Source organism: Vibrio tubiashii ATCC 19109 (assembly GCF_000772105.1).
Taxonomy (GTDB): Bacteria; Pseudomonadota; Gammaproteobacteria; order Enterobacterales; family Vibrionaceae; genus Vibrio; species Vibrio tubiashii.
Window position 1 is genome coordinate 690,538 of record NZ_CP009355.1, and the last position, 115,343, is coordinate 805,880.

Below are 115,343 nucleotides of genomic sequence, written 5' to 3' on the forward strand. Positions count from 1 at the left end.
TGGGGCTTCGATGGGTTGAATATCTTGCTCAGAGATAACTTTAATCACAGCGTAGCCTTTTGCATCAGCTGGGAGACGTCGAATCTTAGCCGATAGGGCAGGTAGGGCTGTCATGTCTGCGGTCATGAAGAACCAATCCGCGTCTGTGCTCATATCTTGTATGGTGCCAGGGCCGGCAATATGAATGGAATCACCAACCTGAGCCTTCATTGCCCAGCGCGCAGCAAAACCGCATTTAAGGTCATGAGTGATGTGTTTAACAAAGTCGACCTCAATGGTTCCCTCTTGCTCGTCAAACTTACGAATGGTGTAAGTACGCATCACTGGGCGCTCATCGCCTGATAACTGCTGTGGGTCAGTGTCACCAGAAGGCGTAAACAATAGCTTGATGTAGCCACCCTCACAGTTGTTTGGAAACTCTTTTAGCGCATCACTTTGAAAGGTAATGCGCTGCATGTTTGGCGTGACAGATTCGGTTGAAGATATGGTAACGTGCTTTGGTGATGGCTTTTTCATGTGCTAACCCGAGAATTGTTCTTGTTCTCATCTAGGTTAACAGCACACAACAGAGTTAGATAGTATCTTTAACCAAATTTACATTCCTGACATCTATATCATCGGCAGTGTGGAGCCAACTAATAAGACGGCCATCAGGATATTAAAGCTTCGGATACGTAAAGCGCTAGTTAGCCAACGTTGAAGCTCTCGACCTGCCAAAATCCAAAATGAACCAGATGGGAAGTTGACCAATAAAAAGGTCGCTGAAATGATCAGTAGTTCGATCCATCCGCCGCCATTGCTATATAGAGTGACGGAACTTAGCGCCATAGACCAACCTTTTGGGTTTACCCACTGAAAACTGGCTGCCCCTAGGAATGTCATAGGGCGAAAATTATCGACGTCTTTTGCGCGTCCACTTAACGCGATTTTTACTGCTAAATAGGCAAGATAAGCCAAGCTGACATACTTCAATACAAGGTGGGCGATTGGATACGCTTCAAACACCGCTGACAAGCCAAGCCCGACAAGCAAGACCATAAATGCAAAACCAAATGCAATTCCGCACATGTGAGGTAACGTACGCATATAGCCAACATTGGCGCCTGAAGTCATCAGCATTAAGTTATTTGGCCCCGGAGTAAAGGTCGAGACAAAGGCAAATATCACAAGAGCAGTGAGTTGTTCGAATTCCATGAGATGTCCTATTTCTATCGTGAAAGCAATAATATTGCGTAGTAACGCTTGTCTTGACCGGTCAATCACTATATTAGGTGGAATAGTGCGCAATTATGTGTTTTTATTCGAATGACTAGGACTAATTGCGCAATAAAGGTGAGAAATGGATAAGTTCGACGAAAGAATATTGCAAGAACTCAAAAGAGACGGAAGAATCTCCAATGTCGAGTTAGCAGAGCGTATTGGTTTATCAGCTTCTGCCACGCTTAGGCGCGTCCAAGATCTTGAAAAACGCGAGGTGATTAAAGGTTATCGAGTCATGCTTGATAATAGCCAACTTGGTGTCGGCTTTGTCGCTTATGTCTCTATCGGCCTTGCCAGTCATAGAAAACAAGCCCAGCTAGAGTTCGAAGAACACGTCAGATTCGTTGATGAAGTCGTTGAGTGCCACAACATCACAGGCGCTAACGAGTATTTACTTCGAGTTGAGACCAAAGACTTGCCAAGCTACAAGAAGTTTCATGCCGACGTATTAGGTGAGTGCGCTCAAGTACAGTCTATCACTACTATGGTGGTCATGGATTCACCCAAAGACGAGCGCTAAGCTTGTTACCAACACAATTACATTGCGTCTGTATTAAAATTAACTGATTGATTTTGTTTATTTTACTGTAATGAATCATAAATATAATCGACATTTAATCGTAATGGATTAGCAATCGAAACGTCATTCTGTCCATCTAATTTATCTCGCATCAACAGTTCGAGCACAGAAGCTCATTCTAAATGTAAAGGGTAAATAAGATGAAAAAAGCAGTGGCAGCGTCTGCAGTATTTGCAGCACTTGTATCGGGTTCTTCACTTGCAGCGACAGTGTACAAAGCTGATGGTACTGAGCTGAAAGTCGGTGGTCGCGTAGAGTTTCGTGGTGACTTCATTGGCACAAGCAAAGGTGCAGAGATTAAAGGCACGATGGACGATAGCACTCGTGCACGTCTGAACCTGAAAGGCAAATCTGAGATTACTGAGGGTATGTCAGCGTTTGGTGTCTATGAAGCTGAGCAAGATACAGGTAAAGATGAGTTTGAAAACCGTTACATGTATGCAGGTCTAAACTTTGATGGTCATGCACTGTCGTTTGGTCGTCAAGACATGGCTGCCGTTATCGTATCGGATCTGACAGATATCTCGGAATTCTCTGGTGTTCAGCAGGTAATTAACTCTGCAAGCGACAAAGAAGACAGCGTGTTTGCTTACCGCGGTGCATTCGATGCGTTTCAACTTCAAGCCACTTATCAAGCAAACAGCGATGAAGACACTGATGGTTACAGCATCTCAGGTCTTTATTCAGCGCCGTTTGGCTTAGATGTTGGTCTATCGTTCTCAGGTGCTGATTTAGGCAAAGGAAACGGTAGCCAAAATCAAATTCTTGGTGGTCTAGGTTATACACTAGACGCACTTTACCTAGGCGCGACTTACTCAGTAGGTGACCTAGATGACAAAGCAACAGGCACAAGCGACAAAGAGTTCAAAGCGCTTGAGGTTGCAGCGAAATACAAATTTACCAAACAGCTATCAGCAGCAGTTGTTTACACCAATCAAGAAAATGAAGCGGCGAATGGCACTAAAGCGGATGCGACGGATGGTGTAGAAGTGGTGGGTTACTACAAGTTCAACGGTAACTTCCGTACTTATGTTTCTTACTTCTCTAACGGTATTAAGTCGACAGATGCTGACGCAGACGGCTTTAAAGACACGGGTGAAGATACACTTCGTTTAGGTGTACGTTACGATTTCTAAATACAGAGTTGCCTGAAATTCTGTCCCATTGGCCAAGCATTAGCTTGGCCTTTTTGGTTCTATATCAAAGAGGTTGCTATTCAGTTAATTTATAAATCAATTGCATATGGAAAATAAGTGTCTGTTGTAAAACAGATACTTACGAGATAGATCAGCGCGAACTAAGCAGAATTCAAATGTGACTTTGATCACGCTCTATGCTAGAGTTCGCGCACTTTATCTATGGGAATCTTCCCACTTCAAGGATGAGTCCAACGACTTGAATGAGAAAAATAATGCAATTGTCCCTTAAAAATTTGTCTATTCGAACACAGGTATTGGTACCTGTTATCTTCACAACGTTCGCGCTATTTATCGCATTGTGGATCACCAAAAGTAATCTAGAGGCAGAGCAAGAAATTATCAGCTCTAACACAGATTCTCTAGTGTATTACAAAGACACCTTGGCAAAAATTGATGATCAGGTTTATCCGTTACGTATTAGTGCGGTGTATGCCATCTACGATGATTCTCGCCGCCAAGTGTTTTTAAATGAACTTAAAACAGGCTTAAAAGAGATTCAAAAAGATCTCGACTTGATGGCGAATCGCGACACATTCAGAGATGAAGTGCGAGTGGTGCGCCGCGCTATTGAAGATTACGTACAATACTCTCATCGTGCAGTAGAACTGTTTTCACAGAGAGACAGCGGCCAAGTGAGCCTGCAAGAGTACAATAGCTTTATCGCAAAATATCGTGACTCTGGCAATCAAATGGTCGGTGCCATCAATACCTTGTCTGCACAAGTTAATGAGTTCGCGACCGATGCCATGGAACATAGCGCTGAGCAGAATACAAAAGTTAAAAACATGGCAATGTACATGGTACTTACTGTTCTTGTTGCCTCTTTAGCTGTCGCTTGGGTACTTTCAGGCATGATTGTAAAACCAATCCTTCAACTGCAGAAAGTGATGCGTAAGCTAGCACATGGTGATCTTTCTGTTCGTGCTGAGGTCGATGGTGATAATGAAGTCTCTCAACTGAGTACTGATGTGAACCAAACCGCTGAGCAACTTCACAGCACGGTAGAAGAGTTAAGCCGTATCAGTGAGGAAGTCGCTTCCGCTTCTACTGAGTTAGCTGCAGTGATGACGCAGGCTCAAGCCAATGCCCAGCAAGAACTGGCTGAGATTGAGCAAGTCGCATCTGCTGTCAATGAGCTTTCTAGCACCGCAGATAACGTAAGTGATAACGCTCAGATGGCAGATTCAACAGCACGTGAAGCCGATCAATTGGCTAAATCTGGCTTGGATATCTTTGAAGAGAGCAGTCAAGCAAGTGCTCAAATGGGTAATGCACTAAACGAAGCTGCGCAAGTTGTTCTAACTCTTAAAGAGCAGTCTGAACAAATCAATGATGTGATTGAAGTGATTCGCGGTGTCTCTGAGCAGACTAACCTTCTAGCACTAAACGCAGCCATTGAAGCAGCACGTGCGGGCGAATCTGGTCGTGGTTTTGCAGTGGTTGCGGATGAAGTTCGAATGCTGGCCGCAAGAACTCAAGAATCAACGGGCGAGATCCAAGCTATCATTGAAGAGCTACAGAAGCAGTCTGGTCTTGCTAACGATAGCATGCAGCTTAGCCTTGAAATGCTAGAGAAAAACAATGAGTTATCATTGCAAGCTAACAGCGCGCTACAGGGTATTACAGAGTCTGTAACGAATATCAATGATGCTAATACCCAAGTAGCAACCGCAGCAGAGCAGCAATCTCAGGTAACGCAAGACATTAACCGTAACGTCGTGAACATGTCTGAGCTGGTTAATCAAAACGTATCTGGCATTTGTCAAAGTGCAAGTGCGAGTAACGAGCTGTCTACATTAGCAGAAAAACAGAAAGCCCAGCTTTCATTCTTTAAGCTATAAGCAAAAGCTTTATCTGTAAGAAGCAGCCATTTTCGGCTGCTTTTTTTGTATTTGCGTAAAATTTTTTGAAAGTTTCTGTGCTTATAAAGAGCAAAAATGAGAGTTCAAAGGTGATTATAGGTGGGTGAATTAGCCAATCGATCAGAAGTTGGACAGCTTGAAGACGAAAAGGATTGCGCAAACGGTTAGCAAGCTTCGGGTTAAGTGATTGTTTTTAAGGGAGAAGAACGAATAATTGCTGAGAAAGGAGTTACTTAGGTATGCAACTTAACCGAACTGTATCACAAAAAAATTGGAAATATCAGTCTTGCGGGAAATAAATCACGACCTATAATGCTGAAAACCGGAGCGTCTGCCAACGCTCCGGTTTTTTTGTGTCCGAAACTCAGTAAAGCGTCTGCCAACGTTTACCGAAAACGCACGACACGTAAATTTGCTTATAGGAAAATTTATCATGCGTATCGAACAAGAACTTAAGTTAGGCTTTAAAGATGTACTATTCCGCCCGAAGCGTTCTACTCTTAAAAGTCGTTCTCAAGTTGAATTAACCCGCGATTTTACATTCAAGCATAGTGGTCGTCAATGGTCTGGCACACCAGTAATTGCAGCAAACATGGATTCAGTCGGTAGCTTCGAAATGGCTAAGGCTCTAGCGGAACATGGCGTGATGACTGCAATTCACAAACATTACACCGTAGAGCAATGGGCTGACTTCGTGAAATCAGCGGATCAAAAAACACTCAACAACGTGTTTGTTTCTACGGGTACTTCAGATGCTGATTTCGAAAAAACGAAAGAAATCATGGCACTATCTGAAGAACTTATCTTCATCTGTATTGATATCGCGAACGGTTACTCTGAGCACTTAGTAGAGTACGTAGAGAAGGTACGTGCCGCATTCCCTAACAAAGTTATCTCTGCGGGTAACGTTGTAACTGGCGATATGTGTGAAGAGCTTATCCTAGCGGGTGCAGACATCGTGAAAGTGGGTATCGGCCCAGGTTCTGTATGTACAACTCGCGTTAAGACAGGTGTTGGTTACCCTCAGCTTTCAGCAATCATCGAATGTGGTGACGCCGCGCACGGCCTTGGCGGCATGATCATCGGTGACGGTGGTTGTTCATGTGCGGGCGACGTAGCAAAAGCCTTCGGCGGCGGCGCTGACTTCGTTATGCTAGGCGGTATGCTTGCAGGCCACGAAGAGTCAGGCGGCGAAGTAATCGAGCAAGATGGCAAAACTTTCATGAAGTTCTACGGCATGTCTTCTCAGTCGGCGATGGACAAGCACTCTGGTGGTGTAGCGAAGTACCGCGCTGCAGAAGGTAAAACTGTTCTATTGCCATACCGCGGCAGCGTTCACGGAACTATCTCAGACATCCTAGGTGGCGTTCGCTCAACTTGTACATACGTAGGCGCAGCAAAGCTTAAAGAGCTAACGAAGCGTACGACTTTCATCCGCGTACAAGAGCAAGAGAACAACGTTTTCGGTAAAGAGTAATTTGATAACTCTTCGGAAAATACGAAATATTAAGAGTCGCTTTTAGCGGCTCTTTTTTTGCCTGAAAATCTTTTGTGGCAACTACAAGTTAGTTAAGCATACCTATTGCTCAGGAGGCGTATAACCATAGGAAAAGCCAAGGTTGACAAGGGACTGTGGTGAATTTAGATGTGGGTGTTAGGGGCAGCTATTTAAGTGTGTATTGTTGAAGTTACCATTTAAAAGTTTGCGTTGTGCATCGGTTTATCGAATGTCTTGAGACTAGGTATTCAATAGTTTGATAGCATGACTGACAATTAAGATACGGGGAGATTTAGATTGGTAGTTTCAATTTTGGTGAACTGTGTAGTCTTTGTCGTATTTTGTTTACTCCTTGCAGATTACAATTTTGGGATAACACATAACTATATATATTCTGCTGTTCTCATGGTTGTTACTGGTCTTGTGGTTTGCTTACTTTTACAAGTACTACCCAAACAATTCAAAAAGAATAGTAAGCTAAAAACAGAGATAAGCAATTTTAAGTTCTATAAACCCTTAAAAATCAGATGGTACCAGAAGCTATCAGCAACAAATGTCGCCTTTTTTTCTTGGATGATACTTGTCTTCGTGTTCTCGATGACAGATAAGTATTTTGAGCGAAATGTTCTAATAGTTAATGACTTACCTGTACTTTCATCAGGGCTGGCGATCATAGGAAGAGGAGGTCAAGGTTCATATGTCATTGTTGAAGATAATGGTAGAAGAGTGAAGTGCCGTGGCTTCTATAACCATCTTGTAAAAAAGGGTAAGCCACTCTCTGCAAATTTGACTTATTCAACTACGTTTATAGGGTTTGAGAAAACCAACTGCAAGGTTAGGTTAAGTTAGTTGTATTCAAATAATGCAATGAAGCTTAGTTAGAAAAAACGCCGAACTTAGGCTCGGCGATTGTTTAAGACAGCTTAAGTTGTTTCTTTATGGACTAGAGCAGAAGGTATAGTTTTATCACATTTAAGGTGAGTTCCAGGTAACCTTAGTGTCATTGAATTACTACTATGTGGTTCGACAGTTATATTAATCATTTCTTCTAGAGTGCTTTCATTCTCTAGCAACCGCGTAAGTTTTTTTCTGAAGGTTTCTTTATTTGTCTCAACCGCAAATTTGTGGTGGAACTCTGTTAAATCTGTGATGAAAGGATCTCGCATCCAAACACCTTCGCTTTTAGCTGTTACCGTTAGGGGAGAGTCTAGCTGTTCATATGGCATAGTTAACTGAGCCGTTATTTGTAGCACTCCATTTTCTTGGTAGTTTCGATAAATTTGTATATCGGTAAAAAGAGCGAAGTCGTCTTTGTACTTCGGGGCACAGCTCCACTCCCCAATGAAGTACTTTCTGTCAAGTTCTACAGTTTTGTTATTTTCTTCATAGTGGGTAGTACTACAACCAAAGAGCGACGTCAGCAGAAATAGAGATAGGACTTTTTTCATAGTTTAATTAGACCTTAATTACATTCATTTTAACCATAATACCAACTGGAGAAACTTCCTACCTTGCTACGGCCCTACTCCTTATGCAAGAACACTAACGGCAAAGATGTTACTCCGAATAAATATGTTTTTCTATAACCCATACCAAACCGCATCACTTGTTGTAGATAGTTGGAGCTTTCAATAATGAGAAAAGTGAATATGGGTATTGAGAAGATAGATTTTAACTTATTGATAATAATTATAGTAATGGAGGTTTCTCATGTTTAAAGCGTTAGTTCTGATGCTTATCACAATTATGGATAAACGTGCTGAAAAACTTAGCAATCGAGTGGTGAGCAAAATTGCCACACTCATTGAAAAGCTATGTTAGTGGTTAAGTACTACGCTGATGAAGGAAAAACCGTACTATTGCTATACCGCGGCAGCGTTCACGGCACTATCTCAGACATCCTTGGTGGTGTGCGTTCAACTTGTACATACGTAGGTGCAGCAAAACTTAAATAGCTAACGAAGCGTACAACTTTCATCCGCGTACAAGAGCAAGAGAACAACGTGTTTGGTAAAGAGTAATTTTACGGATTACTAAACATATAATTGATAAGAGCCGCAATTGCGGCTCTTTTTTTACTTGGAGATCGTAGAGTAGCGACAATTACAGGTTAGTATGTAATTGTCTACTGCATCCCTCAAATGAGTGATTAATTAGATCTATTACTTTTTATATTTCTTGTAGAGAGAATCTATAGAATACTCAAACAGCTCTTTAATTTTTTGTTTGGCTTCTTCAGTTGACGAACAATTTTAGTTGAGCACTACAATTCTAGTTATTCATTGCAAAGGGAAGGGTCTGTTGCAAACTTCTTTGCAAATAGAGGTAGATAGCCTGTTGGAACCCCTTTACATGGCTGTAGTCCGGCCTTCTCATATCTTTTCTCATAGACCGAGGGGGTTATTACTGCAACTAAAACAGTAACTATCAAAAGTCCAACTAAAGAAAGTGGTAATACTGCTCCATAACGATCCTCCCATTTTTCTTCAGTAATAACGTAAAATATCCCTAGTATAACTACGATAAACAAACCTATGCCCATAGGTATCGCAGCAAAATCGAAGCGAGAGTATGTTTCTATTTCTCTGATGGGATTACCTAATGCCATTACTTTCTGGAGTCCCAAATAAAGACTAGAAAATGATAGAGCAGCCATCACAGCGGTATATACCGCAATCTTGTAGACCCTTTTAAACTTATTAAGAAGGAAATATGTATTCATAGAGGTTTCATAACCAAATCATTGATTGAATTTTTAACAAAAACGTTTGAATTGAGGAGCTGCTCATTTTTTCCGAAGTTAGTTGCTTTTACAGAGTGAGGCACTGGCAGCAAAATTTTTCGCAAATAAAGGGAGGTGACTTGCCGGTATTCCCTCACAAGCTTGAAGCCCAGCATTCTCAAGACGAGATTCATATATTGAAGGTGTCAGCCATGTAATCAAAAACGCTAGAGCAAGTGATCCTATAACGGTGTAGCTGAGGGCATTTCCGTAAACATCATCTAGTCGTTTGTTCTTGAGATTAAAATATATAACTCCAATTAAAGTAGTCAACAAACCAATACCACACGGTATCATTGCTAATCCGAACCTATAGTAGATCACTTCTTCACCGAACTCAGTGGAGAGTAGAGAGATAGAATTAAATCCGATATACAAGCTAGCTATGGACAGGATAATCAGCAAAACAACGCCTACAAGTGTTTTCATGACTTTGGCTATATTATTTATCGAGAGTTTAATGTTCATAATGATTATTTTTGATAGCTCGTTGACCGACGTCTGAAAATAAAGTTTAACCTCTTCTTCAACTTCCTTTTGCCTTTCTGAACAATTTCGTGTCGCGAAGGCTACTGAATGAACCGAGCAAAGCAGACACTGCCGAGGATATAACTATCTTAACAATATCTGTTGCTAGTGAGCCAAATAAGTCAGATAAAAGGTGACTAAATGAATGGGCATTTTTACTAAATCACCTTAGATTGGGTTAGCATCACAACTTTTAGGTAGAGTTGTTATTTCTTTTCCATGGTATGTCTTTGCATTCATGAGCTAAAACCCCCTTAACACCCAACCATCTTGATTATGCGGTGCAGCTCACTCGCAACTTTCTTTAGTCGTTCTATGCTTTGATTGCTTTAAAATATAAGGAGCGTCAGATGGCTAATAAATTTGGAATACTCACTCTTCATGGGATGGGAAACCAAGAAGACACTTACCACGTGAAATTTATCTCTAGAGTGGCGAAAGAGCTAGGTGTAGATAAAGAATCAATTCCCGTTGAGTCGGTCTATTACCACACTCAGATGCAAGAGAACCAAGAAGCGATGTGGAAGCGAATGACTGCGGGTCACGATTTAGATGTCCGAAAGACCCGTCAATTTATGCTGTTCTCATTTAGTGACGCGGCAAACATTCAAGATTACAGTACACCAGAAAGCCTCGGTTCTGTCGTGACCAAATGTGTCCACGACAAGTTCAATACTTTGCTAGAGGAGATTGACTCAGGTGGTGTTGTTGTCATTGTGGCTCAGTCTTTAGGCAATCAGGTATTTTCAAACTATGTCTGGGATATTCAAAACAAGAAAGGCATCTTTCGCCCCGGTGGTGAAGATGCGGAGGCGGCACGCGAAAAGCTAAAACGCGTTCGTATTTGGTTTAGCACGGGTAATAACATGCCACTGTTTGTGTCAGGGTTACACCAAGACAGCATTAAGTCGATTAAAAAGCCAAGTGATGATTTTGAATGGTGGAACTTCTTCGATGTAGACGATGCGCTTGGTTGGCCTCTCAAGCCAATGGAGGGAGGGTATACGAATGCCCTTAATATAACGGACTTTGAAATCAATACGGGGATGACATTATTGTCTCACAAGTATTATTGGAAAGACCGAGATTTCATTGAGCCGCTCTGTGACAAGCTAAGAACGTTATAGGAAGCGCACAAGAGTAATATTGGTCGAGCTGACCAATTGTCTTTGCAACACCAAGAGCTGCAATCGGGGCTCTTTTTGTATCCTTTCAAAGTGCCCTTAAGTTAGGTTCTCTAGGCTAATCTCCCCTCAATTGATGCAGCTCAAATCTTAACCTCTTTGGTTATGAAATAAGTCACATTAAAGAGGGGGTATTTGTTGCATGCTAAAACCATCTTCATTGAAAGCTGAAGTTGGTCTTTATGCAGAGAGTGATCCGCAAAATGACATGGAAGACGAGTAGGCGGTAAGCCCGCCGCTCTACTGCTCACTACGTTCCGTAACTCATTTTGCAAGGAGGCTCTATGCCTATCAATAAGATTCGAAATATCGCATTTGTTGGTCAAACGGGTACTGGCAAAACTACTTTAATCGAAAAGCTTCTCCATACCTGTCAAGCAACAAGAACCCTAGGAAAGGTTGAAAAAGGCGATACCATTACAGATTTTGATGCCCAGTCGATTCAGTATCAACACAGTATCGAAGCCACCCCTGTGACTATGCGCTATGACAATCATCGACTGAACATCATTGACACTCCGGGGCAAAATGAACTGCTTGGTCGGGCGTTAAGTGTTTTTCCCGCGGTAGAAACCTCAGCGCTTATCATCGACCCTCAACAGCCTATCACTCAAACCTCTCAACGTTTATTTGCTTTTGCCCAAGAGCAGAAAAAATGCCAAATGATCATCATCAATAAGCTTGATGTTGCGGCGAGTAAGCTCTCTCAGTTACTGGATGAAATCAGCGATAAATTTGGTGACTACTGCTTGCCGATTAACTTGCCTACCAGTGATGGAAAAGAGGTGGTTGATTGTTTCTTTGAGCCAAACATGATTGTAGAAACGCTGATCAACGATGTCGAAGCAGCTCATGAAACACTTATCGATCAAGTGATTGAGGTTGATGAAGAGTTAATGGAGCTCTATTTAGAGCAAGGTTCGGAGCTAACGCCGCAACAACTGCATGACCCGTTTGAAGAGGCGTTAAGAACCGGGCATATCATCCCAATTTGCTTTGTCTCAGCGGAGACAGGCTCAGGAGTAGATCTGCTACTTAGAACCCTGTCTGAAATTATGCCGATGCCAAATGAAGGCAATCCACCTTTGCTAGAGAAAAACGGCAACAAAGTAAAAGTGAACTGCGAAACATTAGAGCACACCGTCGCGCACGTTTATAAGGTCAGCGTTGACCCTTATATGGGCAAACTTGCCTACGTTCGCGTTTTCCAAGGTGAGATCAATGCGGGCAGCCAGCTTTATGTCGGGCAGAGTAATAAAGCCTTTAAAGTGGGTCATTTATACCAGCTGCAAGGTAAAGAACGTACTGAGATCCACCAAGCATTAGCAGGCGACTTTTGCGTACTAGCGAAAGTGGATGAGCTAGAGTTTGACTCGATCTTGCATGACTCACACGACGAAGATGATGTCGAGCTAAAAACACTTAATTTCCCACAGCCGATGTATTCACTGTGTTTGAAGCCGATCAAACGCGGAGACGAACAAAAGCTTAGCGATGTGCTGAATAAGATCGCGAGTGAAGATCCTTCATTGAGGATTGAACATAGAGCGCGTACCAATGAAACCATCATAAGTGGGCAAGGGGAGTTCCACCTTAAGGTGGCGTTAGAGAAGATGCAATCGGTCTACAAACTTGAAGTTGAAACCGGTCAGCCTAGCGTTGAGTACTACGAAACCATTACTAAACCCGCCGAAGCTCAGTATCGCCACAAAAAGCAAAGCGGCGGTGCAGGGCAGTTTGGTGAAGTACAGCTAAAAGTTGCGCCACTTGAGCGAGGCTCAGGCTTTAAGTTTATTAACAAAGTCGTTGGTGGTGCGATTCCTACCGCGCTTATTCCAGCCGTTGAAAAGGGAATTAAGCAAGCGTTAGAAGAAGGTGCGATTTCAGGGAATCCGATCAAAGATATTGAGGTGACGGTGTTTGACGGCAAGTACCATTCTGTTGATTCGAAAGAAATCGCCTTTGTGATTGCAGGTAAAAAAGCCTTCTTAAAAGCAGTCCAAGAAGCGGGGCCGATAGTATTAGAGCCGATTGTGCAGATGGAACTGGCGATTCCAACCCAATATGTCGGTGATGTCTCGGGAGATTTGTCGGGGAATCGCGGCTTAATTGAGGGCACAGAGCAGATTGACGCGAACTATACCTTGCTGCAAGCGAAGTCCCCCATTAATGAACTGCAAGATTACGCAAGGCGATTACGCTCAATAACGGGAGGCGAAGGCAGCTTTAATATGAGCTTAAGCCACTACGAACCAGCGCCACCCAGTGTACAAAAGCAGGTTTGTGCAGAAGCTTAGCAAATAAGGGTAAACAATCACCTATAAAGATAAAAAGCCGCAAATGCGGCTTTTTTGATGCTTTTCTAATCTAACAGTCTTTTTTGGTGTTTTACTGTTTTAATCATCTTTAGGCGGGCACTTGCATTTACACGGTACGTCGATATCCGCTGACATAATGGTTTCGACTATTTGCCCATTTTTAAGCAGTTGAACTTGATAACCAGTCTGTGGCTTTGGGAATTCAAACAGTCATCGTGTCGGGATTGTGGGTGGTAGCGAGTTAATTTAGGTCTATGTATAAGGGGGCGAAACACAATCTACTGAAAATTGCCCCGAATCGTATTAGTTTGATGCGCCACTGAGGGCCAATGTAACGATATGTGTATTGTGTAGTTGATAGTGGCATTCAAGCTGCTGAGGGAATCCCATATCAATCAAGTAACCTGAGCAAGCAAAGTACAAGATATGATTTTTAGCATCGACTAATTCAACGACATCAAAATTGAGTACTTCTTTTACTTGTGGATAGATAGCTTTATACAGCGCTTCTTTGGCCGAAAATAGAAGGGTCACTTTTTGCTGATAGGAAAGATGAGAATCTTGCAACCTTTCTATTTCTACATCTTTGCAAACAAGACCTGCAACGTCGTCTGTTTCTTCACTTGAAAACCAGTGCTGGATGTCGATACCTAAGTGAGTATCAGGAATCATTTCACTTGGGATTGTTGCTGCAATAGCAAGGTTTCGACTGTGAGAGATTGATCCTTGCAGAGCTTTAGGGAAAAGCGGGGAACGATCTGGATTGATTTCAACGCTTTGGTCTTGATCGAACGCATTCATTGAATAGTGAGCTGCGACGCGACCCGCTATGAATTCAGCTTGGCGCTTATGATTGGCTTGTCTTAGTTGTAACGGCAGCCACTGTGATAGTTGTAAATCCAACGAAAAGTGAGAGACATAGTATTTTACAACACAGATATTGATTATTCGCTCAGGTATGGAAAAGGAATAGTTTGGACATCTGGTTAACCATGGTTTCGATAAAGTTACTGATGCCAATCGTTTGTCCATTATTCTACGCTAACTCACTCTTTTAAACTCGCAGATTACCCTAACAACTATCCCAATAAATGCAAATGAAAATGGTTTGCATTTATACGTTTACTGTTATATAAATTCCACCTTGTTAATCAATCGTGTTGTATTGATTAACCCTATGTAAAAAGAGAGTTTAAGGGAAAAGATATGCTCGAAGCTAGAAAGCTAGCATTTAGCGTTGGTGACAGAGCGCTGCTGTCAGATTTTGATATGAATTTTGAACCAGGCAAAATTTATGCACTCGTCGGCCACAATGGTTCTGGTAAATCGACGCTACTTAAACTTCTTGCCCAACAACAAAAATCAACCGATGGGGATGTTGTGTTGCAGGGCAAATCAGTCTCCCGTTGGTCTGATAAAAAATTCGCTCAACAAATTGCTTATCTTCCTCAACATCTTCCACCAACAGATAGTCTATCGGGCAAAGATTTAGTCAGTTTTGGCCGCTACCCATGGCACGGCTTACTTGGGCGTTTATCTAGCCAAGACAAGCAGTTCATAGAACAAGCGATGCAAATGACCGATACCACCAAGTATGCAGATCGTCTTGTGGATACGTTGTCGGGCGGTGAACGGCAGCGAGTTTGGTTAGCCATGCTATTGGCACAAAGGACACAATACCTACTACTTGATGAACCTTTGTCAGCGCTCGATATCGCTCATCAAGTGGAAATGCTAGAACTGATCAAAAAGCTCGCGACAGAGCTTGAGTTAGGTGTGTTAATCGTAATTCACGATATTAATATGGCTGCGCGCTTTTGCGATCATATTGTCGCGCTGCATAGCGGTAAGATGATTGCGCAAGGTTCGGTATCGGAAGTTTTCACCGAGCCGCAATTGCACGATATTTACGGAATCAAAATGCAGATAACGGATCATGCGGCAGGTTATCCGGTGGCAATGCCATGCTAGGTTTTAAAACAATTACTACTCTTTGCCTGTTGGCGTCTATAGTGGTGACGCCCGCATTGGCGGAAGATAAGCATTCAGATACCCCGTTACGAGTTATGTCGATTGACTGGTCTCAAACAGAAACCATGATTGCGCTAGGTATCACGCCAGTCGCGTCTGCACAGCAATCTGATTATAACGATTGGGTCAGAAGCCCTAAGATTCCTGCTGAAACTGTCGATGTAGGTCTGAGAACTCAGCCTAATCTAGAAAGGCTTTCAGAATTAGAGCTAGACACAATTTTCCTTTCTCCAAGATTCTCTTCTCTTGAAACGCAGCTTTCTCGCATTGCACCAGTAAAAATTCTTGGTTTATACAAGGTCGGAGAGGTGAACTGGGATGCCGTAACGGACTTTACTCGTCGTATGGCAAAAGAAGTGAACGCAGAGAGCCAAGCCGAACAGCTTATCGCTGATAGTGAGCAAGAGTTAAATACACTTAAGGGTAAACTACCCACTGAGCTTGCTCCGGTGTTACTTGTTCAGTTTATGGATACCAAACATGTACGCGTGTTTGGAGAAAATAGCATTTATAAAGTGGCGTTGAATCAACTTGGCATTCAAAACGCCTGGGATAAAGAAACCAATGCTTGGGGCTTCAATTTAACGGGCATTGATAAGTTACAGGGTATCGCAGGGCAGATTGTGGTTATCGAGCCGTTGCCTGCAGGAGTTAAAGAACACCTAGCACAAGATCAATACTGGCAATATTTGGTAAAGCAAACGGGCTACCCTTCATTATTGGTAGAGCCGACTTGGAGCTTTGGAGGTCTACCTTCAGCGCTTCGCTTTGCCAATCTGATAACCGCTGCATTGACTGAAGAGGTAACACAATGAGAATTCTATCTCTGAGTCTTGTTGCGATACTTGCGGCATTTATGCTGACAATCGTTGGATTCCAATTAAACGCATCAGGTAATTTTTCTACGGGTATTAGCAGTTTGTTTCAAGCGGATTGGATGTCTCCAGAATCCGTTAAGCTTCACCTTACCTGGTGGCCTAGATTCTTTACTACATTAATTTCTGGAGCTGCATTAGCCGCTGCTGGGGTTTTGATGCAACAGGTACTGCGCAACCCACTTGCCTCTCCTTCAACGTTAGGCGTTGCGAGTGGCGCAAGTTTTGCGCTGATGCTGGCAACCTTGTACGCACCATGGTTGCTGACTTTTTCCAAGTCTCTTATCGCGCTGGTTGGTGGTGTCGGTACGATGGCCTTGGTGTTTGCACTATCATGGCGTCGTGCTTTATCGCCCACCGTCGTCGTTGTTTCAGGCCTAGTAATCAATCTCTATTTCGGAGCGGTCAGTACGGTTCTCCTGATGATGAACCAAGACCAGTTAGCGGGTTTAATGATTTGGGGGGCGGGCTCGCTTGTGCAGACAGGATGGGCTGATATCGCCTACCTTGCACCAAGATTAGCGTTGGCGATCGGCATCTCTTTCTTATTCGTTAAGCCGTTAACTCTATTGGAGTTATCGGAAGAGGGCGCTAAGAGTCTAGGCGTTTCATTGGCTAAATTGCGGGTAATCTGTCTTGGCTTAGCTGTGCTACTCACTTCTTGGGTGGTCGCAAAGGTTGGTGTAATCGGTTTTGTTGGATTGGCGGCACCGGCTATTACTCGTGCAACCGGTGTCCATCGCTTAGTACCCAAACTAATCGTTTCTATGCTGCTAGGTGGTTTACTACTGACATTAACAGATTTACTTATTCAGCAGCTTCCGGGCATCGCCGCAATGATTATTCCTACTGGTGCAGCCACAGCAGCACTTGGTGCACCTCTATTGCTTTGGCTGTTGCCTAGGTTATCAATGCGCAGTCAAACCCAGACGCAAACTGTTATGACGCGCCATAGTGCGCAAGTGAAATCACTTAATCGCAATGCGATTGCCTTGGTCGCGATTCTACTGCCGATCGCTTTGTTTGTTTTTAGTACCACTTCGATTCAGAGTACAGGTTGGCAATGGTTAGTCTCCTCTGGTGAGTGGAACTTATTAGAATGGCGATGGCCGAGATTAGTCGCTGCAGCGCTAGCAGGGGTGATGCTGGCTTGCGCGGGAACGGTAATCCAAAGGTTAAGCGGTAATCCAATGGCAAGTCCTGAAGTGATAGGTATTAGTTCTGGTACGGCTTTGGGGTTAATCATTGCGATGTTCTCTGGTATTGGCGTGAGCTTAATCGGGCTGTACTTAGGCGGTTTGTTAGGCGCTTTGGCCTCTCTGTCGGTAATTGTTTTGCTTAACCGTAAGTCTGGTTTTCAACCTGAGCGTGTTTTGCTGACAGGTGTTGCTATTACTGCGCTGATGAATGCCGTACAAAGCTTTGTTCTTGCGGGAGGAGATCCTCGCAGCTATCAAGTATTAGCGTGGCTTTCTGGTTCAACCTATTACGTTACTGAGGCAACACTTATTCCATTGGCTGTCGCCGCTATCGTTCTAGTCGGACTGAGTTTTGTTACTGCTCGATGGTTAGACATTCTCCCACTAGGTGAGGCAAGTTCCCGCGCTGTTGGAGTTAAGGTGGGGCAGGCAAGAGGCTTATTATTGCTACTTGTTGCCTTATTGACAGTAAGCGCGACTTTGGTTGTTGGCCCTCTGAGTTTCATTGGCTTGATGGCTCCCCATTTAGCGCGTTTGTTCGGGTTTAGTCGCGCTCGTGAACATCTTATCTGTTCAGCACTTGTCGGTATGGGCTTAATGCTACTGGCAGATTGGCTAGGTCGTCAGATGCTGTATCCACAAGAAATTCCTGCAGGCTTAGTGGCATCTTTGATTGGTGGTATGTACCTAATGTGGGGACTTCGTAGACTCTAAAATCGATTTGGGGGAAATGATGCTCAATATTCCCCTCACTTTTTGCTCTTTATTGATAATGATAATCAAAATAATAATTAATAATGGAACTAGGATGAAGTTACTTTTCCAGTTGGCTCATAAACAACATAAAGCCTTAGCGCTTGTTATTTTACTTAGTATCACCAGTGCATTTCTTAGCATCGGTGTTATCGCATTTATACAGTATGAACTTCTCAGTCAAACGACGAGTGTGCACAGCGCAATCTGGCAGTTTGCTGGGTTATTAGTACTTCTACTCGTCACTGCAACGGTTGCTCAGGTTTCACTTCATAAGCTAGGCCACCAATTTGTTTATAACAAGCGATGCCAGTTGGTGAAGCAATTGATCAACACCGATATCGAACAAATTGAGGATGTTGGTAGCGCAGGTGTTTTAGCATCATTAAATACAGACATTCGTAATATCACCATCGCCTTTGTGACTCTTCCTGAAATGATTTACGGATTGGTACTGACGGTGGTCGCCTTATCTTATTTGGCTTTTTTATCGTTACCACTTTTTGGCGTAAGTCTGTTGATGCTTGGAGCGACGGGCATTATCGGATACGGACTCGTTACACGTATCACTTTCCATGTTCGTCAAGTGCGCGAATTGGAAGATAAGCTATACCACGACTATCAGGCTTTGATCGATGGGCGCAAAGAACTATCTCTTAACCCCAATCGAGCTCGTCGGTACTTCGAAGATGAGTTTAGCCCAAACGCTGCAGGCTATCGTGATGAGGTGACAAGAGCGGATATATACAATGGTTTTGCCGCCAATATGGCAAATACTATCGTTCTCGCCCTGATTGGTTTGAACTTCTATCTCGCACTTGGGTTAGGTTGGGCTAGCTTTGACGTCGCGTCTACATTTGCATTAGTTATTTTGTTTATGCGTATGCCATTAATGGCCGCGGTGGGTGCTCTGCCAGGGCTCATTGGCGCCAATATCTCTATGCGTAAGCTTGAGTCTTTAGATTTAAGCGACAATCAAAACCTCATTGAGTCAAACTCGACCCTTGATGCTTTTGTCAATATCGACCTACAGCAGGTGACGTATGAGTATCGCGCAGACGGAGATGATCAACCCTTTAAAGTTGGCCCAATTAATTTCAAAGTTAACCAAGGTGAGATGATCTTCATCATAGGGGGTAATGGCAGTGGTAAATCAACGTTTGCTCGTTTGCTCACTGGTCTTTATCGACCACATTCTGGTGAGGTTTTCCTCAATGGAAAGCAGATGTTAAAACACAATTGGTCTGACTACCGTCAACAATTCTCTTCAGTGTTCAGCGACTTTCATTTGTTCCATCAAATCACGGATGGGCAAGGGCAAGACATTCCCGAAAGCCAGATTAGCGAGTGGATGGAACGTCTAGAAATGAGTCACAAAGTGTCGCAGGAAAATGGACGTTTGTCAGATGTACGCTACTCGCAAGGGCAGCGTAAGCGCTTGGCTCTGCTAATGGCCGTTGCCGAGAAAAGAGGTTGCATGCTGCTAGACGAATGGGCTGCGGATCAAGACCCTCGCTTTAGAAAAGTATTTTACCAACAGTTATTGCCTTTGCTGAAAGAGCGTGGTGTGACTGTTATCGCTATTACCCACGACGACCGCTATTTCGATGCGGCCGATCGCATCTTCAAAATGGATAGTGGACAGCTGACGGAACTTGATACTGCGGATAAATCACAAGCTCAACAAGCAGTAGAAAGTGTCGTCGCTTAGACAAATATCAAAACAATAAAAACAACGAATCAGTTGAGGAAATTATGAGTATTGACAGCCCAAACACAGAATTTACCGTCGTTATCAACCCACAAGAACAGTACAGCATTTGGCCTACTTATCATCCAATTCCAAAAGGATGGAAAGCCGTTGGTGTTACTGGCAACAAAGAAACTTGCCTTGCCCACATTAATGAAGTGTGGACTGACATGCGTCCGAAAAGCCTGCGAGAAGCGTTAGCTGAATAAGAGCACTCGCTTTTGCTTAATTTTGGTACCTGCTGTTTAGGTACCTGACATTTAACAGTTTTTAGGTATATGTATGTCAGTGGATGATATCACGATGACTCCGGCCAATGGTGGTTGGAGTCCACTTTCTCATTCTCAGCAACGTCTATGGTTGTTCCAACAGCTCATGCCAGAAAGTATTGCCTACAATACGGGTGGCTTGTTACGTTTGTCTGGCGAAGGTATCAGCAAAGAAGCCATATTTGAGGCATTCGAGGAGCTGGTAGAGCAACAAGATGTTCTTCGTTTAAGACTCAAAGAACATGATGGCGTGCCTCTTCAACGAGTCTCTGATTCTGGCCCCAAATTGGAATTTGTTGACGCACAGAAATGTTCTGACCCTGAAGCATTCGTGTTAAAAGATGCTGAAAGGCGGGTTCGAGAGCCTTACATTATGGTCGGCGAAGCTTTGAATAGGGTGTGCCTATATCAAGTGAGTGACCAAGAATTTGTAATGGGAGTAGCCGCTCACCACATTACAACGGATGCCTGGTCTTTACAGCTTGTTGTTCGCACGCTGGTTGATCGCCTCGCTGACAAGCCAAAGCGCAAATTACGAGGCCAAAGCTTCGTCGAGTTCGCTTCAATGCAAGGAAGTGAAGAGCATGAGGAGGCGATGCTGCAATGGCAAGCATTGAATCTAATCAGCGATGAACCTTGCATATTGCCGGCTGCCAATCAGAACGACGCCAGTGCTTATACGGCTACACATATTGAAGAGTCATTGACGCTGGAAGAAACTGAGCGCGTGTCTGAAGCTGCGAAATCTTTTGGTGTCACACGCTTCGAAGTGCTTTCTACGGCTCTATTATTGACTCTGTCTAGCTACTCTAATCATGTGCACCCTTCGATCACGGTTCCTGCACTAAACCGAAATTCGAAAAGCCGCAGAAACATTGGTTTCTATGTCAATAATGCTGTTTTAGGTTTGCAGGTTGCTCCTGAAAATACGCTTGCTGAATTGGTTGAAAATGTCCGAACGAACCTGACAGAGTCAATGAAGTTCGAGCATTTACCTCTAGAGAAATTAGCAGGGCAACTTCCACTACCAACTGTCGCATTCAACTACCGCAGTCATGGTGACAAGCTGGTCGTAACTTCTGGAGAGATTCAGGGGTCATTCACAGAGTTCCCTCTCGCTGAAACACCGTTTGAACTGGTGTTGGATGCAGTAACGGGTGAGCAACTATCGCTCCGACTTGTCTATGCACAAGATAAGTTCACTCAAGCTCAAATTGACAGCATTTTAAGCACATACAAAAATGTTCTGAACCAGATCTGCCAATCTCCTCAACAGTCTCTAGCACAGACTAACGCGCTTTCTAGCTCAGATACAGTGGCCTTGGAAGCGCACTCAGCGGTTCAACAAGCATGGAATCCAGTGACCTTTATGGCGCTGGTGGCTGAGCAAGCAAAACTGCGTCCTGAAAAAATTGCTTTAAAACATGGCGATAAAACGCTGACTTACGCAGAACTAGAGGCTCAATCGAATTTAGTTGCACATTCACTGAGTCAAAGAAAAGTGCTAGCTGAAGCTGTTGTCGGTGTGATGATGGAGCGTGGTACCGATATGCTGGTCGCCATGCTGGGCGTCATGAAAGCTGGCTGCGCATTCCTGCCACTTGATCCGGATTATCCTGCTGAGCGCATCAGCTTTATGCTTGAAGATAGCGAAGCTCAGCAGCTACTGACGCAGCAGCACCTGATGGATAAGGCTCAAGATCTTTTCATTCAATCCGATGGTGCTCAAGAGTGTATTGCTATTGAATCATTGTTAGCAGTTGAGGTTCCAGTTCCTGAGCCTGGTGATGGCTCATATCAAGATATCCACTTAGATCAGCTGGCGTATTTGATTTACACCTCTGGCTCAACAGGTAAGCCTAAAGGCGTGGCAGTCAGTCATCGCGGACTGACAATGCACGTCCAGACGATTGGCGAGCAGTATGGCATGACGCCTGAAGACACAGAGCTGCATTTTGCGTCTATCAGTTTTGATGGTGCTGTTGAGCGTTGGACTGTGCCACTGGCGTTTGGCTCAACACTTATCATTCGTGACCAACAGTTGTGGACACCAGAAAAAACGACTCAAGTATTGGTAGACGAGAAAGTCACCATTGCTTGTTTCCCGCCAAGTTATGCAGGACCTTGGCTAGATTGGGTTGAACAAACTCAGCCAGACTTATCTTTGCGCTCATTGACACTGGGTGGTGAGGCATTTACCCGAGAAACGTTTGAACGAATTCAACGGGTGGTTAACCCACCTCGCATCGTCAATGGTTATGGCCCGACAGAAACCGTCGTTACTCCGATGATCTGGCGTGCTTATCCAGAAGATAAACTGGAAAGCTCGTACGCGCCGATTGGTCAGCCTGTGGGTGACCGTAAGTTGTATGTGCTGGACGAGAGTCTTAAACAGGTACCATTTGGATCGGTTGGAGAGCTGTACATTGGTATGGAATCTGGCCTTGCTCGCGGTTACTTGAAACGACCTGAATTGACTGCTGAACGTTTTATTCCGGATCCATTTGCCGCTAACGGCGAGCGTATGTATCGCACTGGTGATTTGGTTCGATTTAGACAAGATGGTGTTGTTGAATACCTTGGCCGTGCCGATCAACAAATAAAAATTCGCGGCTTCCGTATTGAGCTCGGAGAGATTGAATCTCGCCTACAGACGCTTTCAAATGCTGAGTTTTGTGCCGTTGTCGCGCATGAGTCACCGACAGGAAAGCGCCTAGTTGGTTACATTCAATTAGCTGAAGCAGAACAAAAATCGGAATCTCAATGGCGTACAGAGCTAGCTTCCCAGTTGCCAGATTATATGGTGCCGTCACGTATCATTGTTAGCCAGACACTTCCTCTGACACCAGCTGGTAAGGTGGATCGTAAGCAACTTGCCACACCGGATTGGGATGAACAACGAAAAGCGGGATCGCCGCTGGAAGGGGACATTCAACATCAATTGGCTGAAATATGGCGTGAGCTGCTAAAAGTAGAGGCTATTGGCTCTGACAGCCATTTCTTTGCACTTGGTGGAGATTCAATTACTGCGCTACAAATGGTAGGTAAGCTTCGTCAGCGAGGTTTGATGCTGACACCAAAGCAAGTGTTTGACCACCCTGTACTCGCTGAAATGGCGCTATGTGTTCTCGATAGCCAAATCAAACCAGCTGAACAAGATGAGCTGAATGGCAAAGTAGCCTTGCTACCAATGCAGAAGCGATTCATTGAACGAAGCTATTCTCATAAAAGCAAGCTAGATAAAAATGGCCAGCTAGAACTGTGTAACCAGTACGCAAAACTCAACTTGCCAGCTCCGGTTAATGCAGACGGGATTGTCCGATCACTTAAGCAAGTGGTGCAACATCACGACGGTTTGCGTCTTTCTTTCGAAGCTCCTAATGCAACAACATCTGACGCAGCAGAGTATCTAGCTGAATATGTGACTACCGCAGATTTTGCCTTCAACCTTTATGCAGAGCAGATAGACACCGATGCTGTGCAGAGTGCGATTAATCCGTCTGTTGGTAAGCAATTGTCTGTCGGCTTGAATATCGAGACGGGCGAGATGTTGATTGCCGTTCACCACCTTGTCATTGATGCGCTTTCTTGGCCTGTTCTTATTCAAGATTTGCTGGGGAGTTATCAGCAAGAAACGGGTGCCGCCCCTTATGCGTTCGCCTCTAAAACGCACAATCAGGCTGACTGGTATGAGGCATTAGAGAATCTACATATCAGTCATAAACAGTCCGAATTCTGGAATGCTCAGCGAGCAGAACCAGCTTTTGCTGAAGGTTGTGCTAAGCAGGGCGAAACCAAAGGAATTCATAAGCACAGCTACCACATTGCTAAAGATCTCACTGAACCTCTATTTGCATCGACTCATGCCTTTGCCAGAATGAGCAAGGAGCAGACTTTGATGGCATTGTCTGCGCTTGCAGTCAAGGAAATAACCTCGGCAAGCGAGATCGTTGTTCATCGTGAAAGCCATGGTCGATTCAGTGAGTCGTTCGGATTAGATCTTTCACGCAGTGTTAACTGGCATACTGCGCTGTTCCCACAAAAAGTCGTGCTAAGTAACAGCATTAGTGAACTATTAGCGAGTGTAAAAGATGGCTCTCATAAAATCACCGATGGTGGTTTGAGTTATTCCGCTGGTGTTGTTCAGCAGCAATGGCAGTATCAAGACCATGTTGATGTGCTATTTAACTTCCTAGGACGAGCTACGCAGGCTGACGTGAAAGGGGCTGAACTGGGTGAGTTTGGCTTATGGCGACCAGAAAATTCCAAAGCTGATGCCGCAGTTGCATTGAATATCAGTGAAACTGATGGTGGCTTTGATGTCGAAATGGAGTTTTCACTTTCTGCTCTGTCGGAATCTGAGTGTGATGCGTACGTTCGTCACTTAGAGTCGGCAATCAAAGTAGTAACGGAACATTGCACGTCTAACCCAGCCGTTTTGACACACGCTGATGCGCCAAACACTAATCTGAGTCTCGTGACGCTAAGCCATGTAAGTGGTAACGCTCATCTACTTCCGAATCAAATTCTACCGTTGTCTACGCTACAGCAAGGTTTGTACTTCCACGCTCAGCTATCGCAAGACACAAGTACCTACGTCAACCAAATTACCCTGCCTATATCGGGAGCTGATGCTGCTCAATTAGAAGAGGGTTGGAAAGCCTTGATGAAGCGTCATTCGATTCTACGTAGTACGCTGCATCAAGTAGAAGGTCAGGCGCATCTGTATGTATGGGATGACCTTCCTATCACGAGCAGAGTCTTTGATGGGCGAGAGGAAGTAGGCTTTGAACTAGAGTCGTATAAACGTTCGCTCATTGAACAAGGTTTTGAACTGGAGCAAGATGCGAGCTCCCAGCAGCTAAAACCTTTGTGGCGAGTAGATCTTGTGACAACGGGCGACAATGAGATCGCTTGTATCTTCACCATCCACCACATTTTGATGGATGGTTGGAGCACCGGTGTTCTACTCAGCGAACTATTTGCTCACTACCAAAATATGAGCCTGCCTGTTGTCAGCCATGATTTTGCTGACTATTTAGAATGGGTTGTACAGCAAGAACCAGAAAGTGCTCAAGAGTACTGGCGTGGTTATCTGAATGGTGTTGAAGCGCCAACAATGTTGGTTGAACAATACGGTTCGAACACAGATAAACTAGGGCATGTGCGCCACAACGTGGACTTCAGTGCTGAGGTACTAAGTGGTTGGCAGTCTCAACTGAAGTCATCTGGTATCACGCTAAACACTCTCATTCAGGGCGCATGGCTACTAACGCTTCAACGTTACACGGGTCAGTCTCAGCCTGTTTTTGGCAATACGGTTGCGGGCCGACCATCATCACTGGCAAACAGTGAAGCCATGGTTGGGCTCTTTATTAATACCTTGCCTGTTACATCGATGGTGGACTGGCGGGCGAAAACCGGTGAATGGCTTGCCGATATACAAGAGCAGGCGAGCGCGCAGCGTGAATTCAGCCATGTCTCTCTGTCAGAGGTACAGGCACAATCACCACTGGCTGGTGAGAATCTGTTTGATTCGTTGGTGGTGTTTGAAAACTATCCATTGGATGAGAGCCTGTTTAGTGAAACTGGCCTTAAAATTGGCGAGCCTGACAGTTATGAGTTTACGCATTACCCGCTAACGTTGGCGGTATTGCCAGGTGAATCATTACGCATTGTTTTTGCGTACGACTCAGCGAAATTCTCACAGTCAGATATTGATGCGCTGTCAGCAACGACGTCTCATTATCTCGAGCAGCTTGTCAATAAGCTGGCTCATAATCTGAGTGATATTGATGTACTGGACGCTGAACAAGAGTCTCGCTTGTCTGGTCATGTAAAATCGTCTGAGCAATGGACTTACAAACCCTTCACAGAACTGTTAAAAGAGCAGGTGCTTGCTCAACCAGATAGTGAAGCGCTTGTGGCGAATCCTCTCGGGGGAAGTGTTTTATCAACCAAGGGCACTGGACGGCTTACTTTGACATACCAACAGCTGGATAACTTCAGTGATGGTGTAGCCGCTGAGCTAATCGCACGCGGCATTCAACGAGACCAGCGAGTTGGTGTGATGTTTGCCCGTGGTGCAGACATGCTGGTGGCAATGATCGGTGTGTTGAAAGCCGGAGCTGCATTCCTACCCTTAGACCCTTCATACCCTCAAGACCGACTGGCCTACATGGTTGAAGATAGCGATGCACAGTGGTTAATTTCAGACGACAGTTCACAACAATTGGCACGTGAGATTTGTCAGCGAGATAATATCATTGCGTATTCCGATATCGACCTTCAGCAGTCTGTTTTAACTCGCCCTGAAATTTTAGAAGAGCAGCTGGCGTATGTGATCTATACCTCGGGCTCTACGGGCAAACCTAAAGGCGTGTGTGTTTCTCATTCTGGTCTGAGCATGCATGTTCAAACCATTGGCCAACGATATGGTATGACACCACAAGACGTCGAGCTGCACTTTGCTTCAATCAGTTTTGATGGTGCAGTAGAGAGATGGACTGTGCCTCTGGCCTTCGGTTCAAAGTTGGTGATTCGAGATCAGCAGCTTTGGAGTGCGCAAGAGACATGTGAAGTGCTTGAGCGTGAAGCCGTGACCATCGCGTGTTTCCCGCCAAGCTATGTTGGACCACTGCTAGAGTGGATTGAGGTTGAACAGCCAACATTAGCGGTACGCTCTTGGACTTTGGGTGGTGAAGCCTTTACACGAGAGACCTATTTCAAGCTTCAGCAGGTACTGAATCCGAAGCGTATTATCAACGGGTACGGCCCGACGGAAACAGTCGTGACGCCAATGATCTGGCAGGCTTATCCTGAAACACCGCTAGAAAGTGCTTATGCCCCTATCGGTACTGCTGTCGGTGCACGTAGTCTGTATGTATTGGATAGCGACCTTCGTCAAGTTCCTTCTGGTGTCAGTGGTGAATTGTACATTGGTGAAGAAGTTGGCTTAGCTCGCGGTTATCTTGATCGTCCAGACTTAACGGCCGAGCGTTTCGTTCCCGATCCATTCGCGAATAATGGAGAGCGCATGTATCGCACTGGCGACTTAGTTCGCTGGCGCGAAGATGGCGTAATGGAGTATCTGGGTCGAGCAGATGACCAAATAAAAATTCGAGGCTTCCGTGTCGAATTAGGTGAAATCGAGTCACGAATACAGAGCATCAGTGGCAGTAAACTGAGTGCTGTCACCGCCTTTGAAGGTTCAGCTGGAAAATACTTGGTCGGTTACGTAGAAGGTCAGGCTGACCTAATAAACGGCGATGATATTCTCGCTCAAATGGCGAAAGTACTACCTGACTACATGGTGCCTTCACAGCTTGTGGTCATGGATTCGATGCCGTTGACGCCAGCAAGTAAAGTCGACAAGAAAAAACTGCCGCAGCCTGATAATCATGTTCAGCACAAAGCCTATGAAGCACCAGAAGGTGAGATTGAGCAGCTTCTGGCACAAGAATGGCAAGCCTTGTTTGGGCTGGAGAGAGTTAGTCGTAATGATGATTTCTTCGCTCTGGGTGGTCAGTCATTACTTGCTACCCAGCTAGTTGGACGTTTGCAGCAAAAACACCAGATTCGTCTTTTACTACAGAGTGTCTTTGATTCTCCAAGATTAGATGTGATGGCAACTCAGTGTACGTCACTCAAAGAACCTGCAGTCACGATCAAAGCAGTGCCGCGCATGGAATACATGCCAGTAAGTGCTTCGCAGAAGCGTTTATGGTTTGTTCAACAGCTGATGCCTGAAAGCTCTGCTTATCACATGCCGCTTGGCCTTAAGTTAAAAGGTGAAGTGAATAGAGAGTGGCTAGAGCAGTCGTTGCGCACTGTGATTAGCCGCCATGAGGCTCTGCGTACCAGCTTCGTGCAGGTGGATGGCGAGCTGATGCAGTCTATCCATTCTGATGACGACGCATGTCATTTCGCATTACCAGAATACTCAGCTGATGAGTTCTTCGACCTAGAGGCTCAGCGCCTCAACTGGATCGGTGAAGCTTTTGATTTGTCATCGCCTTCACTACTAAGAGCTTACTTAATTAAGCATTCAGAAAAGGAGTTTGAATTACTTCTGGTTGTCCATCACATCGTCTCTGATGGCATTTCGATTCAAAAACTAATGCGAGAGCTGTCGGCTGTTTATTCGTCGTACGGTCATTCAGGTCAGTTTGAATCAAACATTGAGGCTGACGCGCTGGATTACGCCGATTACGCTAGCTGGCAGCAAGAATGGTTAAAATCAGATAGCGCCAAAGAATCACTGTCATGGTGGAAAGAGGCGTTAGCAAAAGATATTGAGCCGCTTGTGCTCCATAGCGATGTCGCGAGAGATCAGCTAGAAACTACCGGTCAGCGTCATCATTTCACTCTGACCAAGCAGCAGGTCAACGAGATTGAAACTCTTGCTGCACAAAGTGCAACGACCCCGTTTAACGTTATGTTAAGCCTGTGGCACTTATTGCTTCACAAGTATTCTGGGCGTGATGAAATTCGAGTCGGTATCCCGGTTGCAGGCCGAACACAGCCAGATACTCAGCAGATGCAAGGTTGCTTCATCAACAATTTGGTGGTCCCTGCGCAGTTAGATGCTGCAATGAGTTACGACAATCTGCTCCATGAGATAAAACGTTTTACCGAGCAGGCGTTGACCCATCAGGATGTGCCATTTGAAGTATTGGTAGAGTCTCTTGGTGTGACGGGTAATTTGCAGCACCATCCGTTGTACCAAACGAGTTTCAACTTCCAACGTATAGAGCGCTCAATTCTCGCTGAATGGGGAGGATTACAAGCAGAAGCGTTTGATCCGGGCGTGGTCGCGGCTCAGTTAGAGTTGAGCTTAGATGTACAGGCCTATGATGACGGCGAATGGAGTGGTTTTGTTAACTATGCAGCACCAGTATTCGATAAAACGTTTGTCGAAGCGTTACTTGGTCACTGGCTCAAGCTGCTTGAACAAGTTGCATTGCATCCTAACGCGATGCTGTCTGAACTCAAGTTGGTTGATTCTGACGAGTTCGCACAAATTGAAGCATTCAACGCGACGAAGAAATCTTGGGGTGAAATGCTTCCTCCACCAGTCGCTGTTGAAGCTCAAGCAAAGCGCACCCCTGAGGCGATTGCTTTGTCCATGGGGTTGCAGTCGATGACTTACGCTGAATTCGACCGCAAAGTGAATCAGTTGGCTCAGTGGCTACGTCAACAAGGTGTGGGCGAAGAAACCAGAGTTGGCCTTGGTTTACCGCGTTCGTTTGAACTAGTGATTGGCTTACACGCGATTACTCGTGCTGGTGGTGCTTATGTGCCATTGGACCCAAGTTATCCAGCAGAACGTTTGAATTATATTCTTGAGTCTGCGGACGTATCCATCTTACTGACCGATAGTGAGACCTTGCCACAATGGCCAGAAAATCCTCAATGTCAGTATGTGGCGCTAAATCAGGCTGAGATCTTACAGCAAGTCAACGAGCAGAGCACTGTGGCTCCGGTGGTAAATTGGAATGCTGAACAGTCGCTGTATGTCATCTTCACTTCCGGTTCTACAGGACTACCAAAAGGTGTGGTAAACACCCAGTCGGCACTGCACAACCGCCTGGCTTGGATGCAAAACGAGTATCAGTTAGATGCCAGTGACTGCGTTCTCCAGAAAACACCGTTTAGCTTTGATGTCTCTGTATGGGAGTTCTTCTGGCCGCTTATGTACGGTGCAAGGCTAGCTATTGCTGAGCCAGATCATCACCGACAACCTGAGCTATTGCATAACATTATTCGAGAGCAGGGCGTAACGACGTTCCATTTCGTTCCTTCAATGCTTCATGCTTTTGAAAGTGAGACGGATATTGGGGAGTGCACCAGCCTGCGCCGCATTATTTGTAGTGGTGAAGCCTTGCCTGCTGAGTTGACCGAAAAAGTGTTGACGGGTGCGCCAGATTGTCAGCTGCATAACCTCTATGGTCCGACTGAAGCGGCTATTGACGTGACTTACTGGCAATGCGAATTACCTATCGGTAAACGCATCCCGATTGGTCACGCGATTAGCAACACTCAGCTTCATGTATTGGATGATTGTTGGAATCCAGTGCCAGTCGGCGTCCCAGGTGAGCTATACCTAGCGGGTGATGGTCTCGCGCGTGAGTACCTATCCAGGCCGGATTTGACCGCCGACCGCTTTGTGCCAAATCCGTTTGGGTGCGAGCAAGATGGGAACATTGGTTCTCGTATGTACCGCACTGGTGACCAAGTAGTTCGCATGCCAGATGGCAGACTTGAATATCTGGGTCGATTGGATCATCAGGTAAAAATTCGTGGACTTCGTATTGAGCTGGAAGAAATTGAAAATGTTCTCAACCAGTACGATGACGTCGATGAATCGGCAGTCATAGCTTATGAACATCAAACAGGTACGCAGCTTGTCGCTTACGTGGTTTGCGGTGAGTGGAGTTCAGAAAAAGAAACCGCTGCTAAAGCGCACTTGAATGACCACCTTCCAGACTACATGGTTCCGGCCATCTACGTTGCACTGGATGAAATGCCTCTTTCACCAAATGGCAAGCGTGATCGCAAAGCGTTGCCTTCTCCAGAGTGGAGTAAGGTGGAATATCGCGCCCCAGAGAGTGAATTGGAAATTTGGTTTGCCAATACATGGCAGCAAGTCCTTGGCTCAGAAAAAGTGGGCTTAGATGATAACTTCTTTGCGCTCGGAGGCCATTCTCTTTTAGCCACTCGTATCGTCGCTCAAGCACAAAAAGAGCTCGACTTAGCGATCTCATTAAAGGACTTCTTTGCCGCTGGGACGCTACAGGCGTTAACGGATGCACTTCAATCTCAGTATCAGGTAAACAATGAACAAGAACAGGATGAACTCGACGCCATGGCTGCACTAATGGACGAGTTGGAATTGTTATGACCCAAGAATCAAATTCAAAAGCACAACAAAAACCAAAAATAGACAAATTTGCATTAGCAAAACGTTTTCTAAACCTCGGTGAGCAAGAGCAGGCGAAATTTATCGCTTTGCTTGACGCCAAAGGAATGAGTTTCGAAAAGTTACCGATTGTCCCAGCAGCGAAGGTGCGTGATGTGCCTCTTTCTCCGGCGCAGAAAAGACTTTGGGACATTTATCAGCTTGATGCTGGTAATAGTGCTTACCATATCAGTGGTGGTTTTGAGCTAACTGGCGAGCTCTCTACCGATAAAATGGAACTGGCGCTTGCTGGTGTCATGAGTAAACACCACGCCTTGAGAACGCGCTTTGTTGTTTCGGACCAAGGTGAGCCGAAGCAGCATATTGACCAGCACTGTATTGCTCACGTTGAGCTTAAAGACGGCAGACACTTAACGGAAAATCAGCTGGGCGAATGGACAGCAGAATTTATTGCCAAGCCGTTTGATTTGTTTCATGAAATGCCAGTACGAATGGTGTGTATTCGCGCATCTGAAGATAAAACTCATGTGATCATTGTGATGCATCATATTGTGTCTGACGGCTGGTCTATTGGATTGTTTATGCAGGACTTGGTCACCGCCTATCAGGGGGCGTCTCTAGAGCCCTTGAGCATCCAGTACAGTGACTTTTCTGTCTGGCAGGATGCACTGCTAAAAGCCGGGAAAGGGGGGGAGGATCTTCAATTCTGGCAGCAAGAGTTAGGTGATAAGCAGCCACAGAAACTGTTTGATTGGACAGGCGATATTGCACCTAATCAGCGCCGAGAAGCACAGCAGGTAAGCCTTAAATTTGATAGTAATGTTTCTGAACGCATTACACGCCTTGCAAGGCAAAATAACGTCACCACGCCGAGCTTTTGGCTAGCCATTTGGCAGGCTGCGCTGTTCAAGTTGACAGGACGTAACGATATCAACATTGGTATGCCAATGGCTAACCGCGCCCGAGCCGAAGTGTCTGACGTTATTGGCTTTTTCGTAAACACTAATGTGGTTGCTCAAGACGTAAAACCTGAGCAGAGCTTTGGTCAAATCATGGCTAGAGCTCACAGCAAAGTGTTGGAGATTCAGGAACACCAGTTATTGCCGTTTGATCGTGTGGTTTCTTCATTGTTGCCGGAAAGGTTGGTTGGCGAAACGCCTTACTTTCAAGTGTTGTTTAATCATCAGGTCAATCAAACCGAGTCGGTCGAGTTTGCTCCGGGTGTAGTAGTAAAGCCGCTGGCTCTTAAAGGCAACTTCGCACTGTTTGATGTCGCTTTGGATGTGTTGGAATCTTCGAGCGGTACTTTGGTTACGCTGACCTATGCCAAAGATCGTATCGACCCCGACATGATGGTTTCGCTTACTAGCACTCTGAATCTGTTGGTCTCACAAGCAGAACAAAACCTGAATACACCATTGGCTACGCTTAACTCACTGGATGAGGCTCAACTCGCCAGATTATCGCAACTGTCGCAACCAGAAGGTGAGTGGCGTTACCAACCAGTCACTGAGTTGTTCGACCTTCAGGGTATTGAGCAACCGTTAGCCATTGCATTAAAACACGGCCAGCAAAGTGTGACGTTTAAACAGCTGGAAGAAAAATCGAACCAGCTGGCGAACCAGTTAGTAGAGCAGGGTGTCGTTCGCGATCAAGCTGTGGGCGTTCTTTTTGAGCGCGGCAACGATATGATCATAGCGATGATCGCCATTATGAAGGCCGGTGGGGCGTTTCTACCACTTGACCCTGATTATCCGACCGACCGATTGGCTTACATGATCGAGGATTCTGCTGCGAGCTTGGTTATCAGCGAGCAATCATTGCGCTCACGTTGGGAAGAGATTGACTCACACGTCCTCTCCCATTCGGATCAGGCCTCTTCAGTAACACCGCTTTATATGGGTGAGCTAGATTGGCAAGGTCTCTCAAAAGCCAAGCCAGAAGTAGAACTCTTGCCAGAGCAGTTGGCTTACATCATCTACACCTCAGGGTCGACGGGTAAGCCAAAAGGCGTCGCGATTGCCCACGATGGCCTGAGCATGCATGTTCAGACGATTGGTACTCAATATGGAATGACGCAAGATGACGTTGAACTTCACTTTGCGTCAATCAGTTTTGACGGAGCGGTAGAGCGTTGGACAGTGCCATTGGCGTTTGGTTCTCGTTTGGTGATTCGCGATCAACAATTGTGGAGTGCGGAGAAGACCTGTGATGTGCTCAAGGAGGAAGGGATTACGATAGCCTGTTTCCCTCCAAGCTATGTCGGTCCTTTATTGGACTGGATTGAGACGACTCAGCCTCAGTTGAATGTACGTTCTTGGACTTTGGGTGGTGAAGCATTTACCCGTGAGACCTATGACCGCCTGCAATCTGTTGTAAACCCGCCACGTATTATCAACGGCTATGGGCCAACAGAAACCGTGGTGACACCAATGATCTGGCGTGCTTACTCACAAGATAAGCTAACCAGCGCCTATGCACCTATCGGTCAACCTGTTGGGGCTCGTCGACTTTATGTGTTAGATGGTTTGCTTAACCAAGTTGCTGAAGGCGCAGTCGGGGAGTTGTACATTGGTGAAGAAGTCGGCCTCGCACGCGGGTATCTGGGCAAGCCAGATATGACCTCTGAGAGATTTATGCCGGATCCATTTAGCAATACTGGCGAGCGTATGTATCGCACTGGTGACTTAGTTCGTTGGCGGGAAGACGGTGTCATGGAATATTTTGGCCGGGTAGACCAACAGATAAAAATCCGTGGATTCAGAATCGAGCTGGGTGAGATCGAATCAAGGCTTCAGCAAATATCCGGTGTCGAGACATGTGTGGTTGCGGCGCATCGTCAGGGCTCTATGACACACCTTGTGGGGTATCTGCATGGCGCTGATGCAAACAAGGTTGATAGCGTTTCGATATTATTTGAGCTTGCTGAGCATCTGCCTGAGTATATGGTACCTGCGCATCTCGTGGTGCTAGATGATTTGCCGTTAACTCCAGCAGGTAAGGTAGATAGAAAAGCGCTGCCGGAACCAGAATTCAAATCTGAGTTGTCGCAAGGTTTGCCACCGCAAGGTGAGAAAGAAACTCTCCTTGCTGAGATTTGGCAAGAGCTACTGGGTATTAATTCTGTTAGCCGAGAAGATAGTTTCTTTGCGTTAGGCGGAGACTCTATATTGAGCCTTCAGCTAGTGAGCAAATTGAAACTGGCAGGTCTGAATGTATCTCCAAAGCAAGTATTCCAAGCGCCAGTACTAAGCGAGTTAGCACAAGTACTTGAAGCAGCGGTTGAGCAAGAGCAAAGAGAGTTACCAAAAGAACCATTTGGTCTGATGCCAATTCAGGCTCATTTCATGGCGCAAAACTTTGCTCAGCCAAACCACTGGAATCAGCATGTGTGTGTTGAGTTGAAGCAGGATATGGATATTCAGGCACTGGATACTGCGCTCAAAGGGTTAGTGGAGCACCATCCCGCGTTGAGATTGTCGTTTTCTCAAACTGAAGGTCAATGGCAGCAGCAATACGTTGAGCATGTTTCCCATGATCTTCTATGGAAAACCCAGCTAAACAGCTTAGAGGCATTCGAAGTGTTTGCTCACGAGTTGCAAACAAGCCTTGATATTGGAGAAGGCCGACTGATTCAAGCAGGCTACGCTCAAATCGAGGGACAGAAATCTCGCTTGATGATTGTAATTCATCACCTAGCTGTAGATGGCGTTTCATGGCGAGTCCTGATGGATGACTTATGGCGTGCCTATCAGCAAACACTTTCTAGTGACGAAAACTCAAGGAAAACAGTTGAGCTACCGCCTGTTAACACCTCTTTGGATATGGCGGTGGATAGCCTCAACAAATGGGCATTAACAGAACAAGGCAAAGCTAGGAAAGCTGTTTGGGATGAACAAGCATTCCATGCGGAAAATACACACGCTAAAGCAATCTATGGCAACAAGCGCTCACTAAAGGTTGAGCTAAGCCGAGAAGTAACGTCTGCTTTATTGAGCTGTGAAAATATCACAGTTGAACTTGTCTCTGCATTATCTGCGACTTTGGAGAGTAACGAAGGTACTCAAAGCGTATATCTAGAGAGTCATGGTCGTGACGAATCTGTCTTTGAAGGGTTAGATCTTAGCCGCATGGTGGGCTGGATGACGAGCCTATATCCAATGACTTTGAATATCTCAGATTCCCGAGACGATATCGCCGAGCGTATGGCGCTGTTGAGCCAAGACTCAGGCGTTGGCTATGGAATGCGATACTTAGACGCTGAGCATGAAGAACAAACTGCGCAGCTAACATTCAATTACCTAGGGCAGTATCAAGGCAATAGTTTTGCTCATTGGTGTCAACCAGTGTCGTCAAACTCGCGTGATCAAGCCGATGGCAACACTATGTTGACGCCTTTAGTCGTCAATGCCCAAGTTGTTGATGGTGTATTGAGTGCTGATTTTGAATATGCAACCAGTCATTACTCGCAATCAGATGTCGAGGCCAAAGCCAATGTATGGAAAGAAAAGCTTGAATTGATACACTCGGCATCAAAATCACAAGAATGCGAGGCGATAGCAGCCAAAGCTGACCTCAAATTGATCGAAAAGCTAAATGCTGATGTTAATGGAAGTGCACCTGTATTCTGCGTTCACCCAGTGACAGGCAGAACAGTTGGCTATCAGAAATTAGCTCAAGTACTGTCGGGCAAGCGCACCGTTTATGGTGTTCAGTCTCAGAGCTTCGTTTATCCAAATCGCTTTGACACTTCGTTTAGCGCAATGGCTGATGCTTATTGCGCGACTATTCGTCAAATACAGCCATCTGGACCTTATACGTTGATTGGCTGGTCGCTCGGCGGCGCGCTCTGTCAAGAAATCACAGCTCGCCTCGAAGCTGCTGGTGAAAGTGTTGCTTTCCTCGGGTTGCTCGACTGCTATGTGCCGGGCACTGAAATTGCCGAAGACCAATGGGAATCACCGACAGCAAAAGCCAAGCTGATTGAGCATCTAGAATTGCTATTAGGTAAGTTATCGGAAGAGCAGAAGCAAACCTGTCTTGCAGGATTTGACCAATCAACTCCTGACAATTGGCCAAGCGTATTTTCATCTTGGTTGGCGTCACAAAACTTTGATCACTATCTATCTGAAAGTGCGCAGCAAATGCTGTACAGCTGGGCGGTAGAGCAGCACATGCGCGTGTTATGTCATAACTATAAACTGCCAAAGCTTCTAACTAAACCAGTTGCATATTGGGCTGGTCAGCCACAGGGTCGAGACAAACTATTGTGTCAAAATCTCTCTGCGGTTAACGCTCTCTTAAGCAGTGAAGTATTTGATACTGATCACTTGGGAATTGTACAGGACGAACGTGTTGTTAATAAGCTTGGGTACTTATTAATAAACAATACATTATAGATCCATAACGACTAATTTATAGATTCCATTTAATTATAAAACTCGTTACACTTCGTTTGCATTGTAATGCTAATGATAACAATTATCATAACTATTAATATAATATTCGGTTTAGCCGAGAGTTAAGGAGAAACATATGAATCGGCAGTTTATGCTGAGCCCAGCGTGTTTGGCAGTAACATTTGCCTTGTCTACTGGTGTAGTTAATGCAGCAGAAGATGAAACAGTAGTGGTAGTAGGTCAGCAGCACGAGAGTTCAGTTGGACCAGACTTCAGTTATCTAGGACAAAAGAGTCGCACAGCGACCAAAACAGATTTGGCTATTCATGAAACACCTCGTGCAGTTTCTGTTGTTACACGAGAGCAAATGGATGACCGAGCCTCTATCAGTATCTCGGATGCACTTCAGTACACTCCAGGTATTCAAACTAACCATTACGGTGATGACAACAAGCAAGATTGGTTTGTTGTTCGTGGTTTCGCGCAAGCGGGATCGGGGCTTTACCAAGATGGGACGCGTCTTTATTCAGCTGGTTTTTACAGCTGGCAAATTGACCCGTTTGGTCTAGAGCGCGTAGAGATTCTTCGTGGCCCTGCATCGGTCCTGTATGGACAGAATCCTCCTGGTGGTTTAATCAATACTGTAAGTAAACGACCGCAGTTTGACGGCGGCTCAGGTCAGGTGGCCCTAGAGTACGGATCGTTTGACAGAAAGCAGATTAGCGTAGATGTAAACCGAGAGATCAACGAAGATGTCGCATTCCGTTTAGTGGCAATGGGCCGTAAGAATGGTACGAAAGTCGATAATGTTGACGCAGAGCGCATTTTAATTGCCCCTTCTTTAGCGTGGAATATTAGCGACAGTACGAACATTACTTTCCTAACTAGCTATCAGAAAGATGACTCAGATCCTTACTTACAATTCTTGCCAGTAGAGGGCACGTTGACGCCAAATAAAAATGGTCAAATTCCTGATAATTTAGCTATCGGTAATCCGGGTTGGGAAAAATTTGAGCGTGAACAACTCTCAGTGGGCTACGAGTTTGAACATCAATTCAATGACTCTTTAAGCTTTGGTCAATCGACACGTTACAGCCGCATGGATATCGATTTGCGTCAGATGTACTTCTCTATGTACGCTGCTGATGCACCGACCATTCAAACGCAGATAGGTCCTGTTAATCTAGGACAAGTGTTAGACCCTACAGGTTCACGAGAGACGATTGTCAGAAATGCAACGACTGAAAAAGGTCATTCAGATGCGTTTAATATTGACAACCGCCTTGTTTATAAATTCCGCACTGGCCCTGTAAAGCATACGTTATTAACTGGCATTGATTATCAACAGATTAAGATTGATGGCCAAGACTATGCGGCAGATCCAACCGTAGCCGATGGAAATGGTACAACAGCTTTAGGTACTGCGGATCCAACATTTAATATGTTTAATCCTACGTATACAAATAACGTTGTATTGCTGAATCCAAAGACACTTCAGCCTTTAACGGATGCTGACTTAGAGACCACCATCACTAAAAACCGCCAAGTTGGCTTCTATCTACAAGATCAAATGCGTATCAATGATTGGGTAGTACAAGCTGGTGTGCGTTACGATGATACATCTAATGAGCAACGCAACCAGACAACAGGTACAGCGTATGAAGCTGATTACCAAGAATGGACTTCAAGTGCGGGTGTGGTGTATGTCATGAGCAATGGTTTTACGCCTTATGCTAACTACGCGCAATCTTTTGAGCCACAAATCCGTTCAGTAACCAATCAACCAGCGAAGCCAGAGCGCGGGGAATCGTTTGAAATTGGTTTGAAGTATCAGCCTAGAAGCTTCGATGGTTACTTTAATCTGTCTGTTTATGATGCCGCTAAGACTGACGTGGTACAAGTTGACGGTTCAGATATCAAACAAGTGGGCGAAATCCGCAACCGAGGTATTGAACTTGAAGCAGTTGCTAATGTAACGCAATCTCTAACTCTTATTGGTAACATCACTCACCTTGATTCAGAAATCAAAGATGACAAAGACAAGTCGCTTGTAGGTAAAACGCCTCAGCAAGTGGCAGATACGCTAGCTTCAGCGTGGGCTAAATACCAGTTCTTTGATGGTGTGCTTAACGGTCTAAGTGTTGGTGGTGGTGTGCGTTATACAGGCGATACGTATGCTGGTAACGATAATACCCAGAAGGTGTCAGCTTACACATTGTATGACGCGACGGTGAGTTACCGTTTCCAAGACTACAAGTTCCAAGTCGCTGCGAAGAACATCTTTGATAAAGAGTACATCGCAACATGTACAAGCAATTACTGGTGTTACTACGGTGACCGCCGCAACGTTATTGCGAGCTTGAGCTATGACTGGTAACAGTCATGCCCTAAACACTCTGCCCATTGGGCAGAGTGTTCAGCAGCAAGGGGATAAATGCTGCATCGATCTTGGTGAAGGTAGAATAACGGTTAGCAAAGAGAGCGGCGGATACTGGAGAGTTAGTGAGAATACATTAACAGATTCAGAGTATGTTAGAGCTTTGGTGCTACTGTTGGAACAGCGCAAAGATATTCGCTGTATCGAGCTTAACGAAAATCCTGCGAGTGCTTTAGAAGACATCGTTCAAGTTAGCGCTGAAGGGATAAAACTTGTTTGGCGAGAGAGCTTGCTTCAATTGCCAGAGTTTTGGTTGCAACAGCAACGTCGATTAATGCCTCACAAGCAAATTCTGGCAAGTAATGGTTATCACCCTTTGCGTCCAAGACCACAAAAAGGAGAGCTATACCGTCGTTATATTCCAGAGTTAGAGCAAACGCTTTCTCTCGTTGGTCTTAATGTTGAAGAACATGCGGAGCTGTTTTCAAAATGGCAGAACAGTCAGCGAGTTGCAGCTTTCTGGGAGCAAACAGGCACCCTAGAAGAGCATAAATCTTATCTAGAAGATCAAGTCTTGAATGATAAGAATCAACTACTGATTGTTTGTTTGAACAACGAGCCATTTGCCTATATCGAAGCCTACTGGACGAAAGAAGATCGTATTGCGCCTTATTATGCCGCTGGTGATTACGATCGTGGCATTCATATGCTTGTTGGAGAGGAGAATCACCGAGGCAGCCACAAGGTAGCAGCTTGGCTTCCTTCTGTATGCCATTTCCTTTACCTGTCAGATCCAAGGACAGAAAAAATTATCAGCGAGCCAAGAGCGGATAACGCCAAAATGATTGGTTATCTCAAACAGTATGGCTTCGCCAAGTTAAAAGAATTCGACTTCCCTCATAAGAGGGCAGCGTTAATGTGTCAGTTGAGAGATACCTTTTTTAGCGATTGCTATTAATGTTTTGGGTATCTCGGAATTAAAGGGCCAAAGAGCTCAACAAAATTAAGAGGTTAAAAAATGACAGACCAGATTAAGGAATATGATGTGTTAGGTGTGGGTTTTGGCCCTGCTAACCTGTCAATTGCCATTGCGTTAGAAGAAACTGCTCAGCATCAAGAGTTGAGTTATTGTTTCTTAGAGCAAAAATCTCACTTTGAATGGCATGGCGGAATGCTACTAGACGGTACTCGAATGCAAATCTCGTGTCTTAAAGATCTAGTTACTTTGCGTAATCCTACCAGCCCATATTCGTTTGTTAACTATCTTCATTCCCACGATCGTTTGAGCTCTTTTATTAACTTAGGCTCTCTTCATCCGTCTCGTGTTGAATTCAATGATTATCTAACCTGGGTTGCGAATCAGTTTGATTCTGTCGTTACTTATGGTCAACGTGTGATTGATATCGAACCGATTGAAGTAGATGGAGAAATTACTAAGGTTCGCGTCGTTTCGACAGATATTGATGGCAACCAAACGGTGCGTATCGCAAAAAACCTTCTGATTGGAATGGGCGGTATGCCTAAATTGCCGGAGCTGTTCAACGGTTTAGATGATGAAAAAGTCATTCACTCTTCTAAATATAAAGTGTGGCGCGAGCAGTTTAATGCAGGTACCGAAACACCTAAGATTGCGGTCGTGGGTGCGGGGCAAAGTGCAGCGGAGATTTTCGTCGACCTAACAAATCGTTATGAAGATGGCGAAGTACACTTGGTTAACCGTAACTTTGCTCTACACCCTGCTGATGATAGTGCATTTGTAAATGAGATCTTCGACCCAGAGTTTACTGACCATGTTTATTCAAGCTCGGATGAAGAACGTAAGACAATTCTGTCTCGTTTCAATGGTACGAACTACTCAGTGGTCGACACGGAAGAGCTCAGTGCAATTTATGAGCGTTTATACCTGCAGAAAGTCACAGGTGAAGGAAAGCATCAGCATTTACGTTGTCATGACATTCAAGAAGTTGGTCAAAAGGAAGGCAAGATTTCACTTCGATATAATGACAGGATTCACACTGAGCAGAATTGGCACGACTATGACGCTGTTGTCCTTGCTACCGGGTATCGTTACGACCAGTTTAATCAGATGCTAGATAAGCTCGAACCTTTGATGTCTGATAAACAGGTTGAACGCCACTACCGTTTACCGATGCAGGATTCATGTAAGGTTAACGTGTTCCTTCAAGGTTGTTGCGAATCTTCACATGGACTAAGTGATACCTTGTTATCTGTGCTTGCAGTGCGATCGAAAGAGATCGTAGATTCACTTTACTCAAATCTTGAGTCAACAAAAGAGCCTGTAAAAGCCTAGTGTTGCCTAGTGAACTTGTCGCAGGTTCTATATCTGCGACAAGTTTGTTTTTTATAATCCTTTCCCACCGCCACCTCACTTTGCTATTTTAACTATTCCTCGTTATGTGTGATGAGTTGAAATCAGTGCAAAGGAGAAGCAAATGAGCTATTTAGTAGAAGGATCTTGCCAGTGTGGTCAGGTCTCATACAAATTAAACCAACCACCTAAGATGGTCGTTGCGTGTCACTGTATAGAATGTCAAAAACTTTCCACGGCTCCATTCAGTGTTACTGCGGTGGTAGGTACTGAAGATATTGAATTTGATGGTGAACTAAAAGAGTGGCAGCGTCTGGCTGAGAGTGGTAACAAAAACTACGCCAAATTTTGCCCTGAATGTGGCAACAGAGTCTATCATTTCAACCCTGACGATCAGTCAACACTTAAGCTTAAACTAAAAGCCAGTACACCGAGCAATCATGATGTTTTTGAACCAACGGTACATGTTTGGGTGAGCGAGAAACAAGATTGGTATCAGTTGCCTGACGGTATAAAAGCCTTCGACAAACAACCTTAATCTTCATACGCTAGTTGAATTTCATCCATTCGAGCGTAAAAAGAATGGACTTCGATGATTGTACTTAGCTCATTTAAACGACGGATTAACTTAGCGTTAAGTTTTGTTCCTGCTTTAAGTAAGCAGCCGCCCGTTTTTACGCAGATATTTTCGAGTACAATCATTCCTTCTTTAAGCTCAGATAGGGTCCCTATTTCAATGACTTGGGAGGAAACTTCTCGTATTTTAGGAGAGTTATCTTCGCTCACAGTTTCAGAAGGCTCAAAGCTGACCTCTGTTGTCGCCTTATCATAGAGGTGCTTTTGATATAAGCGTTTTGGTTCAGAGACAGCGGATTTTATCTGCTCTTGAGCGCTCTGAACGGTGATCGGTTTCACTAAAAACGCGTCAACTTCTAACGTCATACAGCTTGCTATTGTCGCCGTGTCAGAAAGGGTCGTTACAGCAATTATGCTAGTCAATTCAGACGCGCCAGATTCTCCTTCACGTACTGTTTTAACCAACTCCAATCCATTCACTTTGGGCATGTTAATGTCGGTAATGATCAGGTCTACATGGTGCTTGTCTAACTTTGCCAGTGCTTCTTCACCATCTTGGGCACTGAGTAAGTTCTCATATCCTGCTCGGACAAGCATATTGATCAGGGCTTTGCGTGAGAACTTATGGTCTTCAACAATGAGTATCGTGTAGTCGCGAGGGATAAATTGAGTCATAACGAAGCTTCCGTACTTTCTATGATCGATTGTTCGATAAGGTAGACCCTTAACTTCTCTGCTTCTGTTTTGCTTTCCAATAACGTATTAGAGAGGGCGTTCCAATCTTTTTGTGGTGCGATGTTTTGTATTTTCTCAAAGGTCTCAGCTAAGTTTTGTGCACCTGCTGAGCGGGCTGCACCCTTCGCCGCATGTGCGATTTGCTGAAGGTTAAGTTCGTCTTGCTCCAATAGGGCGTTCTCTGCTGACGTAAGATCTTCTGCAACGGACTCCCAATAGCCTTCGAGTAGGGGTGAGACAATCGATGAGTCTGTTGTTCCAAGTATTTCTTTGAGAGATTGCATACAGATTGGAGAGTCTCTTTCCTCTGCATTTGTATTAGTAGGTTTAATTGCTTGGGGTGGTGCGGGTGACAGCGTCAACCACTTAATAATTGAGGCATTAAGTTTTTTCAGTTCGACAGGTTTGGTGAGGTAATCATCCATACCACATGTCATGCATTGCTCAGAGGCTTCTTTCATTGCATTAGCCGTAATGGCAATGATTGGGATATGGCCTAGGTCCTTGTCATCACGCTCCATCTGGCGAATTTGGCTAGTAAGTTCATAGCCATCCATCACGGGCATATGGCAGTCAGTAAGAATTAAGTCAAAGTTTCCGGATTGCCACATATGCAATGCTTCTTGACCTTGCGTGGCGATTTCGCATTGGTAACCTAAATGGGAGAGTTGACGCTTTAGCACATCTCGATTGGTTGGCTGATCGTCGACCACGAGAATCAACTCTTCTCGAGGTTCGTCAATAATCAAAGCATCGGTTGTGTTTTCTATATGAGTGATGTCTGGGCTTAGATGCCCCTTTATAACTGAAATCGCTGTAGTGAGCTCGCTAGGTTTAAACGGGCTACAGTTCATAATGTACGTGTTGGTTTTCAAAAAGCCAGTTTTTGCACCAGCGTCGGAAGTAAATAGAATAAGTTTATTCTTATCGAGTTGCTCTTGTTCAAAAGAAGACAGCTTACCTTCAGTATAGTTGTGATAAATGTCGGGACCGAAGATCACAACATCGATTTCTATCTCGGTCTTTTCAGCGTGATTTAGGACAGTAATTGCGCGTTGAACAGTAGGGACGAAATGTACCTTGCAGTCATAGTTAGATAGGTTGATGTCGCAGAAAGTAATCACGTCTTGTTCGTTAGAGACTAGCAACACCCGGGTGCCATTGATGTATTGTGGAATAAGATCTTCCGGCGGCGATTCCACTTCTATAAATGGTAACTCTAGAGTGAATCGGCTACTGACACCAAACTGACTTTCAACGTTTATGCTGCCACCCATAAGGTCTAGAAGTGAATGAGTAATAGAAAGCCCCAATCCTGTCCCGCCGTAGAGGCGTGTAGTGCTGGTATCGGCTTGCGTGAAGGCTTTAAACAGGTTTTCTTGTTGCTCCTCCGTCATACCAATACCGTTGTCCTCCACCATGAGGTCAATGCAAGGAGCGATACCATTTGAACCCAAAGAAGCAGAAACCCATACTTTACCTTTTACCTCACTCGTACTATCGGTAAATTTCACCGCGTTACCGACCAAATTGAGCATGATTTGGCTAATTCGGACACTATCACTCATTATCACTTTGGGTAAATTAGGATCGTAGGTTAAGTACATATCGATCCCTTTGTTGTTTGCTTGAAGATAGAGAACATCAAGCGAGCGTTCTAATAGGTTCTGCAGTTCGACAGGCGCACTCTCTAGCCTCATTTGTCCGGCTTCAATTTTGGAAAAGTCTAGAATGTCATTAATGATATGAAGTAGGGTCAATGCCGAGTCTTTAATGGTGGAAACCATAGCTCTCTGTTCGGAATCAAGTTCGCCTTCACTCAGTAGGCTCAGCATACCAACAACGCCATTCATTGGCGTTCTGATCTCATGACTCATATTGGCCAGAAACATGGATTTGGCTTCGTTTGCAGCTTGAGCAATTTCGCTTTCTTGCTGCAGAGAAGCCTGAGCTTTTTTCTCTTTGGTTATATCAATATTTACACCACCCATGCCAATAGGGGTATTGTTGTCAGCAGCGAAAACAACATCAGCAGCTGCCTTGACCCAGCGTATATCACCACTTGGTAGTAGAATCCGAAATTCAGCATTGAACTGACTCAAGTTTTCGCGTGCAGAAAGCAGAGCTTGCTCGGCGAAATCAACGTCTTCAGGGTGGACTCTTTCTTGCCACATAGCGTAGTTATTTTCACATGACTGTGAGTCAACGCCATAAATATCGTACATTCGAGCGTCCCAGGTTACTTCGTTACTTTCGAAATCCCAGCTCCATATCCCGATACCTCCGGCTTGTGTAGCCAAGTTTAAATTTCGAACCACACTTTCTAGTTCGGATTCACTGCGCTTAAGTTCCAATTTAGCATCGTGTTCTGAACTTCTGTCGTGAAGGGTGATGAGAATGTACTTACAGTTTTTAATCGAGATATAGCGAGTAGCAGCTGACAGAGAAAGTACTTCATTTTCACGATGAACATAAAAAATTTGGTTGAGCGATACCTCTTGGAACATTGGAACTTGTTTAAGCTGCTGTTCGAGGTGCGAAGGCTTTAGCTCACCGAGTAGTGAACTTATATCTAAACCTAAAATGTCGGTTCTTTGGTGGCAAAAAAGTGATAATGCAGAGTCATTGGCATCAAGTACTTGGTTGCTCTCGTTAAGCAAGATCATTGCGTCAACCGCTTGCTCGAAAATAACGCCAATTTGCAGTTCGTGTTCGTTAATACGTTTGTTTTGTTGTGCAACCATCTCTTTTAATTGTCGATTGCTGTTTCTTAACGCTGCTTTGGCTTTTTGTATTTCAGAAATATTGGTATTGGTAATCACCAAATAATTGAGAGAACCATCCTCCCTGAACATAGGTTGGATATCGACTTTTACCCACATACTGGCATTACCAGGTCGAACGACAAAGTTTGAACATGTTCTAGCATCTGCAGCCGTTTGAAGTTTATCTAGGTCAGCGCTAGAAAGGATCGGAGAGAAAAACTGACTCAGACTTTGACCTACTACGGTAGAGTTTTTACATCCATACAGTTGCCCAAAAGCAGGGTTGGCATAAAAGATGGAATGAGAGCCTCGGACGCCGTCACATATGAAGATGCCTTCTGGCAGAACATCTAACACACTTTTCTTTATTTCATCGGCAGGAGGGCCGTGTCTGTCCTTTTTAGAAAGGATAGAGGAAAAAGGATTCTTCATGGTGCCAACCTTGGTCTTGTTACTTTTTCAATCCATTGACTCATAATTGTTATGTGTACTATTTCATAATATAGTTTGCGATAAGCGCTTGAGCAAACGGAATTAAGCGGCGATCTTGGTGATTTCGCACAGCGATTGTTGATGTATTTTTCTGTTCGATTGAACTCAGATATACATTGTGATTTTTGATATTTGATTAAATGTTTAGTGCTCGAAATAAAATGTCACTACCGAACTTTCGAGAGGTAGATTTTACGTGCTAGCTTCGTGTATTTTCCTGTGGAGTGATGTTAATGCTTGGAAATGGGCTAGTTATAAGATGTTGATTATTAATAATTAAATTTGGTTTTTAACATGAATTGGATAGGTCTGTAGCTTGAGTTAGTTGGATTCTGTTTCAATTTGAGTTCGTAGTGTTATTGCTCAAGTTTTCAACTTGAATAGCACAGTTTACAAAAAAACCATTTGAGTACAAATGAAAAATCAGGCATTTTATATTTAATTGATCGTTCAATTAAAAAAAGGAGCAATGAAATGCCGAAGGTTGGTATGCCTGATATTCGTAAGCCTCAGCTTGTACAAGCAACGATGGCAGTGATCGATCGTGTAGGATTACAATCGGCAAGTATTTCTCTGATCAGCAAAGAGGCTGGCGTCTCATCTGGAATCATTAATCATTACTTTGGCGGTAAGCACGGATTGCTTGAAGAAACGATGCGCGAGATTTTGCGTCAGCTTTCATCCACTGTAACGCAAAAGCTCAACCAGCTGCCAAAAGAAGCTCATCAACAACGTATTAACGCCATCATTGATGGCAATTTTGTCGGTTATCAAGCTGAAAACAAAGTTGCTAAAACTTGGTTGGCTTTCTGGTCTTACTCAGTCCATGACCCTGAGCTGAAACGTCTTCAAAGGGTCAATGAAAAACGTTTGCTGTCCCACCTAAAAATAGAATTAAAGAATTTGTTCGAAAAGGATCAGGCAGAGATCATTGCTCATGGTATCGCTGCTCTGATTGATGGTATCTGGTTGCGTGGGACGCTCAATCCGCAGGGTATTGATGCCGAGAAAGCAAGATTAATCATCAATGATTACCTAGATAAACAGCTCACTTTCTACTCTCAAAAATAATCATAAAAGTCAGATCTTCACATGGAAATGAAATCACTATTCATCGATGGCAAAGCTTGCCATGCAACCTCTAACGAGGCCTTTACTACGTACAATCCAGCCAATGGAGAGCCTTTAGCGAAAGTCGGACAAGCAAGTGAACAAGATCTTGCGCTGGCAATAGATGCTGCTAAAAGTGGTTTTAAAGTTTGGTCTGCGATGTCACCAACAGAGCGCAGCCGTATCTTGTTGAAAGCAGTTGCACTATTACGTGAACGCAACGATGAGCTTGCCGCTCTCGAGGTTGCTGATACAGGTAAGCCTTTACAAGAAGCTATCGCAGTAGACATTGAAACGGGTGCAGACGTTATCGAATATTTCGCAGGTTTAGCACCAGCTATGCAAGGCGAACAGCAACCCTTAAGTGGAACACAGTTTTTTTATACGCGTCGCGAACCTTTAGGTATTTGTGCCGGGATTGGGGCGTGGAATTACCCGATTCAAATTGCAATGTGGAAATCAGCACCAGCATTGGCTGCGGGTAATGCGATGATTTTTAAGCCTTCCGAGGAAACGCCGCTATCGGCTCTTAAGCTTGCTGAAATATTCACAGAAGCGGGTCTACCGGATGGCGTGTTTAATGTTCTGCAAGGGGATCACAGAGTAGGACAGATGCTGACGGCTCATCCTGATATCGCCAAGGTGTCATTTACGGGAGAGTCAGGCACGGGCAAGCTGGTCATGGCAGACAGTGCAAAGACTTTAAAGCAGGTCACCATGGAGTTGGGTGGCAAGTCTCCAATGATCGTGTTTGATGACGCCAAGCTTGATGATGCGGTAGCTGCGGCCATGGTGGCGAACTTCTATACCCAAGGTGAAGTTTGTACGCATGGCACTCGAGTCTTTGTCCATGAATCCCTGCATGATGAATTTGTCGCACAGCTCAAAACGCGAACTGAAAAGCTTATCGTCGGTAACCCAATGGAGATGGAGACTCAGATTGGGGCATTAATATCACGTGAGCATCTGAGCAAAGTACTTAGTGCCATCGAAAGCGCTAAAGCAAGCAAGGCAACACTTCTCACCGGTGGTTATCAGGTTAAAGAAAATGGACTAGACAAGGGTAACTTTGTTGCACCAACCGTGTTTATTGATTGTGATGATGACATGGAACACGTTAAAGGCGAGATTTTTGGCCCTGTCATGTCTGTTCTGAAATTTAGCCAAGAGTCTGAAGTGATTCAAAGAGCGAACAACACGGACTATGGACTAGCCGCTGGGGTATTTACGCAAAATCTCTCACGCGCACATAGAGTGATTCATCAGCTTCAAGCGGGTATTTGTTGGGTCAACACTTGGGGTGATTCGCCTGCGGAAATGCCAGTAGGCGGTTATAAGCACTCTGGTATTGGGCGTGAAAATGGCCCAGAGACACTGCGTCATTACACGCAGACGAAAAGTGTCTTGATTGAGCTTGGTGGCTACGAAAGCCCTTACGAGTAACTTGCGGGAATACGGAGATTCACAATGAAGCAAGATTACGATTACATCATCGTAGGAGCGGGCTCAGCGGGTTGTGTACTGGCTGACAGGCTGAGTGAGAGCGGCGAACACAGAGTATTGCTGCTTGAAGCGGGTGGTACCGACAAGAGTATCTTTATCCAGATGCCTACTGCCTTGTCTTACCCAATGAATACAGAGAAATACGCTTGGCAGTTTGAAACGCAGCAAGAGTCTGGTTTGGATGGCCGTAAACTACATTGCCCGCGAGGCAAGGTGTTAGGTGGTAGCTCGTCAATTAATGGAATGGTCTATGTCCGTGGCCATGCCTGTGACTTTGATGAATGGGAGCAGAATGGTGCTAAGGGCTGGAACTACCAGTCATGTTTACCTTATTTCAAGCGTGCAGAGTCATGGACAGGCGGTGGTGATGAGTATCGAGGTAACGAAGGGCCTCTAGGGACTTGTGCTGGTAATGACATGCAGCTTAATCCTCTTTATCAAGCATTTATTGATGCAGGTAAAGATGCTGGTTACCCGGTAACGCAGGACTACAATGGCTACCAGCAAGAAGGTTTTGGTGCCATGCACATGACGGTGGATAAAGGGGTACGTGCATCCACGTCTAACGCTTACCTAAGGCGCGCACTAAAGCGAACAAACCTTACGTTAGTAAAAGGTGTTGTCGCTCGCAAAGTGATTATCCAACAAGGCAAAGCAATTGGCGTTGAATATGAAAAGTCTGGAAAGATTATTCAGACGTTGGCACAAAAAGAAGTGATCTCAAGTGCGGGTTCTATCGGTTCTCCTCAGCTTTTGCAATTGTCTGGAATCGGCCCTAAATCGGTGTTGGATAAGGCGGGTGTACAAGTCGAACTTGATTTACCCGGGGTTGGGCAAAACCTTCAAGACCATTTAGAAGTTTACTTCCAGTATCACTGTAATCAACCGATCACGCTTAATAGTAAATTAGGCTTAATGAGCAAAGCGAAAATTGGAACGGAATGGATCCTGACACGTAAAGGGTTGGGGGCGACAAACCATTTTGAGTCCTGCGCTTTCATTCGCTCACGCAAAGGTCTTAAGTGGCCAAATATTCAGTACCACTTTTTACCTGCGGCAATGCGTTACGATGGTCAAGCGGCGTTTGATGGGCATGGATTCCAAGTTCATGTCGGGCCAAACAAGCCTGAAAGTCGCGGCTCAGTCGAAATCATTTCTTCAAACCCGAGTGATAAGCCTAACATTGAGTTTAACTACATCTCGACGGAACAAGATCGTCAGGACTGGCGTGATTGCATTCGTTTGACAAGAGAGATCCTGCAGCAACCTTCAATGGATGCTTACCGTGGAGATGAGATTCAGCCGGGACTCGACGTTACTAGCGATGAGGCGATTGATGAATGGGTCAAGCAAAACGTCGAGAGCGCTTACCATCCATCTTGTAGCTGTAAAATGGGCGCCGATGATGACCCGCTAGCCGTACTCGATGAAGAGTGTCGAGTTCGCGGTATTGAAGGGTTGCGAGTGGTCGATTCATCAATATTCCCAACCATCCCAAATGGCAACTTGAACGCTCCGACCATCATGGTTGCTGAGCGTGCAGCAGACATGATCTTAGCCAAACCGCTACTTGAATCAGTCAACTTGCCTGTGTGGTTAGCCCCAGAGTGGGAGCACAAACAGAGAATTAATAAACCTAAAAGAGCTGTGGAATCAGCTCAATAAAGTCAGTAATCATTACAAGGAACACATTATGTCTATGATGACAAAAACATTTACCTCCCTAGCGTTGAGTGCGCTTGCCGCCAACGCGTATGCCAATCAATGTGAAACTGTACGTTTTGCCGATGTTGGTTGGACGGACATTACTGCAACGACAGCAGTAACCTCTGAGCTTCTGAAAGGGATGGGCTACAAAACGAAAACCGATTTGCTGTCTGTGCCAGTGACATACTCGTCAATGGCGAACGGTGATATCGATATCTTCCTTGGCAACTGGATGCCAACAATGGAGGGAGATATCGCTAAATACCGTGAGGCAGGCAGTGTCGAAACGGTTCGCGCCAATCTTGAAGGTGCGAAATACACCTTGGCAGTACCTAAGTATGTTTACGACGCAGGGGTGAAAAGCTTTGCTGATCTCGCAACACATGCCGATAAGTTTAGAGACAAAATCTACGGAATAGAGCCAGGTAATGACGGTAACCGACTGATTCAGTCAATGATTGATAGCGATGCCTTTGGCCTTAAAGACTTTAGTCTTGTTGAGTCGAGTGAAGCGGGAATGGTTTCTCAGGTTGCACGTGCAGTGCGCCGAAATCAATGGATTGTATATTTAGGTTGGGCGCCGCACCCAATGAACAGCAACATTGAGATGGCTTACCTTGATGGTGGCGACGACTTCTTTGGTCCGAACTATGGTGGGGCGAACGTCTACACCAACGTACGCGCTAACTACCTTTCTGAATGTAAAAACGTAGGTCAAATGCTGAAAAACCTAACGTTTAGTTTGGAGATGGAGAACGAGCTGATGGAAGCTATTCTTAACCAAAACGTAAAACCTTCCAAGGCAGCGCAGCAGTGGTTGAAACAAAACCCACAGCAAGTTGAAGCATGGCTAGAAGGCGTTAAAACCTTGAGTGGCGATGACGCTGCAACAGCCGTTAACAGCTACATTAAGTCAAACGCATAATAAAAAATGGTGAGGTAGCAGTGCTGCTGCCTCACCAAATAATAAAGGTTATATCGTGAATTTTATTACAAACAACAAAATCCCTGTGGGTGAGTGGATGGAAACGGGCGTAGATTGGCTGACGCTGAATGCGGCAGGGTTCTTCGACGCAATCTCTATCTTTCTTGAAACCGTTATTCTTTTTGTTGTCGATATTTTTAAATGGATGCCGCCTGCGTTCCCGATTGTGTTAACGGCAGCCATTGCTTGGTACTTGCATCGTAGTATCCCGTTAGTGCTATTTGTTATAGGCGCTCTGCTGACTATTCTTAATCTTGGCTATTGGCAAGAAATGCTGGAAACCTTTGTTCTTGTTTTTGCAGCGACAACGATTTCCGTATTAATTGGTGTTCCAATCGGCATAATGGCAGCGCATCGTCCATGGTTGTATACCTTGCTCCGTCCAGTGCTTGACTTAATGCAAACTGTACCGACGTTTGTCTACTTAATTCCCACGCTAGTTTTGTTCGGTCTTGGCATTGTACCCGGGTTGATTTCGACAATAATCTTTGCCATCGCAGCGCCTATCCGTTTGACTTATCTCGGGATTACCAAAGTTCCAGAAGAGCTTATCGAAGCTGGGAAAGCCTTTGGTGCAAGTCGAATGAAACTTTTGTTTAAAGTGGAACTGCCTGCAGCGATGCCGAGCATTATGGCGGGCGTAACTCAGTGCATTATGTTGTCACTCTCCATGGTGGTCATTGCTGCTTTAGTCGGTGCCGATGGCTTAGGTAAACCAGTGGTTCGAGCACTGAACACGGTCAACATTTCACAAGGATTTGAAGCTGGATTAGCCATCGTACTCGTGGCGATCATTCTCGATCGTTTGTGCAAGACACCTAATCAAAAAGAGGCATAGTCATGGATGCAATCACTATTAAAAATTTGGATGTGGTGTTTGGTGATAAACAACAGCAGGCGTTAACCCTTCTAGACCAAGGTTTATCTCGCCAAGAAATCATTGATCAAACAGGACAAGTAGTCGGCGTTGATAACGTTTCCCTTTCAATTCAAGAAGGTGAAATTTGTGTGCTAATGGGCTTGTCAGGGTCGGGGAAATCGAGTTTATTACGTGCAGTGAATGGCTTGAATGAAATCAGCCGTGGTTCGCTAGAGATTAAAGATGGTCAGCAGGTCGTTGATTTAGCCAATTGCGGCGAAGAAACATTGCGTCATTTACGTACCCACCGCGTCTCTATGGTGTTTCAGAAATTTGCCTTGATGCCTTGGTTGACTGTGCTAGACAACGTTGCGTTTGGTTTAGAAATGCAGGGTATGAGTAAAAAAGAACGACGAGAAAAAGCGCGTTCGCAGCTAGAAATGGTCGGACTAGCAGAGTGGGAAAGCAAATATCCCCATGAGTTATCGGGTGGCATGCAACAGAGGGTAGGGTTAGCAAGAGCCTTTGCAATGGACACCGATATCCTGCTGATGGATGAACCTTTTTCGGCACTCGACCCGTTGATTCGTGCTCAGCTACAAGACGAACTCATTCAACTGCAAAGTAAGCTGAACAAAACAATCTTATTTGTCAGTCACGATTTGGACGAGGCACTTAAGATAGGAAACAACATCGCGATTATGGAATCAGGCAAGCTCATTCAACATGGGAAGCCTGAGCAAATCATCCTTGCACCGGAAACCGATTACGTTAAAGACTTTGTCGCTCATACTAATCCTCTTAATGTGCTTAAAGGTCGTTCATTGATGCAGTCACGTGAAGAGTTAGCAAGACGAAATGATCAATGGGAGATTTGTTCATCAGACGAGCTTTGGGTTGAGCAACTTCCCCAGGGTTTGAGTTTGGTTGATTCGAACAAAACGCTGGTGGATTGGAGTGACGATTCTCTGGAGATAGAAGACATCAACAGTTCTATGGTGGTTCAAGCTAGCCCTGAAATAGGAATGCGCGAGGCGATTGAGCTCAAACAGCGTAGCAATCAACCTATTTTGTTGGTCGAGGAAGATGAACTTGTCGGAGTCCTCACGGACAATGAGCTCTATGATGCTTTGCTTGGTAACTTCAAAACCAAGCAGGTCGCTTAACCAAAATGCCCAGCCTGTCAGGTTGGGCATTTTTCATTAACAAATCTTAATCTACACTCAACTCTGCCTTAATCTCACTCTTAGTACTCTTTGGGAATAACGAAAACCAAAGGGGACAAAAAGGTGAATATACTAGGATATCTACAAAAAGTCGGTAAGGCGCTGATGGTGCCTATCGCAGTTCTGCCAGCGGGTGGTTTAATGCTCGGATTTGGCTATGCGCTTGACCCTACATGGGGTGCAGGTGGTAGCGCGTTGGCGAGCTTTCTTATTTATGCGGGTAGTGCGATCATGGATAATCAAGAGTGGTTGTTTGCTGTTGGTGTCGCATTTGGCATGGCGAAAGACAATAACGGCGCAGCAGCACTGGCAGGTTTGATTGGTTTGTTTATTGTGCAAACTCTGGTCTCAGATCCTGAGGTCATTTCTAGGCTAACGGGAATGCCTGTTGCGGATATGAGTAAGGAATCTATCATTGCGTATGGGGCTGTCGTCAACGCCTTTACGGGGATTCTAACGGGTATTATTGCGGGAGAGCTCTACAACCGCTTCCACAATATTCAACTGCCGTCGGTATTGGCATTCTTTGGTGGACGCCGTTTTGTGCCAATTATTACCTCGGCAGTAATGTGTGTTGTGGCTTACATTCTGATTGTGGTTTGGCCTGTGGTCTATGTTGCACTGGTTAACTTTGGTAAGAGCTTTATTGACCTTGGTCCGGTTGGCGCTGGTCTGTATGGTTTCTTTAACCGTCTGCTGATTCCACTTGGCCTTCACCATGCTCTGAACCAAGTATTCTGGGCTGATCTTGCCGGTATAAACGATATCTTCAACTTTTGGAACAACACTGGTGAGCTTGGTATTACAGGTCGTTATATGGCTGGCTTCTTCCCTGTCATGGGCTATGGTCTGCCGGCAGCTGGCCTAGCCATTTACCACTGTGCTAAGCCAGAGAACAAAGCTAAAGTTGGCTCTATTATGTTGGCGGCAGGTACGACTGCAATTGTAACTGGTGTGACTGAGCCGCTTGAGTTCGCGTTTATGTTTGTTGCGCCAGTACTGTTTGTGATTCATGCCGCATTGACTGCAGCTTCAATGACGATTGCAGCCACCTTCCAGTGGACAGCGGGCTTTACATTCAGTGGTGGTCTAATTGACTTCTTACTCTCTATGAATCTGCCATTGGCGAACAAACCGTATATGCTCGTCGTTCAAGGGCTCTGTTTTGCAGCCTTGTACTATGTTGTGTTCCGATTTGCTATCACGAAATTTGACCTTAAAACACCGGGTCGAGAAGATGAGTCAGAAGTCAGTGCAGTTGCAGCATCGACGGATAAGGCGAAATTGGCTGCTCAGTACACTGAAGCTTTAGGCGGAAAATCTAACCTAGAGAGTATCGACGCCTGTATCACACGCCTTCGCTTGGCAGTGCATGACATGAGTAAAGTTGATGAAGCTGCTCTGAAAGAGTTGGGTGCAATGGGAGTAGTAAAACTGAACGAGCATAATGTTCAGGTCATACTGGGCCCTGAAGCTGAGCTAGTTGCTGGAGAAATGAAAGCTCTACCTGCCTAGTCAGTGAGGTTAAGCTTTCAAAACCAATGATAGAAAGGCAGCTTGATTCAAAGCTGCCTTTTTCTATGCTAGTGAGTGAAATAGAGTCTCACTCTTAACCCTGGTTTGTTATCGCGCAGTATTAAGCGTGCGTTGTGCTTGCTAAGTACCGCATCAACCAGAGAAAGTCCTAGCCCATTACCTTGTTCGGTTCTGCTTTTGTCTGCTCTATACATAGGGCGACACACGTGGAGTTTATCTTGATCGGAAATACCGATCCCTGAATCGGCAACCATAACGCCAAAGTGATCGACAACAACTTCAACCTTGCCATCCGCTGGCGTGTATTTCACCGCGTTTTCAATCACATTAAAAACGGCGCGAAAAAGTAACGAACGATCGCCTAAAATAGTGCAGCTTTGGTCTTGTCGATAGGTAATGCTTTGTTGCTTTTGTTCAGCAAGAGGCGTAATAAACTCGATAGCATCACTGACGATACTGCCGAGCTCAACTTTCTCTGTTGCGAGACTGATTTGACCGCTATTGATTTTGGCAATTTCGAGCATACTGTTAAAAAGTGATAAGATAAGTTCAAGTTCATCATGGCAGGCTGAGAATTGCTCTTGTTGAGACTCTGAAAGATCTTTACTTGATAGAACCTCTTCCAGACGCAGTTTCAATCTAGCCATTGGTGTACGCATGTCATGGGCAAGACCAACGGTTAAGGACTTTAACGTCGTCTCATTTTTTGCCATTTGCTCAATCATATAGTTAAGGTGAATCGCTAAGATATCGAATTCATCATCTTTTTCTGAGACGGAAAGTTTAACCTCTCGCTCACCACACAATACGCGGTTCATAGCGCGATTCACTTTCTCTAACCGTTTTAAGATCAGCAATGAAAAGAATAGGGCGGTGCTAAGCATCACCGCGACAGGCATAATGATGCCAGAAAACACAATCGGTGCGAGAGACTCCCGGTGCGCTTCAACAACACTGGGGTTCACGCCAATCTCTAATCGAAAATCATCACCGAGCAAGATGTTAGTCTTCTCACTAGGTAAGGCGGCAATGGGATAGTATTGGGTGTTTAATATCGGCTCCATCGGCTCAACAAGTCGATAGTAAAAAGGGGTCTGAGAGGCTTGCTTAGCTTCTAAAAGGCTTTCAACGTTAGATTTACCCTGAGTGGCGGCAAAACTGAACTCCTGAATTTCATCGTTGAGTTGCTTGGTTAACTGCTGGCGGTGAAAGGCGTCTGAATCGACATAAAGCTGCCGTATAACAACAGTGTTTGCGGCGGCAACGAGCACAAATAAGCCCATTAAGGTTTTAAAGACGGAAGAGCGGGTGAGGGTATAGTTATCGACGAAGGACATAACCTGCCCCTCTTACGGTATGAAGTAACCCAGTACAACCTGCCTCTTCGAGCTTGCGCCTTAGATTGGCTACGTGGACATCAATAACGTTCGTCTTAGGATCAAAATGATAGCTCCAGATACTCTCAAACAAACGCATACGTGACACAACTTGTTCGTGGTGTTCAATAAAATGTTGAATGAGCTGGAACTCTTTAGGTTGAAGGAGTAGCTCTTGATTGTTGCAGGTAAATTTGTGTGCTTTCAGGTCGATTTTTAAGCAGTCGTAACTAAGAGTATGAGAAGGAGTTGATGCGCGATGTGCTCGGTTGATGATGATATCGACCCGGGCAATAAGTTCAGCGAGTGCGAACGGCTTAATAAGATAGTCATCACTGCCTGCTTGCAGCCCATCAACGCGATCTTCGATGCTGTCCATCGCACTCAGAATCAGAACGGGAATGTTGTTATCGGTTGCTCTAATCGCCGACAGTACTTTCATTCCATCTAGGTAGGGTAGCATTCGGTCAAGAATGATCAGTTGATAGTCGCTACTTAGCGCCATCATCAACCCTTTTTTGCCATCCTCAGCCTGATCAACCGCATAACCATGCTCTTGCAATCCTTTGGATACAAATTCTCGAGTGGTTTGGTCGTCTTCAATGATTAATATTTTCACAATAACCCTCTTTTCCATAGCTTGGGGTTATCATAACGAATAAGGTTCTGATTTTAAGAAGAAAAAATAAGGCTCGCGTGACTAATGCGAGCCATATCGGTTTAGGGGGTAAACCGAAAAACGTTTTAGATTAAGGATTTACAGATTAACTCAGCACTTATTTAGTGAGCCTTAACGAAACATTAAGATTTGTTAATCTGGTCATTCCAACTAAACGTTTGATTATCCGCGCATCATGGCGCAAGCGTATGCAGTGGTAAATGCTTGCTCTTGATACTGCTTTAAACCGGTATCTTTAAATTGAATGCCTAGCGGGTTGCGCTTTAGGCTCTCTTTGATAGCCGTTGGCGCCACAATCTCTACTTTCAAGTCGTCGATAAGCTGGATTGCAGCTTCTAATTTAAAACCTACCGCGCCGCCTGCGAACTTACCTTTTGTTTGACGCTGGCGAATGACGACTTTTTCGATTTTGTAGTCTTCTATCAACTTGGCAAAAGAGAACTGGAATTTCTTCATCTCTTGTGTGTCGTTGGCATTCCCAATGCTTAGTTTTGCTACGCGGCAGTCTGGTAAGTGAACGACCCCATTCTCATGCGAAAGAAGACAGATTACCGCATCGTTACCTTTTAGCTCTACACCACAAATTTTCATGTTTTCACCTAGTTGTTTGTTAGCGGCGCCATTATATCGACCATTTGTGACTTATCGAGCTTTTTATACAGTGATTGTTGGGAATAGGGTGAGGAAAGAGAAAGGAGCTCAGTAAAAGTTGAGCTCCATACATATAGTTTGAAGCAGGGTGTTATGAGCAGATCTTACCGAGGGTAGGTTGTTGAGTGATCGAGTACTCATCGTCAAGAGATTGGTAAACAATCGCGTTCCAAACCTCACCATTTTCAAGCTCAAATTCCACTGCGTAGTTCATTCCAGCAACAACTTGAGTGCGCACATCAGTGATCTGCTTTAACGGAGACTGAGAAGCGATTTGGTTGAGGACAAGGTCAACGGCTTTTTCGGCTTCAGGTGTCACTTCACCCGGAGGGTAGAAGCCTCCCGGCATCGCTTCGCTGTTACACATAGGGTCGTGTGGCATAGTTGAAATGTACTCTTGGTTTGTTGAAGTCGCTTGGTTACAACCCGCTAGTATAGCGACAGAGACGACTGACAGTAGGATAATTTTTTTCATGCTTACTCCATGACTGAATCATTAATGAGTTTATTTTGATTCGTTAGTTCAATTTAACTCAAGTGCTAAATGAAAATTAACTCATAAATGGATGTTTTAAGTCAGGGAAATGCAATAAAAAAGCCGCTTTAGATAAAGCGGCAAGGCAGGTGGAACGATAAACGGTTAGCTGTTGCCGCTTTCACGGTATTTATATTGATAATCAACATCGAGCACGGCTTTGTACTGAATATTACCTGGTGCGTTTGCAAATTCTTCGATCTGTACTGTCATGTCATTGAGTTTCACACTTGGGTAAACGACGTTACTCTGTGAAATGTGCAGCTTGTTCTTAAGTTGCGCTGGGTTCATTGTTTTCATCTCATCCATGAGGTCAAACGCGGCATCATAGGCTTGTTGCTTAGTTGAGTATGCGTCAGTGGTAAAGCTTGTGTTTGACGTTGTCGCACTGGTTGATGCAAATACAGACGCACTCATTACCAACGAAGCTAATAGAATCACTTTTTTCATAATCTTTTCTCCTGATGGGTGACCTTCGAGAGAAATATTACGCCTAAGGACGTAAGGAGTCTGTCAGGCTGTGTAAGATTACTACTAGGTTTTGTAAAGCTTACCTTTACGTTCGTAACTTGTTCATGACTAAGTCAATTTGCTGTCAGCGAATAGCGTGTTTAGTGAAGTGAGGGTCAGAGGTGAGGCGTTGCCGCCCTATAGTTTTTATTTTCTCGTTGCGCTTATTATGATCGCAGCTAACTGTTTGTTTGAGCGATGAACATTTAAAAAGAGAGCGGATCTGGTATCGAAGTTGCTTGAGTTGTTGTTGCAGACACGAGAGCGTAAAGTGTCTATGTTAAGAATAATGGTATCAGCAGTGAATTGCGCAGGATGAAGCAATGAAAAAACTAGGAATACTGTTTACTGTCTGTTTGGCTCTGGCTGGATGTAGTACCAAGTTTGTCTACAACAATATGGACTGGCTGTTACTGGAGTATCTTGATGATTATGTTGAGCTCAATGATTCTCAAGAAGAGATTGTTAGTCAAAAGGTAGCCGTCCTGAGTGAGTGGCATCGTACACAAGAAATCCCCCATTATGTTGAACATCTTGATGAGCTAATGGCAATCGAGCCTAACACATTCACAATGGATCAACTGAAAGAGCAGGAAGCTAAATTTCAGCAGCACTCGCAGCGCCTTGTGGCGAGAGTTGCACCCGAACTTTATTCCATTGCTAGAGAGTTATCGAACGAGCAAGTAGAAGAGTTGATGAACAGTATTCGTGTTCGTCACACCAAATATAAAAGAAAATACCAAAAACTTTCCGACTCAGAAATCAAAGAGCGTTATAAAGAGCGAATTGAAGAGAATCTAGAAACTTGGCTTGGCCGTCTAACCAAGCAACAACAAGCGTTATTAGATGATTGGGTAGCGGATCTGTATGTCACTTCTCATGATTGGATTAATCACCAAACAAAAATGCGTATTGAAGTGAATACCTTATTATCGAATCGTCTCGACTTGGCTAAGTTCCAACCTGAATTTCAACAGTTAATGTTTAACCCAAACAGCTTCTATGCGCCGGAACTTGAGCAAAAAATCGATCACAATAAACAAGTCGCAAATCAGTATTTGGTGAAAGTCATTAACTCTATGACCACTAAGCAGACGAAGCACTATCGTGAAGAGCTGCAAGACTGGAAAGAACTTGCACTCGATATTCAGTAACTTACGCCACAAAACCAGCACAATGCGGTTTGTTTAATCGCTTGAGCAAGCTAGAGTAAGAGATTCCTTATACAACCTTGCGATAACTATGGAATGGATTCTGTTATTTGGCGCGGGCGTTTTGGGAGGGATACTCAATAGCATTGCTGGTGGCGGGAGTTTTATCACTTTCCCGGCGCTTATGTTTGTGGGCGTACCACCTGTCGTTGCGAATGCCACCAATACTTTTGCTGCATGTGCGGGCTATATCAGCGGCACCTATGGGTTTAGGCACGATATCGCTGAGTCCAGCGGTTCTATGAAGCGAATCATAGTACTTAGTCTTGTTGGTGGCGCACTCGGTGCTTATTTGCTCCTCAGTGTTTCAGAACACCAATTTTTAACCGCAATTCCTTGGTTACTCCTGTTTGCAACTTTACTATTTTTGTTTGGTAACCAAATCAACCACTGGACGGCCAAGCTTTCTCGTTCGGCTTCACTTCACCCGCTGTGGGCGGTACTTTCTGCCTCGATACTGCTTATTATCGTTTCTGCGTATGGTGGTTTCTTTAATGCAGGTCTAGGGGTTGTGGTGCTGAGCTATTTGGTGCTAGCAGGGCACAGCGATATCAACCAAATGAATGGCCTAAAGCTGTTAATCTCTTCTTGTGTCTCTCTTATCGCGATAGTGGTGTTCGTTATTGATGGCTCAATAGACTGGTGGCGAGGCGGGGCAGTGATGCTGGGAACGCTATTGGGGGGCTATGTCGCGGCGAGAGTCTCGCGAAAAGTGGAGCAACATTACGTTAAAGGCTTTGTTGCCTTATCTAGCGTTGCGATGACTGTATACTTTTTCTTAGATGTCTATCTTTAAAGACGTTTGCCAACCTTGAGTGCCATCACGTTCATATCTATTTTGATGTCAATTTAGGTTAATTTAGCTTTCTACAAGGCATAATAAAAGTGGTCAAGAAAAGGCCAGTTGTTTGTCTTTCAAGGCCTTTTCGATTTGCGATTAGGAGGCTTTATGAGTAGAAAACTAGGCAGAGTCATGTCAAGTAGCCGCATGATTACCTTCGTTGCTTTTCTAGCTGCAACATTTGCTTGGATATTAAAGATGCCAGCCCTGTTTACTGTTTCGTTGATTGCGCTTGTTGCTAGTGGTGGTCTCTATCTCAACGATAAGTATAAGCACCGTAAAGAAGAAAAGAGCGCCTGATGGCGCTCTAAGGTGTGTGTTAGAAGAATCCTAATGGGTTAACATCGTAACTGATCAGTAGGTTCTTGGTGTTTTGGTAATGATCGAGCATCATTTTGTGTGTCTCTCGGCCAATACCTGACTTCTTATAACCACCAAATGCAGCGTGAGCAGGGTAAGCGTGGTAACAGTTGACCCAGATTCGTCCCGCTTCGATGTTGCGACCCATTCGATACGCTAGGTTGGCATCGCGAGTCCACACGCCAGCACCAAGACCGTACTCTGTATCATTGGCAATCGCGAGCGCTTCTGCTTCATTTTTGAAACTGGTCACCGCAATGACAGGGCCAAAAATCTCTTCTTGGAAAACACGCATTTTGTTGTTGCCTTCAAGCAAAGTAGGCTGAATGTAGTAACCTGATTCAATGGCGTCAGTTTGCTGCGCAATCTCACCACCAAACACCACTTTCGCTCCTTCTTGGCGGCCAATTTCTAGGTAACTTAAAATCTTATCAAATTGTTCCTGAGAAGCCTGCGCACCAACCTGTGTGTCAGTGTCGAGTGGGTTGCCTTGTTTGATGGTCTTAGCTCTTTCCGCCACTTTAGCGATGAACTTATCGTAGACAGATTCGTGGACTAAGACACGTGATGGACAGGTACAGACTTCACCTTGGTTAAAGAACGCAAGCAAAGTACCTTCGATACATTTATCAAGGTATTCGTCTTCGTGGTCAAAGATATCTGGGAAGTAGATGTTCGGTGATTTACCACCTAGTTCAACCGTTGATGGAATAAGGCTCTCTGCTGCGCACTTAAGAATATGGTTACCAATTTCTGTTGAGCCCGTAAACGCAAGTTTAGCAATACGGTTGCTGGTTGCGAGTGCTTGGCCTGCTTCGCTACCAAAGCCGTTGACCACATTAACCACTCCGGCAGGAATGAGGTCACCGATTTTTTCCATCAATAGTAGGATTGAAGTAGGTGTCTGCTCTGCGGGTTTTAAGACGACACAACACCCTGCTGCAAGTGCAGGCGCGAGCTTCCATGCCGCCATTAGCATTGGGAAGTTCCATGGGATGATTTGTCCAACCACACCGATCGGCTCAGGGAAGTGGTAGCTTGCGGTATTAACATCGAGCTCAGCGGCACTGCCTTCTTGAGCGCGAATACAGCCTGCAAAGTAACGGAAATGATCGACAACAAGCGGTAGATCCGCAGCCAGTGTTTCACGTACAGGCTTTCCGTTTTCCCATGTTTCTACTACCGCAAGCTCTTCTAGGTTTTGCTCGATTCGGTCCGCGATTTTAAGCAGAATGTTTGAACGTTCTGTAACGCTCGTCGCTGCCCAACTCGCTCGTACACTATGCGCCGCATCAAGAGCGAGGTTAATATCCGCCTCACCAGAACGCGCAACTTTACAATAAGCTTGACCATTGACAGGCGAGGTGTTGTCAAAGTATTCACCTGACACAGGCTTAACCCATTCGCCCCCAATGAAATTGTTATAGTGGGTTTTGAAATTAACAACGGAACCTTGACTGCCTGGCTGTGCGTAAATCATATAAATATCCTTTTTATTTTCTCATTCAAGTATGTCTGAAGGGCTCACACACGGGTGAACACTTCTAATGGCACAGGTTAGTTAACGCAAATCACAGACCAAATGTTAAAAACTTGTTGTAATTATTTTCTGGCGCTAGAGTATTCAAGGCTTAAAGAAAGATGTTTTAAACACAAAGTAGAGGAACGAGTTGTTAATAAATTGTTCAACTGTTCCAAATTGGTACAACTCAAGTGTTCAAAGTTGGAACAGGTATGGAACTACAGACAACCAAATCTGGAGACTGGCTTGCCTCTTCTTGGCAAAGAAGCTCAAATGCAGGTTTAAGACAAATTAAAAAACCGGATGACATTAATGTTTCAAACGCTTTACTCAAGGAGCGACGTTACAACGCCCAAGGCGTCATTGAAGCGGTCAAACAATGTGCATTGCCTCTGTTCAATCAAGTTATGTCTCGTAGCGAAAGTCGCTTGATATTAACTGACTCTGAAGGTGTGATACTTGCCAGTTGGGGGCAGGAGAAGTTTCGAGAGAAATTGATGTCAATCGCCCTCGAGTCGGGCACCTGTTGGCAGGAGAAATGGAAAGGCACCAATGCGATCGGAACCGCTCTTTTTGAACAAAAAGCGGTTTCCATTATCGGAGAACAGCACTTTATAAAACAGCACAGATTTATTAGTTGCTCTGCCAGTCCTCTGTTCAATCATCTAGGTGAGTTGGTTGGGATTCTTGATATTACGAGCGAGCAAGCCAAACATGATGTGACAACGCAACTTTTGGTGCAAAACATGGTTCAGTTAGTGGAAAACTACATGCTGACTCAAATTCCAGGAGGATCACTGCAAATTAACTTGGCCCATAACGAATCGGTGTTAAAAAGTGGCTGGCAAGGGATAGTGATTGCGGATGAGAATGGTCATGTAGTTGCCCATAACCAAGTGGCGACCCAATTAATTGATCAGGCCTCTTTGGTGGGTGAACATTTCGAGAATTTACTCCGACAACCTCTACAAAACCAGTTTGTTTTTGAAAAGAAAAGCATTGGCAAATCACCTTCCGCTAAGAAATGGATCAGTGCCGCCAGCGACTTGCATTACGGAGACGATAAGGTGGAGCAGGCTTGGCAACAGGCCAACAAGGTCATGGGTTGCGATATCAGTCTGTTGATCTTAGGTGAAACCGGGGTGGGAAAGGGTGAGTTTGTTAAAGCACTGCATAAGCACAGCAGTCGTCGTAGCGAGCCCTTGGTTACCGTGAACTGTGGTGCATTACCGAAAGATTTAATCGAGTCGGAGTTGTTTGGCCATGCCCCAGGTGCATTTACTGGTGCCAACAAGCAAGGTTACAGTGGGCGTGTAAGACAAGCCGATAAGGGGATCTTGTTCCTTGATGAGATAGGGGAGATGCCGCTTGAGGCTCAATGTCGCTTGTTATCGGTATTGCAAGATAAAGTCGTGATGCCGGTGGGATCTGCCCAATCTCACCATGTTGATATTCAGGTTATCGCGGCAACGCATCAAGATCTAAATTTTTTGGTTTCTCAAGGTAAGTTCAGGCAAGACTTATATTATCGACTCAATGGATTGGTGGTGACGTTACCGTCTTTGTATGAACGCCAAGATAAGCTCGCCTTGATTCACGCTATTCACAACAAGTATCAGCAGAATAATCAAATGCTTTCGAGTGAGCTGACAAGCGCACTGATGAATTATCGTTGGCCAGGTAATCTCAGAGAACTCGACAACCTAGTAAAAGTCGCGAGCTTAATCGCCAGTGATACCCACGAAATAGGTATAGAACATCTGCCCGCACATTTTTCACAGCCTTTGCAAGGTTTGCAGCCCAGTGCAAAAAATGATGAAGAGGTATCCGATCTAAAGTCGACGCTTAATGCCACCTTGATTGATACCTATCACACTCACAATGGCAATGTCAGCAAAGTATCTCGCGCGCTTGGCATTAGCCGTAATACGGTGTATCGCAAACTTAAAGCCTTAGGGCTAATGAATGCTAAATGATATTTTGGTGCGAGATATCTGGATGATATAGCGGTTGAATAACATGGCCTTCAGGATCTTTGCAGTGAAAGCTCCGTGCGCCATCACTATGATCGTGAGGCTCATCCAAGACTGGCACTCCTCGATCTAACATAAACTCGTACCAATGATGGAGTTCATCTTTGGTTCTGACGATAAAACCAAAATGATCGACGCTTATCGGTGAGCAAACTCGTTGAGACTGCGCACGTCCAAGCGACAAGTTATCACAGCCATTGGTTAGGTAAACGAGGTTATCGTTGGCTCTTCTTAGGACGCTCATCCCCATAATTTCTGTGTAAAAAGCTTCACACTCCTCATATTTTTGAACAACCAGTGCGATATGTCTAATGCCACTGAATGGTGTTGGTCTGTCCATACTTTATTCCTTTGTATATTATCCTTTCTGTTATTGTATACAATTAAACTATTGTGGTACAACTATGAGTAGAACCAAACTCAAGGAGGGTAAAGCCTTTATGTACAGTATTATTGTGAGCAATCGAGTCAAACAGGGTCGCGAAGAAGACTACATATCTATAATGGGAAGAAATGCTCGTTGTTCAGTGGAGAATGAAGATGGTTGTATACAATTTGATGTATTGAAGGATATTAATGATCCTCAGCTGTTTCATTTGTACGAGATTTACCAAAGCCAACAAGCGTTGGCTATACATAAGCAAACCCAGCACTATTTATTAAGTCGAGAGCAACTCGCTGATATAGTCATAGAGCAATCTGTACTGCGCGCTGATGTGTTGGCGACAAATTCTAAAAAAAGCTAGAAGGGAGCAAGCAAATGATTTGGAAAGTTTACCTAAGTGGGGAAATACACTCCGATTGGCGAGAGCGCATAATAGAAGGCATTAAGAAGTTGGAACTGAATATAGAGTTCTACTCAGCGAATACTGACCATGAGTCAAGCGATGCCGCTGGAGATCTGTTACGACAGAACGAATCAGGCTTTTGGCGTGATCATCAGTCTTCTAAGGTCAATGCTATTCGCACGTCCACTTTGATCAAGCAATGTGATATTGGTGTAGTACGTTTCGGCGAAAAGTATCGTCAGTGGAATGCAGCGTTCGATGCGGGCATGCTATCAGCGCTCGATAAGCCTTACATTACTTTACATGATGAGTCACTGATTCACCCTCTTAAAGAAGTCGACGCAGCGGCAATGGCATGGGCAGAATCACCAGAACAGGTTGTTGAGCTGCTAAAGTACGTTGTTCAATCCAACTAGTTATAGATCAACCATCTCGCAAACAGCACCACCTAAAAGGTGGTGTTTTTTACATGCCTAACAAAATTAACTCGATAAAGTCAAAATTACGTTTATTTCAAATAAGTCAATCATAATTGTTGAAACAAGTATTTATTAACCATAAATTCTTATGTTTGATAATCTAACATCTCAAGTCTAATAATTGAGAAGCTCCCCATACCTTATTTTTTTGAATCAAAAGTGCGACTTTCTACGAATTAAATAGTGGTTGTGATAATAAAAACACAATGTTCTTTGAGTGGGTTTTATACAACTTTAGAACTTATTTTGTTTATCAAAAATGAGACTTTACTTTCAGTGCTTATCCAATTAAAAATAAACCCGCTTTTATTTATGATGTAAAAGCTATACGTAGAAAACAACTGTTTAATAACTCAATAATCCTGAGATCTACGTCTTGGGAGTAGTAGCGTACCGAAATATGGATATGACCACGCAAAGTAAAGTTAAATTCGGAGAGGAAGAGTCTAGTGCTCTCTATCGAATAATTGATGGATTTGTAATTATAATTTTCCTCCTTGCAGTATCCACAATTTATTTAGGTGATTTTTCGAAAATTTATACTATTTCAGGCTTAGTCTCAGCTTTGCTTTTTGTGTTTTTTGCCGAACAATCCGGTTTGTACCGATATAATGGTGTATTTGTTCAGCGTCATGAATTTAAGAATATTATCAGTGCATGGCTTCAAACACTGCTTGTACTGTTGTTGTTTGCGTTCTTTACCAAATGGACGGAAGTCCACTCCAGAGTAGTAATCACCACTTGGATGCTTGCCACACCCGCATTGTTGATTTCCAGTCGCCTAGTTGGAAACTCTCTTATCCGTGCACATTACAAAAAACACCAATATAAGCAAAAAGCGATTATTGTCGGTGTTTCAAATGCAGGCATTCGCTTAGCGCATGATATGGCAAATGACAAATCGTCTAACCTTGATTTTGTGGGGTTTTATGATGATAGAGAGCCAAGTCGCCTTGCAAAGGATGGCCTTAGTAAGCCGATTTTGGGATCGATTAAAGATTCGGTCGAGAAGGCAAAAAAACGCGAGATTCGCCATGTTTACATTGCATTACCAATGGGTGAAGTTCAGCGCGTAAAAGACGTCGTGAAAATGTTTTCTGATACCACGGCAAGAGTCTATCTGATACCCGACATTTATACCTATGAGCTAATGCAGGCCCGTTGGCGCACGATTGGCAATAGCCCAACAATTAGTGTTCAAGATACTCCATTTTATGGTCTAGCCAGTGTTGTAAAACGCGCAGAAGATATTTTGTTAGCGAGCATTATTACTTTTCTAATTAGCCCCATTTTATTGATGGTTGCAATTGGGGTTAAGTTGTCTGGTCCAGGTCCAATTATTTTTAAGCAAATGCGTTATGGATTGGATGGGGCGGCGATTAAGGTTTGGAAGTTTCGCTCGATGAGTACTACGGATAATGGCAACGTCGTAAAGCAAGCAACGAAAAATGATCCAAGAGTCACCAAGTTTGGAGCATTTATTCGAAAAACGTCTCTCGATGAGTTGCCTCAATTTATTAATGTCATTCAAGGTCGAATGTCAATTGTTGGTCCAAGACCACATGCCGTTGCACATAACGAAGAATATCGACAAATAGTCGATAAATATATGCTTCGACACAAGGTAAAACCAGGAATTACAGGTTTGGCTCAGATCAGTGGTTATCGAGGCGAAACCGATACGTTAGAGAAAATGGAAAAACGAGTAGAGTATGATCTCAAATATATTCAAAGCTGGAGCCTGGGCCTAGATTTGAGAATCATCTTTTTAACAATATTCAAAGGCTTTATTGGAAAAACGGCATATTAAGGATTTACGATGAAACTTGGGAATTCAGCAATTTTATTTACAGTGCTGTCTGGCTGTGTCTGCTATGCCGTATCTGCTTCAGAAGAACGTGGTTATGTGACGGACTCCGGTATTCGAGTCACTCCATTATTTGAAAGTAGTCTAGAACACAATGACAACATTGGTCGCTTCTCTAGTAACCAACGTTCAGAGTCTTCAGGCATCTTGGTTTTAGAGCCCGGTATTGCTTTAGAATCGGATCGTGGTGGGAACGAGCATTTAGTGGCTTATCAGATCTCGTCTGGGACTTACTTTGACAGTAGTGATGATAACTTTCTAGATCATAAGTTCGTTACCAATAACTTTATTAGGCTTAATGCTAAGCACGGTGTTTCATTCAATTACAACCTGCTCTTTTTACATGAAGAACGCGGTACTGGGCTTAGCGCCGGTGACACATTAGCAACGATCGTTACTGACCCAGTTGAGTACGTGATCAACGATGTCAACAGCACTTATGTATACGGCAGTGAGGGGGCTCAAGGGCGACTCGAACTTTCTCTGGGGTATTTAGACCGTAGTTATAAGAACTACCGCGAAATCAGCGACCCAAATCTGTCGCAATTAAGTACTAAGTATAAAGATTTTGATGAAGTGAGTGGTGGTGGTGCGTTTTACTATCGCGCGATGCCAGCAACTCAAGCCTTGTTTGAAATCGAGTTGGTTCAGCGTAGCTATGATTTACTCGACCCTTCGACTAATCGCTCTCAAGATAGCTTAGATCACTTCTACATGGTCGGTTCTAAGTGGGATATCTCCGGTAAAACCACCGGTAAGCTCCGTTTAGGTCTTCAAAACAAAGATTATGAAGACTCGCAAAAAGATCAGTTTACCGGATTTAGCTGGGATGTGGATTTGCAGTGGAATCCTTTAGAGCATTCAGAAGTGACGCTATTGGGGGGGCAGCGAGCTCGCGATCCAGATCAAGGCAGCAACTATGTGAAAGACATGTTCCTATCTTCGGGTTGGAAGCACTACTGGCAAAGTAACATCTACAGCGATGTTGAGTTAACGCTTAGAAATAGTGATTATTCAAGCTCTAACCGAGATGACGATTTCTACTCTAACAGGTTGGCACTCGGTTACACCTTTAATGATATTACGGATTTGGTTTTAGGTTGGGAGTATGAACGTGTCAACTCAACCATCAATGAAAATAGTTACAAGCAGAACATCTGGTTCATGTCTGTAAACTTAGTCCTGTAATCGCAGCAAGATATTGAGGATATTTAAAGTGAAATTGAGGCTTCAAACCTTTCTTTTGTTGGTCGTCATGCTGTTTAGTTTACAAGCTGTCGCATTCCAAGGAACGTACAAACTGGGTGCAGGAGATAAAATCCAGATCTCCGTATATGGTGAGGATGACTTATCCATTAAAGAGCTTTACATCAACAACAGTGGGAGTTTTGACTACCCATACTTAGGTCAATTGAAAGCAATTGGTAAGACTCCCGAGCAGCTTAAGCAGGAAATCTATAGCGGTCTAAAAGGTGATTACCTTATCTCACCAAAAGTACGCGTATCTGTGGTTGGATTTAGAAGCATTTATGTGAATGGAGAAGTGAAGAAACCTGGTGGCTATGAATATCAGCCAGGACTGACTGTAGATAAAGCGATCGCACTCGCAGGTGGATTTACTGATAGAGCGGCTAGGAACAAAGTATTTGTTTCAAAAGCTGGTGAAGACGATACGAAGAATAAAGCAAAGCTCTCTTCATCCGTCTTACCTGGTGACATTATCGTCATTGAGCAAAGTTTCTTTTAGCCCTGTTTAAGATGGATTTTAAAATGCATTCCCAATCTGAGACTGTTCCACAATCTCAACTTCTAGATCTTGGCTACTATATTCATTTGATTAAGACCAGATGGTTGCCAATTGTAACGTTTGCAGTGCTATGTAGCGCGATTGCGATACTGGTTGTGTTATCAATTACCCCTGTCTATAAAGCAACGGCCACTTTACTTATAGACTCGTCAACGAAAAAAGCGGTTTCTATTGAAGAAGTCGTTGGCTTTGATACCAGTACTAAAGAGTACTATCAAACTCAGCTTGAAATACTCAAGTCAAACCAAGTCGCTCAACGAGTTATCGACAAGTTAGAGTTGGCACATTTTGAGGAATTTAACTCAGCGCTTAAGCATTCTGAGCCGGGAATTGTTTCGCAGCTTAAGTTAGCATTAAAAAGCTTGCCTGTCCTAAAAGCTTATATGAGTGAGACGGCTAAAGAGCCGACTGCTGAGGAAGTTGAAGAGCAAATTAACCGCAAGGTATTAAAAGCCTTTAAAGCCAAACTGTCCATTTCACCAGTGCGTAAAACCCAGCTCGTTAGGATCAGTTTCGAATCAGAAGATCCGCAGCTTGCAGCACAAATCGCAAATGAAGTGGGGCACGCGTTCATAGAGAATAACTTAGAATCTAAGTTACTCGCTACGGAACAAGCGACCAGTTGGATCAATACTCGTTTGAGTGAACTCAAGAACAAGTTGGATGAATCTGAAACTAAGCTACTCGCTTTCCTAAAGAAGCAAGAGTTGATTGATGATAGCGGAATTGTGGCGCTAACGAGCTCTGAACTATCAAACCTTACTGACCGTATTGCTAAGGCGACAGAGAAACGTATCGAGACTCAGGCGGTTTACAGCGCGCTAAGAAATAGCAATAGTAAAGATGTCACTACCTTAGCCTCTATACCTCTGATCTCTAATCACCCCCAAATCCGAGACATTCGTCAAGCAGAGTCTGAGGCAGTTAAGCGTGTCAGTGAGCTTTCGAAACGCTATGGGCCAAAACACGACAAAATGATTCAAGCACAGGCACAGTTGGAAACTATTTCACATCGTGCGAACCGCGTCGTAGCCAAATTGGTCAATGGTATTGAAAAGGAGCTAACGAGCGCTGTTAACCAAGAACGTCTGTTAAGAGATGAGTTATTGGCAAAGAAAGATGAGTTCCAAGAGCTCAGTTTAGTCAAGCGAGAATACGATGTCTTAAAACGAGATGTTGACACCAACGCCAAACTATATGATCTGTTCCTGACAAGACAGAAAGAGGCTTCTGCAACCAGTGATTTTAGCTCATCTAACGCAAGGTTTAGTGACTATGCATTGGTACCGGAAGCGCCAAGTAAGCCTAATCGCAAACTTATAGTGGTGCTCGCGTTTGCCATCAGTTTAGGCTTTGCATTGGTCGTGGTTATCGCTCAGGATGCGTTCAACAATACAATCGAATCTTCACGGGATTTTGAAAACAAGCTTGGGCTGTTGCCTACTGGCACAATTCCAAAGATTAAAGACAAAATGTACAAAAAATCGCCGCTTGACTCTAGCGTGTTTGCAAATGACAAGTTCACGGTTTTTCAAGAGTCCGTCGATTCAATACGTACTTCTTTGGTCCTTAGTCTTCACAATACGCAAAGAAAGCTGATTGCTGTTTCGTCTTCGGTACCGGGAGAAGGCAAAACGACCACTTCTGTAAATTTAGCACTTTCTTTCTCTAAGCTAGAGAGAGTCCTATTAGTCGACTGTGACTTAAGAAAACCTTCAATTGCCCAAAGATTCAAACTGAATCCATCGACGCCTGGTTTGGTTAATCATCTATTGATGAACAATCCACTTGAAGAGTGTATTACCAGTATCGAAGGGACGAATTTGGATGTTATGAGTGCAGGCATGGTCGCCCCCGATCCTCAAGAGCTATTAGGCAGTCAAGGCTTTACAGAATTGATTGAAAAACTGGAAACGAAGTACGACCGCATCATCATTGATACACCGCCAATACTTCCGGTCAAAGACTCATTTATCGTTGGCAAGATGACGGGTGGAATCATCCTCGTTCTAAAAGCAAACAGTACAACCAAGTCTGTTTATAAACACACAATGACTCTCTTTACCAAGCACAAAATTGTTATCGATGGCGTGGTACTCAACCAAGTTCCAGCAGCGAAAAAAGGGAAACATACATATTCAGAGTACGCGACGTATGCGTATGGGCAATCGTAGGGATCACAATGGAAAAGAATATTAAGGTACTTTCAGTTTTTGGAACGCGCCCAGAAGCAATCAAGATGGCTCCGTTAGTCCATGAATTAGCAGCAGCCACTGGAATTGAATCCAAGGTATGTGTTACCGCGCAACATAGAGAAATGCTTGATCAAGTATTAGAGTTATTTGAAATTCAGCCTGATTATGATTTGGATATCATGAAACCGGGTCAATCTCTTTATGAGGTGACGTCAAACATTATGTTGGGTCTTAAGCCGATCTTAGAATCGTTTGCTCCTGATATCGTGTTAGTGCATGGCGATACGGCTACGACTTTATCAACCAGTCTTGCCGCTTACTATCAGCAAATTGCTATTGGTCACGTTGAAGCGGGTCTACGCACTCAGAATATTTACTCTCCTTGGCCTGAAGAAGGAAACCGTAAACTTACTGGTGCGCTAACTAAATTGCACTTCGCGCCGACAAGAACTTCATACGAGAACTTGCGTAAAGAGAGCATTGAGCAAGGGGTTCACATTACAGGGAACACGGTGGTAGATGCATTGCTTGCAGTTAGTGAGAAGTTAGAAAAAGATCCTGAACTTTCTGTTGTATATGCCAATAAATTTGCTCAAATAGACAGCCGTAAAAAAATGGTTTTGGTCACCGGGCATAGACGTGAGAGTTTTGGCAGTGGGTTTGAAAATATTTGTCAGGCTCTGAAGGAGATCGCCGAAAAACATTCAGACTGTCAAATTGTCTACCCAGTGCATTTAAACCCAAACGTTAGGGAGCCCGTTAATCGACTTCTTTCTCACACAGACAACGTAATCTTAATTGAACCACAAGACTATTTGCCGTTTGTATACCTGATGAACAAAGCACATCTGATTCTGACAGATTCTGGTGGTATTCAAGAAGAAGCGCCTTCATTGGGCAAGCCAGTCCTTGTGATGAGAAACACAACAGAGCGTCCAGAAGCGGTCGAAGCGGGCACTGTTAAGTTGGTTGGCACAGATAAAGATACCATTGTTAATGAGGTCGAAACGTTACTACTTAATGAAGAGGCTTATAAAAACATGAGCCTAGCGCACAATCCTTACGGTGATGGTAAGGCAAGCCAGCGTATCGTCGACATTATTAAAGAACATTTTTAGTAAGTATTTCCATTTTGTTATTTTCAATTTTTGGCATTTAGTTGAAGGGATTTTTATGTCTTTTAAAACAGTTTCTGTAATCGGATTAGGTTATATCGGTTTGCCAACGGCGGCTGTAGTCGCATCACGTGGTATCAACGTTATTGGTGTCGATGTTAACCAAAATGCTGTAGAGACGATTAACGCGGGCAATATTCATATCGTTGAACCAGATCTAGATATCATCGTTAAGGGTGTTGTTGCGACAGGTAACTTAAGAGCCACGACAGAACCAGAAAAAGCCGATGCATTTATGGTGGCCGTCCCAACGCCATTTTTACAAAGCGATTGTGGAGACCACAAACCAGACCTTTCTTATGTAGAAGCAGCAGCGCGAGCGATTGCGCCAGTTCTTGAGAAAGGAAATCTTGTTGTTCTAGAATCAACATCTCCAGTGGGCGCTACAGAAAAGCTGGCCAATTGGCTGAAAGAAGCGCGACCAGACTTAAGCTTTCCTCAAGATTGTGGGGACAGCGCAGATATTAAAATTGCCCACTGCCCAGAGCGTGTCCTGCCGGGTTACGTTATTCAGGAACTGGTTTCAAATGATCGCGTGATTGGTGGTCTTTCAGCGGCGTGTAGTGAGCGAGCTTCAGAACTTTACAAAACGTTTGTACGCGGCGAGTGTATCGTAACCAATGCTCGAACAGCAGAAATGGCGAAGCTTACAGAGAACTCTTTCCGAGACGTCAATATTGCCTTTGCCAATGAACTTTCCATCATTTGTGAAAAATTGAAAATCAACGTATGGGAATTGATCAAGCTTTCTAATCGTCACCCTAGGGTAAATATTTTGAACCCTGGTCCAGGTGTAGGTGGCCACTGTATCGCTGTTGACCCATGGTTTATCGTCGATAGTGCACCTGATGATGCGAAACTGATCCGTCAAGCTCGACTTGTTAACGACTCAAAACCATTCCATGTTATCGAGCAAATCGAGAAATCTGCCGATGAGTTTAAACGTCCAGTTGTTGCATGTTTGGGGTTAGCGTTTAAAGCCGACATCGATGATCTGCGTGAAAGTCCCGCTCTGCAAATTGTGGAGGAGTTAACTCAACGCGATGTGGGTGAGTTGCTGCTAGTTGAACCAAACATCGAAGAGCTACCAAATAATTTAGAGCAAAAAGGACTGGAGCTTACGTCATTTGAAAGTGCAATTGAGCGAGCCAATATCGTTGTAGTTCTAGTAGATCACAAACAATTTAAGCTCGCTGACAAAACAAGCTTTGCTAAAAAAGTGATCATTGATACACGAGGTTTATAGAGCATGGCTAAGCTAAGTGGATACGACGGCATTGTATGTTTTGCTGGCGAAGATTGGTGGTATCACAATAAAGGCCACTTCGATATGAAGGTGATGGAAGAGTTTTCTAAGAATCAGAAAGTTATTTTCATCAACTCAGTCGGAATGAGAGTGCCTAAACCCGGTAAAACAACCAACATCGTGCAGAAAATTAAGCGTAAGCTCGCGAGTATTTCAAAAGGCATGGTGCAAGTTGAAGAAAATTTTTACGTGTATTCACCGTTTTATATTCCAGGCAAAACCTTCTCCGCTATTTCCAATCTACTGTTGAAGTTGCAGGTTAAGGCGCTTACTAAAAAGCTAGGAATGACTCAACCCCTAACTTGGGTAGTGACACCAACGGTTTCGAAGGCGATAAACTTGAGAAAGTTTGATGTGATTTATCAGCGAACTGATAAAAACGAAATGCTATCAGATGGTGATTCTGAGTTTATCGAGCAAAGCGTAGAGGCTCTTAAACGTGACGCTAAACTGGTGATCTATTCATCAAAGGCGCTTCAAAATAAAGAAAGCAATGCTGTAAAGGACAGCTTACATGTTTCGCATGGTGTGGCAGATGTTTTCTTTAACAAGAGCTTAATTGAGCAACCCACAGAGATGAAAGCGTCAGATAGAGCGAAAGTTGTATTTGTAGGTGCGATTGATTCGCACACCTTCGATCTTAGCCTGTTGCTCTATTCCGCCAAAGCGTTGGCCAACACTGACTTCTACTTGATCGGTGAGGTGAGTATGGGGGAAAAACTCCAGAGGGAAGATGTACCCAATAATGTTCATTTTCTTGGTAAAAAGGCTCAAAACGAAGTGCCTTCATACCTACACAATGCTGATGTTTTAGCCATGTTCTGGCAAGGGAATGAATGGATAGAGTATTGCTCACCGGTCAAATTTAAAGAGTACCTAACTGCTGGAAAACCGATCGTTTCAACTTTTTTCAATGGCTGGAATGAATTTGGCACTTCGAACATCAATGTATCCAATGACTATGATGAATTTGTCGATAACCTACGCTGCGCGATTCAAAATGGTGAGCGACAAAGACTAGACATGGACTCTGAGCGTTGGTCACACAAAGCGCGACTGATTGCAGAGAAGTTAAATGAAGCATAAGGTCTTTACGGCACTAGCGGATCAGATGCTCTATTCAGGGGGCACGTTCATCTTCTTCGTATGCTTAGCCAACGTAGAAGGTGAGCTCACGCTTGGCGCATATTCACTATGTTTAGCAACGGCTATTTTTTTTCAAGGAATACAGAGAAACTTAGTCTCTATCCCTCTCTCAATCTCAGATGATATGAGTGATGAGTTGGTCAGTTCTTTAAATCAGACATCGATTTTGTCTTCACTAATTATCGGCTTAGTTAGTAGCAGCATCATCGCGGTGTTTTGCTATGTTAATTCGCTCGATATCGTAAAGTGGGCGTCTTATTATTTACTATTGAGTTTATCGCTTTGGAGCTATGAGTTTAAAAGGCGACTCCTGTGGAGGAGGACTGATTACTCAAACATTCTAAAGTTGTGTGGTGGATATTCGCTACTGCTTATTGCATTCGGTTCCGTACTATACTTTCTGTCAGTAGAAATTATCTATGCTTATCCGTTAGCTTTTGTCGTAGCAGCGGCTCTTATTAAAACAAATGTCAAAGTCAATTGGAGCTATGATAGGTATTTTGTCACCAAACAGTTAAAACACCAGAGGTATGAAATACTTAGCGGTTTTGCTTTTGGTGGGTACAACAACCTGCTGATTATCTCTTCGGGTTTTGTATTCGGCCCAAGTATGGTCGCTTTGCTGTCTGTGGCGAGAAATCTACTTCAACCTGTTCAAGTGTTGATTAGCGCGGTTGATTCCTTTGATAAAGTCGATTCATCTAAGAAGTATCATAGCAGCGGTAAATCGGCGTTGCTTAAGAGCTTAATGAGGTCAATGGCAATTGTAGCGGTCATTGCTGCCCCTTATATGGCGTTGACAGTGTCTTTTTCCGAAGAAATAAATCAGTTGTTATATTCAGGAAAGTACAGTGACTTAGTGGAGATATTACTTCCATTCTCACTCGCTTATATTCTTATGATCGTTGGGCATTTTTTAGAGAATGCTTTGTACATTACTAAGATGGCTAAGAGCTTGTTTTTTAATCGTATTATATGTGCTTTTCTAGCTCAGGCTTTTTTAGTGATTTCTATAAGTTACATCGGCGTTGTCGCAATGCCGAGCTCAATGGCGGTTGGGTGGTTAGTAATCGTCATATTAACTCTAAGAAAAATAACGGATATAGAACGTGATTATCAGAATCAGTAATAACTTATTACTCACACTCTATGCTGTTTTGATCATATTTACGGTATCAACTTTTAGAAACCGTGGCGTAGAGTCCAGTGGGTTTGACCTGCAACTGATAATAAAAGCTTTGGTTTGGCTTATGTGCGGTGCTGTGAGTCTGTTCTTCATGCTGAGAGTAAATATCCGTCCTTCTTCTTGGACTCAGGCTCTTATACTAGTATATGCCATATTTATCTTAATGCAGTCTCCACTATCGCCAGCAGGTAGTTATTCGATCATGGCATCGGTTGTGTTCATGATCTTCGTAGTGGCCAATTTGGTTATATTTAACTTATTCGATCATTCGCGAGCGATTGAAGTGTTTTTAAAAGCGTCGCTTGTACTGTGTTTCATGTCGCTAGTGTTTTATTTCTTGTTTCCAAGTATTGCGTTGCAGGAATATTGGAATGATCTTGGCTATATTGAAGGTGTAAGATTCAAAGGCATTGCAAGTAACGCCAATGCTATAGGGCAAGTTGCCTCAATCTCATTGTTTTTGTTAATTGTCTCGTCAACACACACAGAAATGACTCTATCGCGCCTGGTGGTCATGCTTGGGGTTTTATCTGTACTAGTATTATCGCAAAGCCGAACATCAATGCTCGCACTTGTAGTTGCGACAAGCTACTTCCTACTGCATAAGAGATACGCGTACATCTTATACGTTTTAGTTGCTGGCTTCACTATTGGGGCCATTGTTTGGGTCTCTGAACTATATATGCATGTACTACCGTCTCTTTCGAGAAGTGGCGGTGTTGAAGAGCTGTTTACGTTCACCGGACGTACCCTTATTTGGGAGGTCGTTGTCGACTTGATTTCAGATAAGCCCTGGACTGGTTACGGTTATGCTTCCTCAAAGACACTCATCCCGTTGAACTTTGAAACTAGTTGGGGATGGACAACGGTCAATAGTCACCAGTTCATACTACAACTGCTTTTATCGACAGGATTCATTGGTTCAATACCTATATTACTTATTTTGCTAACTCAACTTTATTTTTTAATCACTTTTAAGGCGAAGCTTTCATCTTCACTTTTCATATTCGTATTAATTACGGGAATTCTGGAGAGCGGGGCTATTGGACCTATTCCAAACTATTTAACTTTGGTTTGGTTAATAACAATTTCAGTATTATTTAAAGAATTTAAATTAGAGAGACTACCCAATGAAACAAGTAACACAAACTCTTAAGTCGGGCGTTGTTGAAGTAAACGATGTACCTGTACCTACGTTAACAGACAAGTTTGTCTTGGTTAAAAACTCCGCTTCAGTGATTAGTGCTGGAACGGAGAAAACTAAGATTGATATGGGTAAAAAGAACTTATTACAGAAAGCCAAAGCGCGCCCTGATCTTGTAAAACAAGTACTAAATAAAGTTCAAACTGAGGGACTTAAGAAAACACTTCAGACAGTAAGATCTCGATTAGAGTCTCCATCACCGCTTGGATATAGTTGTTCAGGAACTGTCGTTGCTGCGGGTGGGTTAGTTGAAGGCATTCAACCCGGCGACCGAGTTGCATGTGGTGGTGCAGATTACGCTAACCATGCTGAATTTGTCGCCGTGCCGAAAAATCTTGTGGTGAAAATACCTGAAAATGTCACCGATGAAGAAGCCGCGTTTACGACGGTTGGCTCAATTGCTCTACAAGGTGTAAGACTTGCCCAGCCGCAGTTAGGAGAAACGTTCTTAGTATTAGGTTTAGGTTTACTAGGCCAGATCGCAGTACAAATACTGAGAGCTAACGGGTGTAATGTAATTGCAACGGATCTTGATGAGTCTCTGATAGTTAAAGCTGAGACGTACGGTGCCATCGGTGCGAGAGGCGATATTAAATCAATATGCGAAGAACTGACTGGCGGACATGGCGTAGATGGTGTTCTTGTATGTGCGGGTACGTCGAGCAACCAACCGATTGAACTGTGTGGAGACGTGACTCGTTCTAAAGGCCGAGTTGTTGTTGTTGGTGCTGTACGTATGGACATTCCTCGCGAGAACTACTTCAAGAAAGAAATCAGCGTGGTTATCTCTCGTTCTTATGGTCCTGGGCGTTATGATCCAAATTATGAGGAAAATGGTAACGATTATCCTCTCAGCTATGTACGTTTTACAGAGCAGCGCAACATGCAAACGTTCCTAGAGCTGCTATCTCAGCGCAAGATCGAAGTCACATCGCTAATCACTCATCGATTTGATGTCGACTTTGCAGATGAAGCTTACCAATTGATTGAGGGAGCAAAATCCGAACCGTATCTAGGTATTGTTCTTCAGTACAGCACGGAGCCAACGAGCGAAATTAACAACGCAGCTAGGATTACCACTCGAACAACACCGATAACCAAAAGCAAACTGGGTGTTTCCTTCTTTGGTGCAGGCAACTATGCGACTGCAAGTCTATTGCCGCCACTTGCCAACACAGGGGCTGTTGAGTTTCGAGGCTTAGTTACTGCAAGTGGACGCTCGGCGGTAGGCGTAGCAAAGCAGTTTGACTTTCAATTCTGTGCAGGGAATCTGGATGAGATTTTAGATAGTGATACGGATGCTGTTGTTGTGACCACAAGGCATGACACACATGCTTCAGCCGTAACAAGTGCACTTACTGCAAATAAGCACGTATATGTTGAAAAACCACTGGCATTGAATGTTGAAGAAATGGCAGCGATTCACCGAGCTAAAATGGCTTCGGACAACGCACAAGTGATGGTGGGCTTTAACAGACGTTTCGCTCCGTCAACACGTGAAGTGGTTGAATTTTTCTCAGAGGTTAAATCTCCCCTAATCGTTAATATTCGTGTTAATGCTGGCTCGATCCCTGCGGATCATTGGATTCAAGACCCTTATGTTGGTGGCGGTCGAATTATTGGTGAAGGTTGTCACTTTGTCGATCTGGCGTCTGCGCTCGTGTCTAGCCAACCAAAGTCTGTAAATTGTATTGGTACGAGCAAAGCCAATAAATCAGCGTTGCTCAACGATAATGTATCGATTCAACTGACGTTTGAAAATGGCTCTGTTGCAAACATTTTATACACTGCTGATGGCTCCAAAGCGATGGCAAAAGAATATGTTGAAGTGTTTGGTGGTGGGCGTAGCGCCGTTATCAATGACTTCAAAGAAGCGATCTTATACAGCGGCAGTTCAGACAAAGAAACGAAAAAGCTTTCAACTCAAGACAAGGGGCAGAAAGCGATGCTTAACGCATGGATAAAAGGTCTAGAAACGGGTGAGCCATGTATGGATTATGGCGAGATGATTAAAAACAGCTTAGCCACTATTCTGGCGATTGAATCACTCGCATCTGGTACACCTATGAATGTAGATATGTCTGTTTTGGAGCAAGCCCGTGACTAGTCAAGTAGTTTCAAAGCGAGCGGAACAGGTCAAAGACGACATATTTTTACTTTCTGAATGTGAAAAATTTAGCGGCTATGACCCATTTGACGGACTAAATAGTCGGGTGTTTGACTTAATGCCCGGCCTGAAGAAAGGGCTGTTTGGTCTGGGGTGGATTCAGTTTTTTAAACGCTCACCAATTAACTTCCGCCGTCTGGCTGGTGTGCCGAAAAGGCGCAACCCAAAAGGAATAGCCTTGTTTATATTGGGCATGTTAGAAGACTATAAGCGAACTAAGCAGACAAAGTACCTTGATTTGAGTGTTGAGTTAGGAGACTGGCTACTGACTCAGCAATGCGATAAGCAACTGTGGAAACACAGTTGCTGGGGTTATCACTTTGACTGGAAAGCGAGAGCCTTCTATGTGCCGAAAGGTAAACCTAACGTTATAACGACGATTTACGTGGCTCAAGCTTTGATGGAGTTATCTGGAGTATTGGGTAAAGAGGGCCGCTCTGGAAGTGAAAAATTCAAACTTCCTGCTATCGATGCAGCTAACTTTATTGTCGAGTCTCTTTATACTGAGTCTGAGCAGCGATGCTTTTTTGCTTACATTCCCGGTGAAACCGCTTTTGTTCACAATGCAAGCTTGTGGGCGGCGGCTTGGGTTGCGACCATCGCTGATGAAACCGACAATGAAAGTTATAAAAGACTCTCGTTAAAGGTTGCGAGACAGTCGGCACAAGAGCAGAATTCGGATGGCTCTTGGGTTTACGGCGCAAGACACCATCATCAGTTTATTGATGGGTTCCATACTGGTTATAATTTGGAGGCGCTCGATATCGTGCGCCGTAGTCTTTCAACTGACGAGTTCGATGACGTGATTGATAAAGGGCTAGATTACTATCGATCACATTTTTTCGAACAAGATGGCTTAGCCAAATACTATAACGACAACCCTTATCCTCTCGATCCACATTCGGTGGCGCAGTCGATCATTACTTTCTCTAAGTTGTCTAAGTCGAAGAGTGATGCTGAGCTGATTGGTAAAGTTATACAGTGGTCGGTTGACCATTTGTACCTTCCTAATAAGAAGCAGTTTGTCTACCAGATCAATAAAAAAAATACGAATAAAATTAATTACATGCGCTGGACACAAGCGTGGATGTACTACTCATTTTCTTACTATTTGAACCAGGACGAACGTTAGTATGCAAAGAATTTTAGTTATGGATAGTCCCATGGATTCCGGGACTATGACCGAAACCGTTGATCTCATTAAGAGCCGAATTAGTGACAAACAGTTCACGCAACATGTTGTGGTCAATGTGGCAAAAATAGTCAATATGAGAAAAGATAGAGCATTATCTGAAAGTGTAACTGAGTGCGATATCATCAATATTGATGGAATGGGCGTGGTTTGGGGAGCCCGATTCCTGGGTCATCAAGTCCCAGAGCGTGTTGCGGGCGTCGATCTTTTCCACTCGCTTAATGCGATGGCTGAAGAAGAATCGTTTCCAGTATTTTATCTCGGTGCAGAAGAGCACATTGTCCAAGAGACGGCGGTTAGAATGCAAAAGAACCACCCAAACCTGACGATTGCGGGCACACACCATGGATACTTCTGGGACGATGAAGAGAGTGTTGTGCAGTTGATTAAGCAATCTGGAGCAAGATTGCTTTTCGTCGCCATTACGTCACCAAAAAAGGAGAATTTCATCAATAAATGGCGAGATCAATTAGGTGTCGATTTCGTTATGGGAGTAGGGGGCACTTTTGATGTCGTCGCTGGAAAGGTTAATCGCGCCCCATCCTGGATGCAAAACTTCGGTTTGGAGTGGTTATACCGAGTAATTCAAGAGCCACGGAGGATGTGGAAACGGTATTTGGTTACAAATTCAAAGTTTGCTTGGTTGCTCCTAAAGGAAAAGCTAAAACGACTTTTTTCTAAGTAAATATAAACGTGATGCGATTTTTTCCTTTATTAGTAGCATTGGCGTTGGTCACCCTTTCTTTGGTTCAGTTAACTCAGACGGTTTATACGAGCAGTCTTACTTACTCACTTTCGCAATACAGTGACATCAATAACGCGGATTATGATTCACAAAGAGTGGATAACGAGCGGCTGTTAGTGAGTACGATATTGTCACTCCCTAACGCAGGTGCTCACCAGTATGAACTGGCTGCTAACATTTTGAGTTGGCATTCATACCTAAACTATAACAGTACGTCGGATGAAGAAGTTAAGCAGAACCTATTGAAGAGCATACATTTAAGACCAACTTGGTATGCTCCCTATGTACAGTTGCACCGTCTTTTTGCGCCGGATGTAAATTCGTTCTTAACTAACTCGCCACAAGATCTTGCTTCACGCTTTGGTCCATACATGAATGAGACCAAAATGATGTTGTATGACATTAAGTTCTCTCAATGGGAAGCTCTTAAAAAAAAGGAACAAGTCGAACTCACTACTCAGTTTTTGACTAGTGCTCGAAGTTTTCGTTTCCGCGATACTTTAAAGGCGTTATTGGACTCGTCAAAGAGTGCACAAAGAATGTGTAAGTTATTAGCATTTAACGATATAAATCATGCGTCATGCCGAAAAGTGTAGTTTGCCACTTGTAAATCTACGGACTTCGTTTAACTACAGGATTATGTAAAGTGTGGATCAACTCATTTAATAATTTTAGAGCCATTGCTATCGTATTTATCGTAGCAGCCCACAGCTATGGTATATCTGGTATTCAAAGAGATTCATTCTTCGACTACTTGATTAGTAATTTGATCTCTGGAGGTACTTCTCTTTTTGTGTTTATTTCAGGGTATCTGTTTTTTGAGATTTTTTATAAAAAATTTGACTATGTTAAATTTATAAAGAAGAAGGCTAATAATGTCCTTCTTCCTTATCTATTTCTTGGTATAACACCAATAATGGTATACTTGTTCTTTATACAAGGTGAGTTCAATGGGTATTTTGATGCCTCTCAAACTGGTTGGATACACGAGTATATTATTCCACTAATAAAGTACTATATTAGCGGAAGATTCTTACCTGCATATTGGTATATCCCCTTTATCTTATTGACATTTGTGTTATCACCTCTTCATGTTCGTTATGTGAAAATCTCATTGAGAAATCAGATTTTTATCATTCTGACCTTTAGTTTGATAGCAATGTTGATACATAGGCCTGTAGAGAATATTAATGTCATACAAAGCTTTGTGTACTTCACCCCAGTGTACTTAATCGGTATTACTAGTGCTATCAACAAAGATTATATCTATCAAAACCTTAAGGGAAAAGATGGTATTTTGCTCGTAATTGTCGTTGGTCTAGCAGCGCTTCAAGCAGGGTTAGGCCAATTTGGAAATTACCATAAGGCTCCTTTAGAGCTTTCGGGTATTGATATCATATTTGTACAAAAATTGTTTATGTGTTTTTTCTTTATGGTATTTCTACACCGATTCGAAAATTACTCAAACAAGGTTTTATCTACCCTAGCATCTACTAGTTTTTCTGTGTTCTTTATACATCCGTATATTGTTCAGGCTTGGCCCAAGCTTGGTTTAAAAAGTGTGGGTAACGACTCGTGGCTAGCTTATGCACTTACTGTGGTATTAATTTGCTTTCTTTCGGTAATAATAGTTAAGTCAGTTAAATTGATATTGAAACGACACAGCAGAATGGTTGTGGGTTATTAGTTATGAGACATAAAATTCTTAATAGTGATAATGTTTTTACGATTTTTATTTTATTTGTAGTTAGTGGGTCATATATCTAGTAATGTGGAATAGTATGGTTAATTTTAATAGTTTATCATTTTAAGCAAGGAAACTTAGATGAATCTTGTAGCACGATTCTTCCTTCCGCTTGGATTAGCTTTGTCTATATCCTCTGTTGTCATAGCGGAAGAACAAGCGAGTGCGGTGATTACAGACGCTGATATCGTCGCCGCGTATCAAGCTAATCCAGATGGAGTATTGGAAGTTCTTCAATCGCTTTTGGCAATGGATGGCATCGATACACAATTAGCACTTCAGACTGCATTCGAATTGGCACCTGATCTTGCTCAACAGATCGCCGAAATTGCTCGAATAGCTGGTATATCTAATGAAGACGTGACTACCGCAGCCCTGTTGGCTGGTGTCGACCCGACTGAAATTGGTGAAGCGACAGCGGCGGGTATTGCGTCTATTGCACTCACACCACCAGCAACTCCAGCTGTTGGCGCCGATGGTGGTGGCGGTAGTGGCGTTATCTCACCGAATTAATTAACTTAAAGCTCAACAACGGTTGGGCTTTCTTTTCCCCTCAAAGACCAATCTCGAATGAAAAATGTAGAAAAGCTAGTTTTCTGCTCGCTCCTTATTCTTATAGTGTGGCTACCTGTACCACTAGGCAGTAATAGACCGTGGGCATGGTCTATTGCTCAACTTTGGATTGCATTTCAAACCATAGCTTTAATGGCTATCTATTGGAGAGGCATACCTTGGAGCTATGTCAAGAAATATAGGTGGTTGCTTTGGCCGCTAGGTGTGTTTCAGGTTTGGGTTGCGATTCAAACTACAGTCTTACCCAAGGATCTTGTTTCTTTGCTTTCCCCGAGTGCTGAAGGGATTTACGCATTAGTTGGTGCCGATAGTTTTTCTATCTCATTAGATCGGAGCATGACGATGGCGGCATTACTAAAAGGGATGTCCTACTTTCTCATTGCGTTTAACTTAATCTTGTTAGTTAACTCAGGAAACCGGCTTAGATGGACTGCTTTAGCGATTGTCGCAGCGGGAACTGCTCAAGCTTTCTATGCCGCATTAATAGTTAAGTTGGGTATCAGTGAAAGCCTTGTTTGGGGTTATGCTGAGAAAGAGATAGCGACAGGTTCATTTGTTTATAAAAATCACTTGGCCAATTATTTGATGATGTCGTTGGCCATTGGAATTGGGCTTATTATTGCACAACTGCATACGTCGAAATCAGGATCATGGACAGTAAGATTGAAAAGGATTCTTGCCGGACTGCTGAGTAGCAAAATGCTAATCAGGTTGTCACTGGTCATTATGGTCATCGCTTTGGTTATGACACGATCTAGGATGGGGAATACGGCTTTTTTCGTCGCAGTGACAACTATTGGTTTGTTTTCATTAGTTTTCTACCGCAACAAACCGAGAGCTTTGACGATTTTAATCATCAGTATTCTAATGATTGACACCTTGGTGGTGGGCGCACTATTCGGCTTGGACAAGGTTAAGCAGCGCATCGCAGAAACATCAGTCGAGCTTGAGTCAAGAGATCAAGTTGTCATGTGGAGTATGGATATTATTAAAGACTATCCAATCACAGGAACGGGTATGTCGACGTTTTATACTGTGTTTCCGAGTTATAGCCATGCCAATATTGGTTTTTATGATCATGCACATAATGATTATGTTCAGTTCGCCGTAGAAGCGGGTATTCCCGCGACCTTAATGTTGGGAACACTCGTCCTATATTCGCTTTTCTTGTCGTTACGAACGTTAATTAGGCGCAACAGTCATACTATGAAGGGTGTTGCCTTCGGTGGCGCGATGGCTATTGTTGGTATGCTTATTCATATTTCGGTGGACTTCAACCTCCAGCCAATGGCGAATGCTGCAACTTTTGTCATCATATTGTTTTTTTGTTTTGCCTCGTCAATTTTGCCCGCGCGAAACAGAAAAGCTTTCGAAACACCACAAAGTCTAGTCGGAGAAACGGTTCGTGTTTAATTCAATATTGCTCGTTTGCACTGCCAATATCTGTCGTTCACCCATTGCAGAAGCCTTGTTTCAAAAACACTTTCCAAGCAAAAAAATAGGATCAGCAGGAACGAATGTCGAAGAGTTGAATTTGATAAGTACTGTTGCTGAACCAGGATCGGTTACCGTTGCAGCCGAAAATGGTTTAGATATCTCGAAGCATCGAGCTAAGCAGGTGACTAAAGAAATTCTTGCCCAATATGATCTGATACTAGTGATGGATGAATACCAAAAAGAGCTTCTCTCTAACTATTCTGCTGGGATTCGCGGCAAAACCTTTTTAATTGGACAATGGATCAATATTGGCCAAATTAAAGATCCGTTTGGAAAAGGAGAAAGCGAATTCAATACCTGCTACCAATGCTTAGAGCAAGCCGTCATGAGTTGGAAAAAGCGTATTCCCCACTAAGTAGGTTAGTGAACTAATTCTGTTTTTTTAAACTGCCCGTTAGCAATGAAATGATGTATTTGCCCCGGTACTAACGAAGAGTAGATCAAACTCGTATGGCTGCTTCTAATCTCGACATGATCCGTCATGCCTGCAATTTTTGTTTCATCAACGGTGACGGTTCCATCGGACATCATTTTGTTGTCCATTAAAAGCAACGAGCGAGCGCCAAGTGGAAGCGTACCAGCAATACAACCAAGCTTTTGTGGAAGAGCCCAACTTCCTTCATGTTGAGCGAGACCAAAGTCAGGGGAGTTGCCTAAGATAACACTCATGCCTAGTTCTTGAATCCGAGTAACAATGGATGCGCCTTGCATTGGAGAGCCGATGGTTACAACGTGTGAAACAACATCTTGATTTAGCTGGCGAGATTGAAGGTAATGCTTAATGATAAGCCCACCTAAACTGTGCCCAACGAGAACGTTAGGCATAGTATCGGATAAAGCGTTATCGACAGAGGTAAATACTTGCTGCTCATCGATTGCAACGCTGTTGTAAGAGAGTATCTTAGTTCGATAGCCAAACTCTCTGAGTTTGTGGCTTAGTGGTTGCATCACCATTCCATGCATATAAAGCCCATGTAAGATAATGATTTTCATATGATTCTCCACAACCTCTTATATAGGGAATCTAACCATATTTTTTGATAAAATCATCTACTTTCTGGCAAGTTTGTGCAGCCAAACAAGATGACTAAATAAATCACCTAACCTGCTATGCAGGTGACTAATGTGGGCTTAGTTCTATGGCAGCATGGTGAATTTCAAACGTATATTTTTCCATGAGAGTAGGGCACTACATCCCCGGCTACGACGACATTTTGTTGTGAAACATGACAATAGACAATGCCGCCGCGCTTGGATGCTTGGTATGCTTTCAGATTGTTTTTGTTGAGCCTGTCAGACCAAAATGGAGCCAGTCCAGCATGAATGGATCCCGTTACAGGATCTTCGTCTCCACCATTGGCTGGCCAGAAGTAGCGAGAAATAAAGTCATACTCTTTACTTTTTGCCGTTGCAACCACGTCATATGGGGCTAGACGCTTAAGGAAATCGCTTTTAGTGTTTAAATCATGGATATCTTGTTCATTGTCATAGATAGCAAAATAAGCTTGCGGGCTTCTTAGTACCTCGACTGGTGGGATAGACAAGCCTTCTAGTAGATCTGCTGGGGGATTAATGGCTTGCGGCTTTCTTAGTGGAAACGTCATCAAAATACGACCACTAAGGTCTTTATCGACAACTAACGGACCAACAAAGCGAGTTTCAAATGTAATGCTGTTTCCCGCATCAAAGTGGGAAAATAGGACATAGGCGGAGGCTAAAGTGGCATGGCCGCAAAAATCAACTTCACAAAGAGGAGAAAACCAGCGAATTTCATAGTGATCGACATCGATGGGTTTAATAAAAGCCGTTTCCGATAGGTTGTTTTCGGCGGCAATCTTAAGCATCAAGTCATCGCTAAGCCAATCATTGACTGGAACAACTGCAGCGGAGTTTCCCTTAAATCTTTGAGTCGTAAAGGCATCGCAAACGAACATTTCAAATTCCATCATCTTTCCCTCTGTTGTGGAGATTTTATAGATGATATGAATTATTACCTTTAGTTACCATAGTGGGTTGGGATTGGCGGAGAGTTGCGACTCGCTTCAACTGAAAGCATACTGAGTCGACACACTCTCCGATAATTAAAAGTGAATATTATTGGGTTACAATGTCACTTTAATATTGAGAGTAAGGCTTTATTTGAAGTTAACAAGAGAGTCTCTATTGAGATCGTGGATACTTTTGGCCCCCGTTAGCGTCATAGCAACACGCATTTCTTTCTCATATAGGTCGAGAAGATTTTCCACACCGGCTTGACCTTGTGCGGCGAGCGCATAGATAAATGAGCGACCTAGGAGAGTACAATCGGCGCCGAGTGCAAGCATACGGACGACATCAAGACCTGTTCTAATGCCAGAATCGACGAAGATTTTAAGATCCCCTTTTACTGCGTCTGCGATGGTAGGCAGAGCTTTTGCGGTTGAAAGTACGCCATCTAATTGTCGACCGCCGTGATTCGAGACCACAATGCCATCAGCGCCAAAGCTTACCGCATCTTTCGCATCTTGCTCATCAAGGATTCCTTTGATCACCATAGGGCCATCCCAAAATTCGCGAATCCATTCAAGATCTTTCCACGAAATAGAAGGGTCAAAGTTGTCGCCTAGCCAGCCAATGTAGTCTTCTAATTTGGTAGGTTCTCCGCGATAAGTGGAGATGTTGCCTAGGTCGTGTGGCTTGCCAAACAATCCGACATCGAAAGCCCAGCTTGGGTGGTGCATCGCTTGGAATACGCGGCGCGCAGCAGCGTTAGGGCCACTCATACCTGAGTGCATGTCACGGTAGCGAGCTCCCGGTACTGGCATATCAACGGTGAATACAAGCGTTGTAACACCAGCAGCTTTCGCGCGCTCAAGCACATTCTTCATAAAGCCGCGGTCTTTCAGCACATACAGTTGAAACCACATTGGGCGCTCAATCGCTGGAACGACTTCTTCAATAGGACAGACCGACACTGTAGACATAGTGAATGGAATGCCTTTGTTTTCCGCTGCTTTGGCTGCCTGAACTTCACCTCTTCGTGCATACATTCCAGTGAGCCCTACAGGTGCAAGCGCAATTGGCATCGCAAACTTTTCGCCAAAGATCTCTGTTTCTAGACTCAGATCTTCCATATTGTTTAGTACGCGTTGTTTCAGCGCGATGTCTGCGAGATCTTCGGTGTTTTTTCTCAAGGTATGTTCACCGTAAGAACCGCCATCAATGTAGTGAAAAAGGAACGGAGGAAGCTTCGCTTTTGCAGCGGCACGATAGTCAGTAGAGGCAGAGATAATCATAAAATCATTCCTAATAGAGTTTTTAGTGCCTTTCTATGAAGGTTTAGTATGGTCGATATCTTAAAAGGGAGGCGTCAATACCCACGGTTTTGCAATCGTTTTCACGTTAGCAGGGGTCTTGTCAGGGGTTAGGGTATTAACGCCTCAAGGGAAATTCTTTTAGTTCATTAACGCGTCAGTAATCTGCAAGCCATAGATAGCGACTAGGCCAATGATGCCCGTTACAACCAAGTAGTAGATGGTAGGGATAATGGTCTTACGCAGAGTTGCTCCTTCGCGTCCAAGCAATCCTACGGTGGCAGATGCAGCAACCACATTGTGGATAGCGATCATGTTACCGGCAGCAGCACCGACAGCTTGCAATGCGACAACCACGGCACTCGATATGGTTAGTGTTTGAGCTACTTCGAACTGGAACTGGCTAAACATCATGTTCGACACTGTGTTAGAGCCCGCAATGAAGGCACCAAGCGCACCGACTGTCGCACTAAGTGCTGGGAATGCCTCACCCACTAAGCCAGCAGCAAAGTTAGCTGTCGTGACTGGCATACTTGCTAGATCAGCTCCGTTGATGCCTGAGTTGATGAAGATACGAACCATAGGGATAGTAAACACCAAGACAAATCCTGCGCCAATCAGTGTTTTACTTGATTCACCAAATGCTTTCGCAAGTGGTGCAATGCTGCGCGATTGAAGTAATACCGCTACTAAAGCAACAAACACTAGAATACCACCTGGCAGGTACAGAGGTTGTATGGCCGTGCTAATGCCCGCTTCACCTAAGATATTGCTAAATGAAAGACTAACGCCACGCAGCATCGCTTTGAATTCAGTACTGACACGGCTAGCGACAAGTACAACAGCGAGCAGTACATATGGAAGCCAAGCTAAAGCCATGTTCATTGGCTTAGTTTTAGAGTCATCTAAATCGATCTTTAGTGAGCCTAACCATTCAGCAGGCCATTTGTTTTCGTCTTCAAAGTCCCACGTTGACTTAGGAACTAGGAAGCCACGTTTAGCCGCTGAAACCACAATGGATAGGCCAACTAAGCCACCGATAAGAGAAGGGAACTCAGCACCAAGAAATACACCGGTTAATGCGTATGGAATCGTGAAAGAAAGACCTGCAAAAATAGCGAACGGCAAGATGTCTAATCCTTCAGTCCAGCTTCTGTTCTTGCCGAAGAATCGAGTCAACATCATCGCCATTAGAACAGGGATTAGAGTACCTACACAGGCGTGAATCAAAGCAACGCTGGAGGTAATTTGCTGTAGGTAAGCATCCCACGTTGAGCCATTAGCGATAAGCGCTTCGCCAATATTATGAGTATCTAACCCTTTGTTAACGCCCACGATAATAGGTGTACCCACCGCGCCGAAGGAAACAGGCGTTGATTGAATCATCATTCCCATCAATACAGCCGCAAGTGCAGGGAAACCAATAGCGACAAGTAGCGGCGCGGCAATGGCTGCTGGCGTACCAAAACCGGAAGCGCCTTCAATGAATGAGCCAAAACACCAAGCGATAATAATCGCCTGAACACGTCTATCTGGAGAGATGTTTGTAAAACCGTTTCGAATCGTAGAGATTGCGCCAGTATGTTTTAAAGTGTTGAGCAAGAAGATGGCACCAAACACAATCCATAGTACAGAGACGGTGATTCCGAGTCCCTGAAATACAGAAGCAAGCACCCGGGTTGTTGACATATCCCAAGCGAAGAGGGCGATGACAACGGTTAAACCAAATGCGACTGGCATCGCGCGTTTGGCAGGCCAGTTTAGGCCTACGAGGAGTATGGCTGCCACCACTATTGGTGAGAAAGCCACTAGGGCAAGTAATGTTTCACTCATTGGTACGTCCTTTACATTCGTCAATCAGGACTCTTAAGAGTCTCTTAGATTTTATAATTGTGATGCTATTGTTAATTTGGGGTGAATTTACCCCTTTATTTTTTATTGATACAGGGAAATAATGAAAATAATTAATTCCAAAAGTGACATAATCAATGCGTGCAGATGACTTAATCCTGTTTTCTCAAGTCGTGGAAATGGGCAGTTTTAGCAAGGTGGCTGAGGCAAATAACCTTACAAATTCGGTAGTTAGCAAGAGAATTGCCCGATTAGAGGAAGAAATTGGTGTCCAGCTATTATATCGAACAACGCGTAAATTAACGTTAACAGAAGCGGGTAAAGCGTTAACGCATGGTGCTAAAAATGTGAAGCAAGCCGCTCAAGAGGCTATGGACGCAGTTTCAGGGTTTGGTGAGAACGTGAGCGGCCATATCAAAATGTCTGTCCCCACCATTTCTGGTGATCTGATATTGGCCGATGCTGTCGCCGAATTTTGCAACTCTCATCCAGGGTTAACGGTCGATATGTCTTTAGATAATCGATTTGTCGACCTCGTGGAAGGGGGCTATGACTTGGTGATTAGAACAGGCTATCTAGAAGATTCGAGCTTGATCGCAAGGCACATTCTAGATTCTCAATGGGTAGTGTGCGCGTCACCTTCTTATATAGCCAGAAATAGCAAACCGATAGAGCCGCAAGACTTAGCAAAGCACAACTGTCTTCAATATGCCTACCAAACCACGGGTGCGAGCGAATGGGAGTTTAAAGCTGTAGAGGGGAACTACATCGTCAAAGTGACTGGTTCCTTTTCGACGGATAACGCGACCGCACTGAGAAAAGCCGCCTTAGGTGGTCATGGAATCGCCTATGTACCAAGATGTTTGGTCTATCACGACATACGAAACGGTCAGCTGGTGGATTTGTTTCCCGAGCAGGTTGGCAAACGGCTTGGAATCTACGCAGTGTACCCATTTACCAGGCAACCACCTAACAAAGTAAAACTACTGATAGAACACATTCGGGCGCGGTACTTGGCGATTTCTCATTACTTCTAGCCAGTTCAACAAAAGAGAGACAAAAAAGCCGACGCTTCCATGCGTCGGCTTTAGGGTCGGCGGCCAAACCGAACTTATATAAGCTTAGGCTGCTTCGGTGGATTCTTCCAAATCAAATGAGGCAGCGATAAGTTTCTTGGTGTAATCGCTCTTCGGGCTATGGAATATTTCATCAGCAGTACCTTGCTCCATCACTTCGCCTTTTTGCATCACCAATACGCGGTCTGATAGGGCTTTTACAACACTTAAATCATGGCTAATGAATAAGAAGCCGATGTTGTGTTTTTTCTGAAGATCCTTAAGCAGATCAATAACCGTTAGCTGGACAGAACGATCAAGTGCCGAGGTCGGCTCGTCTAGCAAGATGAAGGATGGCTCAAGAATCAGGGCTCGTGCAATGGCGATACGCTGACGCTGACCTCCAGAGAATTCGTGCGGGTAGCGGTTGATAGAGTGCGGATCTAGGCGCACCTCCTCAAGGGCTTTTCGCGCTCTTGCCATACGTTCTGTGCGAGTCAATTGAGGTTGATGCACGGTTAGCGCTTCCGTGATGATATCGCCAACTGTCATACGTGGCGATAGCGAACCATAAGGGTCTTGGAACACCATTTGAATATCTTTTTTCAGTTCAAAGCGCTGTTTCTCAGACAGTTGGCTGATGTCTTGGCCTTTAAACTGGATGTGTCCAGTTGAAGGTAGTAATCCAATCAGTGCGCGGCCTAGGGTGGATTTACCCGAGCCAGACTCACCTACAATGCCTAAGGTTTCACCTTGTTTTAGCTCCAACGAGATCCCTTTAACCGCTTCGAAATATTGGTTACGGTTAGGCAAGAAGTGAGATTTAATTAAGAACTTTACTCGAATATCATCAGCTTTGAGCAGAGCAGGGGCATCTTCTTCTATAGGGTCTTTACTGCCACTAGGTATGGAGTTGATCAGCATTTGAGTATATTCATGCTTTGGATGAGCAAACAACTCGTCACATTGACCTTTTTCCACCACGTCACCTTTACACATTACGATGACTCGATCAGCGAGATGTTTTACAACTCCTAGGTCATGAGTGATGAACAGAATAGACATGCCCATCTTAGCTTGAATCTCTTTAATAAGGTTCAGCACCTCAGCTTGAACTGTCACGTCTAGAGCTGTCGTTGGTTCATCGGCGATGAGAATATCGGGTTCATTGATCAGTGCCATCGCGATCATGATACGTTGTAATTGACCACCGGAAAACTCGTGAGGGTACTTGGTGTAAGCTTGCTGAGGGTTTGGTAAGTGGACCAAATCGAATAGGTCGAGCACTTTTTGCTTCGCCTGAGAGCGAGTCACGCTTCGGTGACACATAATGGCCTCAGCGACTTGAATTCCAACGCGCATAAATGGATTGAGAGAGGTCATTGGTTCTTGGAATATCATACCGATACGATCACCACGAATGCTCTGCATGGTTTTTTCTGATTTCTCCAACAGCTCTTCATTTTCAAACTCAATGCTAGATTGAGAATGAACAATCGCATTATTTGGCAGAAGCTGCATCAAGGCGTTGGTTGATACTGATTTTCCACTACCAGATTCCCCAACGATAGCAAGCGTCTCACCTTTTAGCAGATCGAAACTGACATCTTTTACCGCGTCAACAATTCCATCGTTGGTGGTAAAACTTACGGAAAGGTTTCGAACCTTAAGAATAGGCGTCTGTGACATTGTACATCCTTATTTAATTTATAGTGTGTGAGCTTTCCATCGCAGAGTTGTATTGCTTGAGCGTCGAAAAGTAGTGGTGAGCTTTTTGTACATGTTCAAATTCGAGCATCCACTGGGCACTACGTTGAGCACTACAAAAAGCGCCCATATGACGCAATAAATCCTCACACTGATTTTGTATGACATGTTGAGTCGCTTGAACCAGATCGAAAGATTCAATCGAGACAAACTGGAGCTGCGCATAGGTTTGGTTTAGCAGGTCGAATGCCCGTTGGTGCTGACCCATCTTGTTCAGAATCTCTGATTGGGAAACGGCAGCATCGCGTAACCCTGTGACTAAGCAGCTAAATTGGCAGGGCTTTGTCTCATTATCCATCAGGGCATCTTGCAGATGAGAAGGCAAGTGGCTTAGCACAAGTTCATATAGGTAATGTGCTTCAGGCCAGTGTCCTTGTTCTAGCAATTGCTCTGCTTTTAGATAATGTGTCCAGCATTGCTGCAAATCCATGTCCAAATACTCCGCTCTCAAAATGTTATGCCTATTTAAATGCAATTCATTACCCAATGCAAATAATTATCATTTAATTGCTATTTAATTTGATACGAATGATTAAAAAGTGAGCGGTTAAACGTGATTTGGCTGTAAGTCACTAAAACTTAAACAAATCTAGCCTAAACTAGCTTTATGAGAACAATAACTACAAGGATAGAGTGATGACCATTCAAAGACTTGAAGCGAATCAGCTATACCTATCAGCTGAGCTAGAAAAACTACAAAGCAAGTCGACAAAAGAGTTGGCGCCTATCGATGAGATTGTCGGACAGGAGCGTGCTCAGAAAGCCGTCGAGTTTGCTATGTCGATTAAAGAGAAGGGATACAACATCTACGCAATTGGCCAAAATGGATTAGGCAAGCGTACGATGATTTTGCGCTATTTAAATCGCCATCAACATGACGCCGCGGCACTGTTTGACTGGTGTTATGTCGCCAACTTTGAAGATATTCGAACACCAAAAGTCTTAAAGTTGCCTTGTGGGGTTGGCAGTAAATTCAAACAAGACATTGAAAAACTCATGTCTAAGCTGGTCAATGCGATGCCATTAGCCTTTGACAACGAGCTGTATTATAGCCGCGCAGATAAGCTGAAAAACCAATTGGCTACTAAGCAAGAAGCCGAACTCGCGGTAATCACTAAAGAAGCTAAGTCTAAAGGGATTAGCCTGACCATTACGACTCAAGGCGACTATCAATTTGTTGCGATGAATGGCGAAGAGCTTCACACAGAAGAGTCGTTTGAAGAGCTGAGCAATAAAGAGCAAGAATACTTTGGTGACACGATTGACGAACTAGAAGTGCAACTGAGAAACATGGTTCGTCAACTTACTGAGTGGGAAGAAGCCTACACAGAGAAGATTAAAAAGCTCAACGATGAAGTGACGCTAGATGTGATAACCCATTTCATCAAACAGCTTAAGAAAGATTATTCTGGTTATCCTGCAATTAAGAGTTATCTTACAGAGCTTCAGCAAGACATCGTTGATAATGCAGATATCTTCCTAGAGCAAAGTGCGGAGCAAGGCGAGGTGGCAACAGCCTCGCTCGACAAGAAATTGCCTCGTCGCTACAAGGTTAACGTCCTTGTAAGCCGTAAAAACGAAGAGTTTCCAATCGTTGTTGAAGAGAACCCCAACTATCACACCTTATTTGGTTACATTGAAACCGCCACCTTTAAGGGAACGGTATTTACCGATTTCTCTTTGATTCGCCCAGGTAGTCTGCACAAGGCGAACGGTGGTGTGCTCTTGATGGATGCACAAAAGGTGCTGGAGCAGCCCTACGTATGGGATGGACTTAAACGTGCTCTGCGTGCGCGCCAGTTGAGTTTCACTTCTCTAGAGAAAGAAGTGACGCTAACAGGTACGGTATCACTTGATCCTGAAGCGATTCCTTTGGATGTGAAAATTATCCTCTTCGGTGATTACCGCACCTACCAGTTGCTTCAACACTATGATCCAGAGTTTAGCGAGCTATTCCGAGTAACCGCAGACTTTGAAGATGAGATGACGCGTAATGCTGACTCGGAGCTTCAATACGCGAAATTTATTTCCAGTGTGGTGAACGATAACTGCATGCTCCATTGTGATCGCAAGGCCATCGCGCGAATCATTGAGCACAGTTCGCGTTTAGCAGGCGATCAGAACAAAATCTCACTGCATTCGGCGAATATTGCGAACCTGCTCCGTGAGTCGAACTATGTGGCAAGACAAGCAAACTCCAACATGATTCGTTCTAGCCATGTCGAAGAGGCGCTGTCGAACCAAGAATTGCGTGTAAGCCGATTAAAAGACAGCGTGATGGAGAGCTTTATTAACGGAACAACCCTCATTCACACTCATGGTCAAGCGGTTGGTCAGGTTAATGCTTTGTCGGTTCTTAGTACCAGTGAGTATATGTTTGGCGCGCCAAACCGGATTACTGCGACGACCTGTTACGGTGAAGGTGAAGTAATCGATATTGAACGTAGTGTTGACCTTGGCGGTAGTATCCACTCAAAAGGTGTGATGATCCTGACGGCTTACTTGTCCTCAGTATTTGGAAAAACGGCGAAAGTCCCGTTAAGTACCACTATTACTTTTGAACAATCATACGGTGGCGTAGATGGAGACAGCGCAAGTATGGCTGAATTCTGTGCTGTGGTTTCGGCCTTTTCTAAACAGCCAAACCGCCAAGACATTGCCATCACAGGTTCCATGAACCAGTTTGGTGAATCACAACCGATCGGCGGTGTTAATGAGAAGATCGAAGGCTTCTTCGATGTGTGTGAAATCAAAGGGCGTACGAACGAGCAAGGTGTGATTATCCCGCGTTCGAATATGCATAATCTGATGTTGCGACCAGACATCGTCAAAGCGGTAGAAAAAGGTGAGTTCCATATCTGGGCAATCGACCATGTGACTGAAGCGATTGAACTCTTCACCGGAAAAGCGGCCGGCACGCCGAGTGATGAAGGAAGTTACCCGATTGATACCGTATTTGGTATCGCACAAGCCAAGCTTAACGCATTAAGAAAATAAAACGACAAGAGCCCCGGACAAAGGGGCTCTTTTTTATCTATCTAAGTCTGCATAAACCAGCAATCGGAAATTAAAGTTCTAACACTTCGTTTCCTGAAGGTACGCCTTTAGCAAACGCGTCTACATTGCCGAGCGTTGTTTCTGCAATATTGCCAAGCGCTTCATTGGTTAAGAAAGCTTGGTGACCGGTGAATAAGACATTGTGGCAAGCCGACAAGCGACGAAAAACGTCGTCAACAATCACATCGTTAGATTTATCTTGGAAGAAGAGCTCTTTCTCATGCTCGTAAACATCAAGGCCAAGCGCGCCGATTCGTCCGCGTTTCAAAGCTTCAACCGCTGCTGCTGAATCGAGTAAACCACCGCGACTGGTATTAACGATCATAACGCCATCTTTCATTTGCTCGAAAGCCGTTTCATCAAGTAGGTGATAGTTTTCTTCCGACATCGGGCAGTGCAGAGTAATGATGTCGCTCTGCTCAAATAGTTCTTGTTTAGAAACATACTTGGCTCCAAGTTCGAGAGCGATCGGATTCTCATACGGATCGTGACATAAAAGCTCCATCCCTAAGCCTTTTAAAATACGCATTGTTGCAATGCCAATTTTACCAGTACCAATCACGCCTGCCGTTTTACCAAAGAAGTTAAACCCAACTAGGCCTTCTAGGTTGAAGTTAGCATCTCGGGTTCTTTGGTAGGCTTTATGAAAACGACGGTTTAGGCTCATCATTAAGCCAACTGTGTGCTCTGCGACAGATTCTGGCGAATAAGCAGGAACGCGAACCACCTGAATACCAAGTCGTTTCGCGGCTTCTAAGTCGACGCGATCAAACCCAGCGCAGCGCATTGCGACCATCTTTACGCCTTGTTGTGATAACGCTTCAAGGACTGGTGCCGAAAGATCATCATTAACGAACGCGCAAACAACTTGACAGTCATGAGCCATCTTTGCGGTTTTTCGAGTTAACGGGAAATCGTGGAAGTGAAGGTTAAAACCATAAGCTTGGTTAACTTTCGAGAAAGATACTTCGTCGTAAGACTTAGAGCTAAACACAGCGACATCTATCATAAAAACCTCTCTAAGGTATTGAAGGAGAGTAACGACGCCTATTGAATACTGAATTAGAAAGAAAATAAACCATGAATTTACTGAGGCTATATCCAAGTTGCGCCAATAGTTAAATTATTGATATATATTAGATTCGACAAGGAACGGAGAAAAATATGATTAAGCTGACGCCAATGACCCCTTCTCATCTTGAACAGGTGATCACTCTCAGTGTGGCGGATGAACAACTCCCTTATGTAGGAACGGTGGAGCAAGTTCTCCTCAATGCTGACGATAAAGTGCACCCTCATCTTGTTCTGGATGGTAGCAAAGTAGTTGGAATTTTTCTTATAGATACCACTTACAGCCGTGTTTATGAGTTTGCTCCCGCGGGCTCTCTAGGCTTTAGAGCATTCTTGATCGACATAAACTGCCAAGGCCGTGGGTACGGAAGTGCCGCAATGTCTGTTTTAGGCAATTACCTAGCGCAACAATATCCACAATATGATGCTGTTTACTTGACCGTTAACTGCAAGAATCCAGCGGCTTATCGTTGCTATTTAAATAATGGCTTTGTTGATAATGGTGATCTTTATTTGGGAGGAGCAGCAGGGCCCCAGCATATTATGTCGTTGCAACTAAATGAAGGATGAAACTTTCAAAGAGTTAAGTTGACCTTTATATCACTACCTCCTAAGTATTACTAAATTCATATAATAGTTACACAAACCATTCATTTTACTGCTACCGTTATATTTATAAAATAAATCCGACCAGTCGGTAACCATCTAATTATTATGGTTTTTGCGGTCGGGTTGATAATAAACTTGATTGGTTAGGGTATATGGATATGTTGGTAAAGAAACTTAAAAACGTCTCAATTGCCGCAAGGGCATGGTCAATACTTGGATTATTCGCAATTGGCTTGTTTGCCAATACTTTTTTAAATATCGATAAATCTCGTCAACATATGCGTGAAAATTACGAACGCGGAGTTGAAACACTAGTAGAAAGTGCCGTTAGTGTTATCGATTATTATCATCAGCAGAGTGAAAGCGGGGCGTTAACAAAAGAGGTAGCACAAGCTCGCGCTTTGGAAACGATTTCTGCAATGCGCTTTGATGGTGATAACTATATTTTTGTTGGTGATAATGATGGAATCCAAATTGCCTCTGGAGTTCTCTCTCTACTAGGTAAAAACATTATGAACCTCCAAGATAGCAACGGCGTTTACTTTGTGAAAGAAATGTACCAAGCGGCGAAAAGTGGTGGAGGGTTTGTTGATTACCATTGGAAAAATCCAGATAAAGACTCCCTAGACCCTAAAACGAGTTACGCGGTGATGTTTGAACCGTGGGGTTGGATGGTTGGCTCTGGAATGAACATGGTTGCTTTAAAAGCGGTAACTTACCGTTCGGAAGTCACGTCCCTTAGCTATGCCGTCGGTATTTTAGTCGTGTTATCGCTGGTGGTCGGATATTTCATTAAAACGATAACGTCACCGTTAAAACGCACGTTACGCGCAATGAAAACATTGTCTCAAGGCGAAGGCGATTTAACTCAGCGTTTACCAGAAGAGGGCAGTAAAGAACTGATTCACTTAGCTCGTTACTTCAACCAGTTTGTCGCCTCTATTCAATCGATTATGCTTAATATCAGTGATGCAGGGACACAAGTTTCAGCATCGGCGACTCAGTTATCTAATTCCGTGCATCATATTGATGACAGCCTGAATCAGCAGCAAAACGATGTGGACATGTTAGCTACAGCGATGACAGAAATGCTCGCCACCGTTGAAGAAGTAGCAAGTAGAACGGTTGAAGCTAATGACGCCAGTCGCCTTGCGGCAAAAGAGACGCAAAATAGCCACTCGATCATTCAAAAGAATGTTACTGAAGCGAATGAATTGGCGGAGCAAATCGGTTCGGCAGGGCAAGTAGTTCAGAAGCTCGCGACGGATGCGAGAAATGTGGATACTGTCCTTGAAGTGATTCGTGGCGTTGCTGAACAAACTAATCTGTTGGCACTCAATGCCGCAATTGAAGCGGCGAGAGCTGGAGAGCAAGGTCGCGGTTTTGCCGTGGTGGCTGATGAAGTAAGAACGCTGTCGCAGCGGACTCAAGAATCAACGCTTGAGATTCAAAACATCGTTGAAAAGCTTCAAACCGGCGCTGAAAATGTAGTAGTCGTGATGAACCAAGGCGCAGATAAAGCAAACCAAGCGTCTGAACTCTCTACGCAAGCTGGTCAAACTCTAGATAAAATTAATCAAGAGGTTCACACCATTGAGGAGATGGCGCAGCATATTGCGACTGCCGCAGAACAGCAAACGGTCACAGTGAATGATATCAATCGTAATGTCGTCAGCTTGAGTGACATGGCGAGCTCTGTATCGAGTGAGTCGGCGCAAATGGCGAGTTCGGGTAAAGAGTTAAAACACGTCTCAGAAAACCTTATGAGCATGATTAACCGCTTTAAGCTTGCATAAGGTTTAAGCAAACTGAGTTATCTCCAATCTTATTGGAATCTAAGACAGTGCTAGTGATAGAATCGCAGCAAATTTTCTATCACTAGCTTATCTATGAGACATCTAAAGACCACAGTCCATCCTGATCTGGAACATTTGGACGACAAAATTATATTCAAGCGCAATGCAGCACGCGCCATCGTGGTTGATGGAGAAGATATTTTACTGTTATACACCGAGCGCTACCATGACTATACCATTCCGGGCGGCGGGCTTGATGAAGGTGAAGATATCATTGCTGGCATGGTACGCGAGTTAGAAGAAGAGACGGGCGCCAACAATATTCATGGCATTAAGCCTTTTGGTATCTATGAAGAGTTTCGACCTTGGTACAAAGAGGGTGCTGACGTTGTTCATATGATTTCGTACTGCTATACGTGCAAGGTTAACCGTGAACTCGGTGACACTAACTACGAAGATTACGAGATTAAAAATGGCATGAAAGCTGTCTGGATGAACATTCATGATGCCATCGCTCATAATGAAAAAACTATTGCTGAAAGCCCAAAGAAAGGCATGAGTATTGAGCGTGAGACCTTTCTACTTCACCTCATAGCCAAAGAAATGCTTTAAGTCATTAAGGTTAAAAGACAAATGCCTACCAAATTACTTTGGTAGGCATTTTTTTGTTAGAGTCTAATGTCCACAGCCTTAAGACTCGACTTTTCTATAAAAGTACCTTTCACAAGTCGCATCACTCACATATTTGAGTGTGTGAGAGAGTATCGCGACGGTAATCAAGCCAAACAGTAACCTTCCCCAGAAGATAGAGAAGAAATCAGCGCCTATCAGAAGCACTAAGATGGTGTCTTCAATCATACTGTGAACAAGATTAAGCAACATAATTGCGATAAACACATCTCGCGCGGGGATGTGCCCACGTTTTGCTTCGTTGATGAGAAGGCCGCCCCCAAAAGATAGGCCAAGGGTAATACCTACAATAGTCATGTTTGTTGCTTCACGACTGATCCCAAGTAACCTTAAGACAGGGCGCAACATTATCGCCATCGCTTTTTCAACGCCGACAAGTTTCATCAGCTTGAGGGCAAAAAGCAAAGCAGAAATGACAAGGAAAATTGCAACTAGGTTTTCAACTTGAACCCACGCCCATTCTAAGTAGGTTTGCTGTGCAACTTGCTCTGGTGACCAGACGACATTAGCGGTGTGACCTAATAAGTCCCAGTACTGGTAGCTATGGTGTAATAGCCATGCTAAGAGTATTCCACCACCTAAACGCAGCAGTAATGTCATTGTGATGCTTACGCCCGCTTTTTTGGCAATGGCTGCTTCAATGGGTAATGAGTGAGCAAGCAACATCAATGTACCAAGCACTGACACTTGGGCGACGGTAAGCTGCACATCAGTATTCATAAATACCAATAAACCCGCATAGATGTTCGTCAGCAGCGTAGTTGCCCAAACGAGTCCCATCTCATCCGGAAGGCCAACCAAGCTCATCAAAGGGCTAAGCCAGTTACTCAAGATTGCGATGCCACCCATTTCTTCGATGACTTTGATGACGATAATGATCGGCACCATGATCTTGTAGAGCGTCCAAGTGACATCAAAGATTTCTTTAACGAGATCTCGAAAGAAATTTTGCAGCTTGTTCATTGTCAGTTCCTTTAAAAACAACAGATGGCAAAATGTTATTCAAATGTAGAGAAATATGACGATGCTTATATAATGAGTACAACTAATTTTATTTCTTTGTTTTCTCTATGGGGAAGCAAAAGTTCCTAGATGTGGGGTATTAAGAAATATATGGAAATTGACAGAATTGATCGAAAGATCCTTTCAGTGCTGCAAAAGAATAACCGCATAGCGAACGTTGAGCTTGCAGAGGAAGTTGGTTTGTCTCCACCCGCTTGTTTAAAGCGCGTTAAACGTTTAAGGGCGGGAAAAGTGATTGTTGGAGATGTCTCCATTATCAACCCATCGTTAGCGGGCAACAAAATGACCTTGATTGTATCAGTGGAAATGGAGCGTGATAGGGGAGATATCTACAGCGTGTTCAGGCAGTCGATTGAAAAAGCACCTGAAGTGACGCAATGCTATCAAATCACCGGAGGCTACGACTTTATGCTGATTGTCTCGGTGGCGGACATACAGGCTTACGAGCGATTTATTGAGCGAGTCTTACATCAAGATCGGAATATACGTAAGTTCCATACCTCTGTGTCGACTAAAACCGTTAAGTTCAGCACTCAAGTGAATGTAGAAGAGATCCAATAAAAATGCCCCGCTAACATAGCGGGGCATTTATTATCAAGATACAGGGATTAAGCTAGCAGCTCTTTCGCTGTGTTTACAACGTTTTCAGTTGTGAAACCAAACATCTTGAATAGCTCACCTGCAGGTGCAGATTCACCGAATGTCGTCATACCGATGATCTTGCCGCCGAAGCCAACGTACTTGTACCAGAAGTCAGCGATGCCCGCTTCTACAGCGATACGTGCAGTTACGTTAGATGGAAGTACAGATTCACGGTAGTCAGCGTCTTGCTTGTCGAATGCGTCAGTAGCAGGCATAGATACTACGCGTACCTTCTTACCTTCAGCTGTCAGTTCAGCAGCCGCGTTAACCGCTAATTCAACTTCAGAACCTGTAGCGATAAGGATTAGCTCTGGTTTGCCTTCACAATCTTTCAGGATGTAGCCACCGCGAGCGATGTTTGCAACTTGCTCTTCGTTACGCTCTTGCTGTGCAAGGTTTTGACGAGAGAAGATTAGCGATGTTGGGCCATCTTTACGCTCGATTGCCAGTTTCCAAGCCACTGCAGATTCCACTTGGTCACATGGACGCCATGTGCTCATGTTTGGCGTTAGACGTAGAGAAGCCATTTGCTCAACCGGTTGGTGAGTTGGGCCATCTTCGCCAAGACCAATAGAGTCGTGCGTGTAAACTTGGATGTTCTGAACTTTCATCAGAGCAGCCATACGCATTGCGTTACGCGCGTATTCCATGAACATTAGGAAAGTTGCACCGTATGGTACGAAACCACCGTGCAGAGCAATACCGTTCATGATCGCTGTCATACCGAATTCACGTACACCGTAGTGGATGTAGTTACCTGCTGGATCTTCAGCAGACACAGATTTAGAACCAGACCACATAGTTAGGTTAGAAGGGGCAAGGTCAGCAGAGCCGCCTAGGAATTCAGGTAGCATAGCACCGAACGCTTCTAGAGCGTTTTGAGATGCTTTACGTGATGCAATGTTTGCTGGGTTAGCTTGAAGGTCAGCAATGATTGCGTTTGCTTTCTCTTCCCATTGTGCTGGCAGTTCACCGTTTACGCGGCGTTTGAATTCTGCTGCAAGCTCTGGATATGCTGCTTCATAAGCTGCAAGTTTCTCGTTCCACGCTGCTTCCTTAGCTGCGCCTGCTTCTTTCGCGTCCCACTGCGCGTAGACATCTTGCGGAATTTCAAACGGACCGTGCTCCCAACCAAGTTCTTTACGTGTAGCTGCAATTTCTTCAGCGCCTAGTGGTGCACCGTGACAGTCGTGTGAACCAGATTTGTTTGGAGAACCAAAACCGATGATTGTCTTAGTACAGATTAGAGTAGGGCGTGGGTCTGCTTTTGCTGCTTCAATCGCTGCGTTGATCGCTTCAGCGTTGTGACCGTCTACTGCTGGGATTACGTGCCAGCCGTAAGCTTCAAAACGCTTAGGAGTATCGTCAGAGAACCAACCTTCAACTTCACCATCGATAGAGATGCCGTTGTCATCCCAGAAAGCGATAAGCTTACCAAGACCTAGCGTACCTGCTAGAGAACATGCTTCGTGAGAGATACCTTCCATCAGACAGCCGTCACCCATGAATGCATAAGTGAAGTGGTCAACGATGTCGTGGCCTTCTTTGTTGAATTGTGCTGCTAGAGTTTTCTCAGCAAGCGCCATACCAACAGCGTTAGTGATACCTTGACCTAGAGGGCCTGTTGTTGTTTCGATACCCGGTGCGTAACCGTACTCTGGGTGACCTGGAGTCTTAGAGTGCAGTTGACGGAAGTTCTTAAGATCGTCGATTGATAGCTCGTAGCCTGCTAGGTGAAGCAGAGAGTAAATCAGCATAGAGCCGTGGCCGTTTGAAAGAACGAAACGGTCGCGGTCAGCCCACTCTGGGTTTGAAGGGTTGTGGTTTAGGTGATCACGCCAAAGAACTTCAGCGATGTCAGCCATACCCATAGGTGCGCCTGGGTGGCCAGAGTTTGCTTGTTGTACACCGTCCATGCTTAGAGCACGAATTGCGTTTGCTAGATTTTTACGATCCATAATAAATACCGATAAATAGATTGTTTCTTAGAAAGGATATAAAGAGGGGAACGCAAACGTTCCCCTCTAGAAATTCTGTTGATTAAAGCTTAGCTTCAATCATTGCTTCAAGTTTGCCTTGGTCAACTGCAAAGTTGCGGATACCTTCTGCAAGCTTCTCAACTGCCATAGGGTCTTGGTTGTGGTCCCATAGGAACTCAGCGTGAGTCATCGCAGCAGGGCGCTCTTTAGCACCTTTAGAGTCAACTAGCTTCTCAACTACTTCACCTTCAGCGGCTTCTAGTTCAGCAAGAAGTGCAGGAGCGATAGTTAGACGGTCACAACCAGCAAGCTCTAGGATCTCACCGATGTTACGGAAGCTTGCGCCCATTACTACCGTGTTGTAGCCGTACTCTTTGTAGTAGTTGTAGATGCTAGTTACAGATAGTACGCCTGGATCTTCTTGAGCTTCGAAGTCACGACCTTCTTTTGCTTTGTACCAGTCCATGATACGGCCAACGAATGGTGAGATTAGGAATACGCCAGCTTCAGCACAAGCACGAGCCTGAGCGAAAGAGAATAGTAGAGTGAGGTTACAGTTGATGCCTTCTTTCTCAAGAATCTCTGCAGCGCGGATACCTTCCCAAGTAGACGCTAGCTTAATAAGGATACGGTCGTTAGTGATGCCCGCATCATTGTACATTTTTACTAGCTGGCGAGCTTTAGCAACGCTGCCTTCCATGTCGTAAGACAGACGAGCATCAACTTCAGTAGAGATACGGCCAGGGATAGTTTTAAGGATTTCTTTACCGATGTTTACCGCTAGCATGTCACAAGTGTCTTGTACTTGTTGTGCTTTATCAGAGCTTTGCGCTTTAGCGTATTCGATAGAAGCGTCGATTAGAGGTGCATACTCTTCGATTTGAGCTGCTTTAAGAATCAGAGAAGGGTTAGTTGTAGCGTCTTCTGGCTGGTATTTTTTGATTGCATCAATTTCACCAGTGTCAGCGACTACAGTCGTTAGTTTACGAAGTTGCTCTAATTTGTTGCTCATTTCGATCATCCTATTTCATTGGGCTTCCACATCACTAAAGGATATGGGTGTGCAATTGCAAGCGAGTTAAGTAATAGTCGAATTTCCCACAGGGGACAACTTAGCTTACTTAACTTAAATAATTTTCAACGTATGAACAATTGTTGTGAACATTTGCTCGAACGCTGAGTAAATGATGGCTTCATAATTATCTCATACAGCTAGAAAGTCAATTGTTGAATGAGCTTTTAAGTGATGTTCATCAAGTATTTTTAGTGTTCCCTACGCTTAGTAAGGAAACTAAACGTTTGCCAAGGCGGCGTAAGGGCTAAGGATAAACTTCTCAGGTGAAAATATAGGCTGAGAAAATGTAATTCTTATGAGCAAATGTTGCCAAAAAAGGTTGTTGTGACATATGCTACGGCTGTGAGCACATGTTAGGTGCAATTGGTTAGCTGTGGAAGATACCCTAATGAGCAAATCGCAAAGTGACATTTCAGATGATAACGCAGATCTATTGACGGAAATCTCTGTCGCCTACTATCAGGATGGTGCGACTCAGGAAGAAATCTCTAAGAAGTTTTCTGTCTCGCGTGCCAAGGTAGGCCGAATGTTAAAGCAGGCCCGTGATGAGGGTATTGTTGAAATTACGGTTAAATACCACCCTGTGTTTAGTGCCAAAATAGAGCAGCGCCTGATTGAGCGCTTTGGTGTTAGGCGTGCGCTTATCGCGCTAGATCAGCCGGTAGAAGAGCAACAACGCCAACAGGTAGCAGGACTGGTTTCAAAATATATGGCTAGTTCCATTCAAAATGGATCGGTAGTCACCGTCGGGCAAGGTCGTAATGTCTCCGCAGTAGCTCATCACGTTGGTGTCATTCCACAGCGTGATGTTAAGTTTGTCTGTGGCATCGGTGGTATCCACCCTCGCGGAGGGATGTTCAATGCTGATCATATTTGCCGTCAGTTTGCGAAGAGTTACGGTGGAACCTCAGAGACATTATACGCACCAGCCTATGCAGAAAACAGAGAGCAAAAGCTGGCCTTTATGCAAAATGCAACCGTTAAACAAACCTTGGATCTTGCGCGTAAAGCTGATGTTGCTTTAGTTGGTATCGGTGATATGAGCGAGAACAGTTATATGGTTGACCTTGGCTGGTTTACGGCAGATGAAGTGGTTCAGTCGCGAATGCAGCAAGGGGTAGTGGGTGACTTTGCCGGTTACGACTTCTTCGATATCCATGGCGACTCAGCGACGACCGTAATGAGTGACCGAGTTATCGGCTTAAGTATCGACGAGTTTCGTCCGATTTCAGAGGTTATAGCCATCGCCGCGGAAAACAGTAAGCCACTGGCATTGTTAGGCGCACTTAGAACAGGTGTGATTGACGTAATCGCGACAAGCGTAAGCAATGCACTGACAGTACTCAACTTAGATGAACAGATGAAGTAATCCTTTGGAGTACCAAATTCATATAGTCCGGCATCTGTTCGTATAAGAATCATAGCTTGTCTTTTGAAAATAGTTTTAAGAAGTCTATAAAAGCACGAATTCTTGATGGCACCTGAAGCCCGTAGTTATGAACAACCCAAACAGGCGCCATCAACCTAACCTGTTTGCCAGTGATCTGAACCAATTTCTCTTGTCGTAGCTCTTCGCTGATGGCTAACTTTGGCAGGCAAGCAATCCCAAGCCCTGATAACGCCATAAGTTTGATCGTAGGAACACTGTCTCCGAGACGATTGGCTTGAAATCGATAAGTTATTGAATTTGCGCTGTTTGCGTCAAACTTTCTCTCGACATTTGTTCCTTCCCACTGATTAGCAATGTAGTCGCAGTTAGTCAAAGCTGACTTAGACAGAGGGAGAGATAGCCCTTTTTGCACGATGTAATCTGGGGAGCAGCACAACACTTGCTCAAGCTCACCAAGCTTCAATGCTCTAGCACTTGAGTCAGGCAACTCTCCAACCGTAACAGATAAATCTATATACTTTTCAATAAGGTTTAAGCGCATGTCATTAGCTATTAACTGCGGCTCGATTTGGGGGTTAAGCCTGACGAAATCGCACATAGCAGGACCAATCAACTGATTCATTAAAGTATGTGGTGAGGTTATCGTTATCGTGCCTGCAAGCTCGGTGTTGGAATTACGAGCCTCTTCTTCTGCCAGAGACATCAGTTTGTTTAACTCTAAACACCTTTGGTAGAAACGTTTTCCGGCTTCGGTAAGGGATTGGCGGCGTGTTGTGCGTGTAATTAGCTTAACATTTAGGTGCTGTTCAAGAGCTTGAAGGTGATGACTCACGACAGATTTGGATACGTCGAGTTGATCCGAGGCTTTTGTTATCGATCCTGACTCAACGATTTGAACGAAAACTTGCATGCGGTGAAGGTCTGATTTCATTTTTATTGTTCGATTTAATAGGACTATTAGTTAAATTATAAGTTATTTATCAATTCACCAAAACAATTTAGATTGCTTTTGAGCTCAAACAATAGAACTAAAGGAGATAACCATGAGTATCTTAGTGCAATTTCAATTTAACCATGCGCACGAAAACAGCCAGTTAATTAAAGATTTCTTTACTGAGATCTTACCTGACACTCGATCTTTTGACGGGAATATATCGGCACACTTGTTTCAAAATAGTCAGGTTGATAAAGCTTTAGTCTTGTACGAAGAATGGCAAAGTGAAGCGCATTTTAAAAACTACATTGGTTGGAGAAAAGATATAGGCGATTTTGATCGACTTGGCGCTTTGTTGGCACAAGAACCAAATATCTCTATCTTATCTAAGGAAGTGTGATGAACAAGATATGGAGTCCGTCAAATGTTCCTCCACCTGCTGCGAACTACCATCAATGTGCGCTAGTACCATCTGCTTCGACAAGACTTCACGTAGCGGGGCAGTTAGGCATCAATAAGGATGGTGATATTCCCGAAAGTGTAGAAGAGCAAATTGTGCTGGCTTGGCAAAATGTGCAAGGTGTTTTGCATGCCAATCAAATGGACATAGATGACTTAGTTAGTGTGCGGATTTACTTAACTGATCGAAATGACTTGCCTTTCTATCAACTTGCAAAGGAACAAATACCTTTTGACGTTAGTGCGTTACCTACTACATTGCTGTTTGTTGCTAGCTTGTTTGACTTACGCTGGAAAGTAGAAATAGAAGCTGAAGCAGCAAAATGTTTTGATACATAGATAAACGTGGAATTGAGGCGGCAGTGCCGCCTTTTTTTCTGCATTACCCTGTCACAAATTCTGGAGGTGTTTCCTATGCAATCTAATCCACAAATCTCATGTTAGTGTCGTTACTGATGGCAAAATAATTCGTAGTGTTGCATAGATCACATTAATTAGTTTTTATATAAGTGATTTTACTTCACAAATTTCTATTAATTGTTTCAACATCTTCATCTTCCTCACTAATAGCTACCCTAAATACTGGGTTTAACGAACTTTAACTATTGCAGGAAAAATATCTGCATTTACGATTGATTGCAGTATAAAACCCAAGTAAAACCTGCTCTAGAGCCAATATTCTAACATTGAGCCTTCTAATCTTTATCTTTCCATATTGATATCTGTTGCTTCGACGTACGATGACGAGCTTTGTGATTAAGTGCTTTGTTGTATAAGACTTATTTATGACTCCATAAATATTGCTGTTTGTATCTATATGACACAATTGTTATTTTGCAGCTAAATTATTTAGCTCATTAAAAAAATATAAAATCGCAACATCGAGGTAGTTTCGACCATGAAAACCGTCAATAGAAGTATCGACGTCAAATACCTAAGAACTTTTTCGCAGGTTGCCAAGCAAAAAAGCTTTACCGCAGCGGCTGAATCGTTGTTCATGACACAACCTGCAGTTTCACAACATATTAAGAAGATTGAAAGTACGATAGGGGCAAGTATTTTTGATAGAAAAGAGGGCTTTGTGCTCACAAAACATGGCCAAGTGTTACTTGAATATGCTGACCAAACAATGTCTATGTATGAGAAGTTGTTCAACGATTTGGAAAGCGTAGAACTGCGAGATCAATTCAACATTGCCATTGCAGAGTTATTTTGTCCTGATATGGTTGATAAAATAATTAATGAATTTAGAGCGCTAAACAATATCGACCTATCAATCACCAGTTTTGCGAGTTGTGGGCATCTAGATATAGACAATTATGACCTGATTTTTTCGGTTAGTAGGCTTCCGTGTACAGATGGGCGTTCGTATCAACTCAATACGGTTAACTATGCTATTGCCCATTCACATGTTATGGATCCGCATGAGTGCTACCCACAGCGAATTGTATATTGCCATACGTTAAATAGATCGGATGTCCAAGATATTCTTAAACAGCACGGTATAGATGCTTCTTTTGTTACTAGTTGGGTTTCAACTAACTCATTGAGATTGATTAAGAATGAGCTTGAAACAAATGGCACGGTATTGATCTTTCCAGAATGGTCAGTTCGAAATTTAGACTGTCGCAAAGTGATCATTAACCAGAAGGCTAATATGTATGTTTGGTGTAGCGATGATGTTACTCACGAACTTGAAGAGCTTGGATTAAAGTACAAAATGCAAGAGTTGTTTGAACTTAAGGAAGACGAGCAACTACGACAAAATACCACTAGTTTCAAACCTTGCCGAATGTCAGCTTTTAGAAACTAAGAAAAGAGATTGTTGAAAAGACTAAACCGCTCATAGATATAGGTATTCCATAGGGAATACCTTTTTCAAAAACTTTTTTACTCGACGCTATTCCTACTATATACATGATAGTCACTTGAACACCCCCCAGTAGTCCCACCATAACCAAACAAGCAATAGTGATGTCGGGTTTTATTCCTATTGTAAACGCGCACAGTAGCTTGATGTCTCCAGCACCGAAACAGCCAACTAACCACATCAAAATGAGAATCGAAAAAATAACAAAGGTTGTAGTTGCTGATTGAAAAACATAATCATAGTAACAAGCTGCGATTGAATTAATAACGAATAGTGTTTTACATAGACTATTTGATATTGTTCTACTTTTATAGTCGCTAATACATGCCTTAATAGTACAAGTAAGGTTTACTACGATGAATGATATTGGAAAAATAGTGTCTACAGTCATCTTGAAATATTATCCCTTAAGATAATTATTATCAACAATTACCGCATAAGTATAATTTATACCTCTATAAGAACATTGCAAATGTTAAGATAATAAAAAATTATAACTCCATAAAAAATAATAATTTGTTGTAATTAATATTGGATGATTTAATCCCTTCTGAAATATACACAGGCTAAGGCCAACATTTTAGAGGAACATTATGTACTACAAAACTTTAGCTAAGCTTGCAGAGCTTAAAATGAAATTCGAAGATGACATCCGCGGTGTAACGGCTGTTGAGTATGCAATTATCGCAGTTGTTATGTCAGCACTTGTATTAGCAGCATTCCAAACAGATACACTGAAAAATGCAATTACAGGAGCATTAACTAAAGTAACTACTAATCTGACTACGGCTACAGGTAGTTAAGTAAATTAACTCACTGTGTTTTTCTAGGGGCGATAGCCCCTATTTCGTTACTACTTAGACTCAATATGAATAGAACAATTATTCTTGTACTTGTTGCTCTCGCCATTTTCTCCAGCTTTGTTTTTATTAACAATAATTATTTTTCTTCGACTAAAGAACAGCAAGAACAAACTAATATACCAGAACCCAAAGTGACTGTTTTGGTGATAAATGATGACGTAAACAAAGGTCAGATAATAAATGCATATTCCTATAAAACAGAGCTGATCAACTTATCACAGGTCGAGGGCTTGGACTATACAGCGCAAGAAAATATTAACATTCAACCAGGGGCTTTATTTAGACGAGAGTTAAACCCAGGAGATCTTATTTCACAAAAAGATATTTCAAATCCAGGCGAACGAGATTATATGTTTTTGTCTGTCAATGATGGGGAATTGCCTTATTACTACCATGTATCGGGGCTTGGAGTTGTTCAAACTCTAACTCTTTATCCGGGAGACAAAGTTAGTTTTGTCTCTACCACTTCTTCAGAAAATAATTTGCTCGAAGACGGCTATGGCGATGTTGGTGGTCTAGTTAGTCGGGTCATAATCAGCGGCGCAAGGGTTTTGCAGGTAATCAAGGGGGATGAGGATGAAGACGCCCAGGACGCGGAAGATAAGCAATATAGCATCGTGATAGCACTCAAAATGCGTGATGTACTAAAACTTGAAATGGCACAAAAAGTGGGGGATGTAAACATTGTCCCTGCGGAGATTGAAAACCGCTATTTATCTATTCGCAGCAGTGACTTACTGGAAACACAATTTGGTGTAAGAGAGTTAAGGGGTAAAGATTAAATGGTGGGAAATAAAACTAAGTCGACAGCACTACTGTATCTCATTCTCTGTTTTCCTGCATACGCTTCGCAATTGATGAGTTTAGATCAAGGCGCGGCCAAAACGATTAATCTAAAACGTCAGGTCGCTACCGTTTTTGTCGCGAACCAAGAAATCGCCGATTACAAGATTATTGATGAGAATAAAGTTGTGGTTTACGGCGTCGGTCAGGGTAGCACTTCGGTGATTGTGTATGACCGAGGTGGTAACGAAATATATAACGCAGAACTGGTTGTAAACCAAAGCTTGCGATTATTAAAGCAAACTATAATTGCGCGCTTCCCTGATGAAAGTGTTGTGGTCTCAAACGTGGGTGACCAAGTGGTACTAGACGGTATTGTCAGTAGTGAAGAGGTTAAACAAAAGGTATATCGCCTTGTGGGTGAAATGCTAAATAAAGAGCGACGTCGAAAGGTATACGAACTGCGAGACGCTGACGGTGAAGAGTTCGACGAATTAGATTACACCGCTCGGTTTACTTACGATCAAGTCATCAATAATCTCAAGGTATTAACCACAGAGCAAATCAACGTAAAGCTAACTGTTGCAGAGGTGTCTAGCTCATTCTTAACTGAGTTAGGTGTTACATACAGCGATAGTGGAGAGCCAGGTAAGTTTGTCAACAAACTGCTTGATTTCACTGCTCAAGATATTGTATCGGTAATTTCAGCCAGTGGAGATGACAAGATTGGACAAGTCCTAGCCGAACCTAATTTATCGGTAATCTCTGGTGAACAGGCTAGCTTTCTTGCTGGTGGCGAAATACCTATCGCTGTGCGTGATGAAGACGGCATTACCATTAGTTACAAAGAGTATGGTGTTAAACTCGCGATGGTCGCGAAAGTGACTGATACAGAAAATATCCGCCTCACACTGATGCCAGAAGTCAGTTCGATTGATGAGTCAAACAAAACATCAACAGGCTTGATATCTGTCCCTACGCTGCGGACTCGTCGCGCGCAAACCACCGTTCATCTTAAAGACGGCCAAAGTTTTGTACTCGCGGGTCTGTTAACTTCAGAAGAGCGTGAGGCGCTAACCAAAATTCCATTTCTTGGTGATATCCCAATCTTGGGGGCTCTATTTAGCCACACGACCACAAACCGTTCGAAAACAGAGTTGATAATCGTCGCGACAGTCAATCTCGTCGACCCGGTTGATTCAGAAGACGTCAAGTTACCGAGTTTTAAGCGCACTAGCGAAATAGAGCGGTTACTGCGAATTGATTTGTCATCATTAGATGAGCCAGAACTAGAAGGAACAATTGAACAGGGGGGCTTCAACTAATGCGTTGGATAGTTATTTCTATGTTGGCACTTTTAAGCGCGGCATGCAGTCAAGTTGATAGAACGAACTCGAGTGTCATTGAACAATTGGAAGAACGGCTAGAGTTCAATTCCACTCAAGGAGATGACTCAATGGCACGAGCAGTCGCTTTTATACAGGACGTAAAAAGACGTGAGCCTAAGGTGAGATTCCTCGTTGAATACAAAACGGGTTCCAGTGATTTTGTCGCGAAGCTGCATGACCAGTTCAAAACACAAGGTGTGGCAAAGGATAGATACAAGGTTGCACTCGCCAGTCCAAGCCAAGAAAAAAACATATTGATTACCGCACAGTATGTGCAAATCAAAAGTAGCGATTGCGGAGCGATGACCTTTAGCAAGAGGGAAGCATACCGATTTGGCTGTAGTGTCGAACACAACAGAAACATTAGCCTGGTTAATCCGATCACACGAGTTCAATAAGTATGGATTTAGATATCTTATTCAAAAACTCGTCTTCAAAAATGAAGGAGAGTATATCCGCAAGGGATCTCATCGTTTCAGATGATGCAGCGTTTATAGAGTCCGTTAACGACCTATATGCGATTGAGGGCTATGCAAAACCCATAGAAGTGCCGGATATTGATAACGACAGCGCGTGGAACAACTCTGATGTAAAACTGAATCACGTTATCCTGGATCTAAGAGGCGCAGGCAACGTGGTTGATCAAACTTCAGAGATAGCAACACGCCTAGATGTCAGCATTTCATTGCTGGTGTTGTGCGATGTTGATTCGATTAAGCTACGGAACCAAGTTCACTCACTAGGTGCCAACTATGTGTTGTGGGATGCGGAACTTGACGCTTTACTCGCGGCAATTAAGTCGAATGAAGAACAAGAGTCCAGTGTCAAGCGTACCCGTGTCGCTAAGCGAATTCTGATCCTTGGTACAAAAGGTGGGGTAGGTGTTTCTAGTGTTAGTTCGCTCTTATGCCATTCCTTAGCAGGACAAGCCAATCTAAAAACCTTACTTGTTGACCACGATTCTGGAGCTATGAACAGTGATATCTATCTTGGGGTTAAAGGTCTAAAGGCTAAGCAAAATAGTATAGATTTGAATCAAATTGATATCGATGATGCGATCGCTAAGACGTATGTCCACCCTGTAGTAGATAAACTGGACTATCTTGTTTTGGAAAAGAACATAGCATGTTTGTCAGATCACGCGACAACGCTATTTAATTTGTCCAATCAGCTTATTGATCAATATAACTTTATAATCGATTCAGCTCCGCTCTCGTGCTACGAAGAAATCCATGACCAAGAGCTAAGTGAAAAATATCATCGAATTTTTGTGGTGTGTGACCCTTCAGTATCCTCTTTACGTTCTTACAACTTGCTAAAGAAAAAACTCGGTAAAGTGGAACATGAATTGGTGTTTAACCTCAATCGCCCAGCTAAGGATTTTATGGTTACGCTCGCCAGTGCTAAAGAGCGAATTCGTGTTAAGACAAGTATTGATTTCGCGTACGAACCTGCGTTGGAAAAGCTGCTTATTCAGCAAGGTATCGGGCACTTCATGAAATCTAAGTCATCAGCACCGATCGCTAATATGGTTTCCACCTTAACGGGTAAGAAAATCAAAACCAAACCACGTTTTTCACTGTTTAGAAAATGAATCAAATAAAAGAAATTTACATCCAACTTAGAGATGAAATCTTTGATGCATTGGATGCTGCGACATTAGTTGAAATCACGACACAAGAGCTTGAAGAGCAGTTAAAAGATTCGGTTAACATTCTTATCGACAAAAACAAGCTACAAGTGAGCTCGCTAAAGCGTGTCGAACTGGTAAAAGCACTTCTTGATGAACTTAAGGGGTTAGGGCCACTGCAAAAGCTGGTTGATAACGATGATATCTCGGACATCATGATCAATGGCCCGTCGGATATCTTTATTGAGATTGGTGGTAAGGTTGAAAAGTCTCCCATTCAGTTTGTAAATGAGAAGCAACTTAATACGATTGCAAAGCGTATCGCTTCCAACGTTGGGCGTCGTATTGATGAATCGAAACCTTTATGTGATGCACGCTTGATGGATGGAAGTCGTGTTAATATTGTAATTCCGCCTTTGGCCATCGACGGCACATCTATTTCAATTCGTAAGTTTAAAGAGCAAAAGATAAAGCTTGAGAACTTAGTTGAATTCGGTGCCATGTCAGTTGAAATGGCTAAGCTGTTGTCGATTGCCAGCCATTGTAAATGCAATATTTTGATTTCAGGTGGTACAGGCTCAGGGAAAACGACGCTTCTCAATGCATTGTCAGGTTTTATCGGAGAAACCGAACGTATCGTTACGATTGAAGATGCCGCGGAGCTTCAACTACAAAAGCCTCATATAGTCCGATTAGAAACACGCCAAGCGAGTGTCGAAGG

90 protein-coding genes and 1 pseudogene (2 of these 91 only partly in view) are annotated in these 115,343 nt (G+C 43.9%); 64 read left to right on the forward strand and 27 right to left on the reverse strand.

Features of this window, described 5'->3' with window-relative positions; genetic code table 11:
* Positions 1–516, reverse strand: partial view of a siderophore-interacting protein gene (locus IX91_RS18275; RefSeq protein ID WP_004746942.1) — the 5' portion only. Its footprint begins 258 nt before the window's first position; the window shows 516 of its 774 coding nt (coding positions 1–516); the start codon lies at positions 514–516; its stop codon lies off the left edge, out of view.
* A 93-nt stretch (positions 517–609) separates the two neighbouring features.
* The gene (locus tag IX91_RS18280) at positions 610–1,194 is read right to left on the reverse strand and encodes a LysE family translocator (RefSeq protein ID WP_004746944.1); all 585 of its coding nucleotides are present in this window, start codon (positions 1,192–1,194) and stop codon (positions 610–612) included.
* 145 nt (positions 1,195–1,339) lie between these two features.
* On the opposite strand from IX91_RS18280, the gene IX91_RS18285 reads away from it, so the two are divergent.
* The 4 genes from IX91_RS18285 to IX91_RS18300 all read left to right on the forward strand — a co-directional run bounded on the left by IX91_RS18285 (position 1,340) and on the right by IX91_RS18300 (position 6,378).
* Positions 1,340–1,780 (forward strand): Lrp/AsnC family transcriptional regulator, encoded by a 441-nt coding sequence (locus IX91_RS18285; protein ID WP_004746945.1) that lies wholly within the window; start codon positions 1,340–1,342, stop codon positions 1,778–1,780.
* 200 nt (positions 1,781–1,980) lie between these two features.
* Positions 1,981–2,976, forward strand: coding sequence for a porin (locus tag IX91_RS18290; protein ID WP_004746949.1), 996 nt, complete (start codon positions 1,981–1,983; stop codon positions 2,974–2,976).
* A 275-nt stretch (positions 2,977–3,251) separates the two neighbouring features.
* Entirely contained in the window at positions 3,252–4,880 is a 1,629-nt protein-coding gene (locus tag IX91_RS18295) for a methyl-accepting chemotaxis protein (protein ID WP_004746950.1), read from the forward strand.
* A 454-nt stretch (positions 4,881–5,334) separates the two neighbouring features.
* Complete coding sequence (locus tag IX91_RS18300; protein ID WP_004746952.1) at positions 5,335–6,378, forward strand: GMP reductase; 1,044 nt, start codon at positions 5,335–5,337, stop codon at positions 6,376–6,378.
* Between the two features lie 944 nt (positions 6,379–7,322).
* Here IX91_RS18300 and IX91_RS18310 read toward each other — a convergent pair.
* The gene (locus IX91_RS18310; protein WP_004746956.1) at positions 7,323–7,847 is read right to left on the reverse strand and encodes a hypothetical protein; all 525 of its coding nucleotides are present in this window, start codon (positions 7,845–7,847) and stop codon (positions 7,323–7,325) included.
* 372 nt (positions 7,848–8,219) lie between these two features.
* Between IX91_RS18310 and IX91_RS18315 the strand changes: the two are divergent.
* Positions 8,220–8,420: pseudogene (locus IX91_RS18315) on the forward strand (IMP dehydrogenase); the annotation flags it as partial.
* A gap of 254 nt (positions 8,421–8,674) precedes the next feature.
* On the opposite strand, the gene IX91_RS18320 reads toward IX91_RS18315, so the two are convergent.
* On the reverse strand, positions 8,675–9,121 hold the full coding sequence (locus tag IX91_RS18320; protein ID WP_004746960.1) for a hypothetical protein: 447 nt from the start codon (positions 9,119–9,121) through the stop codon (positions 8,675–8,677).
* Between the two features lie 78 nt (positions 9,122–9,199).
* Positions 9,200–9,649, reverse strand: coding sequence for a hypothetical protein (locus IX91_RS18325; RefSeq protein ID WP_004746962.1), 450 nt, complete (start codon positions 9,647–9,649; stop codon positions 9,200–9,202).
* 410 nt (positions 9,650–10,059) lie between these two features.
* On the opposite strand from IX91_RS18325, the gene IX91_RS18330 reads away from it, so the two are divergent.
* Together IX91_RS18330 and fusA are read left to right on the forward strand one after the other, a co-directional pair.
* Positions 10,060–10,836, forward strand: coding sequence for a hypothetical protein (locus IX91_RS18330; protein WP_004746964.1), 777 nt, complete (start codon positions 10,060–10,062; stop codon positions 10,834–10,836).
* Positions 10,837–11,177: 341 nt separating this feature from the next.
* A complete protein-coding gene (gene fusA / locus IX91_RS18335) occupies positions 11,178–13,190 on the forward strand; it encodes an elongation factor G (protein WP_004746967.1) in 2,013 nt (670 codons plus the stop codon).
* Positions 13,191–13,514: 324 nt separating this feature from the next.
* Here the strand turns inward: fusA and IX91_RS18340 are convergent, their stop codons facing one another.
* Positions 13,515–14,231 (reverse strand): 4'-phosphopantetheinyl transferase family protein, encoded by a 717-nt coding sequence (locus tag IX91_RS18340; RefSeq protein WP_236642970.1) that lies wholly within the window; start codon positions 14,229–14,231, stop codon positions 13,515–13,517.
* Positions 14,232–14,417: 186 nt separating this feature from the next.
* Here IX91_RS18340 and IX91_RS18345 point away from each other — a divergent pair, with 186 nt between their 5' ends.
* The 11 genes from IX91_RS18345 to IX91_RS18395 all read left to right on the forward strand — a co-directional run bounded on the left by IX91_RS18345 (position 14,418) and on the right by IX91_RS18395 (position 41,652).
* On the forward strand, positions 14,418–15,182 hold the full coding sequence (locus tag IX91_RS18345) for an ABC transporter ATP-binding protein (RefSeq protein WP_004746969.1): 765 nt from the start codon (positions 14,418–14,420) through the stop codon (positions 15,180–15,182).
* Positions 15,176–16,057 carry an ABC transporter substrate-binding protein gene (locus IX91_RS18350; RefSeq protein WP_004746970.1) on the forward strand — a complete coding sequence of 294 codons (882 nt, stop codon included), beginning with the start codon at positions 15,176–15,178 and terminating at the stop codon, positions 16,055–16,057. Before IX91_RS18345 ends, IX91_RS18350 begins: the two co-directional genes overlap by 7 nt.
* Complete coding sequence (fhuB, locus tag IX91_RS18355) at positions 16,054–18,030, forward strand: Fe(3+)-hydroxamate ABC transporter permease FhuB (protein WP_004746972.1); 1,977 nt, start codon at positions 16,054–16,056, stop codon at positions 18,028–18,030. The genes IX91_RS18350 and fhuB overlap by 4 nt, the downstream gene beginning before the upstream one ends.
* 94 nt (positions 18,031–18,124) lie before the next feature.
* Positions 18,125–19,780, forward strand: coding sequence for a multidrug ABC transporter permease/ATP-binding protein (locus tag IX91_RS18360; protein ID WP_004749426.1), 1,656 nt, complete (start codon positions 18,125–18,127; stop codon positions 19,778–19,780).
* Positions 19,781–19,824: 44 nt separating this feature from the next.
* On the forward strand, positions 19,825–20,028 hold the full coding sequence (locus IX91_RS18365) for an MbtH family protein (RefSeq protein ID WP_004743561.1): 204 nt from the start codon (positions 19,825–19,827) through the stop codon (positions 20,026–20,028).
* 73 nt (positions 20,029–20,101) lie between these two features.
* Positions 20,102–30,991 (forward strand): non-ribosomal peptide synthetase, encoded by a 10,890-nt coding sequence (locus tag IX91_RS18370; RefSeq protein WP_004749425.1) that lies wholly within the window; start codon positions 20,102–20,104, stop codon positions 30,989–30,991.
* On the forward strand, positions 30,988–36,408 hold the full coding sequence (locus tag IX91_RS18375; protein WP_004747589.1) for a non-ribosomal peptide synthetase: 5,421 nt from the start codon (positions 30,988–30,990) through the stop codon (positions 36,406–36,408). The genes IX91_RS18370 and IX91_RS18375 overlap by 4 nt, the downstream gene beginning before the upstream one ends.
* A gap of 136 nt (positions 36,409–36,544) precedes the next feature.
* Positions 36,545–38,785, forward strand: coding sequence for a TonB-dependent siderophore receptor (locus IX91_RS18380; RefSeq protein WP_004747587.1), 2,241 nt, complete (start codon positions 36,545–36,547; stop codon positions 38,783–38,785).
* Positions 38,775–39,743 (forward strand): GNAT family N-acetyltransferase, encoded by a 969-nt coding sequence (locus IX91_RS18385; RefSeq protein WP_004747586.1) that lies wholly within the window; start codon positions 38,775–38,777, stop codon positions 39,741–39,743. The genes IX91_RS18380 and IX91_RS18385 overlap by 11 nt, the downstream gene beginning before the upstream one ends.
* 60 nt (positions 39,744–39,803) lie before the next feature.
* A complete protein-coding gene (locus IX91_RS18390; RefSeq protein ID WP_004747584.1) occupies positions 39,804–41,096 on the forward strand; it encodes a lysine N(6)-hydroxylase/L-ornithine N(5)-oxygenase family protein in 1,293 nt (430 codons plus the stop codon).
* A 142-nt stretch (positions 41,097–41,238) separates the two neighbouring features.
* Positions 41,239–41,652, forward strand: coding sequence for a GFA family protein (locus IX91_RS18395; protein ID WP_004747582.1), 414 nt, complete (start codon positions 41,239–41,241; stop codon positions 41,650–41,652).
* Here IX91_RS18395 and IX91_RS18400 read toward each other — a convergent pair.
* Both IX91_RS18400 and IX91_RS18405 read right to left on the reverse strand, forming a co-directional pair.
* A complete protein-coding gene (locus IX91_RS18400; protein ID WP_004747579.1) occupies positions 41,649–42,365 on the reverse strand; it encodes a response regulator in 717 nt (238 codons plus the stop codon). The two genes, IX91_RS18395 and IX91_RS18400, sit on opposite strands and share 4 nt — an antisense overlap.
* The gene (locus IX91_RS18405) at positions 42,362–45,622 is read right to left on the reverse strand and encodes a response regulator (protein WP_004747578.1); all 3,261 of its coding nucleotides are present in this window, start codon (positions 45,620–45,622) and stop codon (positions 42,362–42,364) included. The genes IX91_RS18400 and IX91_RS18405 overlap by 4 nt, the downstream gene beginning before the upstream one ends.
* A 534-nt stretch (positions 45,623–46,156) precedes the next feature.
* Here IX91_RS18405 and betI point away from each other — a divergent pair.
* From betI to nagE, 7 genes are all read left to right on the forward strand, one after another.
* Positions 46,157–46,753, forward strand: coding sequence for a transcriptional regulator BetI (gene betI / locus IX91_RS18410; protein ID WP_004747575.1), 597 nt, complete (start codon positions 46,157–46,159; stop codon positions 46,751–46,753).
* A 21-nt stretch (positions 46,754–46,774) separates the two neighbouring features.
* Positions 46,775–48,235, forward strand: a complete 1,461-nt coding sequence (gene betB, locus IX91_RS18415) for a betaine-aldehyde dehydrogenase (RefSeq protein WP_004747573.1) — start codon at positions 46,775–46,777, stop codon at positions 48,233–48,235.
* A 24-nt stretch (positions 48,236–48,259) separates the two neighbouring features.
* Entirely contained in the window at positions 48,260–49,960 is a 1,701-nt protein-coding gene (gene betA / locus IX91_RS18420; RefSeq protein WP_004747572.1) for a choline dehydrogenase, read from the forward strand.
* 28 nt (positions 49,961–49,988) lie between these two features.
* Positions 49,989–50,927, forward strand: coding sequence for a choline ABC transporter substrate-binding protein (locus IX91_RS18425; protein WP_004747570.1), 939 nt, complete (start codon positions 49,989–49,991; stop codon positions 50,925–50,927).
* Between the two features lie 55 nt (positions 50,928–50,982).
* Positions 50,983–51,825: a choline ABC transporter permease subunit gene (gene choW / locus IX91_RS18430; RefSeq protein ID WP_004747565.1), complete on the forward strand. Its 843-nt coding sequence runs from the start codon at positions 50,983–50,985 to the stop codon at positions 51,823–51,825.
* A 2-nt stretch (positions 51,826–51,827) separates the two neighbouring features.
* A complete protein-coding gene (gene choV / locus IX91_RS18435) occupies positions 51,828–53,012 on the forward strand; it encodes a choline ABC transporter ATP-binding protein (RefSeq protein WP_004747563.1) in 1,185 nt (394 codons plus the stop codon).
* A 123-nt stretch (positions 53,013–53,135) separates the two neighbouring features.
* Complete coding sequence (gene nagE / locus IX91_RS18440; RefSeq protein WP_004749423.1) at positions 53,136–54,587, forward strand: N-acetylglucosamine-specific PTS transporter subunit IIBC; 1,452 nt, start codon at positions 53,136–53,138, stop codon at positions 54,585–54,587.
* Between the two features lie 68 nt (positions 54,588–54,655).
* Here the strand turns inward: nagE and IX91_RS18445 are convergent, their stop codons facing one another.
* The 5 genes from IX91_RS18445 to IX91_RS18465 all read right to left on the reverse strand — a co-directional run bounded on the left by IX91_RS18445 (position 54,656) and on the right by IX91_RS18465 (position 58,299).
* Positions 54,656–55,945 (reverse strand): sensor histidine kinase, encoded by a 1,290-nt coding sequence (locus IX91_RS18445; protein ID WP_004747558.1) that lies wholly within the window; start codon positions 55,943–55,945, stop codon positions 54,656–54,658.
* The gene (locus IX91_RS18450) at positions 55,929–56,603 is read right to left on the reverse strand and encodes a response regulator transcription factor (protein WP_004749422.1); all 675 of its coding nucleotides are present in this window, start codon (positions 56,601–56,603) and stop codon (positions 55,929–55,931) included. Before IX91_RS18450 ends, IX91_RS18445 begins: the two co-directional genes overlap by 17 nt.
* Positions 56,604–56,825: 222 nt before the next feature.
* A complete protein-coding gene (locus tag IX91_RS18455; RefSeq protein WP_004748188.1) occupies positions 56,826–57,254 on the reverse strand; it encodes a DUF3010 family protein in 429 nt (142 codons plus the stop codon).
* Between the two features lie 151 nt (positions 57,255–57,405).
* Positions 57,406–57,789 carry a cystatin domain-containing protein gene (locus tag IX91_RS18460; protein ID WP_004748190.1) on the reverse strand — a complete coding sequence of 128 codons (384 nt, stop codon included), beginning with the start codon at positions 57,787–57,789 and terminating at the stop codon, positions 57,406–57,408.
* Between the two features lie 165 nt (positions 57,790–57,954).
* Complete coding sequence (locus IX91_RS18465; RefSeq protein ID WP_004748191.1) at positions 57,955–58,299, reverse strand: DUF3316 domain-containing protein; 345 nt, start codon at positions 58,297–58,299, stop codon at positions 57,955–57,957.
* 383 nt (positions 58,300–58,682) lie between these two features.
* Between IX91_RS18465 and IX91_RS18470 the strand changes: the two genes are divergently transcribed.
* From IX91_RS18470 to IX91_RS18480, 3 genes are all read left to right on the forward strand, one after another.
* Positions 58,683–59,513 carry a DUF6279 family lipoprotein gene (locus IX91_RS18470; protein WP_004748192.1) on the forward strand — a complete coding sequence of 277 codons (831 nt, stop codon included), beginning with the start codon at positions 58,683–58,685 and terminating at the stop codon, positions 59,511–59,513.
* 88 nt (positions 59,514–59,601) lie between these two features.
* The gene (locus IX91_RS18475) at positions 59,602–60,366 is read left to right on the forward strand and encodes a sulfite exporter TauE/SafE family protein (RefSeq protein ID WP_004748194.1); all 765 of its coding nucleotides are present in this window, start codon (positions 59,602–59,604) and stop codon (positions 60,364–60,366) included.
* A gap of 153 nt (positions 60,367–60,519) precedes the next feature.
* Positions 60,520–60,711 (forward strand): hypothetical protein, encoded by a 192-nt coding sequence (locus tag IX91_RS18480; RefSeq protein WP_004748196.1) that lies wholly within the window; start codon positions 60,520–60,522, stop codon positions 60,709–60,711.
* A 19-nt stretch (positions 60,712–60,730) separates the two neighbouring features.
* On the opposite strand, the gene exaC is transcribed toward IX91_RS18480, so the two are convergent.
* A complete protein-coding gene (exaC, locus tag IX91_RS18485; protein ID WP_004748198.1) occupies positions 60,731–62,251 on the reverse strand; it encodes an acetaldehyde dehydrogenase ExaC in 1,521 nt (506 codons plus the stop codon).
* A gap of 254 nt (positions 62,252–62,505) precedes the next feature.
* On the opposite strand from exaC, the gene IX91_RS18490 reads away from it, so the two are divergent.
* Positions 62,506–64,269, forward strand: a complete 1,764-nt coding sequence (locus IX91_RS18490; RefSeq protein ID WP_004748199.1) for a sigma-54-dependent Fis family transcriptional regulator — start codon at positions 62,506–62,508, stop codon at positions 64,267–64,269.
* Here IX91_RS18490 and IX91_RS18495 read toward each other — a convergent pair.
* The gene (locus IX91_RS18495) at positions 64,262–64,666 is read right to left on the reverse strand and encodes a VOC family protein (RefSeq protein ID WP_004748201.1); all 405 of its coding nucleotides are present in this window, start codon (positions 64,664–64,666) and stop codon (positions 64,262–64,264) included. The genes IX91_RS18490 and IX91_RS18495 overlap by 8 nt on opposite strands.
* 64 nt (positions 64,667–64,730) lie before the next feature.
* On the opposite strand from IX91_RS18495, the gene IX91_RS18500 reads away from it, so the two are divergent.
* The 19 genes from IX91_RS18500 (at position 64,731) to IX91_RS18590 (ending at position 85,752) form a co-directional block, all read left to right on the forward strand.
* On the forward strand, positions 64,731–65,072 hold the full coding sequence (locus IX91_RS18500) for a putative quinol monooxygenase (protein ID WP_236642973.1): 342 nt from the start codon (positions 64,731–64,733) through the stop codon (positions 65,070–65,072).
* Positions 65,073–65,086: 14 nt separating this feature from the next.
* The gene (locus tag IX91_RS18505; RefSeq protein WP_004748206.1) at positions 65,087–65,530 is read left to right on the forward strand and encodes a YtoQ family protein; all 444 of its coding nucleotides are present in this window, start codon (positions 65,087–65,089) and stop codon (positions 65,528–65,530) included.
* 463 nt (positions 65,531–65,993) lie between these two features.
* On the forward strand, positions 65,994–67,403 hold the full coding sequence (locus IX91_RS18510; RefSeq protein WP_004748209.1) for an undecaprenyl-phosphate glucose phosphotransferase: 1,410 nt from the start codon (positions 65,994–65,996) through the stop codon (positions 67,401–67,403).
* A 9-nt stretch (positions 67,404–67,412) separates the two neighbouring features.
* Positions 67,413–68,648 (forward strand): outer membrane beta-barrel protein, encoded by a 1,236-nt coding sequence (locus IX91_RS18515; RefSeq protein ID WP_004748210.1) that lies wholly within the window; start codon positions 67,413–67,415, stop codon positions 68,646–68,648.
* A gap of 67 nt (positions 68,649–68,715) precedes the next feature.
* The gene (locus tag IX91_RS18520) at positions 68,716–69,207 is read left to right on the forward strand and encodes a polysaccharide biosynthesis/export family protein (RefSeq protein ID WP_050809773.1); all 492 of its coding nucleotides are present in this window, start codon (positions 68,716–68,718) and stop codon (positions 69,205–69,207) included.
* A 23-nt stretch (positions 69,208–69,230) separates the two neighbouring features.
* Positions 69,231–71,441, forward strand: coding sequence for a GumC family protein (locus IX91_RS18525; RefSeq protein WP_004748214.1), 2,211 nt, complete (start codon positions 69,231–69,233; stop codon positions 71,439–71,441).
* 8 nt (positions 71,442–71,449) lie between these two features.
* On the forward strand, positions 71,450–72,580 hold the full coding sequence (gene wecB, locus IX91_RS18530) for a non-hydrolyzing UDP-N-acetylglucosamine 2-epimerase (protein WP_004748216.1): 1,131 nt from the start codon (positions 71,450–71,452) through the stop codon (positions 72,578–72,580).
* 55 nt (positions 72,581–72,635) lie between these two features.
* Positions 72,636–73,883 carry a UDP-N-acetyl-D-mannosamine dehydrogenase gene (gene wecC / locus IX91_RS18535; RefSeq protein WP_004748217.1) on the forward strand — a complete coding sequence of 416 codons (1,248 nt, stop codon included), beginning with the start codon at positions 72,636–72,638 and terminating at the stop codon, positions 73,881–73,883.
* 3 nt (positions 73,884–73,886) lie between these two features.
* The gene (locus tag IX91_RS18540) at positions 73,887–75,029 is read left to right on the forward strand and encodes a glycosyltransferase (RefSeq protein WP_004748219.1); all 1,143 of its coding nucleotides are present in this window, start codon (positions 73,887–73,889) and stop codon (positions 75,027–75,029) included.
* Positions 75,019–76,218 carry an MATE family efflux transporter gene (locus tag IX91_RS18545; RefSeq protein WP_004748221.1) on the forward strand — a complete coding sequence of 400 codons (1,200 nt, stop codon included), beginning with the start codon at positions 75,019–75,021 and terminating at the stop codon, positions 76,216–76,218. Before IX91_RS18540 ends, IX91_RS18545 begins: the two co-directional genes overlap by 11 nt.
* Positions 76,199–77,431, forward strand: coding sequence for an O-antigen ligase family protein (locus tag IX91_RS18550; protein ID WP_004748223.1), 1,233 nt, complete (start codon positions 76,199–76,201; stop codon positions 77,429–77,431). The genes IX91_RS18545 and IX91_RS18550 overlap by 20 nt, the downstream gene beginning before the upstream one ends.
* Entirely contained in the window at positions 77,406–79,586 is a 2,181-nt protein-coding gene (locus IX91_RS18555) for a bi-domain-containing oxidoreductase (RefSeq protein ID WP_004748225.1), read from the forward strand. The genes IX91_RS18550 and IX91_RS18555 overlap by 26 nt, the downstream gene beginning before the upstream one ends.
* A complete protein-coding gene (locus IX91_RS18560) occupies positions 79,579–80,778 on the forward strand; it encodes a prenyltransferase/squalene oxidase repeat-containing protein (RefSeq protein ID WP_004749421.1) in 1,200 nt (399 codons plus the stop codon). The genes IX91_RS18555 and IX91_RS18560 overlap by 8 nt, the downstream gene beginning before the upstream one ends.
* A 1-nt stretch (position 80,779) precedes the next feature.
* Positions 80,780–81,523 (forward strand): WecB/TagA/CpsF family glycosyltransferase, encoded by a 744-nt coding sequence (locus IX91_RS18565; protein WP_038197500.1) that lies wholly within the window; start codon positions 80,780–80,782, stop codon positions 81,521–81,523.
* 11 nt (positions 81,524–81,534) lie between these two features.
* Positions 81,535–82,179, forward strand: coding sequence for a hypothetical protein (locus tag IX91_RS18570; protein ID WP_004747780.1), 645 nt, complete (start codon positions 81,535–81,537; stop codon positions 82,177–82,179).
* A gap of 50 nt (positions 82,180–82,229) precedes the next feature.
* Positions 82,230–83,270: an acyltransferase family protein gene (locus IX91_RS18575; RefSeq protein ID WP_004747778.1), complete on the forward strand. Its 1,041-nt coding sequence runs from the start codon at positions 82,230–82,232 to the stop codon at positions 83,268–83,270.
* Between the two features lie 138 nt (positions 83,271–83,408).
* On the forward strand, positions 83,409–83,840 hold the full coding sequence (locus IX91_RS18580; protein WP_004747776.1) for a hypothetical protein: 432 nt from the start codon (positions 83,409–83,411) through the stop codon (positions 83,838–83,840).
* Between the two features lie 57 nt (positions 83,841–83,897).
* Positions 83,898–85,313: an O-antigen ligase family protein gene (locus IX91_RS18585; RefSeq protein WP_004747775.1), complete on the forward strand. Its 1,416-nt coding sequence runs from the start codon at positions 83,898–83,900 to the stop codon at positions 85,311–85,313.
* Positions 85,306–85,752 (forward strand): low molecular weight protein-tyrosine-phosphatase, encoded by a 447-nt coding sequence (locus IX91_RS18590; RefSeq protein WP_004747773.1) that lies wholly within the window; start codon positions 85,306–85,308, stop codon positions 85,750–85,752. Before IX91_RS18585 ends, IX91_RS18590 begins: the two co-directional genes overlap by 8 nt.
* 5 nt (positions 85,753–85,757) lie before the next feature.
* Here IX91_RS18590 and IX91_RS18595 read toward each other — a convergent pair whose 3' ends face one another.
* The 4 genes from IX91_RS18595 to IX91_RS18610 form a co-directional block, all read right to left on the reverse strand.
* Complete coding sequence (locus tag IX91_RS18595) at positions 85,758–86,390, reverse strand: esterase/lipase family protein (protein ID WP_004747772.1); 633 nt, start codon at positions 86,388–86,390, stop codon at positions 85,758–85,760.
* Between the two features lie 164 nt (positions 86,391–86,554).
* The gene (locus IX91_RS18600) at positions 86,555–87,343 is read right to left on the reverse strand and encodes a PhzF family phenazine biosynthesis protein (RefSeq protein WP_004747770.1); all 789 of its coding nucleotides are present in this window, start codon (positions 87,341–87,343) and stop codon (positions 86,555–86,557) included.
* A 189-nt stretch (positions 87,344–87,532) separates the two neighbouring features.
* Positions 87,533–88,672: an FMN-dependent L-lactate dehydrogenase LldD gene (lldD, locus tag IX91_RS18605; RefSeq protein WP_004747768.1), complete on the reverse strand. Its 1,140-nt coding sequence runs from the start codon at positions 88,670–88,672 to the stop codon at positions 87,533–87,535.
* A 159-nt stretch (positions 88,673–88,831) separates the two neighbouring features.
* Positions 88,832–90,523 (reverse strand): L-lactate permease, encoded by a 1,692-nt coding sequence (locus IX91_RS18610; RefSeq protein ID WP_004747766.1) that lies wholly within the window; start codon positions 90,521–90,523, stop codon positions 88,832–88,834.
* Positions 90,524–90,678: 155 nt separating this feature from the next.
* On the opposite strand from IX91_RS18610, the gene IX91_RS18615 reads away from it, so the two are divergent.
* On the forward strand, positions 90,679–91,578 hold the full coding sequence (locus tag IX91_RS18615; protein ID WP_004747764.1) for a LysR family transcriptional regulator: 900 nt from the start codon (positions 90,679–90,681) through the stop codon (positions 91,576–91,578).
* An 84-nt stretch (positions 91,579–91,662) separates the two neighbouring features.
* Here the strand turns inward: IX91_RS18615 and IX91_RS18620 are convergent, their stop codons facing one another.
* Positions 91,663–93,285, reverse strand: coding sequence for an ABC transporter ATP-binding protein (locus IX91_RS18620; protein ID WP_004747762.1), 1,623 nt, complete (start codon positions 93,283–93,285; stop codon positions 91,663–91,665).
* 13 nt (positions 93,286–93,298) lie between these two features.
* The gene (locus IX91_RS18625; protein WP_004747760.1) at positions 93,299–93,793 is read right to left on the reverse strand and encodes a hypothetical protein; all 495 of its coding nucleotides are present in this window, start codon (positions 93,791–93,793) and stop codon (positions 93,299–93,301) included.
* 206 nt (positions 93,794–93,999) lie between these two features.
* Between IX91_RS18625 and IX91_RS18630 the strand changes: the two genes are divergently transcribed.
* Complete coding sequence (locus IX91_RS18630) at positions 94,000–96,360, forward strand: Lon protease family protein (RefSeq protein WP_004747758.1); 2,361 nt, start codon at positions 94,000–94,002, stop codon at positions 96,358–96,360.
* Positions 96,361–96,430: 70 nt separating this feature from the next.
* Here IX91_RS18630 and IX91_RS18635 read toward each other — a convergent pair whose 3' ends face one another.
* The gene (locus IX91_RS18635; protein ID WP_004747756.1) at positions 96,431–97,429 is read right to left on the reverse strand and encodes a 2-hydroxyacid dehydrogenase; all 999 of its coding nucleotides are present in this window, start codon (positions 97,427–97,429) and stop codon (positions 96,431–96,433) included.
* 155 nt (positions 97,430–97,584) lie between these two features.
* Between IX91_RS18635 and IX91_RS18640 the strand changes: the two genes are divergently transcribed.
* From IX91_RS18640 to IX91_RS18650, 3 genes are all read left to right on the forward strand, one after another.
* Entirely contained in the window at positions 97,585–98,061 is a 477-nt protein-coding gene (locus IX91_RS18640; protein ID WP_004747754.1) for a GNAT family N-acetyltransferase, read from the forward strand.
* A 197-nt stretch (positions 98,062–98,258) separates the two neighbouring features.
* A complete protein-coding gene (locus IX91_RS18645; RefSeq protein ID WP_004747753.1) occupies positions 98,259–99,896 on the forward strand; it encodes a methyl-accepting chemotaxis protein in 1,638 nt (545 codons plus the stop codon).
* Between the two features lie 93 nt (positions 99,897–99,989).
* The gene (locus tag IX91_RS18650; protein ID WP_004747751.1) at positions 99,990–100,508 is read left to right on the forward strand and encodes an NUDIX hydrolase; all 519 of its coding nucleotides are present in this window, start codon (positions 99,990–99,992) and stop codon (positions 100,506–100,508) included.
* Positions 100,509–100,586: 78 nt separating this feature from the next.
* On the opposite strand, the gene IX91_RS18655 is transcribed toward IX91_RS18650, so the two are convergent.
* Positions 100,587–101,549 carry a hypothetical protein gene (locus IX91_RS18655; protein WP_004747749.1) on the reverse strand — a complete coding sequence of 321 codons (963 nt, stop codon included), beginning with the start codon at positions 101,547–101,549 and terminating at the stop codon, positions 100,587–100,589.
* 150 nt (positions 101,550–101,699) lie between these two features.
* Here IX91_RS18655 and IX91_RS18660 point away from each other — a divergent pair, with 150 nt between their 5' ends.
* On the forward strand, positions 101,700–102,170 hold the full coding sequence (locus IX91_RS18660; protein ID WP_038197051.1) for an Lrp/AsnC family transcriptional regulator: 471 nt from the start codon (positions 101,700–101,702) through the stop codon (positions 102,168–102,170).
* A 47-nt stretch (positions 102,171–102,217) separates the two neighbouring features.
* Here IX91_RS18660 and tkt read toward each other — a convergent pair whose 3' ends face one another.
* Positions 102,218–104,209 (reverse strand): transketolase, encoded by a 1,992-nt coding sequence (gene tkt, locus IX91_RS18665; RefSeq protein ID WP_004747747.1) that lies wholly within the window; start codon positions 104,207–104,209, stop codon positions 102,218–102,220.
* Between the two features lie 82 nt (positions 104,210–104,291).
* Positions 104,292–105,242, reverse strand: coding sequence for a transaldolase (gene tal, locus IX91_RS18670; RefSeq protein WP_004747746.1), 951 nt, complete (start codon positions 105,240–105,242; stop codon positions 104,292–104,294).
* Between the two features lie 451 nt (positions 105,243–105,693).
* Between tal and IX91_RS18675 the strand changes: the two genes are divergently transcribed.
* Entirely contained in the window at positions 105,694–106,674 is a 981-nt protein-coding gene (locus tag IX91_RS18675; protein ID WP_004747744.1) for a sugar-binding transcriptional regulator, read from the forward strand.
* Between the two features lie 49 nt (positions 106,675–106,723).
* Here IX91_RS18675 and IX91_RS18680 read toward each other — a convergent pair whose 3' ends face one another.
* Positions 106,724–107,626: a LysR family transcriptional regulator gene (locus IX91_RS18680; protein ID WP_004747742.1), complete on the reverse strand. Its 903-nt coding sequence runs from the start codon at positions 107,624–107,626 to the stop codon at positions 106,724–106,726.
* Between the two features lie 112 nt (positions 107,627–107,738).
* On the opposite strand from IX91_RS18680, the gene IX91_RS18685 reads away from it, so the two are divergent.
* From IX91_RS18685 to IX91_RS18695, 3 genes are all read left to right on the forward strand, one after another.
* Positions 107,739–108,029, forward strand: a complete 291-nt coding sequence (locus IX91_RS18685) for a putative quinol monooxygenase (protein WP_004747740.1) — start codon at positions 107,739–107,741, stop codon at positions 108,027–108,029.
* Entirely contained in the window at positions 108,026–108,427 is a 402-nt protein-coding gene (locus IX91_RS18690) for a RidA family protein (protein WP_174329871.1), read from the forward strand. The genes IX91_RS18685 and IX91_RS18690 overlap by 4 nt, the downstream gene beginning before the upstream one ends.
* Positions 108,428–108,986: 559 nt before the next feature.
* Complete coding sequence (locus IX91_RS18695; protein ID WP_004743651.1) at positions 108,987–109,901, forward strand: LysR family transcriptional regulator; 915 nt, start codon at positions 108,987–108,989, stop codon at positions 109,899–109,901.
* Here IX91_RS18695 and IX91_RS18700 read toward each other — a convergent pair.
* Positions 109,891–110,349 carry a prepilin peptidase gene (locus tag IX91_RS18700; RefSeq protein WP_004743650.1) on the reverse strand — a complete coding sequence of 153 codons (459 nt, stop codon included), beginning with the start codon at positions 110,347–110,349 and terminating at the stop codon, positions 109,891–109,893. The two genes, IX91_RS18695 and IX91_RS18700, sit on opposite strands and share 11 nt — an antisense overlap.
* A 202-nt stretch (positions 110,350–110,551) precedes the next feature.
* On the opposite strand from IX91_RS18700, the gene IX91_RS18705 reads away from it, so the two are divergent.
* The 6 genes from IX91_RS18705 to IX91_RS18730 all read left to right on the forward strand — a co-directional run.
* A complete protein-coding gene (locus IX91_RS18705) occupies positions 110,552–110,761 on the forward strand; it encodes a Flp family type IVb pilin (protein WP_004743649.1) in 210 nt (69 codons plus the stop codon).
* A gap of 65 nt (positions 110,762–110,826) precedes the next feature.
* Positions 110,827–111,603: a hypothetical protein gene (locus IX91_RS18710; RefSeq protein WP_004743648.1), complete on the forward strand. Its 777-nt coding sequence runs from the start codon at positions 110,827–110,829 to the stop codon at positions 111,601–111,603.
* Entirely contained in the window at positions 111,604–112,929 is a 1,326-nt protein-coding gene (locus IX91_RS18715) for a type II and III secretion system protein family protein (RefSeq protein ID WP_004743647.1), read from the forward strand. It abuts the gene before it with no gap.
* A gap of 131 nt (positions 112,930–113,060) precedes the next feature.
* Positions 113,061–113,390, forward strand: a complete 330-nt coding sequence (locus tag IX91_RS18720; protein WP_236642975.1) for an ATPase — start codon at positions 113,061–113,063, stop codon at positions 113,388–113,390.
* Between the two features lie 2 nt (positions 113,391–113,392).
* Entirely contained in the window at positions 113,393–114,586 is a 1,194-nt protein-coding gene (locus IX91_RS18725) for an AAA family ATPase (protein WP_004749143.1), read from the forward strand.
* Positions 114,583–115,343: the 5' portion of a CpaF family protein gene (locus tag IX91_RS18730; protein WP_004746859.1), read on the forward strand. 505 nt of this gene lie beyond the right edge of the window; only the first 761 of its 1,266 coding nucleotides appear in the window; the start codon lies at positions 114,583–114,585; the stop codon falls past the right edge of the window. The genes IX91_RS18725 and IX91_RS18730 overlap by 4 nt, the downstream gene beginning before the upstream one ends.

Bases quoted from the DNA above. Each gene is read 5' to 3' on its own strand.
- choV (WP_004747563.1), top strand. From the start codon at position 51,828: ATGGATGCAATCACTATTAAAAATTTGGATGTGGTGTTTGGTGATAAA.
- tkt (WP_004747747.1), bottom strand. From the start codon at position 104,209: ATGGATCGTAAAAATCTAGCAAACGCAATTCGTGCTCTAAGCATGGAC.
- IX91_RS18725 (WP_004749143.1), top strand. From the start codon at position 113,393: ATGGATTTAGATATCTTATTCAAAAACTCGTCTTCAAAAATGAAGGAG.
- IX91_RS18405 (WP_004747578.1), bottom strand. From the start codon at position 45,622: ATGAAGAATCCTTTTTCCTCTATCCTTTCTAAAAAGGACAGACACGGC.
- IX91_RS18710 (WP_004743648.1), top strand. From the start codon at position 110,827: ATGAATAGAACAATTATTCTTGTACTTGTTGCTCTCGCCATTTTCTCC.
- IX91_RS18325 (WP_004746962.1), bottom strand. From the start codon at position 9,649: ATGAACATTAAACTCTCGATAAATAATATAGCCAAAGTCATGAAAACA.
- IX91_RS18685 (WP_004747740.1), top strand. From the start codon at position 107,739: ATGAGTATCTTAGTGCAATTTCAATTTAACCATGCGCACGAAAACAGC.
- IX91_RS18330 (WP_004746964.1), top strand. From the start codon at position 10,060: ATGGCTAATAAATTTGGAATACTCACTCTTCATGGGATGGGAAACCAA.
- IX91_RS18320 (WP_004746960.1), bottom strand. From the start codon at position 9,121: ATGAATACATATTTCCTTCTTAATAAGTTTAAAAGGGTCTACAAGATT.
- IX91_RS18380 (WP_004747587.1), top strand. From the start codon at position 36,545: ATGAATCGGCAGTTTATGCTGAGCCCAGCGTGTTTGGCAGTAACATTT.
- IX91_RS18345 (WP_004746969.1), top strand. From the start codon at position 14,418: ATGCTCGAAGCTAGAAAGCTAGCATTTAGCGTTGGTGACAGAGCGCTG.
- IX91_RS18505 (WP_004748206.1), top strand. From the start codon at position 65,087: ATGATTTGGAAAGTTTACCTAAGTGGGGAAATACACTCCGATTGGCGA.
- wecC (WP_004748217.1), top strand. From the start codon at position 72,636: ATGTCTTTTAAAACAGTTTCTGTAATCGGATTAGGTTATATCGGTTTG.
- IX91_RS18465 (WP_004748191.1), bottom strand. From the start codon at position 58,299: ATGAAAAAAGTGATTCTATTAGCTTCGTTGGTAATGAGTGCGTCTGTA.
- fhuB (WP_004746972.1), top strand. From the start codon at position 16,054: ATGAGAATTCTATCTCTGAGTCTTGTTGCGATACTTGCGGCATTTATG.
- IX91_RS18300 (WP_004746952.1), top strand. From the start codon at position 5,335: ATGCGTATCGAACAAGAACTTAAGTTAGGCTTTAAAGATGTACTATTC.
- IX91_RS18645 (WP_004747753.1), top strand. From the start codon at position 98,259: ATGTTGGTAAAGAAACTTAAAAACGTCTCAATTGCCGCAAGGGCATGG.
- IX91_RS18595 (WP_004747772.1), bottom strand. From the start codon at position 86,390: ATGAAAATCATTATCTTACATGGGCTTTATATGCATGGAATGGTGATG.
- IX91_RS18660 (WP_038197051.1), top strand. From the start codon at position 101,700: ATGGAAATTGACAGAATTGATCGAAAGATCCTTTCAGTGCTGCAAAAG.
- IX91_RS18545 (WP_004748221.1), top strand. From the start codon at position 75,019: ATGAAGCATAAGGTCTTTACGGCACTAGCGGATCAGATGCTCTATTCA.
- IX91_RS18475 (WP_004748194.1), top strand. From the start codon at position 59,602: ATGGAATGGATTCTGTTATTTGGCGCGGGCGTTTTGGGAGGGATACTC.
- IX91_RS18695 (WP_004743651.1), top strand. From the start codon at position 108,987: ATGAAAACCGTCAATAGAAGTATCGACGTCAAATACCTAAGAACTTTT.
- IX91_RS18565 (WP_038197500.1), top strand. From the start codon at position 80,780: ATGCAAAGAATTTTAGTTATGGATAGTCCCATGGATTCCGGGACTATG.
- betI (WP_004747575.1), top strand. From the start codon at position 46,157: ATGCCGAAGGTTGGTATGCCTGATATTCGTAAGCCTCAGCTTGTACAA.
- IX91_RS18390 (WP_004747584.1), top strand. From the start codon at position 39,804: ATGACAGACCAGATTAAGGAATATGATGTGTTAGGTGTGGGTTTTGGC.
- IX91_RS18580 (WP_004747776.1), top strand. From the start codon at position 83,409: ATGAATCTTGTAGCACGATTCTTCCTTCCGCTTGGATTAGCTTTGTCT.
- IX91_RS18720 (WP_236642975.1), top strand. From the start codon at position 113,061: ATGGCACGAGCAGTCGCTTTTATACAGGACGTAAAAAGACGTGAGCCT.
- IX91_RS18570 (WP_004747780.1), top strand. From the start codon at position 81,535: ATGCGATTTTTTCCTTTATTAGTAGCATTGGCGTTGGTCACCCTTTCT.
- IX91_RS18680 (WP_004747742.1), bottom strand. From the start codon at position 107,626: ATGAAATCAGACCTTCACCGCATGCAAGTTTTCGTTCAAATCGTTGAG.
- IX91_RS18625 (WP_004747760.1), bottom strand. From the start codon at position 93,793: ATGGATTTGCAGCAATGCTGGACACATTATCTAAAAGCAGAGCAATTG.
- IX91_RS18655 (WP_004747749.1), bottom strand. From the start codon at position 101,549: ATGAACAAGCTGCAAAATTTCTTTCGAGATCTCGTTAAAGAAATCTTT.
- IX91_RS18455 (WP_004748188.1), bottom strand. From the start codon at position 57,254: ATGAAAATTTGTGGTGTAGAGCTAAAAGGTAACGATGCGGTAATCTGT.
- IX91_RS18360 (WP_004749426.1), top strand. From the start codon at position 18,125: ATGAAGTTACTTTTCCAGTTGGCTCATAAACAACATAAAGCCTTAGCG.
- IX91_RS18630 (WP_004747758.1), top strand. From the start codon at position 94,000: ATGACCATTCAAAGACTTGAAGCGAATCAGCTATACCTATCAGCTGAG.
- IX91_RS18310 (WP_004746956.1), bottom strand. From the start codon at position 7,847: ATGAAAAAAGTCCTATCTCTATTTCTGCTGACGTCGCTCTTTGGTTGT.
- IX91_RS18635 (WP_004747756.1), bottom strand. From the start codon at position 97,429: ATGATAGATGTCGCTGTGTTTAGCTCTAAGTCTTACGACGAAGTATCT.
- IX91_RS18705 (WP_004743649.1), top strand. From the start codon at position 110,552: ATGTACTACAAAACTTTAGCTAAGCTTGCAGAGCTTAAAATGAAATTC.
- IX91_RS18425 (WP_004747570.1), top strand. From the start codon at position 49,989: ATGTCTATGATGACAAAAACATTTACCTCCCTAGCGTTGAGTGCGCTT.
- IX91_RS18365 (WP_004743561.1), top strand. From the start codon at position 19,825: ATGAGTATTGACAGCCCAAACACAGAATTTACCGTCGTTATCAACCCA.
- IX91_RS18400 (WP_004747579.1), bottom strand. From the start codon at position 42,365: ATGACTCAATTTATCCCTCGCGACTACACGATACTCATTGTTGAAGAC.
- IX91_RS18650 (WP_004747751.1), top strand. From the start codon at position 99,990: ATGAGACATCTAAAGACCACAGTCCATCCTGATCTGGAACATTTGGAC.
- exaC (WP_004748198.1), bottom strand. From the start codon at position 62,251: ATGATTTACGCACAGCCAGGCAGTCAAGGTTCCGTTGTTAATTTCAAA.
- IX91_RS18495 (WP_004748201.1), bottom strand. From the start codon at position 64,666: ATGGACAGACCAACACCATTCAGTGGCATTAGACATATCGCACTGGTT.
- IX91_RS18295 (WP_004746950.1), top strand. From the start codon at position 3,252: ATGCAATTGTCCCTTAAAAATTTGTCTATTCGAACACAGGTATTGGTA.
- IX91_RS18460 (WP_004748190.1), bottom strand. From the start codon at position 57,789: ATGAAAAAAATTATCCTACTGTCAGTCGTCTCTGTCGCTATACTAGCG.
- IX91_RS18675 (WP_004747744.1), top strand. From the start codon at position 105,694: ATGAGCAAATCGCAAAGTGACATTTCAGATGATAACGCAGATCTATTG.
- IX91_RS18600 (WP_004747770.1), bottom strand. From the start codon at position 87,343: ATGGAATTTGAAATGTTCGTTTGCGATGCCTTTACGACTCAAAGATTT.
- IX91_RS18395 (WP_004747582.1), top strand. From the start codon at position 41,239: ATGAGCTATTTAGTAGAAGGATCTTGCCAGTGTGGTCAGGTCTCATAC.
- IX91_RS18385 (WP_004747586.1), top strand. From the start codon at position 38,775: ATGACTGGTAACAGTCATGCCCTAAACACTCTGCCCATTGGGCAGAGT.
- IX91_RS18445 (WP_004747558.1), bottom strand. From the start codon at position 55,945: ATGTCCTTCGTCGATAACTATACCCTCACCCGCTCTTCCGTCTTTAAA.
- betB (WP_004747573.1), top strand. From the start codon at position 46,775: ATGGAAATGAAATCACTATTCATCGATGGCAAAGCTTGCCATGCAACC.
- IX91_RS18500 (WP_236642973.1), top strand. From the start codon at position 64,731: ATGAGTAGAACCAAACTCAAGGAGGGTAAAGCCTTTATGTACAGTATT.
- IX91_RS18510 (WP_004748209.1), top strand. From the start codon at position 65,994: ATGGATATGACCACGCAAAGTAAAGTTAAATTCGGAGAGGAAGAGTCT.
- fusA (WP_004746967.1), top strand. From the start codon at position 11,178: ATGCCTATCAATAAGATTCGAAATATCGCATTTGTTGGTCAAACGGGT.
- IX91_RS18280 (WP_004746944.1), bottom strand. From the start codon at position 1,194: ATGGAATTCGAACAACTCACTGCTCTTGTGATATTTGCCTTTGTCTCG.
- IX91_RS18370 (WP_004749425.1), top strand. From the start codon at position 20,102: ATGTCAGTGGATGATATCACGATGACTCCGGCCAATGGTGGTTGGAGT.
- IX91_RS18515 (WP_004748210.1), top strand. From the start codon at position 67,413: ATGAAACTTGGGAATTCAGCAATTTTATTTACAGTGCTGTCTGGCTGT.
- IX91_RS18700 (WP_004743650.1), bottom strand. From the start codon at position 110,349: ATGACTGTAGACACTATTTTTCCAATATCATTCATCGTAGTAAACCTT.
- IX91_RS18610 (WP_004747766.1), bottom strand. From the start codon at position 90,523: ATGAGTGAAACATTACTTGCCCTAGTGGCTTTCTCACCAATAGTGGTG.
- IX91_RS18615 (WP_004747764.1), top strand. From the start codon at position 90,679: ATGCGTGCAGATGACTTAATCCTGTTTTCTCAAGTCGTGGAAATGGGC.
- IX91_RS18555 (WP_004748225.1), top strand. From the start codon at position 77,406: ATGAAACAAGTAACACAAACTCTTAAGTCGGGCGTTGTTGAAGTAAAC.
- wecB (WP_004748216.1), top strand. From the start codon at position 71,450: ATGGAAAAGAATATTAAGGTACTTTCAGTTTTTGGAACGCGCCCAGAA.
- IX91_RS18285 (WP_004746945.1), top strand. From the start codon at position 1,340: ATGGATAAGTTCGACGAAAGAATATTGCAAGAACTCAAAAGAGACGGA.
- betA (WP_004747572.1), top strand. From the start codon at position 48,260: ATGAAGCAAGATTACGATTACATCATCGTAGGAGCGGGCTCAGCGGGT.
- IX91_RS18480 (WP_004748196.1), top strand. From the start codon at position 60,520: ATGAGTAGAAAACTAGGCAGAGTCATGTCAAGTAGCCGCATGATTACC.
- lldD (WP_004747768.1), bottom strand. From the start codon at position 88,672: ATGATTATCTCTGCCTCTACTGACTATCGTGCCGCTGCAAAAGCGAAG.
- IX91_RS18585 (WP_004747775.1), top strand. From the start codon at position 83,898: ATGAAAAATGTAGAAAAGCTAGTTTTCTGCTCGCTCCTTATTCTTATA.
- IX91_RS18470 (WP_004748192.1), top strand. From the start codon at position 58,683: ATGAAAAAACTAGGAATACTGTTTACTGTCTGTTTGGCTCTGGCTGGA.
- IX91_RS18540 (WP_004748219.1), top strand. From the start codon at position 73,887: ATGGCTAAGCTAAGTGGATACGACGGCATTGTATGTTTTGCTGGCGAA.
- IX91_RS18350 (WP_004746970.1), top strand. From the start codon at position 15,176: ATGCTAGGTTTTAAAACAATTACTACTCTTTGCCTGTTGGCGTCTATA.
- IX91_RS18620 (WP_004747762.1), bottom strand. From the start codon at position 93,285: ATGTCACAGACGCCTATTCTTAAGGTTCGAAACCTTTCCGTAAGTTTT.
- tal (WP_004747746.1), bottom strand. From the start codon at position 105,242: ATGAGCAACAAATTAGAGCAACTTCGTAAACTAACGACTGTAGTCGCT.
- IX91_RS18520 (WP_050809773.1), top strand. From the start codon at position 68,716: ATGCTGTTTAGTTTACAAGCTGTCGCATTCCAAGGAACGTACAAACTG.
- IX91_RS18715 (WP_004743647.1), top strand. From the start codon at position 111,604: ATGGTGGGAAATAAAACTAAGTCGACAGCACTACTGTATCTCATTCTC.
- IX91_RS18640 (WP_004747754.1), top strand. From the start codon at position 97,585: ATGATTAAGCTGACGCCAATGACCCCTTCTCATCTTGAACAGGTGATC.
- IX91_RS18290 (WP_004746949.1), top strand. From the start codon at position 1,981: ATGAAAAAAGCAGTGGCAGCGTCTGCAGTATTTGCAGCACTTGTATCG.
- IX91_RS18375 (WP_004747589.1), top strand. From the start codon at position 30,988: ATGACCCAAGAATCAAATTCAAAAGCACAACAAAAACCAAAAATAGAC.
- IX91_RS18525 (WP_004748214.1), top strand. From the start codon at position 69,231: ATGCATTCCCAATCTGAGACTGTTCCACAATCTCAACTTCTAGATCTT.
- IX91_RS18490 (WP_004748199.1), top strand. From the start codon at position 62,506: ATGGAACTACAGACAACCAAATCTGGAGACTGGCTTGCCTCTTCTTGG.